The following is a 96,068-nucleotide window of genomic DNA, read 5'->3' on the forward strand; positions in this document are numbered from 1 at the left end:
TCGTCGCGGCTTTCCACCTGTCGGGAGAGCTGGGACAGCGCGATGATCGGCACGTTCAGCTCCTTGCCGAGCGCCTTCAGGCCCGTGGTGATCTCGGTCACTTCCTGCACGCGATTCTCGCCCGCCTTCTTCGAGCCGGTCATCAGCTGGACGTAGTCGACGACCAGCACGTCGAGGCCGCGCTGGCGCTTCAGCCGCCGGGCGCGGGCGGCGAGCTGCGCGATCGAGATGCCGCCGGTCTGGTCGATGTAGAGCGGCACCTTCTGCATCATCTGCGAACAGGCGACGAGCTTCTCGAAATCATGCTCGGTGATGTCGCCGCGGCGGATCTTCGAGGAAGACACTTCGGTCTGCTCGGAGATGATGCGGGTGGCGAGCTGTTCGGACGACATTTCCAGCGAGTAGAAGCCGACGACGCCGCCGTTCTTCGCCTTCATCGAGCCGTCCGGCTGGACCTCGCCCTCATAGGCGGCGGCGATGTTGTAGGCGATGTTGGTGGCGAGCGAGGTCTTGCCCATGCCGGGGCGTCCGGCGAGGATGATCAGGTCGGAGCGCTGCAGCCCGCCCATCTTGGCGTCGAGCGTCTGGATGCCCGTCGAGATGCCGGAGAGATGGCCGTCGCGCTCGAAGGCGGCGCCAGCCATGTCGATCGCCAGCGCCACCGCCTCGTTGAAGGACTGGAAGCCGCCGTCGTAGCGGCCGGTCTCGGCCAGTTCGAAGAGGCGCCGCTCGGCATCCTCGATCTGGGTCTGCGGCGGCATGTCGAGCGGCGCATCGAAGGCGATGTTGACCATGTCCTCGCCGATGGTGATCAGCGAGCGGCGCAGCGCCAGGTCGTAGATCGCCCGGCCGTAATCCTCGGCATTGATGATGGTGACGGCCGCGCCGGCGAGACGGGCCATATACTGGCCGATCGTCAGGTCGCCGACCTTGTCGTCGCCGGGGATGAAGGTCTTGATCGTCACCGGATGGGCGGTCTTGCCCATGCGGATGATGTCGCCGGCGACCTCGTAGATCTTCCGGTGCAGCGGCTCGTGGAAATGCACTGGCTTCAGGAAGTCCGACACGCGGTAATAGGCGTCGTTGTTGACGAGGATGGCGCCGAGCAGTGCCTGCTCCGCCTCGAGATTGTTCGGCGCCTCGCGATGGGCCGGCTCCATCGGATCCTTCGGCGCGGCGGCGATGCGGCGGGGGGCTTCGTTCATGGCAGGCGGCTCCGGCCTTCTGTCTCTGTCGTCAGGGCCTGTTTGCAGATCGCGGACAGGATGGTCAACTCCTTTGTCGCCCCGCCTGGCTTCGTCACCGGTGTCCCCATCATCCACAGTCCCGCCCGGCGCAGCGCTCGGCAAATCGACCGGAGGCACGGTTCCTCTTGACAGCCGGATCGACGCGTGGCCTTCCGTTCCTAGCATTTGTTCCTATTTTGTTCCAGTTTTTTTACGGTCGCAGGACGCCTGCCTTGATCGGGCGGCGCTCAGCCATAGATAGGGGTGCAATGATGAGAAGGCTATCGATCAAGGGGATCCCATGTCCGATCCGTCGCTCAACCGTTCCCTGATGGACGAATTTTCCAAGGTGAACCGCAAGCTCCGGGCGCTGTTCGACGCCCGGGTCAAGGAGCGCGGGCTGACGCTGGCGCGGGCGCGCGCCCTGTTCAGGCTGTCCGCCCGCGAGGCCTGCAACCAGCGCGAGCTCGCCGACGATCTGGAGATCGAGACGCCGACGATCGTCCGCCTTCTCGACGGCATGGAGCGGCAGGGCTTCATCGAGCGGCGCTCCGAACGCTCGGACCGGCGCATCAAGCAGATCCACCTGACCGATGCGGGACGCCGGGCTGCCTGCGACATCGAGAACCTCGCCGCGTCGATCCGGGCAGAGGTCGTCAGCGATATTCCCGAGGACGATATCCGTGTCGCCCTGCGCGTCGTCCGCGCCATGGGCGAAAACCTGCAGGCGATGGCGCGCGACTGACGGAGACTGTGCCGCGCCGGCCCGGGGAAGGACGCAGACGCAAAGGCCCGGGCCGATTGCTCGGTCCGGGCCTTTCGCAGCGGAAACGCGGACGATTACTCGTCGTCGGCTTCGTATTCGGCTTCCGGGTTGAAGAAGTCTTCCGGACGCAGCGCGTCCTCGTCGACGCCGTAGATCGCGTCGGCCGAGGTCAGGTTCTCGCCCTGCGACTGGCGGGCGGCCTCGTCGGCCGAGCGGGCGACGTTGATCTCGATCGCGATCTCGACTTCGGCATGCAGGTGCAGCGTGACGGAATGCAGGCCGATCGTCTTGATCGGCTGGTTGAGGTCGACCTGGTTGCGGGCGATCGTGAAGCCTTCCGCCGACAGGGTCTCGACGATGTCGCGGGCGGCGACCGAACCGTAGAGCTGGCCGGTCTCGCCGGCGGAGCGGACGACGACGAAGGACTTGCCGTCGAGCACTTCGGCGACCGACTGGGCTTCCGACTTGCGCTCGAGGTTGCGCGCCTCGAGCGTGGCGCGGTCCTTCTCGAAGCGGGCCTTGTTGGCCTCGTTGGCGCGCAGCGCCTTGCCGAGCGGCAGCAGGTAGTTGCGCGCAAAGCCGTCCTTGACGCGGACGACCTCGCCCATCTGGCCGAGCTTGGCAATGCGTTCGAGCAGAATGACGTTCATGATCTTTTTCCTTTTCTTGAGACTGTCATGCGTTGGGATCCTTCCCGATCGGCGTGATGGCGATCGCGCGGCGCGTGTCGCTGAGGCCGGTCAGGAGGAAGGCGATGGCCGGCAGCGTGAAGAGCAGCACGGAAAGATAGGCGAGCCAGAGCACCGGGAGGCGCCAGGGTTTTCCGCGCGTGCGGAAATGCATCACGGCGAAACCGGAGACGAGGAAGCCGGCACCGAACGTGCCGCAGACGAGCGCGCCGATGACGGCCGGGGTCCCGCCGAGAAAGGCGAGGATCAGGCCGGCGAGGAAGACGAAGATCGCATGCCGGCTCATCCTCAGCGCCGACGGCAGGTCGTCGCGCGGGCGAAGGCCCGTGCCCGACAGGCCGACGATGCGCGCGGCGACGTAGAAGGCGCAAAACAGCAGCAGCACCCAGATCGCGCCCTGCACCAGCGGCAGCGCCAGCGCGAACACGCTCTTGATCTGGACGACCGCGGCGGCATCGGGATCGTAGAGCGGCTCCTGCGTCTTCAGCGTTTCGATCACCATGTCGACCATGCGGTCGGAAAGGCTGCCGTCATAGCCGATGATCGCCCCGGTGATGATCATGCTGAGCGTCACCAGGCCGCAGATATGAGTGAGGATGCCGGAGAGCGGATACCAGGCGAGTGCGTCGTCCGGGCCGCCGAGTTCGCTCGCCGGGCGGGCGAGGTTGGCGAGATGTCCGATCCAGGCGGCGGGCCCGAGGGTGATGACCACGATCAGAAGCGCGAAATAGGGCGAGACCATCAGGGCGGAGACCGCGCCGGCGACGAGGACGGCGGCGATCGCGGCGGCATTGCCCCAGCCGAGGCTCGCGATCAGCACCGGCAGCGCCGAGGCGGCATAGAGCATGACGGCGAAGCCCGACTGGCCGCTCGCCCCGAAGGAGAGGAAGGCCGCCGTCACGCCGGCAAGCCCGCCGGTCAGGAGCGATGTCTGGTTCACGCGGTTCATGTCGGTCGCTGTCCTGCCGTGGCAGTTAGGGGCGCCGCCTTTCGTGGCGGAGGGCCCCAACATGGGTCTTGCCGCGTTTGCGGCCATGGTCCGATCCGCGCCCGTCGCGGAAGGGAGGAGAGAGGCGGCCCGCCGTCGGAGGGCCGCCTCTCACGCAGAGTCATCCGCCCGACCGTCGAGTCAGGCGGCGCGCGTCACGTCAGCTTCAGGCGACGACGTAGGGCAGCAGGCCGAGGAAGCGGGCGCGCTTGATCGCCTGGGCGAGTTCGCGCTGCTTCTTCTGGCTGACCGCGGTGATGCGCGAGGGAACGATCTTGCCGCGCTCGGAAATGTAGCGCTGCAGCAGGCGCACGTCCTTGTAGTCGATCCGCGGTGCGTTGGCGCCCGAGAAGGGGCAGGTCTTGCGGCGGCGGTGGAACGGGCGGCGGGCGGGAGCGGAAGAAACTTCAGCCATGGTCTGGTCTCCTTATGCGCGGTCTTCGCGCGGACGGCGCGGACGGTCTTCACGGTCGCCACGCGGGCCGCGGTCGCGATCGCCGAAGCCGCCTTCACGCGGGCCACGGTCGCCGCGGTCGCCGCGCGGACGGTCGTCACGGTCGCGCTTCTGCATCATCGCGGAAGGGCCTTCCTCGTGCTTCTCGACGGCGATCGTCATGTAGCGCAGGATGTCTTCGTTGATGCGCATCTGGCGTTCCATCTCGTGCACGGCCGGAGCCGGGGCGTCGATGTCGACCAGCACGTAATGCGCCTTGCGGTTCTTCTTGATGCGGTAGGTGAGGGACTTCAGGCCCCAGTTCTCGACGCGGCCGATCTTGCCGCCGTTTGCTTCGAGGACACCCTTGTACTGTTCGACGAGGGCCTCGACCTGCTGGGCGGAAATATCCTGCCGGGCAAGGAATACGTGTTCGTAGAGAGCCATGAGGCTTTGCCTTTCTTGCGTTTAACGTCACCCGGATCCGGCGCCAAGCCTCAACGACTGTTCCTGCGGGGAGAAGACCCCGGTTGCAAGAAAGTGTTGTTCCAAGATGGTCGAGAGCGGAGACACGGGAGGCCGGACACCTTCTGGGTCCTGGCGGTCGCCGTCACCGGCAACCGGCCCTCCGTTCAGCCACCAGCCGAAGGACCGGGTGTTGCGAACGCCGCGCTTATACGGGTTTTCGCGGATTTGGCAAGGTGTCGGCGCCGAGATTTCTCGCGTCCGCGCCGGTTCGCCCTGTCTCAGAGCACCGCCGGATAGAGCCGGTGCAGCCGCGCGATGCCGTCGAGCACGTCCTTCGAGAGCGTGACGTCGGCCGCGCCGATGTCGGTCTTCAATTGCTCCATCGAGGTCGCACCGATGATGACGGAGGTCATGAAGGGGCGCGTCAGGCAGAAGGCGAGCGCCATCTGGGCGGGATCGAGCCCGTTCTCGCGCGCGAGGGCCACATAGGCGGCGACCGCCGGCTCCTGGAACGCGTTGAAGCGGTTGCCGAGATTGGTGTTGCCGACGACGAGGCGCGAGCCCTCCGGGCGCTGGCCGTCGAGATATTTGCCGGTCAGCAGGCCGGCGGCAAGCGGCGTATAGGCGAGCAGCCCGACCCCCTCGTGATGGGCGATGTCGGCCATGTCGAGGTCGAAGGTCCGGTAGAGGAGATTGTATTCGTTCTGTACCGAGACGACGCGGGGCAGGCCGAGGCGCTCGGCGAAGTCGAGCATCTTCATCGTGCCCCAGGCCGTGTCGTTCGAAAGCCCGACCGTGCGCACCTTCCCGGCCTTGACCAGCTCGCCGAGCTTCTCCAGCAGCGCCAGCATGTCGGCGGGAACGGTGTCGCGGTCCTGCGTGGTGGCGTCGTAGCTCCAGCTCTGGCGGAAATGGTAGTGGCCGCGATTGGGCCAGTGGAGCTGGTAGAGGTCGACATAGTCGGTCTTCAGGCGTTTCAGGCTGGCGTCGATCGCCTCGTCGATCCCTTCCGGCGTCGTCGGCCCGCCGTTGCGGATATAGGGACGGCCGGGTCCTGCGACCTTGCTGGCGAGCACGATGTCGTCGCGCCGGCCGCGCTTTGAGATCCAGTTGCCGATGATCTCCTCCGTCAAGCCGTAGGTCTCGGCCGACAGCGGCGTCGTCGGGTAGAGCTCGGCCGTGTCGATGAAGGTGACGCCGTTCTCGACGGCATAGTCGAGCTGCTCGAAGGCCTCGGCCTCTGTGTTCTGGGAACCCCAGGTCATGGTGCCGAGGCAGATTTCGGAGACGTCGATGCCGGAGCGGCCGAGCGGGCGATATTTCATGACGATGGGGACCTTGGCGTCGGGCGCGGCTTGCGGCGGCTGAAAAAGCGCGCCGCGCGCCGGGGGATGGGTTCTGTCCTGGCGGCCGGGGGCGGGCCGCCGGCGAAGGTGTGCGCCGCGAAAATGAGCGAGCCCCCGACGAACTTCAAGGGCAAATCTTGCGGCCTTGCGCCTTTCCGGCCGATTCCGCCGCTCTTGACGCATCGCGCCGGGGGTGGGAAGGGAGTGCGCATTTGGAAGAAACGATCATGGCGCGTCCGCAGCGATGCGCAGGGATGAGGACGACCGCGATGGCCATCGCATTCACCTTTCCGGGACAGGGAAGCCAGTCTGTCGGCATGGGCCGCGAGCTTGCCGCCGCCTGTCCCGAAGCCGCAGCCGTTTTCCAGGAGGTCGACGAGGCGTTGGGCGAGGCGCTCTCCGAGACGATCTGGAACGGCCCCGAGGACCAGCTGACCCTGACGGCGAACGCGCAGCCGGCGCTGATGGCCGTCTCGATCGCGGTGCTGAGGGTGATGGAGGCGCGCGGCCTCGATCTCAAGGCCCATGTCGCCTTCGTCGCCGGCCATTCGCTCGGCGAATATTCGGCGCTCTGCGCCGCCGGGACTGTCTCGCTCTCCGACACGGCCCGGCTGCTGCGGATCCGAGGCAACGCCATGCAGGCGGCGGTGCCGGCCGGCGAGGGCGGCATGGCGGCGATCATCGGGCTCGAGGAGGCCGACGTCGAGGCGGCCTGCGCCGAGGTGCGCGACGCCGGCTTCTGCCAGATCGCCAACGACAATGGCGGCGGCCAGCTCGTCATTTCCGGCGCGAAGGCGGCGGTGGAGAAGGCGGCCGCGGCGGCCTCCGCGCGCGGCGCCAAGCGCGCGGTGATCCTGCCCGTTTCCGCCCCCTTCCATTCGGCGCTGATGGCGCCGGCGGCCGAGGTGATGCGCGAGGCCCTCTCCGGTGTCGCGATGGCCGAGCCGGCGGTGCCGCTCGTCGCCAACGTCACGGCCGCGCCCGTCACCGATGTCGCGGAGATCCGGCGCCTGCTGGTCGAGCAGGTCACCGGCCGCGTCCGCTGGCGCGAAACGGTGACGATGCTTGCCGGCGCGGGCGCGTCGACGCTCATCGAGGTCGGGTCCGGCAAGGTGCTGACCGGGCTTGCCAGGCGCATCGACAAGTCGGTGACGGGCGTCTCGATCCAGTCTTCCGCCGATATCGACGCCGCACTTTCGACCATCCTCGGCTGAACGGCCCCACGCAGAAAGGACATTGTCATGTTTGACCTGACCGGCCGCAAGGCCCTCGTCACCGGTGCTTCCGGCGGCATTGGCGAGGCGATCGCCCGCATCCTGCATGCCCAGGGCGCGACCGTCGGCCTGCACGGCACCCGCGTCGAGAAGCTCGAGACGCTCGCCGGCGACCTCGGCGAGCGCGTCCATCTCTTTCCGGCCGACCTGTCCGACCGCGCCGCCGTCAAGGCGCTCGGCGAAAAGGCAGAAGCCGACCTCGGCGGCGTCGACATCCTCGTCAACAATGCCGGCATCACCAAGGACGGCCTCTTCGTGCGCATGAGCGACGCGGACTGGGATGCCGTCATCGAGGTGAACCTCACCGCCGTCTTCCGTCTGACGCGCGAACTCACCCATCCGATGATGCGCCGCCGCTTCGGCCGCATCATCAACATCACCTCGGTGGTCGGCGTCACCGGCAATCCGGGCCAGGCGAACTACTGCGCCTCCAAGGCCGGCATGATCGGCTTCTCGAAGTCGCTCGCCCAGGAAATCGCCACCCGCAACGTAACGGTTAACTGCGTCGCGCCGGGCTTTATCGAAAGCGCCATGACCGGCAAGCTGAACGACAAGCAGAAGGAGGCGATCATGAGCGCCATCCCGATGAAACGCATGGGTGCGAGCGACGAAGTGGCCTCGGCGGTCGCCTATCTCGCCTCGAACGAGGCAGGCTACGTGACGGGCCAGACCCTGCACGTCAATGGCGGCATGGCAATGATCTAAAAGGCATTCCGCGGTCGCGGGCAGTCCTGTTGACCGAGCCGCGGCCGGCGATTTTCGCCCTTTGCGGCGACATTAAACCGTGTTAAGCGGGCCGTGGCTGCGCGCAGTCGGCCGGAGCAGGGGCGGTCTGCGGCAGCCATGCCGGACGGGTTCCCGCCGCGCTTCCGGTTGCATGGATTGCCCGCTGGACCTTGTTGGTCTATCAGGCGTTAACAATTGGATGTCTGCCGGATGGCAGCGCCACCAAACAGGGGTCGAGGAATCCGACATGAGCGATATCGCAGAACGCGTGAAGAAAATTGTCATTGATCATCTGGGCGTCGATGCCGAGAAGGTTACCGAGGGCGCAAGCTTCATCGATGATCTCGGCGCGGATTCGCTGGATACTGTCGAGCTCGTCATGGCGTTCGAGGAAGAATTCGGTGTCGAGATCCCCGACGATGCCGCCGATTCGATCCTGACGGTCGGCGATGCCGTCAAGTTCATCGAGAAGGCCCAGGCCTGATCATCTCCAAGCGCCGGGGTATTCCCGCCCCAGCTGCTCTTGAGACTTTCCCGACGATTGCGTCCCGCCTCGAGGCGTGACGCGCTGCGCTTGCCGACACGGCAGCGACAAGGATCCCGGCCGGATTTGAAGCCCTGACCAGGAGAGGCCGGGCAGGACGAGCGCGGACCGGCACGGCGGTTTCATGCCGGATTCCGTGACCGAAACGGAATGGAACACGGATTGATGAGACGCGTCGTAATCACCGGCCTGGGCATGGTCTCGCCGCTTGGATGTGGCACGGACGTGACGTGGAGCCGCCTTCTTGCCGGCGGCAATGCGGCGCGGCGCGTCAGCACGTTCGAGGTCGAGGATCTTCCGGCGAAGATCGCCTGTTCCATTCCGACCGGCGACGGCTCCGACGGCACCTTCAACGTCGACCAGTGGATGGAGCCGAAGGAACAGCGCAAGGTCGATCCCTTCATCATCTATGCGGTGGCCGCCGCCGACATGGCGCTCGCCGATGCCGACTGGCATCCGAAGAGCGATGCCGACCAGTGCGCGACCGGCGTGATGATCGGCTCCGGCATCGGCGGCCTCGAAGGCATCGTCGAGGGCGGATACACGCTGCGGGACAAGGGTCCGCGCCGCGTCTCGCCGTTCTTCATCCCCGGGCGCCTGATCAACCTTGCCTCCGGCCAGGTCTCCATCCGGCACAAGCTGCGCGGTCCCAACCATGCCGTCGTCACCGCCTGTTCGACCGGCGCGCATGCGATCGGCGATGCCAGCCGGCTGATCGCCTTCGGCGACGCGGACGTCATGGTCGCGGGCGGTGCCGAATCGCCGATCTGCCGCATCGCGCTGGCCGGTTTCGCTGCCTGCAAGGCGCTCTCCACCCAGCACAACGATGCGCCCGAAAAGGCCTCGCGCCCCTATGACAAGGACCGTGACGGTTTCGTCATGGGCGAGGGCGCCGGTGTCGTCGTGCTCGAGGAACTCGAGCACGCCAAGGCCCGCGGCGCGAAGATCTATGCCGAGGTCGTCGGCTACGGCCTCTCCGGCGATGCCTTCCACATCACCGCGCCGTCGGAGGACGGAGACGGTGCCTATCGCTGCATGCAGATGGCGCTGAAGCGCGCCGGGCTCGATGCCGGCGACATCGACTACATCAACGCCCACGGCACCTCGACCATGGCCGACACGATCGAGCTCGGCGCCGTCGAGCGCCTCGTCGGCAACCATGCGGCGCGCATTTCCATGTCCTCGACCAAGTCGGCGATCGGCCACCTGCTCGGCGCCGCCGGCGCGGTGGAGGCGATCTTCTGCATCCTGGCGATCCGGGACAACATCGTTCCGCCGACGCTGAACCTCGACGCTCCCTCCGTCGAGACCGCGATCGACCTCGTGCCCCATGTCGCCCGCCGGCGCGAGGTCAATGTCGCCGTGTCGAATTCCTTCGGCTTCGGCGGCACGAATGCCTCGCTGGTGATCCGCCGCTACGCCTGAGCGCCTCGGCGCGATCCTCGTTTTGCCGCATTGCTCGGCCAGAGGCAGGAGCCGCCGGCATGATCGCCGGAGGATCGCGCCGGAACGCCTGGCGATCACGGGTGTCTTTCGCGACGAAACGATGCCCGATGCCGAAAAGCGTTTCACAGTTTCCGCGATCCTGTTCTAAACATGTGCAGGCACGGGACGGACTGCCCCTTCGGCGGTCACTCCCTGAAAAGAAATAGGTCCCATGGCCTTCCGCCCGCGCCGACGCATGCGTCGCTGTCAGGCAGGCGGCAGCCAGGGGACACCGGACAAGCAGGATGATCGTGAGCGAACCCACCGACAGCGGCACGCCGCCCACCCGCAGCGAAACGACCAGCAAGGGCCCGATCATTCCGAAGTCGGCGAGCGAGGCGCTTCGTCCGGAGAAGGTGCCGGAACCGCGCAAGCGGTCGCGCAAGGCCCGCAGCCAGCTCGTCATTTTCCTGAATTTCGTCCTGAGCGCCATCGTCTTCGTCACGCTCGGCGTGGCGGGTGCGGTCTATTACGCGCTGAACAGCTTCGAGGCGCCCGGGCCACTCGAGGCGAACGCCAATTTCATCGTCCGCAACGGCGCCGGCATTTCCGAGATCGCCAGCGGGCTCGAACGCGCCAACATCATCTCCGACGGCCGCGTCTTCCGTTTCGTGTCGGAGGCCTATCTCGACAACGAGACGCTGAAGGCCGGCGAATACGAGATCAAGGCGGGCTCCTCGATGCAGGACATCATGCAACTGCTGAAGTCGGGCAAGTCGATCCTCTATTCGGTGTCGATGCCGGAAGGGTTGACGGTCAAGCAGATGTTCCAGCGCCTTGCCGCCGATCCGGTCCTTGAAGGCGATCTTCCCGCCGAGCTGCCGGCCGAGGGCACCCTGCGTCCCGACACCTACAAGTTCTCGCGCGGCACGAAGCGGGCCGAGATCGTCAGCCAGATGAAGAACGCACAGGCGGCGCTGGTCGAGCAGATCTGGAACCGGCGTGACGCCGACCTTCCGGTCAAGACTATCGAGGAATTCGTCACGCTCGCCTCGATCGTCGAGAAGGAGACCGGCCGTGCCGACGAGCGCTCGCGCGTCGCCTCCGTCTTCATCAACCGGCTGGAGCGCAACATGCGCCTCCAGTCCGACCCGACGATCATCTACGGCATCTTCGGCGGCGACGGAAAGCCCGCCGACCGGCCGATCTACCGCTCCGATCTCGACAAGCAGACGCCTTACAATACCTATCTGATCCGCGGCCTGCCGCCGACGCCGATCGCCAATCCCGGCCGCGCGGCACTGGAGGCGGTCGCCAACCCGTCGCGCACGGACGAGCTTTATTTCGTCGCCGACGGCACCGGCGGCCACGTCTTTGCGACCAGCCTCGACGAGCACAACGCCAACGTCCGCCGGTGGCGCAAGATCGAGGCCGATCGGGCGGTCGAGTCGGCGAAGCAGCCGGGCGACGACGCGACCTCGACGTCGCAGTGAAGACAGGCAGGGGCGGATGCGGTGCCGTGATGCCCGCGTCATGGCGGTCCCGGCCGGGAGTTTTGTCGCATTTCCTGTGACAAGTTGATCACCCGCCATGCGCCCTCCTCCTGTATTTGCCATAGTGTCCGAGGCCGAGGGGATCCCGCCTCGACGCCGGACGCGAAAGCCTGTCGCGATCTTTCGGATTGGCGCGTCGGCTTCAAGTCCTGGTTTTCAGGCGTGTCCTTTCGCAAAACCGCTGCGCATCTTTGCGCGGCACACGTGATCAGATGAAGGGGACGGGAATGCCATTGCAGTCGATGACCGGATTTGCCCGCCAGGAAGGAACGGCGGGCACGGCCCGTTTCGTCTGGGAACTGCGCTCCGTCAACGGCAAGGCGCTCGAACTGCGCTTCCGCCTGCCGCCCGGTCTCGACCATCTCGAGCACCCCGCCCGCGCCCTTGCCTCCGGGCGGCTGACGCGCGGCAATCTCCAGATCGGTCTCAGCCTTGCGGCGCGACAGGCGCCGGTGACGGCCGTCGTCAATCGCGACGCGCTTGCGGCGGTCATCGCCCTGCGGACCGAGCTCGGGGGCCTGATCGATCCCGCCCCGCTGCGCCTCGATACGCTGCTCTCCCTGCGCGGGGTCGTCGAGTTCCGCGAGGTGGACGAGGCAGACGAGGAGCGGGCGGCGCGCGACGCCGCGCTGCTGGATGCTCTCGCCCGGGCTTTCGATGCGCTGCGGACGATGCGGGAAGGCGAGGGCGAAGCGCTGCGGCAGGTGCTGGCGGGCCATCTCGACCGGATCGCGGCGCTGGTCGAAAGCGTCGAGGCCGATCCGTCGCGCAGCCAGGCCGCGATCGCCGCCCGGCTCGCCCAGCAGGTCTCGACGCTCGCCGACAGCGGGCTCGACCGCGATCGGCTGCATCTGGAGGCCGCGCTGCTCGCGGCGAAATCCGACCTGCGCGAGGAGATCGACCGACTGCGCGCCCATGTCGTCGCCGCGCGCGACCTGCTGGCGGAAGGCAGGCCGGTCGGTCGAAAGCTCGATTTCCTGGCACAGGAATTTAACCGGGAGTCGAATACGATCTGCTCGAAGTCGAATGCGGTGGCGGTGACGGCCGCCGGCATCGAGCTGAAGGTCGTCATCGACCAGTTCCGTGAACAGGTCCAGAATCTGGAGTAACGCATGATCCGGTCCGTCCGACCGTCCACCATCCCGATCAGCCGGCGCGGCCTGATGCTGGTCATCTCGTCGCCCTCCGGTGCGGGCAAGTCCACGATTGCACGACAGTTGCTCGCCGATGACAGTACGGGATTGTCGATCTCCGTCAGCGTGACGACGCGCAAGCGCCGGCCGAGCGAGATCGAGGGCGTCCATTATCATTTCATCAGCATCCGCGAATTCGAACGGCTGCGCGATTCGGACGCGCTGCTCGAATGGGCCGAGGTGCACGGCAATTTCTACGGCACGCCGCGCGAAGCCGCCGAACAGGCGATCGCCGACGGGCGCGACATGCTGTTCGACATCGACTGGCAGGGCGCGCAGCAGTTGCAGGAGAAGATGTCGGCCGATGTCGTGTCGATCTTCATCCTGCCGCCGACGATGGCGGAATTGCAGTCGCGGCTGAACCGCCGCGCCGAGGACACGCCCGAGGTGATCGCGACCCGGCTCGCCAATTCGCGCTCCGAGATCGAGCACTGGACCGAATATGATTATGTCGTGATCAACGAGGATCTCGACAGCGCCTTTTATTCCGTGCAGGCGATCGTCGAGGCCGAGCGGCTCCGGCGCGACCGGCGTCCGGGCCTCTTCACCTTCGTCAACACGCTCCTGTCGGAAAATCCGTTCGGGTAACGGGGAACCGGATTACAGCAGGTTGGCGAGCCGGCAGAATTCCCCGACCGTCAGCGTCTCGGCCCGGCGCTGCGGATCGATGCCGGCGCGGGCGAGAAGCGCCTCGCCGCCGAGCGGCTTCAGGCTCTGCCGCAGCATCTTGCGGCGCTGGCCAAAGGCGGCCTGGGTGACCTTTTCCAGCCGTTCGACCGCGCAGTCGATCGGCTCGGCCACCGGCTCCAGATGGACAACCGACGAGGTGACCTTCGGCGGCGGCGTGAAGGCCTGCGGCGGCACGTCGAAGGCGATGCGGGCACGGCTGCGCCAGCCGGCAAGCACGCCGAGCCGGCCGTAATGGTCGTCGCCGGCGCCGGCGATGATCCGGAGCGCCACCTCGCGCTGGAACATCAGCGTCATCGAGCGGTAGAAGGGCGGCCAGCGCGGCGGCGTCAGCCAGTTGACCAGAAGCTGCGTGCCGACATTGTAGGGCAGGTTGGCGATGATGTGCACCGGACCGTCGTCGACAAGCGTCGCGACGTCGATCTTCAGCGCGTCGCCCTCGATGACCTGCAGCCGGCCGGGATAATGGTCGGCAATCTCGGCGAGCGCCGGAAGGCAGCGCCGGTCGCGCTCGACCGCGATCACGCGCGACGCGCCGAGCGCGAGGATGGCGCGGGTCAGCCCTCCCGGTCCGGGGCCGATCTCGATCACGGTCGCGTCCTCGAGCGGGCCGGCCGTGCGCGCCACCTTCTGGGTCAGGTTGAGGTCGAGGATGAAGTTCTGTCCGAGCGCCTTCAGCGCGTCGAGGCCGTGGCGCGCGATGACCTCGCGCAGCGGCGGCAATCCGTCGAGCGCCGCCATGTCAGCCTCTCTGCCGCGCAGAGCCGTGCCGCGCCAGCTCCGCGCCGAGCGTCAGGGCGGCGAGCAGGCTGTCCGGCCGCGCGGTTCCGGTTCCGGCCAGGCTGAAGGCGGTGCCGTGATCCGGCGAGGTGCGGATGAAGGGAAGCCCCAGCGTGGCATTGACGCTGTCGTCGAAGCCGAGCGCCTTGGCGGGGATCAGCGCCTGGTCGTGATACATGCAGATCGCCACGTCATAGGTGGCGCGGGCGCGGTCGTGGAACATCGTGTCCGCCGGCAGCGGCCCGGCCGCATCGATGCCTTCGGCGCGCAGCCTTTCGACGACCGGGCGGATCACCGCGTCGTCCTCATGGCCGAGCGCGCCGTTCTCGCCGGCATGGGGATTGAGGCCGGCGACAGCGAGGCGCGGCGCGGCGATGCCGAAACGGTCGCGCAGGTCCGCGGCGGTGATCGTGCAGGTGCGGTAGACCAGGTCGGCGGTCAGAGCCCCGGCGACGGCGTGGAGCGGAATGTGGATCGTCACCGGAACGGCGCGAAGCTTCGGTCCCGCGAGCAGCATGACCGGCAGGACGGCGCGGCCCGTGTGGCGTTCGGCAAGGTCGGCAAGGAATTCCGTATGGCCGGGAAAGCGGAAGCCGGCATCGTAGAGCACGGCCTTCGAGATCGGACTGGTGACGACGGCCCCGACCGCGCCTTCGAAGGCGAGATCGACGGCGCTCTCGATCGACCCCGTGATCGCGCCGGCATTGGCGCTGTTCGGCATCCCCGCCACGACGGGAGCGGCGCAAAGGACCGGCAGGACGGGCAGGGCGGTGGCGAACACCGAGGCCGCATCGGACGCACTTGCTTCGCGCAGCGGTGCCGCGATGCCGAGATGCTGCGCCCGCTCGGACAGGCTGAGCGGATCGCCGACATAGAGGAAGGGCGGGGTGCCAAGGGCTGCGCGGTCCGCCCAGAGCGCCAGCGCCAGATCGGGGCCGATGCCGGCGGGGTCACCCATGGTCAGCGCCAGCGGGCGCTCCCAACTGTCGGATATGGACAAGACGACGGTTCCGGATCAGCGGTTGACGATCTGCGCGGCCTTGCGCAGTTCGTCAAGATAGCGCTGGCTGTTCGGATCCTCGCCCTGCTGCTGCTTGTTCAAGTCTTCGGCGCGGAAGACGATCTCGGCCGCGGCATCGTCGTTCACCTGCCGCTTCTTGCAGATCGCCAGATATTCGACGCCCTTGTCGGTGACGCGCGTGCCGGTGGTCGTGCCGTCGCCGGCCTTTTCGACCAGGGGCTTCCATTCGGCGGGCAGTTCCTGGGTCATGAAGCGGCCGAGGTTGCGGATCGAGACGTCGCGCATCGTCGCGGCAAATGCCTTGGCGCCGTCGCAGCCCGGATAATTCGCGCGCGAGGCATTGGCTTCCGCCTGCCGCTTGCCGGTGATCGCCTTGCGCTTTGCTTCCGGAATGACGAAGATCACCTGCTGCAGGAAATATTCGGTGGTTTCCGGCTTGCGGCCGCCATTCTCCTGCATGCGCCGCACGAGTTCGGCCGTCGACATCTTGCCGCCGCCGCCGAAACGTCCGTTGACGAGGCGCGGCCAGCTCATCTGCACGGCGACGAACTGCTTGAAATGGTCGATGCCGACGCCGGCGCCGCTCAGGACCTTCGACAGCTGCTCGACGCTCAGCTTGTTGCCGGCGGCAAAGCGCGCGACCGCCGCGTCGACGTCCGATGTGCTAACGGACTGGCCGAGCCGGGCGATCTCGCCCCTCTTCAGCACCTCGTCGATCAGCTGCTCGCGGGCGAGCTTCGGCAGGTTGCCCTTGGCCCGCTGCAGGCGCAGGAACGCGGTGCGCTTGGCGATGTCGCCCGAGGTGATCACGACATTGTTGACCACGACCGCGACCTGGCTGGCGGCACCGGCCGCCTGCGGCTGCGCCACCAGGCTCGCCGCCACGAAGATCAGCGGCATCGCCCGCAACATCGCCTTCATCACCGCCATTTCCGCTTTCCTCTTCTCGTCCGCTCCGGCACGCAACCACGCGCATGCTCTCCCGCGGCCGCCATCGCCGGCAGGAATGCATAAACCATGCGGCCAAACGATGACAAGCCCGCGCGGGACACGCGAACGCGATCGGGCGTGATCAGTTGAGGTCGTCGAAGCGGGTATCGCCGACGTCGATGTCGCCGAGCGTGCGGAAGCTCAGCCGCGCGCCGATCGACCAGTCATTGGCGATCGAGCCGTCGACGTCGCGCTCGCGCTTGTACACGATCGAGAACAGCGTGTCCTGGTCGTCATAGGTGAGGCCGATGCCGTTGCGGGTGACGTAGTCGCCGTTGAGGTCGTAGGTGACCGAGCCGAACACCGACCAGTAGTCGCGGAACTTCAGCGCCGCCGCCGTCTGGATCTCGTCCTGGTCGTAGGTCGCGCCGTAGAGCGGCTGCGCCTCGATGCGCGTATAGATCAGCGCCGACTGCACCCGCGTGCCCTCGTAGCCGATCATCGCATCGGCGCGGCGCAGGTCGAGATCCTTCTCGTCGAGCCGCGCCGAGAGGCTGGCATTGATGCCGGAGGGCGAATCGATGCCGACCATGCCGACATAGTCGGAACGGTCGGATTCGAGGCCCGAATCGGCACCGGCCTTGACCAGGTCGTCCGTGGCGAAGGAGTTCAGGCCGGAGAGATGGAAGGACTGGCCGACGATGCTGCGCAGCGCATAGCCATTGTCGAAGGTGCCGGTGTAGCGCAGGCCGACATTGGCACGCGTGCCGCCCTCGATCCGGTCATAGCCCGAGAACTTGTCGCGCTCGAAGAGGGACGTCGCGTCGAAGACGAAGCTCTGCGCGTCCTCGTTCGGCAGGCCGCCGGCGAGCTGTTCGTCCGGCCGTGCGTAGATCTGGCCGATCGGCTCCAGGATATGGGAGGCGTTCCCGGTGCTGATCTGGATCGGATAGCGGGCCTCGAGGCCGGCCGTCAGCATCCGGCGCGTCGCGGCGTCGTCCGTGTCGTAGGTTCCGCTGTAGCCGGCGCCCGGCTGGTCCATGCCGAGGCCGAGCAGGTCGCCGCGCGCCGCGACGAGCGGCGTCAGCGCCAGGCCGCCCGGAAGGATGAAGGTGCGCTTCCATTCCGCCTCGGCCGTCAGCCGGTGCGACGTCCCCTCGAGCCCGCGGAACCGGTCGACGCCGAGCACCGTGTAGCTGTCGAGCCGGCTGCGCTTGATGTTGGTCAGATTGATGTTGGCCGAAAGCTCGCCGCCGAGCACGGGCTTCGGCGCCACGTAGCTGTAGTCGAGCGTCTGGGCGATCGCCTGCCGGCTTTCGGCCAGCGTCTCGGGATCGGCGTCCTGGATGTCGAAATAGAAGGCGCGCATGTCGAAGGCATTGCGCCGGCCGAGGCCCGAGAGATAGGCCTGGTTGGTGTAGGTGGTGCCGTCGAAGGTCGAGAGGTCGTAGGTCTTGGCGAAGTTGTTGTCGCTCTGCACCAGCACGTCCCAGCCGAAGGTCCAGCGCGGATTGATCTCGAACGTGGCCTTGCTCGCGATCATGCCGCGATTGACCTCCTGCGAGTCGATCGTGTTGTCGGTGAAGACGCTGCGGTCGAGCTGGTGGATGCCGGCGACGCTCAAGACGTGCTCGCCGTTCTCGAAGCGCTGGCGGAACTCGCCCTCGAGCAGGAAGCCCTGCCGTGTCAGCGCCGTGCCTGTCACGGTCGCGTCCATCGTCGGCGAGATCGCCCAGTAATAGGGAATGCTGACGCCGGCGCCGAGCTTCTGGGTGTAGCGGAAGCGCGGCAGCAGGAAGCCGCTCTTGCGCTTGACCGTGTGGTCGGGGATCTCGAGATAGGGCAGGTAGACGATCGGGCGGCCGAACAGCTCGAACTGCGCCTTCTCCAGCCGCACCGTCTGCGTCTTGCCGTTCTGGATGACGCGCTGCGCCTTGATCTGCCAGAGCGAACGGTGGTTTGGATCGGTCCGGCAGGGGGTGCAGGCGGTGTAGACGGCGTTGTTGAGGATGATCTCGTCGCCGTTGCGCCGCTCGCCGCTTGCCGCGGCGAGCCGCGTCAGGTCGACGGTCTCGACGCGAAGCGCGTCGACGAAGCCGCTGCCGAAGTCGTCGGTCAGGTCCATGCGCTCGGCGAAGATGCGGTTGCCGCCCGGCTCGACCAGTTCGATCTCGCCGGTGGCGACCACGCGTCCGGACGACTGGTCGTATTCGACCTCGCGGGCGACCATCTGGTAGCCGCCGTAGCGGATCTGCACGTTGCCGCGCACGGTGACCTTGTCGGCATCCTGATTGTAGACGAGTTCGTTCGCCGACAGCAGCAGCTTGGCGTCCTCCGGCACGCTCGGCTGCAGGAGGTCGGCGGCACGCGACGCCGTCGGCGGCGCGGCATCGGCCGACTGCGCCCGGGCGGCCACCGCTGTGCCACAAAGGAACGCATGCGCGACACTGCCGGCGAGAAGGGCAGCGCGCGCCGTCGTTCGTGTCCTGCCGGCGCCTGCCGCCACTAACCGTCCTCCTGATGAAGCAGAATCGTCGATCCCAGCGCCATCGCTACAACAACTGGCAACCAGGCTGCAACGAACGGAGGCACAACACCGCTGCTACCGAACGCCTTCACGAGCGTCGTGACCACATAAAGCACGAAGCCTGCGAGGATTCCACCCAGAATCACCGAGCGCGACTGGCTGAACCGGCTGAATTTCAGGCTGACGCAAGCCGCGATCAGCGTCATGGCGACGAGCAGGACGGGCAGGGAGGCGAGCGAATGAAACTGCGTCTGCAGCGCGCGCGGCGAGATGCCGAGCGCGTTCGCCACCTCGATCTTTCGCGGAAGATCAAAAAAAGCAACGGCTTCCGGCCGCGACATGCTTTCGCTCATGAATTCCGGTTTCAGATTGGTACGGATGCGCACCTCGGGTATCGTTTTCGGACGTTCGCCGGGGCGCGTCTCCGCGACGTCGTTCAGCAACCAGTAACCATCTTCCAATTTTGCCGTGCGGGCGTCCTGGCGGTAGGCGATCCGGTTGTCCGGCGTCAGGTGGATGACGGTGAGGTCGTAGAGTTCCGTGCCGTCCTCGCTGACGTTGCGCGCGCCGAAGATCGTGTCCTCCTCGCCGTTGTTCTGGTGCAGCCAGGGCATGACGGACGGGGCGAGCGGATTGGCCTTCATCCGCCACACCGCCTCAAGGCTCAGCGCCCGGCTGGTGCCCCAGGCCGCGACCGGATTGAGCACGAAGGTGCCGGCAAGGCCGAACAGCAGGGCGCCGACGACCATCGGCGCCATGAACTGCCAAACCGAGATGCCGGCGGCCCTCGTCACGACCAGTTCATAGCGTCGGTTGAGGCTCATCAGCGTCGCCATGCCGGAAAAGAGCGCGATGAAGGGCAGGGTCTGCTGCAGGATGTTCGGCAGGCGCGCGGCGGTCATCAGCAGGCCGCCGGAGATCGTGTATTGCGGGAAGTTCGACATGCGGCCGGAGACTTCGCTGAAGTCGATGAAGAAGACCAGCGAGGCGACCCCGATGAGGAACCAGGAGGTGATGACGGCATAGCGGCGGAAGAAGTAGCGCCCGAGGGTCGTGAAGATCATCAGGGGCTCCCGGCGCTGCGGAAGGGCAGGCGCCCGGCGATCTGCTCGGACACCGACTGCACGACGCCGTTGATCCGGCTCGAGAAGCCGAACCGGCGCTCACGGCGAAGCAGGCAGGCACAGACGACGATCGTCACCAGCGGCACCGCGTACATCATGACGACGAAGGCGCCCGAAAGCCCGACACTGTTGGCGGCGTAGAAGCTCGCCCAGCGCGCGGCGAAGCTCGCGACCATGGCGGTGACCATCGGATGCACCCGCGCCTGGCGCTGCGACCGCGCCCGGCCGGCGACGACGAGCGCGATCATGCCGTAGGCGAGCGGAAAGCTCCATTCGATGAACCGGCTGTGCAGTTCCGCGCGGAATTCCGCCGGGTCCTTCTTGTAATAGGGATCCTCCGGATCCGGGTTGATGAGGAAGGCGAGGTCGCGGTCGTTGGCCGAAAGCTTCGCCTGGCCTTTCTGTTCGCTGAGGTCGGAGAGGTCGAAGGCGTAGCTGTCGAAGCGGATGATCGAGACGTTGCCGTTGGCGACCTTCCGGTGCACCTCGCCGTCCTGCATGATCAGCGAGGTGCCGCTCTCGTCGATGGCGCCGCGGCGCGAATAGTAGATCATCTCGACGGCCGGATCGCGCGTGTCGGCGACGAACAGGCCCTCGAGCGAGCGGCCCTTGCCGCGCGTCGTCACCTGCACGTAGACGCCGTCCTGCAGCTTGCGGAAGCTCTTCTCGTCGACCATCGAGGACAGGAGGTCGGCATAGGCGCTGGCGATCATCTGGCGCACCTCGCGGCGCACCTGCGGCTCGACGAAATTGTCGACGCCGAAGGAAAAGACGGAGAGCGCCAGCGACAGGGCAACGATCGGCCGGATCAGGATCGACCGCGAGGCGCCGGCCGCATCCACCACGGTCAGCTCCGAATCATTGTTCATCGTCGAGAGCGTCTGGGTGATGCCGATGACGAGGGCGAAGGGCAGCACGATCGGCAGGATCGTCGGCAGGATCAGCGTCGCCAGCGTCATGAACGAGCCGATCGACTGGCCGGTGTCGGTGACGAGATTGATGCGGACCAGAACCTGCGTCGTCCAGACGATGCCGAGCACCGGCAGGAGCGCGGTCAGGAACATCTGGAAGACGCGCTTCAGGATATAGGCTTCGAGAATCTTCATTATGGCCTGTGTCCGGTCACCATGGCGGGGTCCCCGTCCGCCGTCTCTTCGTCCCTATCCCAATCTGCATCGTCTAGCCGTTTGGAGAAATCGTGGCAATCGTGAAATGCGGCGGTCCCTCACTTTCTTGCCTCCCTGTCGCGCCTGCCGGATCGGTGTGCGGCAAAACTGTCGCGGCCCCGCGACAAAGCCTTGCATCGCCGGGCGAAAAAGCCATGATCGCCCGCAGTTTCAAGCCGGATTGCGGGGAGCGCCATGGCCGCCTCATTCACCTTTTCCTTCGCACGCTCTGTCCGCGCCCCCGGTGGCGTGGCGCTGTCGCTGATGGCGCTCGACGCGCCGGAGGCGGCCGGCGCGTCGAGCGTCGATCCGGACGGCGTCGTCGCCCGCGCGGCGCGGGTGGCGAAATTTTCCGGCAAGTCGCTCGCCGTCCTCGACCTCATCGCGCCGCAGGGGTCGCCGTTCGACCGGCTGATCGTCCTCGGCCTCGGCGACGGCACCGCGCTTGGCGAGCACGACTGGCTGCGGGCCGGCGGGGCCGCCGCCGCCCGGCTCGGCAGCGTCGAGAAGGCAACCGTCTTCCTCGATGCGCCCGGTGTCGAGATCACCGCCAAGGCCGCGGCCGACTTCGCCCTCGGCATGGAACTCGGCGCCTATCGCTTCGATCGCTACAAGACGACGAAAAAGGACGAGGAGCGCAAGGCCGCCGCTCCCGCCGCCGTGACGCTGGTGACGGCGGAGGCGACGGCGGCGAAGAAGGCGTTTTCCGCCGCCGAGGCCGTCGCCGCCGGCGTCGTCCTTGCCCGCGACCTCGTCAACGAGCCGCCGAACGTGCTCGGGCCGGTCGAGTTCGCCGCCCGCGCCAAGGCGCTGGAGGCGTCAGGCCTCGAGGTGGAGATCCTCGACGAGGCGGCCATGCGGGCGCTCGGCATGGGCGCGCTGCTCGGCGTCTCGCAAGGGTCGGCGCCCGGCCGCCCGGCGCAGCTCGTCGTCATGCAGTGGAAGGGCGGCAAGGCCGGAGAACGGCCGCTCGCCTTTGTCGGCAAGGGCGTCGTCTTCGACACCGGCGGCATCTCGATCAAGCCGGCGGCCGGGATGGAGGACATGAAGGGCGACATGGGCGGGGCGGCGGCCGTCGCCGGCCTGATGCAGACGCTGGCGCTGCGCAAGGCGAAGGTCAACGCCGTCGGCATTCTCGGCCTCGTCGAGAACATGCCCGACGCCAACGCCCAGCGCCCGGGCGACATCGTCACCTCGATGTCCGGCCAGACGATCGAGATCATCAACACCGACGCGGAAGGCAGGCTCGTGCTCTGCGATGCGCTCTGGTATTGCAACGACCGCTTCAATCCGCAGCTGATGATCGATCTCGCGACGCTGACGGGCGCGATCATGGTGGCGCTCGCCGGCCACCATGCCGGCCTCTTTTCCAATGACGACCGGCTTGCGGGCGACCTGCTCGCCGCCGGCCAGGTGACGCAGGAGCGCCTCTGGCGCATGCCGCTCGCCAAGGAATACGACAAGATGATCGACAGCAAGTTCGCCGACATGAAGAACACCGGCGGGCGGCATGGCGGGTCGGTGACGGCGGCGCAGTTCCTCAAGCGGTTCGTCAAGGACACGCCCTGGGCCCATCTCGACATCGCCGGCACGGCGATGGGTTCGCCGACCGACGAGATCAACGCCTCCTGGGGTTCGGGCTTCGGCGTGCGGCTTCTCAACGAATTCGTCCGCGCCTCCTACGAGACGTGAGTCCGCGCGTTGACGGAGATCCTTTTCTACCATCTGACCGAATCGAAGCTCGAGGACGCGCTGCCGCCGCTCCTCGAAAAGAGCCTCGCGCGCGGCTGGCGCGTCGCCGTCCAGACGGCGGACGCGGCCCGGCGCGACCGGCTGGACGCCCATCTCTGGGTCTATCGCGACGACAGTTTCCTGCCGCACGGCACGGAGGAGGCGCCGTTTGCCGAGGCTCAGCCGGTGCTGCTCACCGCCGGAGACGGCAATGCGAACGACGCCACCGTGCGCTTCATCGTCGACGGCGCGGCGCCGCCCGCGCCGGACGCCTATGAGCGGATGGTCTTCATGTTCGACGGCTATGACCAGGAGCAGGTGGAGGGCGCGCGCGCCGAGTGGAAGCGACTGCGCGGCAGCGGCCACAGCCTCACCTACTGGCAGCAGGACCGCGACGGTCGCTGGGTGAAGAAGGCGTAAGGCTGTCCTTCGGTCCTCAAGGGTTTGTCATGGATGATGTGGAATCCGGCTATCCCGAAAAGACAAGCGACAACAGAGGAACCCGAGCTTGTCTGGCCTGCAACGAACCTGACAGACTTTAGAGCGCGTCCCGTGAGCGCCGGTTCCCCGGACGGGCTCTCTGCTTCTGTTCTTGCCGCATCGTCCGCTGCCGAAGCGCTCCCGCTTCGGCTGGGCATGCCCTAGAAAACGAAATCGATCTTGTAGAGCCTAAAGGCATCCTCGAACCGGATCGCCATGTCGGCCCTGCGGTCACCGTCGACATCGGCATAGAGCACCGTTTCCGTCGCCCGCATCGCGTAGCGCAGTTCGCCGGCCTCGCCGGAAAAGCCGCGCGCGCCGCGCCAGGAGAATGCCTGGTTGCCGGCGGCGGTCGTGTCGGCATCGATTGCCTTGAGGTCGATGACGTCGCCACGGCTGAAATCGGTGATGCGATCCGCTGCCGCGACCGTCGATTCGCTGATTGTCTTGTAGAGAAACCGGTCGTTCCCCGGGAAGCCGTCGTAGAAATCGCCGCCCTCGTCGCCCGACAGCACATCGGCGCCGGCGCCGCCATAGAGGATATCGTCGCCGCCGAAGCCGAACAGCGTGTCCCGCCCGCCAAGGCCGATGATCTTGTCGGCGCCGACGCTGCCCTTCAGCGTGTTGTTCGTGCCAGAGCCCCAGACGGTTTCGACGGTGTCCTCGAGATGGAAGGTGAACTGCTCGGATCCGAGGACGGTCCCGTCCCGCGCCGTCGCCGTGACGTTGACGCGGATCGGTACGACGCTGGAAAGCGTGTTGTCGTAATTGTACCCTTGCGTCTCGTAGTCGAGCGGTGCCGTCGTGACGAGCCGTCCCTGCGATATCGAAAAATAGTCGACGGCGACCTCGGCGTCGAAGACGAAACCCTCGCCATAGAGAATTTTGTACTGTTCCTCGATCGTGTAGACGACATCGTCCTCAGACACGCCGCTGAGCGAAAAGGCACCGAGGATGGTGTCCGCCGGCAGGTTCTCGCGCAGCGCCCGGCTCTCGGTGAAGCTTACGATCCCGGTTTCCATCTCTTTTTCCCTTGAAATTCCTGAATAAAATGAATTCCAACATAACAGGGAAACAGTCGCCGTCAATGCGGCCGGCGGGTGGCCGCCGGATACCGCACGCGCATCTCTCCGCGCACCGCGTCAATCATGGAACGCGTCGACGAACTTCCGCCGGCCGAGCATGAAGGCGTCGGCGACATGACGCAGCGGCGCGAGGTCCACGTCGGACCGACCGGCCGCGATGATCTCGGCGAAGCGCCGGTAAAGCGCCGGATACTCCGCCTCCGGCTCCTCGTGCACGCTTTTTCCGTCGACGGAAAGCTTCGCCCCGCCCTCCGAGAGCACCATCTCGCCGGCCTCCGTGGCGGCGATGATGTCCCAGCTCTGCTTTCCCGTCTGGCGCCAGTCGAACTCGGCCGTCGCGTCGAGGTTAGACGCGCTCGAGAAACGCATCGACGCCGCGATCGGCGCGTCGCGGTTTTCGGGAAACTCCAGCGTCGCCTCGGTGATGAACAGGGCTTCCGGCAGGATATGGGTGACGATCGACAGCGCGTTGATACCGGGATCGAAGACGCCGAGGCCGCCGGCCGCCCAGATCCAGGCCTGGTTCGGATGCCAGTGGCGCACATCCTCCTTCCAGACGACCCGCACGCTGTGCAATCGCGTCCGGGACAGGAAGTCCCTGGCCGCCTCGACGGCGGGCGCATAGCGGGAATGCCAGCTCGCAAAGAGCGACAGGCCCTTTTCCGCCGCCAGCGTTTCAAGGGCGGCGACCTCGCTTAGCGTCGCGCCCGGCGGCTTTTCGAGGAACACATGCTTGCCGGCCGACAGCGCCGCATGGGCGCTCGCATAGCGGTATTGCGGCGGCATGCACAGCGAGACCGCCTCGATCTCCGGTTTTTGCGAAAGCATCGCCTCGATCGAGGTGTAGTTGTCGATCCCCTCGACCGTGCCGTTGCGGCTCGCGGCGGCGACCAGCCGGTAGGCTGGATCGGCGGCGATCGCGGGCAGATGCTGGTCCCGCACGATCTTGCCGACGCCGACGATGGCAAGGTTGATGGTCATGGCATGTCCCCCGATCCGCTGCGAAGCCGCAATTAGTATGATTTTATCGCCGCCTTGATAGCAGAATCCGGGAGCGCCGCAAGCGGCCGCCCTGCTGAGCGTTCGCGAGCGCCGCCGCCCGGACCGAGGGTTGAATTGGCCGTCACTTGCGCTACACCGGGGGGGCGCCGCGCGAACCCCTCTGCCCGTCCGCCCCGGAGAAGCCATGTCGACCGTGATCCGCAACGCCACGCGCGCCGAAATCGCAACATTGCTCGACTGGGCGGCCGCGGAAGGCTGGAACCCCGGCCTCGACGATGCCTCCGCCTTCTGGGCGGCGGACCCCGAGGGTTTCCATGTGATCGAGGAGGACGGCGCGATCGTCGCCTCGCTGTCGGTCGTGCGCTTCAGCGATAGCTTCGCCTTTCTCGGCTTCTACATCGTCCGGCCGGACGAGCGCGGCAAGGGCCGGGGGCTCGCCTTCTGGAACGCGATCGTCGAGCGCGACGAGGACCTGACGATCGGCCTCGACGGCGTCATCGCCCAGCAGGACATCTATCGCCGTTCCGGTTTCATGACCGCCCATGGAAATGTCCGTTATGGCGGCGCGCCGCGCCTTGCCGCGCCGTCCTCCGAGGAACTGATCGAGGTTGCGCCGCTGCATCTGCCGATGATCGTCGATTTCGACCGCCGCTTCAACGCCGCGCGGCGGGAGGATTTCCTGCGCGAATGGCTGAAGCAGGGGGATGACCGCCAGAGCTTCGCTCTGATGCGCGACGGCGCGATCCTCGGCTATGCGACGGTCCGCGCCTGCCGCCAGGGCTTCAAGATCGGGCCGCTCTTCTGCGAGACCGAGGCCGGCGCGGACCTGCTCTTCCGCAGGGCTGCCGCCGTGGCCGGGGTTGAGGAGGTCTTTCTCGACATTCCCGCTCCGAACGCGGCGGCGCGCGCGCTCTGCGAGCGATACAACCTGAAACCGGTCCTCGAGACCGTGCGCATGTATCGTGGGCTGGCGCCCGATCTTCCGCTCGGCAGGATCTACGGCATCACCAGCTTCGAACTCGGGTAAGGCGGCAGGATCGTCGACGTCCGAAGGAAAGGTCAGCCGGCCATCGCCTCGTCATAGTCGATGGAAAGCTGCATCCATTCGTCTTCGGCGGACGAGAGCTTCTGCACCAGAAGCCCGCGCTCCTTGACCTTGGCCGCCGCCTTGTCGGGCGCCGCGGTATAGATCGCCGGGTCCGCGAGCTCCCGGTCGAGCGCCTGGATCTGCGTCTGCAGCCTCTCCGTCAGCGTCTCCAGTGCGGTGATGCGCTTCTTCATCGGCGCGAAGGCCGCGCGCTTTTCGGCATTGGCCTTGCGCTGGTCGGCCTTGGAGACGGGCTCTTCCGGCGCCTTCTCCTTCGCGGCCCTCGCGGCGCGGCTGCTCTGGACGATGATGCCGCGATACTCCTCGAGATCGCCGTCGTAATTCGTCACGGTGCCGTCGCGCACAAGCCAGAGCCGGTCGGCGGTCGCCTCGATCAGGTGCCGGTCGTGCGAGATCAGGATGACCGCGCCGGAAAACGTGTTCAACGCCTCGATGAGCGCGCGGCGGCTGTCAATGTCGAGATGGTTGGTTGGTTCGTCGAGGATGAGCAGGTTCGGCGCGTCAAAGGCGGCGAGCCCCATCAGCAGCCGCGCCTTCTCGCCGCCGGAGAGATCCTTTGCCGGCGTCTCCATCTTCTCCGTCGCGAGCCCCATCTGGGCGACGCGGGCGCGCACTTTCGCTTCGGGCGCGCCCGGCATCAGCGGCCGCACATGGTCGACGGCGTTGTGGTCCGGCACGAGGTCGTCGAGCTGGTGCTGGGCGAAGAAGCCGATCTTTAGCCCGGGGGCGATCTGCACGCCGCCGCCCGTGGCGGCGAGCCGGCCGGAGATCAGCTTGGCGAAGGTCGACTTGCCGTTGCCGTTCGAGCCGAGAAGGGCGATGCGGTCGTCGGTATCGATGCGCAGCGACAGGCGCTGCAGCACCGGCTTGCCCGGCTGGTAGCCGACCGAGGCGCCCTGCAGCGCGATGATCGGCGCGGCGATCTCCTTCTCCGGATCGGGGAAGGTGAAGCCCTGGACGTGGTCCTCGACCACGGCGGCGACGGTGCCGAGCCGTTCCAGCGCCTTGACGCGGCTCTGCGCCTGGCGCGCTTTGGTCGCCTTGGCCTTGAAGCGGTCGATGAAGGATTGCAGGTGCTTGCGCTGCGCCTCGTTCTTCGCCTTCGCCTTCACCTGCAGTTCGATCGCCTCGGCGCGCTGGCGCTCGAACTGGTCGTAGGGGCCGCGATAGAAGGTGAGCTTCTGCTGGTCGAGATGGATGATGGCGTTGACGGCGGTGTTCAGGAGGTCGCGGTCGTGGCTGATGATGATCACGGTATAGGGATACCGGCTGATATAGTCCTCCAGCCAGAGCGTGCCTTCGAGGTCGAGATAGTTGGTCGGCTCGTCGAGGAGCAGCAGGTCGGGCTCGGAGAAGAGCACGGCGGCGAGCGCCACGCGCATGCGCCAGCCGCCGGAGAAGCTTGAGGCCGGCCGCGCCTGCGCCGCCGCGTCGAAGCCGAGGCCGGCGAGGATGCTCGCGGCGCGCGCCTCGGCCGAATGGGCCTGGATATCGGCAAGCCGCGTGTGGATCTCGGCGATGCGGTGCGGGTCCTTCGCCACCTGCGCCTCGGAAAGCAGGGCCTCGCGCTCCTTGTCGGCCTTCAGCACGATCTCGATCAGAGGCTCCTCGGTGCCCGGCGCCTCCTGCGCCACCTGTCCGATGCGGGCGTTGCGCGGGATGCTGACCGAGCCGCTTTCGCTGTCCATCTCGCCGGTGATGATGCGGAACAGCGTCGACTTGCCGGCACCGTTGCGGCCGACGAGGCCGGCCTTCGTGCCGGCGGGCAGCGACAGGCTGGCCCCGTCGATGAGCAGGCGGCCGGCGATGCGGGCGGAGAGGTTCGTGAGCGTGATCATGGCCGGCGTTTTGCCCGGCTTCACGCGCCGGCGCAAGACCCCGGAAAGGGGCGTCAGCCGCCGGCGAGCCGGCGATAGGTCGCCTCGGCGCCGGACATGCGGTCCGGGCAATAGGCGACCACCGGCCCGTCGCGGCCGATCCGTGCGGCCTCGAGCGCCTGCTCCGCCCGTCTGATCAGCGTGGCCGCGTCCGGGGCATCGCCGAGCATGGCGAAGCCGGCGACCACGAGGCCCTCCGTCTCCGGGGCGCCGGCCTTCAGGCCGAGCAGCGGCGCGATGCGCCGGCGCAGCCGGTGGGTGATCGACACGGCCGCCGTGGGCGTCACGTCGCGGAAGACGAAGGCGAAGGTGTTGGCGCCGACGCGCGCGACGACGTCGTCCTTCTTCACGACGGTGCGCAGCGCGAGCGCCATGCGGTGCAGAACCGCGTCCTCGACAGGCGGCGATGCCGGGAAGGCGGCAAGCGACAGCGCTGTCTTTGCCTCCGCCTCCGGGTTCGCGTAGGTGGCGTCGAGCAGCGAAAGCAGCGCGCGGCGCGTCGGCAGGCCGGTCACGGCGTCTTCCGTCAGCACGTTGCCGGCGGCCCCGTCCGGATCGGCGCATTCGGCGACGAGCGCGGCGATCCGGTCGAGTTCGCCGTCGAGCGTTTCCGTGCCGGCGGCGAGCCGGAGCGTCCGGTCCTTGAGTTCCTCGACCGCGTCCGCGAGCCCGGTCACGGCGCCTTCGTCGAGCGCGCGGGCGAAACGTTCGAGCAGACGGGCGAAATCCGCCTGTTCGTCCCTGACGTCGCGCACCCGGTCGCGGCTGCCGGCAAGCGCCTTCAGGAGGTCGTCGCGCGGCGTCGCCGGAGGCCCGCCGATCCCGTGCGCGGCGGCGATGCGTTCGAGTGCCGACTGGGCCGGCATCGCGCCAAGCCCGGCGATCTCGCGGCTGAGGCCCGGATGGTGCCCCGACAGCGCTTGCCGGATCAGCTCGAAATTCAGCGCGAGCGGCATCATACCGATCTTTGCCATCACCTGCGCGATGCGGAAGATCTGCGCCGCGCTTTCGGCGTGGGGATGGTGGGCGTCCTTCGGGGGCATGGGCGATCATCCGGTCGGTTGGCGCGCTCGCGCGCGCAGATGCCGCGACGTTAGGGCAACACCCTTAAGGGACGGTCAAATGCCAGTCTAAACTTGCGAGGGTCAGGCGAATTCCGCACCCTCGGCGCGCAGGAAATAGACGAGGTCCAGCACCAGCGACGGGCCGCCGATGCCGGTCAGGATGGCATGGCACTGGCCGCGATGATGGGTCTGGTGGTTGAACATGTGGGAGAGTGCGGCACCGAGGCGCTGGGTGATGATCGCCGGACTGCTGATCGGCGAATAGGTGAACGGCGCGTCGAGGGCCTCCGCTGCGAGCCCGTCGATCCAGTCGCGGATGCGCGCGTCCTCGGCGTCACGCGCCGCCTCGAGCCCGGCGAAATCCTCGTGGAGGATTTCGTCCAGCGCCTGCGGTTGCGGACCGCTGCCGGTGAAGCGGCGCATCCAGACGCGGTCGGCGACAAGGAGGTGGTTGAGCGTCCGGTGCAGCGATCCGAAGAAGGCGCCTGCCTCCTGCCGGTAGGCCCGGTCGTCGAGCGCCGCCGCCGCGCCGTAGACCCGCCGGTTCGCCCAGATGTTGTAGGCGGCAAACATCCTGAAGTGCTCGATCATCGTCTCTCTCCTGCGCGTGGGACGCGATCCTAGCGCCGAATGCCATTCCCGGGGCGAATGCGATCGATGAAATTTCCTGATTTGATTGCGCGCCCGTTGCGGTCTTCACTGCGGGACGCATCAGAGAAAAGGGGAATCGTCATGTCCATCACGCTCTACGGCCTGTGCGGCGCCAACCCCGACCGGCCGTTCTCACCTCATGTCTGGAAGGTGGCGCTGGCGCTCGCGCACAAGGGGCTCGACCACACGGTCAGGTCCGTCCCCTTCACCGCCATTCCGGCGATCGAGGGCGGCGCGACGAAGACGGTGCCGCTGCTGCGCGACGGCGACCGGCTCGTCAGCGACAGCTTCGAGATCGCTCTTTATCTGGAGCGGACCTATCCGGACCGGCCGTCGCTGTTCGGCGGTCCGGGCGGCGAGGCGATGGCCCGTTTTGTCGAGAGCTGGTCGCAGACTCAGATCCACACCGCGCTCGTGCGGATGGTGGTGCTCGACATCCACGATCTGCTCGCGCCGGAGGACCAGACCTATTTCCGCGCCAGCCGCGAGGCCCGCCTCGGCCGTGCGCTGGAGGAGGTTGTCGCCGGCCGCGACGGCGAACGGGACGCCTTTACGGCACGGCTCGAGCCGCTGCGCAGCACGCTCAAGGGCCAGGCCTTCATCGGCGGTCCGTCCCCGCTCTTTTCCGACTACATCGTCTTCGGCGCGCTGCAATGGGCGCGCATCACCTCGCCGCTGAAGCTCCTTGCCGGGGACGATCCCGTCAGTGCCTGGTTCGAGCGCTGCCTCGATCTTTACCAGGGACTCGGGCGCAGCGTGACGGCCGCGTGAAACTTCGGGAGCGCCGGTCCGAATCGGTGCCGCACCCCTTGTTTTGCCGCCGTTTGGCGGCTATGGAACCGCGAAATTCACGGGAAAACCAAGGGAATTGGCACCATGGCGATTGAACGCACCTTTTCGATGATCAAGCCGGACGCAACCAAGCGCAACCTGACGGGTGCGATCACCAAGATGCTCGAGGATGCCGGCCTGCGCGTCGTCGCCTCCAAGCGCGTATGGATGAGCAAGCGCGAGGCCGAGGGCTTCTACGCCGTGCACAAGGACCGTCCCTTCTTCGGCGAACTGGTCGACTTCATGTCCTCCGGCCCGACCGTCGTCCAGGTTCTGGAAGGCGAGAACGCCATCCTGAAGAACCGCGACGTGATGGGCGCCACCAATCCGGCGAACGCCGCCGAGGGCACGATCCGCAAGGTTCATGCGCTGTCGATCGGCGAAAACTCGGTCCATGGTTCGGATGCGCCGGAAACGGCCGCCGAGGAAATCGCCTACTGGTTCTCCGGCACCGAAATCGTCGGCTGATCCTGAGCATTTCCCGTCGAATCGGGACACTGCGTCAGAACAAAAAGATAGGCCATATCGGATGAACGGGCTTTCGCTGGACGGGCTCTGACAGGTTTGAGACCACCGAAGGCCGGGGCGGCGACGTCCCGGCCTTCGTCGTTTCTGGCGGAGGCATCCTCAGGTCGCGCAGCGGGCGGTCGGGAAGCGCTCGGGCGCCTTGCCGTCCCGGAAGAGATCCGGGTTCTTCTCGTAGGCCGGGCCGACGACCAGCGCCTTTTCCGGCAGCACGTCCTGGTCGAGCGTCGAGGTCACCGAGGTCTGAAGCGTCTGCACGACGCGGCCGTCCGGCGCCTTCACCGTGATCGTCACGGCATAGGGGCGCTCCGCCTTGACGCAGCTGATGTCGGGACTTTCGAGCACGACCTTGGCGAGTTTCGGAAAGAGCGGCCGCTCGATCACCAGCGGCGCGCCGCCCGCCGGGTCCTCGAAGCGTGCCACGACGGTGCTTCCCTCCGGCTGCGGCCGTTCCTGCGCCAGCGTCACCAGATAGGTGGCATAGGCGAGGCGGTAGTTGAAGACGAAGATCTTGCCGGTCAGCCTCAGCGCCTCTTCGCCGGCCTCCTCGCGCTGGCAGCCGGCGGCGAGCAGCAGGCAGGCGAGCGCCACGGCCGGGATCCCTCGTTTCATGCGTCATGCTCCTTGCTGCGTCGGTAGTGGCGCCGTGCCTTGGTGCGGTTGCCGCAGACCGCCATGTCGCACCAGGTCCGGCTGCGATTGCGGCTGCGGTCGAGAAAAAGCCATTCGCAGTGCGGGCAGATCTTCAGCCGCGCCGGATCGGGCAGGGCGGCAAGGCGCAGCGCCGAGTGCGCGGTCTGAACGTCGAGGCGGGTCGCGCCGTCCCCGGCTCCGCGGCGGATCACGGCGGCGATCGTCTCGAGAAGCGTGGCGAGCGCCGCGTCTTCCGCCGCGCCGCCCCGCGCGATCGCGCGGAAATGAGCGTCGATCGCCTCGCGCAGCGCAAGGAACAGCGGCCGGTCTTCCGCCCGAGGCGCCGCCAGAGCCGGCAGGACCTCCGCGCAATGGCGCCGCGCGGCATCGGCAAATCCGTCGATCGCCGCCGGATCGGCGAAACGGTCGATCCGGCGTGCCGGATCGAAGCGCAGCACGACGGCATTGGCGACGTCGAGGGCGAGCGCGCCGCCGGAAAAACGATGCGGGGTCCAGGTGAAGCTCATGGCAAATCCTAACTGGTAAAAGCAATTTTACCAGTTATATTCGGTCTGTCATCCCCGGATCGCGCCATGGCCTATTTTCTCCAGCAGCTCGCCAATGCCGTTCCCGTCGCCGCCCTCTACGCGGTGCTTGCCTTCGGTTACGCCGTCGCCTTCACGGTGACGCGACGGGCGGACTTGACCCATGGCGCGCTGTTCGCCTTTGCCGGGCAGGTCTTCGTTCTGTTCGCCGATGTCGGCTGGAACCGGCTCTGGCTGGTGCTGCCGGCGACGCTTGCCTTCGCCGCCGCGATGGCCTTCACCTACACGGTCGGTGCCGGCGTCCTCGTGGCGCAAAGGGTGATGCGGCCGCTCGCCTTCTCCTCGGCCAATTCGGTGATCGTCGCCTCGCTCGGCGTTCTTCTCGTCTTGATGGAAACCGCGCGCCTGGCGACGGAGACGCGCAGCCTCTGGCTGCCCCTCTTCCTCAACGCGCCGGTGGTGCTTGTTGACGATCCCGCCTTCCCGGTGACGCTGACGGTGATCCAGATGCTGAACGCGGCGCTGATGCTCGCCCTCGTGGCGGCCGGCCAGGCGGTGCTCGCGCGGACACGGGCCGGACGGATCTGGCGGGCGGTCGCCGACGATCGCGGCGCGGCGGCGCTGTGCGGCATCGATCCCGGCCGTGTTTTTGTTCTCTCCTATGCCGCGGCCGCCGGGATCGCCGCCATATCGGGCATCCTCGCCGCCTCCTATTACGGGACGATGGATTTCGGCGCAGGGCTGGTCTTCGGCGTCAAGGTCCTGTTCATCGCCGCGATCGGCGGGCAGGGCGCGCCGCTGCGGGCCGCCGGCGGTGCGGCGGCGGTCGGCCTCGCCGAAACGCTCTGGAGCGCCTACGGACCGATCCTCTGGCGTGATTTCGCCGTCTTCGGCGGTCTCGTCATCGTCCTGGTTCTCGTCCGTCGGGAGAAGGTCGTGCCGTGATCCCGCTCGGAGATGGGCCTCAGCGCGACCAGCGGTCGCGCGCGCTGTCGTCCGCATCCCGCGCGGAGACCCAGCCGCCGGGCGTATCGTCGATCCCGTGCTCCTTCTTCCAGAAGGGTGCGCCGGTCTTGAGGAAATCCATGATGAAGCTCGCGCCGTCGAAGGCGGCGTGCCGGTGGCGCGAGGCGGCGGCGACGAGCACGATGGTCTCGCCCGGCAGGATGCGGCCGAAGCGGTGGATGGCGCAGGCGTCGATCAGGTCGAAACGATTCATGGCCTCGGCGCAGATGCGCGCGATCTCGGCTTCCGCCATGCCCGGATAATGCTCGAGCTCGAGCGCGCTGAGCGTGCCGTCCTCGTCCCGGCAGAGGCCGGAGAAGGTGACGACCGCGCCGATCTCCGGCCGCCCGGCCGACAGGGCCGCGATCTCGGCCGCAACGTCGATATCCTCCCGCTGCACCCGCACGCGCGCCATGGCGTCAGCCTCCGGTCATCGGCGGGAAGAGGGCGATCTCACGGGCGTCGCCGATCGGCTCGCCGTGCTCGGCATGCTCCTGGTCAAGCGCGACCCGGATGACGTTCTCGTGCTCGAGCGCCGCCGCATAGCCGTCGCCGAGCGTCTTCAGGTGGGCGATGAGGTCGGCGACGGTGACGACGCTTTCCGGTAGATCGCGCTCCTCGGCGGCGATCCCGATCCGCTCGCGCACCCAGGCGAAATAGGCGAGCGACACCGTCCTCATTCGTCGATCACATGCTTCAGCCCGGCGCGGAAATAGTCGTAGCCGGTATACATGGTCAGGATCGCCGCGACCCAGAGCAGGAAGATCCCGAACTGGGTGGTGTAGGGCAGGAACTTGTCGGCCGCCGGTCCCGCGAGCAGGACGGCGATGGCGATCATCTGGATCGCCGTCTTCCACTTGGCGATGCGCGTCACGGGGACGCTGACCTTGAGCGCGGCCAGATATTCGCGCAGGCCGGAGACGAGGATCTCGCGGCAGAGGATGATGATCGCCGCCCAGAGCGACCAGCCGGCAATGGTCTTCTCGGTGTCCGCCGCCATCAGCAGGAGCGCGGTGGCGACGAGAAGCTTGTCGGCGATCGGGTCGAGCATGCGGCCGATATTGGACGTCTGGTTCCAGATCCGCGCCAGATAGCCGTCGAAGAAATCGGTGATCGAGGCGAGCGCGAACAGGCCGAGCGCCGTCCATCGCGCGAAATCGGAACTCGCGAGCCGCCCTTCCATGAAAAAGCAGAGCACGATCAGCGGCACGGCGAGGATGCGGCCATAGGTGAGCAGGTTCGGGATGTTGTAGGCGGCGGGCGTGGACATGGCACTCGATTCTGTGGGTTCGTTCTGCCAAGAGAACGGCTTTGTGACGCCAAGGTCAACCATAGGCGCCCTGGCCGGGCCGAATTGTGACAGAGATCGGCTGAACCGGGAATGAAGCGCGCGACGGACGCCGCCTATTTCGCGCCGTCCTCGTGGAAATGATTGTAGACCAGCCGCGCCACCGTCTCGGAAATGCCGTCGACGGCGATGAGGTCGTTGAAGCCGGCGCGCGACACGGCCTTGGCGGTGCCGAAATGGTGGAGCAGCGCGCGCTTGCGCGTCGGGCCGATGCCGGCGATCTCGTCGAGCGGGTTCTTCACCATCTCCTTCTTCCGCCGCGCACGGTGCGAGCCGATGGCGAAGCGGTGCGCCTCGTCGCGCAGGCGCTGGACGAAATAGAGCACGGGGTCGCGCGGCGGCAGGGTGAAACTGTCGCTGGGCGTGAAGAAGCGCTCGCGGCCGGCCTCGCGGTCGGCGCCCTTGGCGACGCCGATCGCGGTGACGCAGTCCTCGATGTCGAGGTCCTTCAGGATCGCGCGCACCGCCGTCATCTGCCCCTGGCCGCCATCGATCAGGATCACGTCGGGCCAGGCGGGAAAGCCGGCGTCCTCGGCCGGTTCCACGCTGCGGTCCGGCTTGCCTTCCTCCTTGACGAGCCGCGAGAAGCGCCGCGTCATCACCTCGCGCATCATGCCGAAGTCGTCGCCGGGGGTGATCTCGGTCGAGCGGATGTTGAACTTGCGGTACTGGTTCTTGACGAAGCCTTCCGGGCCGGCGACGACCATGCCGCCGACGGCATTCGTGCCCATGATGTGGGAATTGTCGTAGATCTCGATGCGGCGCGGCACGCGTTCGAGCTTGAACGTCGCGGCGAAGCCTTCGAGGAGGCGGGCCTGCGAGGCCGTCTCGGCGAGCTTGCGGCCATGCGCCTCGCGGGCGTTCGCCATCGCATGGTCGACAAGGTCCTTCTTCTCGCCCCGCTGCGGCACGAGGATCGCCACCTTGTGCGCCGATTTCTCGCTCAGCGCCTCGGCGAGCAGCGCCTGTTCCTCGACCGGTTCGCAGATCAGGATCTGCCGGGGGCAGGGCTTGTCGTCATAGAACTGGGCGAGGAAGGCACTGAGGATCTCGGCCGGGGAGAGCGAGGGATCGGCCTTCGGAAAATAGGCGCGGTTGCCCCAGTTCTGTCCGGTGCGGAAGAAAAACACCTGGATGCAGGAGATGCCGCCTTCGTGATGGATGGCGAAGACGTCCGCCTCCTCGACGCCGGCGGGGTTGATGCCCTGGTGGCTCTGCACGTGGGAGAGCGCCGCAAGCCGGTCGCGATAGATCGCGGCGCGCTCGAAGTCGAGTTCCTCCGCCGCCGTGCTCATCGCCCCGGCGATGGCGGTCTTCACCGCCTGGCTGCGGCCGGAGAGGAAGTCCTTCGCCTCGCCGACCAGCCGGCCGTAGTCGGCGTCGCTGACCTCGTGGGTGCAGGGCGCGGCGCAGCGCTTGATCTGGTGCAGCAGGCAGGGCCGCGTGCGGCTCTCGAAGACGCTGTCGGTGCAGGTGCGCAGCAGGAAGGCGCGCTGCAGCGAGTTGATCGTCCGCCCGACGGCGCCGGCCGAGGCGAAAGGGCCGAAATAATCGCCCTTCTTCGCCCGCGCCCCGCGATGCTTGTAGAGTGCGGGCGCCCGGCTGTCACCGGTGACGAGGATATAGGGGAACGACTTGTCGTCGCGCAGGAGCACGTTGTAGCGCGGCCGCAGCCGCTTGATCAGGTTCGCCTCGAGCAGCAGCGCCTCGATCTCGGTGCGGGTGACGACGAATTCCATATGCGCGGTCTCGCGGATCATCCGTGTGATCCGGTTCGAGTGGCCGCGCCCTTGCGCATAATTGGTCACGCGCTTCTTCAGGCTGCGCGCCTTGCCGACATAGAGCACGTCGCCGGCCGCATTGGTCATGCGGTAGACGCCCGGCGCGTTCGGGAGATGCCGGACGAAGGCCTGGATCAGTTCGGCGCCGGTCAGGCCGCCGGCGTCGCGTTCGGGCTCCGCCCAGTCGATGGCGGCGCGCGCGGGCGCCTCCGCCTCGCCGGAGGTCTCGTCGAAGCCTTCCTCGTCGTCGGTCTCCTCGTCGTAAAGGATGCCGCCCTCGGCCGGCACGCGACCAATCATTCCACGATCTCCATGATGTCCGGCGTCTCCCAGGCGAGATGCTGGCCGCCGTCGAGCGCGATCATTTGCCCGGTGATCGACGGCGTGTCGAACAGAAAACGGATCGTGCGCCCGAATTCGGCGAGATCCGGTCCCCTCTTCAACAGGACGGCGGCCACCTGCGCCTCGAAGTCGGCCCGGTTCTGCCGGTCGTTCGGCAGCGTCGGCCCGGGGCCGATGGCGCAGACCCTGATCCGCGGCGCCAGCGCCTGGGCCATGGTCTGCGTCGCCATCCAGAGCGCCGCCTTGGACAACATATAGGAATAGAATCGCGGATTGGGAGCCAGCACCCGCTGGTCGACGAGGTTGACGATCAGGCCGGACTGGTCGTCGCCAAGTGCCGCGGCGAAATCGCGGGCGAGCAGCGAGGGCGCGCGGACATGCACGTCGAAATGGGCGTCCCAGGTGCCACCGTTGAGCGTTTCGAGACTGTCCTTCAGGAACACGGAGGCATTGTTGACGAGCAGTCCGACGGGGCCGAGCGCCGCCGCCGCCGCCGGCAGCAGCCGCGCGCAGGCGTCCGGATCGGCAAGATCGGCGGCAAGCGCCACCGCGGTTGCGCCCGACCGGCGGAGCGTCGCGGCGAGCGCCTCGGCCTCGTCGAGCGAGCGGTGCGCATGGATCGCCACGGCGAAGCCGTGCGCGGCGAGATCCTCGACGATCGCCCTGCCGATGCGCCGCGCTCCCCCCGTCACGAGGGCTGTCTTCCTGGGACGTGTCACTCCGCCGTCATCTCCATCCGCTTCACCGCGTCCTTTACGGTGCAACAGGTGGCGTGGATGTTGCAAGCCGTGACCCCGCATCAATCCCTTCGGAAGAATGAACGGAAATTGCGGAAATCGAGAAAACGCGGCCGATCGTGGTAAACAATCAGTAAATACTGAAATATGGTTAAAAATCATCCTGTTGCCGTAAAGCAACGTCTCGTTTCGGACACGCTGTTGCCTCGGAAATTTCACATTTTGGCTCTTGAGAATCCGCATTCCAGGATCATTTCTTCAGTCACCGGGCGGGTTTGATTCAATATTTACCGATGTCCGAGACCGCGCCTTCAACCGGGCGGGGGCATCGTTCAATGAAGGAGAATAGTATGCGTACTCTGATCACGAGCCTGATGGCATCGGCCGCACTGGCCCTGTCGTTCTCGGCTGCTTCGGCTGCCGATGCGATCGACGAAATCCCGGCTGCTCCGGCGGCCGACTACACCCAGCCGGCCGGCAGCGACTGGTCGGGCGCCTATGTCGGCGGCACGGCCAGCTGGCAGCACGGCAAGGGCAAGTGGACGAGCGGCAACACCGCGGCCGGCTTCGGCGGCGGCGTCTACGGCGGCTACAACATGCAGAACGGCCAGATCGTCTATGGCGGTGAAGCCGACCTCGGCTATTCCGGCGTCGACGCCACCTCGAACGGCGGTGCCCGGGAGTTCAAGCAGGGCGTGAACGGCTCGATCCGTGGCCGCGTCGGCTACGACATGGATCCGGTCCTCGTCTATGGTACCGCCGGTCTCGCCGCGACCAGCGCCAAGATGAAGGACGCGACCTCGTCCGACAAGAACACGCTGCTCGGCTGGACGGCCGGTGCCGGTGCCGAAACCAAGGTCACCGACAACATCACCGCCCGCGTCGAGTATCGCTACACCGACTACGGCAAGAAGGACTTCAACCTTGACAGCGGCAAGTTCTCGTCGGGCTTCGACGAGCACAGCGTCCGCGTCGGCGTCGGCGTCAAGTTCTAAGACCGCCTTCATCGGCGATCGTCAGGAGGGCAGGGAGCGATCGCTTCCTGCCCTTTTCCGTTTTCCCGCGGCACCGACGACAGGCCCAGCGTCAGTCCGCCGGTGGCGCAGCCCCGTCGACCACGGCATCGATGAACACCCGCTTTTCCTGCGTGTAGCGGTCGCCGTCATAGGGAAAGGCACGCGCGAGCGCCTGTTTCAGCTCCGCATAGGCGCGGGCCGCAACGGGATCGGCGCGCATCCTGTCGCGAAAGACCAGGCGCCGCTGATGCGTCCGGTTGCCGGGGCGGAAAAGATAGACCCGCACGCCCGGTGTCGCGCTCGCATCGAGAAATGCCCACATGCCGTCGTCGTGGCGGTTGCCGCGCGGGGCATATCCGGTCGCCACCAGCGCCTCGCCCGCGGCCGCAATGTCTTCAAGGGTGCCGACCGTCACGTCGATGTCGATGACCGGCTTCGCCGGCATGCCGGGAACGGCGGTGCTGCCGATATGGTCGATCGTGATGATGCTGCCGCCGATCAGGGATCGCAGATCGGCCGCGATGCGGGCGAAATGCGCCGGCCAGTCGGGATCGGCGGCGACGATCTCGACGCGGCTCGGCATGGGCTTCCCCTGAGGCTTCGCGGCGTCAGGCGTAGAAGGACGGATAGGCAGGGAAATGCGCCTCGAAAGCTCCGGGCCAGGCGGCAAGGCGCGGCCGTCCTTCCTGCCAGGTACCGGCGAAGCGCAGCTCGATGTAGCGCAGCATGGCGGCGAGGGCGAAATGGCCGGCATGGAGATCGGGGCCGGCCTGCGGGATGTTCGCCTCGAGATGGTCGAGCGCCCGCACGACCTTTGCCCATTGCCGGTCGATCCAGGGCTGGTGCTGCCTCTCCGGCGGTCGCGTGCGGCGCTCGTAGACGATCGAGAGCAGGCTGTCGCAAATGCCGTCGCAGAGCGCCTCCACCACGTCGATGTCCGTTGGCGTCGCGGTTTCGGTGCCGGCATAGAGCCGGCCGCCCGTCTCCCGGTCGATGAAGCGCATGATGGCGCGGCTGTCGTAGATCGCGCTGCCGTCCTCGGTGACGAGAACCGGGATCTTGCCGAGCGGATTGGCGGCGATCAGCTCCGGCGGGCTGGCGCTCGTCTCCGTCAGCACGCTTTGCGCCGCAAGCCCGCAATGGTGCGCGGCCATGCGGACCTTGTTGGAATAGGGCGAGGCGGGGGAGTAGAAGATCTTCATCACAAGGCTCTGAGGTTTCAAAGAGGGGATCAGCGGACCGGCGGAATGCCGACCGACGTCAGGCGGCAGCCGCTGCGGTCGACCTCGCGGCAGGCACGGAAATTCAGGTCCCTGTCGAGGCAGACGCGGATCTCCTCGATCAGCCTGCCCGCGCAGGTGACCGCGATCCCGTCGCGCGTGAGGCCGGGATTGGCGGCGACCATCGCGGTCTCGATGTCGGCGACCGAGGCGTCCCGCGCCTTCGCGACAGACGCGAGCGCGGGCGGCAGGGCGATCCGCTCATGCGCCCGGCGCAGGACGGTGAAATAGTCGCGCTGCGACAGGCCGGAGCAGGAGCCGTGCTTGCGCCACTGGTGGCCGATCAGCCCCATGGACGGGATGATGTCGAGAAACTGGCGGCCGAGCGCCTCCGGCACGCGGTCCGGATCGCGCGAGCGGCAGAATTCCGGATAGCCGCGCTCGTTCTGCGGCCAGAGGCCGTGCACGATGAAGCCGTTGCGGCTGCCGCGCCGGCATTGTCGCGTCTCGCCGTCCGGGTCGTTGGCGCCGCACCAGGTCGGCGACCAGGAGAGCGACAGAACGTAGAAATCGAAGCCGGAGCCGCGCGGCGCGGTGCCCGCAGGCTCGCGCCTGTCGCGCCCGGCTTCTTCGCGCGACGGGCGCGCCTCGTCGCGTGCCGCCTTGCCCGGGCGCTGCTCGACCGTGCCGGCCGGCCGGTCCGATGGCGCGCCGGTCTCCCGCGTCTCCTCGCCGCCGCAGGACGACAGCGCCAGCGCGGCGACCATCGCGGTTGCGGCCGCGCGTAGGCCTTGCCTCACCGCAGCGACTTGCAATGGGCGCCGTAGACATGCCAGGGATCGAGGCCGCTCAGGCAGAATTCGACGTTCTCGCCCATGCCGGCAAAGCCCCAGTTGCGCTCGATCAAATACCAGAGCGTGCGATGCTGGCCGTCCGAGGTCAGCGCCGTCGCCTGGCAATATTCGCGTTCGACCGGATGGGTCGCATCGCGCAGTTCGAGGCGGTTGAGGCTCATGTGGCGGATCTCTGCAATGGCGATCGGCGCCTTCAGGTAGGTGAGGGCGCGCTCGTCGAACCGCTGGGTGATATGGGTGAGAACGCCTGTGTTGGCGCAGGCGCTCGCCGTTTCGTAAGAGGCGTAGTCCGCCGCCTCGGCGCCGCCTGCAAGGCCGGCGAGGGCGAAAAGAGTGGCGATCGTCCGTTTCATGAACAACTCCCGTGCTGCATTATGGCGAGAGTGTGGTGCGGCGGCGGCGTCCGTCAAGGGGCGCTCGTCTCTCCGGCGAGCCAGAAAAGCCGCGTTGCGGCAAATCGGTCCCGGGCCAGCACCTGTTTGAGGGCGGGGAGCAGGCGTTTCATCTCGTCTTTCAGCGTGAAAGGCGGATTGACGACGATGAGGCCGGAGCCGTTGAGCCCGGTCGTCTCGCGGTCGCTCATCACGGAAAGCTCGATGCAGAGCATTTTGGGGATCTCAAGCGCCTTCAGCCTCTCGTGGAAGGCCGCGATCGGCGCGCCGCGCTTCAGCGGATACCACAGGCAGTAGGTGCCGCCCGGAAAGCGGCGCCAGCCCTTGGCGAGCCCTTCGACGAGGCGGTCATATTCCCCCTCGATCTCGAAGGGGGGATCGACGAGCACGAGGCCGCGCTTCTCCTTCGGCGGCAAATGGGCGCCGAGCGCCAGCCAGCCGTCGAGCGCCGTCACCCGCGTCTGGATATCGCCGTCGAACAGGCGGTGCAGAACGTCTTGGTCGTCCGGATGGAGTTCCATCGCCGAGAGCCGGTCCTGCCGGCGCATCAGCGCCCGGCAGAGTTTCGGCGAGCCGGGATAAAACCGCAGGGCCCCGTCGGGGTTCAAGGCGCGGATCACCGACAGGTAGGGATCGAGCAGCGCCGCGATCTCCGCCGGCATCGGCGTCGCCATCAGCCGGCCGATGCCGTCCCGCCATTCGCCGGTCTTCTGCGCTTCTTCGGAGGAAAGGTCGTAGAGGCCGGTGCCGGCATGGGTGTCGAGCACGCGGAAGGCCTTGTCCTTCTGCCGGAGATAGGTGACGAGCCGCGCCAGCACCGCATGTTTCAGCACGTCGGCGAAATTCCCTGCGTGATAGGCGTGGCGATAGTTCATTCACATCTCGCGATCGGTCCGATGAATTGTTGTCATGGGTGCGGAATGGCGCTTTTCCGCCCTTGCCGCGATGGCTTATACAAAAGCCATGAACGTTGCGACCCCCCTCCGCGCCGAATCCGCCCGCCGCCCGCGCACCGGCCATTCCGTCTGTCCGCACGACTGTCCCTCCGCCTGTGCGCTCGACGTCGAGATCGACGCGGAAGGGCGCATCGGCCGGCTGCGCGGGTCGGCCGACAACACGTACACGGCCGGCGTCATCTGCGCCAAGGTCGCGCGCTACACCGAGCGGATCTACCATCCCGACCGGCTGCTGAAGCCTCTCGTCCGCAGGGGCGGGAAGGGCGGCGGCGACTGGGCCGAGATCGGTTGGGTCGACGCGCTAGACCTGATTGCGGAAAAGTTCGTCCAGGCCGAGCAGGCGCAGGGCTCGGAAGCCGTCTGGCCCTATTTCTATGCCGGCACGATGGGGCAGGTACAGCGCGATTCGATCGACCGGCTGCGCCATGCGAAACGCTATTCCGGCTTCTTCGGCTCGATCTGCACCAACATGGCCTGGACCGGCTTCGCCATGGCGACCGGGTCGCTGCGCGGCCCCGACCCGCGCGAAATGGCGAAATCCGACTGCGTGGTGATCTGGGGCACCAATCCGGTGTCGACCCAGGTCAACGTCATGACCCATGCGGTCGCGGCGAAGAAGCAGCGCGGCGCGAAGATTGTCGTCATCGACGTCTACGACACGCCGACGATGCGCCAGGCCGATATGGGGCTGGTGCTGAAGCCCGGCACCGATGCCGCGCTCGCCTGCGCCGTCATGCACATTGCCTTCCGCGACGGTTACGCCGACCGGCCCTATCTGGCACGCCACGCCGACGATCCGGCGGGGCTGGAGGCGCATCTCCTGACCCGCGGGCCGGACTGGGCCGCCGCCATCACCGGGCTTTCCGTCGACGAGATCGAGGCCTTCGCCCGCCTCGTCGGCACGACGCCGCGCAGCTATTTCCGCCTCGGCTACGGTTTTACCCGCAGCCGCAACGGCGCCGTGTCGATGCACGCGGCCGCCTGCGTGCCGACCGTGCTCGGCGCATGGCAGCACGAGGGCGGCGGCGCCTTCCACTCGAACAACGACATCTTCCGCTTCGACAAGCGCGAACTGACGGGCACGGCGCTCGCCGATCCGTCGGTGCGCGTGCTCGACCAGTCGCAGATCGGCCGGGTGCTGACCGGCGACCGCGAGGCCTTGCGCGGGCGCGGGCCGGTGACGGCGATGCTGGTGCAGAACACCAACCCCGTCAACGTCGCGCCGGAACAGCGGCTGGTGCGGGAAGGCTTCGCCCGGGCCGACCTCTTCACCGCCGTGCACGAGCATTTCATGACCGACACGGCCAAGCTCGCCGACCTCGTGCTGCCGGCGACGATGTTCCTCGAGCATGACGACCTCTATCGCGGCGGCGGCCACCAGCACATCCTGCTCGGGCCGAAACTGGTCGAGCCGCCATCGACCGTGCGCACCAATCTCTTCGTCATCGAGGAACTGGCCAAACGCCTCGGCGTCGCCGACCGGCCGGGCTTCGGCCTTACCGAGCGCGACCATGTCGACCGCATCCTCGTCCATTACGGCATCGGCTACGAGGCGCTGAAGGAGGCCCGCTGGCTCGACGTGCAGCCGGATTTCGACACGGCGCATTTCGTCCACGGCTTCGGCCATCCGGACGGGAAATTCCGCTTCCGCGCCGACTGGACTGGAACGCCCGCGCCGAACCGCCCGCCGGCCTCGCTCGGAGCCCTCGGCCCGCATCAGGCGCTGCCGGAGTTCCCCGATCAGGTCGACCTGATCGAGGTCGCCGATGCCGAGCATCCGTTCCGGCTCGCGACCTCGCCGGCCCGCTCCTTCCTCAACTCCACCTTCGCCGAGACGCCGTCCTCGCTGAAGAAGGAGGGGCGTCCCGAGGTGATGATCCATGCCGAGGATGCGGCGGCGCTCGGGATTGCGGCGGGTGACGTCGTCCGCCTCGGCAACGGGCGCGGCAGCGTGCGGCTCCACGCCGCGATCGGCGGCGGCGCGCGGCGCGGCGTCGTCATCGCCGAGGGACTGTGGCCGAATTCCGCCCATCTCGACGGCGAGGGCATCAACGTGCTCACCGGCGCCGACGCCGTCGCGCCCTATGGCGGCGCGGCCTTCCACGACAACCGCGTCTGGCTCGCGAAAGACGGGCTCGTGGGGGACAGTCTGGCGAGGGACGGTCTGGCGAGGGACGGGGCATGAGCGACCGCGACGATATCGAGATCCTCTCGACGGAGATCCTGTCGAAGCGGTTCTACACGCTGCGCAAGATCACCCTTTCCCATACCGCGCTCGACGGCCGGCGGCTGACCCTGGTGCGCGAGATCGTCGAGCGCGACAACGCCGCCTCGATCCTGCTCTACGATCCGGCGCGCGGCCTCGTCGTCTTCGTCCGCCAGTTCCGCCTGCCGGCCTATCTCAACGGCCATGACGGCTATCTCCTCGAAACGCCGGCGGGCCTCCTCGACGGCGACGATCCCGAGGCCGGCATCCGCCGCGAGGTGATGGAGGAGACGGGTTACCGCGTGCGCGACATCCGCCCTCTGTTCTCCTCCTTCATGTCGCCGGGCGGCTTCATGGAAAAGGTGCATTTCTTCGCCGCGACCGTCGATGCCGCCGATCGCGTCGCGCCGGGCGGCGGTCTCGCATCGGAGGACGAGGACATCGAGATCGTCGAACTCACGCTGGACGCGGCGCTCTCGATGATCGGGACCGGCGGCATCGCCGATGCCAAGACGATCATGCTCCTGCAATGGGCGGCGCTGAACCGCGCGATGCTCGAATCGGGGCGCCTCGCCTGACAAAGGCAGGAACAATCGCGGGCGGGTCCCGTTTCTGGCGTGTCAACGAAAGGACACGCCCATGACCCGGATCAAGACCCGCGACCGCACCGAACTCTATGTCAAGGACTGGGGCGAGGGGCGTCCGGTGATCCTCCTGCACGGCTGGCCGCTCAGCGCCGACAGCTGGGACGACTTCGCCCATGTCGCGGCGAACGAGGGATTTCGCACCATCGCCTATGACCGCCGCGGTTTCGGGCGCTCCGACCAGCCGTGGAACGGCTACGACTACGACACGCTCGCCGATGACCTTGCCGACGTCATCGCCGCGACCGGCGCCGGTGACGCGGCGCTGATCGGCTTCTCGATGGGCGGCGGCGAGGTCGCCCGCTACATGTCCCGCCATGGCGGCGCCGGCATCGTCAAGGCCGGGCTTGTCGCCTCGGTCGTGCCCTATATGCTGAAGACAACCGACAATCCCGAGGGCACGCCCCAGTCAGTCTTCGACGGCATCGCCGACGGAATCAAGGAAGACAGGGCGCATTTCTTCGCCGGCTTCTTCAAGGATTTCTACGGTGTCGGCCTGTTCGACCGCGCCGTCAGCGGCGAGGTGATCGACTGGTCCGTCGACCAATCGATGCACGCCGGTCTGAGACCGACGCTCGCCTGCGCCGAGGCCTTCGCCACCACCGATTTCCGCGGCGACCTCGCCTCGTTCCGCGTACCGACGCTGATCATCCACGGGACGGGCGACAAGACCGTGCCGATCGACGCCTCGGCCCGCGCGGCCGCCGCCGGCATCCTCTCCGGTGCGACGCTGATCGAATATGACGGCGCACCGCACGGGCTGCAGGCGACCCACAAGGATCGGCTGGCGAGCGACCTTCTGGATTTCCTCAAATCCTGATGCAGCGTCGGACGCGCTTCGCCGAAAGCCACGTCGCTTCGGCGAAGGACGATTCGATCGGAACGGAGGGAGCGCGCGTCCCGCGATCCAGAGCATTTCCAGCCGAAGCGGGATCGCTTCGGCGTCGGACAATGCGGAAAAAACAAAAGGATAGGGCGGGTTGGCCCGCTGGGATCAGAACGATCCCCCGAACGCGTTGCGTTGAGGCATCATCCTCCCGATTGTCGTTTCGCTCCGGTCGGATGGCACGTCAGCCAAAGGAAAGCAGCGTCGCTCCGCCTTGGGTCGCGACACTGCCGCTTCCGGTGAGATAGGCCGCGAGTGCTGCGGCATAGAGCCGGTGCTCCACGGTCAGCACCCGCGCGGCGAGTGTCTCGGCGGTGTCGCCGGCCATGACCGGCACGGCGCCCTGGGCGACGATCGGACCCTCGTCCATTCCTTCCGTGACCACATGCACCGAGCAGCCGGCGATCTTCATGCCGGCGTCGATGGCGCGCCGGTGGGTGTGGAGGCCGGGGAAAAGCGGAAGCAGCGAGGGATGGATGTTGAGGATGCGACCCTCGTAGCGGCTGATGAAATGCCCGCTCAGCAGCCGCATGTAGCCGGCAAGGCAGATGAGGTCGGGCGCGAGCGTGTCGAGCGCGGCGAGGATCGCCGCCTCGTGGGCGGCCTTGTCGGCATGGTCGCGCCGGGAGAAGGTGAAGGTCGGGATGCCGAGCGCCTCCGCCTTGGCGAGGCCGCCCGCCTCCGCCTTGTCGCAGAAGACCGCGACGATCTCGGCGGGAAAGCCGTCTGCTTCCGCCGCCTTCGCCAGCGCCAGCATGTTCGAGCCGCCGCCAGAGATGAAGACGACGACGCGTTTCCTCGTGCCGTCCGCCGTCATAGGGCGAGCGTTCCCCTGTAGACGGTGCCGGCCGCGCCCTCGGCGCGGGCGACCATGCGGCCGAGTTCGAACACCGTCTCGCCTTCGCGGGTCAGAACCTCCACCACCTCCGCGGCACTTTCGGGCGCGACGACGGCGATCATGCCGACGCCGCAGTTGAAGGTGCGCAGCATCTCGGTCGGCGCGACGCCCCCGGCCTTTGCCAGCCAGGAGAAGACCGGCGGCACGGCGACGGCGTCAAGGTCGATCTCTGCGGCGAGATGCTTCGGCAGGACGCGGGGGATGTTTTCCGGAAAGCCGCCGCCGGTGATGTGGGCGAGCGCCTTGACCGCGCCGGTCTCGCGGATCGCGGCGAGCAGCGGCCTGACGTAGATCCGCGTCGGCACCAGCAGCCGCTCGGCGAGCGTGCCCTCGCCGAAGGGCGCTGGCGCGTCCCAGGCAAGGCCCGAAAGCGCAACGATCCTGCGCACCAGCGAGTAGCCGTTCGAATGGACGCCGGAGGAGGCGAGCGCCAGGATGACGTCGCCTTCCGCGATCGTGCCCTTCGGCAGCAGTTCGCCGCGCTCGGCCGCGCCGACGGCGAAACCCGCGAGGTCGTAGTCGCCGCCCGAATACATGCCCGGCATTTCCGCCGTCTCCCCGCCGATCAGCGCGCAGCCCGCCTGCCGGCAGCCCTCGGCGATTCCGCCGACGATCAGCGCGCCCTGCTCGGGATCGAGCTTGCCGGTGGCGAAATAGTCGAGGAAGAACAAGGGTTCGGCCCCTTGCACGACGAGGTCGTTGACGCACATGGCGACGAGGTCGATGCCCACGGTCTCGTGGCGGCCGGCGTCGATGGCGATCTTCAGCTTGGTGCCGACGCCGTCATTGGCCGCGACCAGCACCGGATCCTTGAAACCCGCGGCCTTGAGGTCGAACAGGCCGCCGAAGCCGCCGATCTCGCCGTCGGCGCCCGGACGCCTCGTGGAGCGCACCATCGGCTTGATCTTCTCGACGAGCAGGTTTCCGGCGTCGATGTCCACGCCCGCATCGCTGTAGGTGAGGCCGTTGCGCCCGCTCTCGCTCATGTCCGTCTCCGATAGGCTCGCCGTCGTGATCCTGCGATTGGCATGGCGGGATAGCAAGTGCAAGCCGAATGCAAGCGCTTCGTCGCAATTTTCCCCGCTTTGCCGGGCGGGGACGCGCCCCTTGACCTTTGGCGGCCGGGCGCCCTATCTCCCTGAGGAAAGTATCGCGGGCCACGGAAAGCGGGCAGGACGCCATGACACGTGAATTCGATCCGTCCGTCGTCAAGCGTCACGTGCTTTTCTGGTGCGCCCTGCTGATCGGCTTCGTCCTGTTTCTGCTGGTGTTCAGCTCGATCCTGCTGCCGTTCATCGCCGGCATGGCGCTTGCCTATTTCCTCGATCCGGTCGCCGACTGGCTGGAGCGGCGCGGCCTGTCGCGGCTGATGGCGACCTGCCTGATCCTGGTCGCCTTCCTCATCCTCTTCGTCCTGTCGCTGATGATCGTCATTCCGCTGGTGATCAGCCAGGCCTCGGATTTCTTCCAGAAGCTTCCCGACTACGTGGCGAAGCTCCAGGAGCTTCTGACGAGCTTCGACGCCGAGGTCGTGCCGGACTGGATCTCCTCGCAGATGGACACGATCAAGCAGAACTCCGCCCGCATTCTGGGGCAGGGGGCCGGACTGCTCGGCACGCTGTTCCAGCAGCTCTGGAATTCGGGCCTCGCGCTCCTCGACATCATCTCGATCTTCATCGTCACCCCGGTCGTCGCCTTCTACCTGCTGCTCGACTGGGACCGGATGGTCGCCACCGTCGACGGCTGGATCCCGCGCAACCATCTCGGCACGGTGCGCCGGATCGCGGCCGAGATGGACACGACGATCGCCGGCTTCGTGCGCGGCCAGGGATCACTCTGCATCATCCTCGGCCTCTATTACGGCATAGGCCTCTCCTTCGCCGGCCTGAACTTCGGCCTGGTGATCGGGCTCTTCGCCGGCATGATCAGCTTCATCCCCTATGTCGGCTCGCTGGTCGGCCTCGTCCTCGCCTTCGGCGTGGCGCTGGTGCAGTTCTGGCCCGACTACATCTCGATCGGGATCGTGCTCACGATCTTCTTCTCGGGCCAGTTCCTGGAGGGCAACATCCTGCAGCCGAAGCTCGTCGGCAAGAGCGTCGGCCTGCACCCGGTCTGGCTGATGTTCGCGCTTCTCGCCTTCGGCGCACTCTTCGGCTTCGTGGGCCTCCTGGTCGCGGTGCCGGCGGCAGCGGCCATCGGCGTGCTCGTGCGCTTCGGCATCAGGCGCTACCTCGAAAGCGACCTCTACCACGGCAGCGACACGCGCACGCTGATCAATCTCGACGGCACCCCGTCCAGGGTCATCCCGCATGACGATCAGGCCTGAACAGATCCCGCTCGACCTGCCGCACGACCCGGCCCGCGGCCGCGACGATCTCCTCGTCTTCGACCGGATGCGGGACGCGCTGGCGCTGGTCGACGCCTGGCCGCGCTGGCGCTCGCCGGTGATCATGCTCGTCGGGCCGCCGGGCTCGGGCAAGTCGCATCTCGCCGCGATCTGGCGGGAGCGCAGCCGCGCGCGCGCGCTCACGCCGTCCGACGCGGACACGGCCGCTGGGCGCGCGGCGGAAGGGCCGGTTCTCGTCGAGGATGCGGAGCGCGCCGGCTTTTCCGACGACATGCTGTTCCACCTGATCAACAGCGTGCGCGAGAACGCGACCTCCATGCTGATGACCGCGCGCCGCCTGCCGGCCGCCTGGGACGTGCGCCTGCCGGATCTCGCCTCGCGGCTGAAGGCCGTCACGGTCGCCGAGATCGGCCCGCCGGACGAGGAGACGCTCGCCGGCGTCATGGTCAAGCTCTTCGCCGACCGGCAGCTCGTCGTCGATCCGCGCGTGCTGTCCTATCTGACGGCGCGGATGGAGCGCTCCTTCGAGGCGGCAAACAGCCTCGTCGAGCGGCTCGACCGGCTGGCGCTCGCCCGCGGCACGCCCGTCTCGCGCGCGCTTGCCGCCGAAGTGCTGGGCGCCGGAGGCGAAAGCGATTGACTGTCAACGTCCTGTCATAAAAGTGTAATAGTCGCAGGTCGATTTCGAACGACGAATGGCGGGAGCGATATGGATACGGGGACGCCGGCGGCCGAGCCGACCGAGGTGAAGATCGAGGAGACGGACATCCTGGCGAGCCCGGCGCGGTTCATCAATCGGGAGTTCTCCTGGCTCCAGTTCAACCGCCGCGTGCTCGAGGAGGCGCTGAACCCCACCCATCCGCTGCTGGAGCGCGTGCGGTTCCTGTCGATCTCGGCGACGAACCTCGACGAGTTCTTCATGGTGCGCGTCGCCGGCCTCGAGGCGCAGGTCCGCCAGAACATCGGCATCCGCAGCCCGGACGGCAAGACGCCGGCCGAGCAGCTCGGTGATATCCTGAAGGAGATCGACACGCTGCAGATGGAGCAGCAGGCGGCCCTCGCCGTGCTCCAGCAGTATCTCGCCAAGGAGGACATCCTGATCGTCCGGCCGTCGACGCTCTCGGCCAAGGACAAGAGCTGGCTCGCCACCGAATTCGACCAGTCGATCTTCCCGGTGCTGACGCCGCTGTCGATCGATCCGGCCCATCCGTTTCCCTTCATTCCCAATCTCGGCTTCTCGATGGGATTGCAGCTCGCAAGCAAGCTCGGCAAGGAGCCGATGACCGGGCTCCTTCGCCTGCCGGTCGCGCTGCCGCGTTTCGTCCGGCTGCCGGACCAGCGCACGACGATCCGCTACATCACGCTGGAGGACGTCGTCAGCCTGTTCATCGACCGGCTCTTTCCCGGCTACCGGGTGCAGGGCTCCGGCACGTTCCGCATCATCCGCGACAGCGACATCGAGCTCGAGGAGGAGGCGGAAGACCTCGTCCGCTATTTCGAGACGGCCTTGAAACGGCGCCGGCGCGGCTCGGTGATCCGCATCGAGACCGATTCGGAAATGCCGGCGTCGCTGCGCCAGTTCGTCGTCGAGGAGCTGAACGTGCAGGAGAACCGCGTCGCGGTGCTGCCGGGATTCCTCGCGCTGAACACGCTTTCCGAGATCGTCAAGGCGCCGCGCGACGACCTGCGCTTCGAGCCCTACAATGCCCGCTTCCCCGAGCGGGTGCGCGAGCATGCCGGCGACTGTTTCGCCGCGATCCGCGAGAAGGACATGGTGGTGCACCATCCTTACGAATCCTTCGACGTCGTCGTCCAGTTCCTGCTGCAGGCGGCGCGCGACCCGGACGTGCTGGCGATCAAGCAGACGCTCTACCGCACCTCGAACGACAGCCCGATCGTGCGCGCGCTGATCGACGCGGCTGAATCGGGCAAGTCGGTGACGGCGCTGGTCGAGCTCAAGGCGCGCTTCGACGAGGAGGCGAACATCCGCTGGGCGCGCGACCTCGAACGGGCCGGCGTGCAGGTCGTCTTCGGCTTCATCGAGCTGAAGACCCATGCCAAGATGTCGCTGGTCGTGCGCCGCGAGGACGGCAGGCTGCGCTCCTACTGCCATCTCGGCACCGGCAACTACCATCCGGTGACGGCGAAGGTCTATACCGACCTCTCCTTCTTCACCTGCAACCGCGACATCGCCCACGACATGGCGAACATCTTCAACTTCATCACCGGTTACGGCGAGCCGGAATCGGGGATGAAGCTCGCCGTCTCGCCGCACACGCTGCGCCCGCGCATCCTGCGCCATATCGAGGAGGAGACCGCCTTCGCCCAGCAGGGCAAGCCCGGCGCGATCTGGATGAAGATGAACGCGCTGGTCGATCCCGACATCATCGACGCGCTCTACCGCGCCAGCCGCGCCGGCGTCGAGGTCGACCTCGTCGTGCGCGGCATCTGCTGCCTGAGGCCCCAGGTGCCGGGCCTGTCGGAGAACATCCGGGTGAAGTCGATCGTCGGCCGCTTCCTCGAACATTCCCGGATTTTCTGCTTCGGCAACGGCCACGGGCTTCCCTCCGACAAGGCGCTCGTCTATATCGGCTCGGCGGACATGATGCCGCGCAACCTGGACCGGCGGGTCGAGACGCTCGTGCCGCTGACCAACAAGACCGTGCACGAACAGGTTCTGTCGCAGATCATGCTGGGCAATCTTATCGACAACCAGCAGAGCTACGAGATCCTCGCCGACGGAACGTCACGGCGCCTGAGCGTGCCGCAGGATGCGGAGCCGTTCAACGCGCAGCATTATTTCATGACCAATCCGAGCCTTTCGGGGCGCGGCGAGGCGCTGAAATACAGCACGCCCAAAGTGATCGCCGGCTGGAAGCGCCGGCGCAAGAGCTGAAAACTGGAACGTCATGGTCGAGTCTGAAGCCCAGGGCCGCCTTCCTGGCATTGCCCCCGTCTCCGTCGTGGACATCGGTTCGAACTCGGTCCGGCTGGTCATCTACGAGGGGCTGAACCGCACGCCGGCGATGCTCTTCAACGAGAAGGTCATGTGCGGGCTCGGCAAGGGCATCGACGCGACCGGGCGCATGGACGAGGACAGCGTCGAGCGCGCCCTGAAGGCGCTCCGCCGCTTCCGCGCGCTCTCCTCCCAGGCGCGTGCCTCGCGCGTCTTCGTGCTGGCGACCGCGGCGGCCCGCGACGCCTCGAACGGCCCGTCCTTCATTCGCGAGGCCGAACGCATCCTCGGCCATCCCGTGCGCGTTCTCTCCGGCGAGGAGGAGGCCTATTTCTCCGCGATGGGCATCGTCAGCGGCTATCACGATCCCGACGGCGTCACCGGCGATCTCGGCGGCGGATCGCTCGAACTGGTCGACGTCTCCGGCAGCCGCATCGGCACCGGCATCACCCTGCCGCTCGGCGGCATCCGATTGACCGAACATTGCGGCGGCTCCGTCGCCAAGGCGCGCAGCTATGTGCGGCGCTACCTGAAGGAGTCCGACATCCTGAAGGGCGGCGAGGGGCGCACCTTCTACGCCGTCGGCGGCACCTGGCGCGCGATCGCCAAGCTGCATATGGAGCTGACCGCCTATCCGCTGCACATGATGCAGGGCTACGAGGTCGGCTTCGACGAGGCGATGGCGTTCCTGCCCGAGGTGGTCGAGCCGAAGGACCCGAAGGCGCCGGCCTATGCGACCATCTCGAAAAGCCGGCGCAGCCTGCTGCCCTTCGGTGCCGTGCTTCTGCAGGAAGTGATCGCGGCGATGAGGCCGGCCCGCATTTCCTTCTCCGCCCTCGGCGTGCGCGAGGGCTATCTCTATTCGCTGCTGTCGGAGGAAGATCGCGCCCGCGATCCGCTGATCGCGGCTGCGGAAGAACTGGCGATCCTCAGGGCCCGCTCGCCCGAGCATGCGCGGGAGCTTGCCGAATGGAGCGGCCGGATGATCGGCCGGTTCGGCGTGGAAGAAACCGAGGAGGAGGCGCGCTACCGCCGCGCCGCCTGCCTGCTCGCCGACATCAGCTGGCGCGCCCACCCCGACTATCGCGGCCTGCAGGCGCTGAACATCATCGCCCACAGCACCTTTTCCGGCATTACCCATGCCGGCCGCGCCTATATCGCGCTCGCCAATTATTATCGCTACGAGGGGCTGAACGACAGCGGCGACACCAGCGTGCTCGCCGCGATCGCCACGCCGCGGCTGATCGAGCGCGCCAAGCTGCTCGGCGGGCTCTTGCGCATCGCCTATCTGTTTTCGGCCTCGATGCCCGGCATCGTGCCGGGGCTGTCGATCCGGCCGGCGCTTTCGTCCGACCTCGATCTCGAGGTGGTCGTCCCGCCCGGGGGCGAAGGATTTGCCGGCGAGCGGATCGACGGGCGCCTGCAGCAGCTCGCGCGGCTGACGGGCAAGCGCATGGGCTTCGTCTTCGAGTAGGCACGCCTCCCGCCCTCCGGGCACGGCATCCCGCCGTCACTTGCGGGGCGAAAAGGTTGCTTCCTAGCTTGCGCGATGCGCGTTTTACGCTAGCGTGGACCTCCGGCGCGGCGCGTCAAGGGAATCGGAGGGCAGCATGGCCAAGATCGTCTGGAGCAGCAGAAACGGTGTCGACATGGACCATATCGGTCTCGGCGCCCTGGTGGAGGCGCCGGATTTCTCGGTCTCGTCCACCTCGATCAAGCTGAGCTTCTCGTCGAAGAACTACGCGCAGTTCACCGGCAGCGGCATCAAGGTGAAGACCCAGGGCGGATCGCTGGTCGACGTGACCGCCGGCACGATGACCGGCCTCAAGGTCGTCGCCAACGGCGTCACCGGCCTGGAGATTTCCGGCATCCGCGTTTCCGCGGCCGCGATCGCCGACACGATCTTCGACGACGACGACGATGATTTCCTCGACCTCATCACCGCCGGCAACGACACGATCACCGGCACCCGCAGCGCCGACGTGCTGATCGGCGGGCGCGGCAACGACACGCTGAAGGGCGAGGGCGGCAATGACGAGCTGATCGGCGGCGCGGGCGCCGACAAGCTCTATGGCGGCGCCGGCGCCGACACCTTCGTCTTCGAATCGACACGCGATTCGACGCTTGCCGCGCGGGGGCAGGACACGATCTACGGTTTCAGCCGCGTGCAGCGCGACCAGATCGACCTCTCCGAGATCGACGCCAACATCCGGCTTTCCGGCGACCAGTCCTTCGCCTTCATCGGCCAGAAGGCGTTTTCAGGAGCGGCGGGCGAGTTGCGCTTCGAGAAGACCGCCTCCGGCACTTTTGTCTATGGCGACACGAACGGCGACAAGCGGGCCGACATCGCCATCCACCTCGACAAGGCGATCACGCTCGCCGCGAAGGATTTCATCCTGTTCGATTTCTGAGGCGAGCCCCGGATCGGGTCGGACGGCGGCGGCGACGCCTCGTCGCTCCGGCGTCGGCCGACGCCGGAGAAAGTCCGACGCGTGTCGCGATCGTTCCGATAGGCTCTTGCGCTTCGGGATTTTGTCTTGTCGCAAAGACCGTGCGCGCCTTTGCGAGGCGTATTTTAAAGTTCGTCAGGGATCGGTGGAATCCGGTCGTCCCGAAAGGAAAAACGACAACAAAAGAGCCCAGAGCCTGCCTGGTTCGGAATGAACCCCAGAGACTCTGCTTTCTGTTCCAACGCAGTGTCCGACGCCGAAGCGACCCCGCTTCGGCTGGACATGCTCTAAAGTTCCACCGTCTCGATGCGGCGGTCGATGAAGCGCAGCGCGACGCCGCCGCCGATCAGCTTGAGCGCGACATCGCCGAAGATGTCCCGGCGCCAGCCCCTGAGCGCGGCGACGTCCGCCTTCTCGCCCTCGGCGGCGATGCGCTCCAGATCCTCGGAATTGGCGATGATCTTCGGCGCGACGCCCTGCTTCTCGGCGATGAGCTTCAGCAGCACCTTCAGCATCTCGATCGCGGCCGGCGCCCCTTCCGGAGCGCCGTTCTGGCGCGGGACCTTGGGCAGATCCGATTTCGGCACGGCGAGCGCCGCATTGACTGTCTCGACGATGGCGCTGCCGCTCGAGGACCGCTCCCAGCCCTTCGGGATCGTCCGCAGCCTTGCGAGCGCCTCGGCGTCGCGCGGCTGCTGCTGGGCGATCTCGTAGATGGCGTCGTCCTTGAGGATGCGCCCGCGCGGCACGTTGCGGGCGCGCGCCTCGCGCTCGCGCCAGGCGGCGATCTTCTGCAGCACCGCGAGTTCCTGCGGCTTGCGCACACGCATCTTCAGCCGCTGCCAGGCCTCGTCGGGATGCAGGTCGTAGGTCTCGCGCGATTCCAGCACGTCCATCTCGTCCTTCAGCCAGTGCGAGCGGTTCTCCCGCTCCAGCTCGGCCTTCAGGTGGATGTAGACGTCGCGCAGATGGGTGACGTCGGCGAGCGCGTAGTCGAGCTGCTTCTCCGAGAGCGGACGCCGGCTCCAGTCGGTGAAGCGCGACGACTTGTCGATGTGGACGTTCTTGATCCGGCTGACGAGCTGGTCGTAGGAAACGCTGTCGCCGAAGCCGCAGACCATCGCCGCGACCTGGGTGTCGAAGATCGGATGGGGCACGAGATCGCCGAGGTGGAAGATGATCTCGATGTCCTGCCGCGCCGCATGGAACACCTTGACGACGTGCGGATCTGCCATCAGCGCGAAGAAGGGCTGAAGGTCGATCCCCGGCTTCAGCGGATCGACGATCACCGCCTCGTCCGGGCTCGCCATCTGGATCAGGCACAGCTCCGGCCAGAACGTCGTCTCCCGGAGGAATTCCGTGTCGATCGTCACGAACGGGGCACGGGCGAGCCTGTCGCAGGCGGCTTGAAGATCGGCAGTCGTTTCAATCATGGAACAGAAGTCACTGTGGCGGAAACAGGGCGAAAGAGAGGTCCGGTTTAGCCGCTCGCAACCCGTGCGACAATCGCTATATCCTGCTACCCGCCCGAATCGCCATGCAGCAGGCGGTGTATCAACCGTTTTTGTCGTCGTTCGGCCGCGCCGCCAGCCGGTTGAAGAAGAAGGACGTCCTCAAAAGGTGGCGGAAACGCATGCGCCGGGCTTCCCGCGGAACCGAGCCGCGCGCCGTCATCCGCCGCAGCGTGTAGAGGATGAAGAGGAACAGCACGGCCGAGGTGTAGACGAAGAGCGCCTGGGGCCCGAAACCGTCGAGCAGGACGGAGGCGAAGAGCGGGCCGATGACCGAGCCGAGCGACCAGAAGAACAGCATGCCGGCGGAGACCAACGCGTGCTGCCCCTCGGCCGCATGGTCGTTGGCATGGGCCGAGCACAGCGAATAGAGCGGCATGGCGAAGGCGCCGAAGACGAAGATGCCGACATAGTTGGAAAACGCCGCGTCGCCGGCGAAGAAGGCGAGGAACAGGCCCGCGGCAAGCGAGCCAATGGTGGCGACGAGGATGACGAGGCGCCGGTCGAGCCGGTCCGAATAGACGCCGAGCGGATATTGCAGCACGACGCCGCCGACGATGCCGAGGCTCATGAAGGTGGCGATCGAGGTGACGGACAGGCCGATGCCGTCGGCGTAGATCGGCCCGAGCGCGCGGAAGGTCGAGTTGGTGAGGCCGACGACGATGCAGCCGACGGTCGCCAGCGGCGAGATGTTCCACAGGGCCCTGACATCGAAGCGGATGGCGTCCGGCGCGCCGGGGCTCGTCCGGTCGGCAAGCGAGATCGGCACCAGCGACAGGGCGAGCGCCATGGCGACGATGGCAAAGAGCTGGAAACCGTCGATGCCGACCGCCGGGATCAGGTATTGCGCCGCCGTTACCGAGCCGAGATCGACGACGCGGTAGATCGACAGGGTGCGTGCCCGGTTGGCGTTGGTGACGCGGGCGTTGAGCCAGCTTTCGACGGTGGCGAAGAGCGAGGCGAAGCAGATGCCGGCAACGAGCCGCATCGCGAACCAGAATGCCGGGTCGATGAGAAGCACCATGGCGATCGCGGATGCCGAAGCGATCGCCGCCATGGCGGAGAAGGTGCGGATATGGCCGATCGCCCGCAGCACCCGCGTGACATAGATGCAGCCGATGGCGAACCCGATGTTGTAGCCGGTGCCGACCAGTCCGATCAGCGAGGGCGAGAAGCCTTCGTCAAGCGCGCGCAGCGAGATGTAGGTGCCCTGCAGCCCGTTGCCGCCGATCAGGATGCCGGCGGTGACGAGCAGCGGAACGAGGGGGCGGATCTGGGACTGGGACATGGCGGCATGAGAGGGACGGCTTCCGCGCGACCGGCAGCGGGATGGCCTTCCGACTTCTAGCCAGAGCCGGGCCGCACAGACAGTCAAGAATTGGCCGGGCGCGTCACAAACCGTGTAACGGCGCGGCCTCGTGCGTCGAGGGGCTTCCCGCCGCGGGCGGGGCATGGCCCGTGACCGGCGCGACGACCACGCGGTTGCGGCCGCTCGACTTCGCCATCAGCAGCGCCCCGTCCGCGCGCGCGAGAAGGCCTGTCGCCGGCTCCGAGGCCAGGCCTTCGGCGGCGCCGATCGAGACGGTCACCGGCCCGAGCGTCTGCCCGTTATGGGAGAGCGGGACGTCGCCGATCGCCCTGCGGATCGTCTCGCCGCATTCGACCGCGAGGCGGGCATCGTCGCCGTGGAGAAGGACGGCGAATTCCTCGCCGCCGAACCGGTAGGCCCGCCCGGCCGCGCCGAGACTGTCCTCGATCCGGCGCGCGACATGCTGCATGACGCGGTCCCCGGCCTCGTGGCCGAATTCGTCGTTGAAGCGCTTGAAGCGATCGATGTCGATCATCAGGCAGGCAAGCGCGTCGCCGCCGCCATGGCCGAGCCGGCGCAGCGCCTCCTCGAGCGCCCGCCGGTTCAGAAGGCCCGTCAGCGGATCGTGGGAGGCGAGCGCGCTCAAACGGTCGCGCATCTGCAGGTTGGCGAGCGCCAGGCCGATGTTCTCGGCGATGATCTCCAGATAGAGCCGCGCCGTTTCGGCGGCCGAGGCATGGCTCGCGCGTTCCTCGAAATAGAGCAGGCCGATCATCTCGCCCTGGGCCGTCAGCGGCACGCAGAGGCCCGGCATGTCGCCCTCGGTGAGGTGCTGGCAGCTGACATCGCTCGAATCGCGGTTGCTGACATGGGGCCGGCCGCGCCGCAGGCCCCAGCAGCAGTCGGCGGCGAAGGCCGACAGCGAATGGCGCGGCGTCGACCAGAGGCCGAGCGTCACCAGTTCGGCCCGCGCGTCGTCGAGCACGTAGAGCCGGCCGGCGAGCCCGGGGAAGATCTGCGGCACGAAGCGGGCGACGACCTCGGCGAGCTCGACCCGGCTCTGGCAGGCCTGCATCCGGTGCAGCATCTGCAGGATCATGTCCTTCATCTGCTGGTCGAGCCGCCGCTCCGCGTCGAGCCGCTCGCGTTCCAGCCCGTTCAGCCGGAAGACGTTGATCGCCTCGCTCATCTCGCCGATCTCGTCCTGGCGGCGATCGACGGGCATTTCGATGGCGTAGTCCTGCTTTGCCATGCGGTTGACGATGCTGGTCATCTCGACGAGCGGCCGCGCGATGCGGCGCTTGACGATAAAATAGAGCACGCCGAGAAACACCGCCGCCGTCAGCGCCAGCATGATCTTGGCCAGCGTCCCGTAAAGGTCGGCGCGCAGCTTGGCCTGGCCGAGCGCGCCATCCGCCCGGGCGGTGACGAGGGTGCGGAACTGGGCCGCCTTCTCGAGGAGATCCGACTGCAGCCGCTCGTGTTCCGGGCCGAAAAGCGTCCGCCGTGCCCCCTCGACGTCTCCTGCGGCATAGGCGTCGATCGCGGCGCGTTCCAGCGCGTCGAGCGCTAGGGAATCGATGCCGATGCGTTCGAGGATCGCCACCTCCGCCGCCGGCAGGTCATGCGCCTTCATCGCCTCGATCCGCGCTTCCCGGGTCTGCTGCTCGTTCTCGCGCCCGTGGAAGGCGTCGAGATGCCGCGCCTCGCCGCGCATGACGTAGAGCCGCGCCTCGTCGCTGCGCTCCTCCATGCCGAGCGCGAGATCTTCGGCGAGTTCCTCCAGCACGAGCCGCTTCTCGACGGCGACGCGTTCGCCCTCCGCGCCTTCGACCGACAGAAGGAAGGCGCCGCCCGAGATGAGGGTAAGGGCGACGGTGATGCCGTAGGCCCAGTTGGTGATGGCGCTGATCTTCATGGCCGCAGTCTATACAGAAGAATTGAACGGGATTTAAACGTCTCCGGGCGCAGAAATCGTGTTTATCGGACGATTTCTGCGCCAATCCGGGACCCCGGCCGGATTCGGGATTGCCGGCGGCAGCGTGCGTCTGCGTGCCGGCGGGACGGCGCGCGGCACAGGTGCCCTTCGTCGTCCCTTGACAAACGGAGGCGGCCATGCGCTTGTCCGGCCCGATTTTGATGGGTCGCTGCGCGTGTCTTCGCGCCGGCTGGCCGTGCCGTTTCCGGGATTTGACCACGATGCATCGTTACCGCAGCCACACCTGTGCCGCCCTCCGCAAGTCGGATGTCGGCTCCACCGTCCGCCTGTCGGGCTGGGTCCATCGCGTTCGCGACCATGGCGGCGTTCTCTTCATCGACCTGCGTGACCATTACGGCATGACGCAGGTGGTTGCCGATCCCGACAGCCCCGCCTTCGCGCTGGCCGAGAAGGTGCGCAGCGAATGGGTGGTGCGCATCGACGGCGTGGTCAAGGCGCGCACGGAGGAGACGGTCAACAGGGGCATGCCGACCGGCGAGATCGAGCTCTATGCGCGCGAGATCGAGGTGCTTTCGGTGGCGAAGGAACTGCCGCTGCCGGTCTTCGGCGAGCCGGATTACCCGGAAGACGTGCGGCTGAAATACCGCTTCCTTGACCTGCGCCGCGAGACCCTGCACAAGAACATCGTCCGGCGCACGCAGATCGTGTCCTCGATCCGCCGCGGCATGGGCGATGCCGGCTTTGCCGAATACACGACGCCGATCCTGACCGCTTCCTCGCCGGAGGGCGCGCGCGACTTCCTTGTGCCGAGCCGCATCCATGAGGGCAAGTTCTTCGCCCTGCCGCAGGCGCCGCAGCAGTACAAGCAACTCCTGATGGTCGCCGGCTTCGACCGCTATTTCCAGATCGCGCCCTGTTTCCGCGACGAGGACCCGCGCGCCGACCGCCTGCCGGGCGAATTCTACCAGCTCGACCTCGAAATGAGCTTCGTCACCCAGGAAGACGTCTGGGAGACGGTCGAGCCGGTGATGACGCGGGTGTTCGAGGAGTTCGCCGAGGGCAAGCCGGTCACCAACAACTGGCCGCGCATTCCCTATGACGTGTCGATCCGCAAATACGGCTCCGACAAGCCGGACCTGCGCAACCCGATCGAGATGCAGGCCGTGACCGAGCATTTCGCGGGCTCCGGCTTCAAGGTCTTCGCCAACATGATCGCGTCGAACCCGAAGGTCGAGGTCTGGGCCATTCCGGCGAAGACCGGCGGCAGCCGCGCCTTCTGCGACCGGATGAACGCCTGGGCGCAGTCGACCGGCCAGCCCGGCCTCGGCTACATCTTCTGGCGCAGCGAGAACGGAACGATGGAAGGGGCCGGCCCGCTTGCGAAGAACGTCGGGCCCGAGCGTACCGAGGCGATCCGCACCCAGATGGGCCTTTCCGACGGCGACGCCTGCTTCTTCGTCGCCGGCGACCCGGCGAAGTTCTACAAGTTCGCGGGCGAAGCACGCACGCGCGCCGGCGAGGAACTCAACCTCGTCGACCGCGACCGTTTCGACTTCTGCTGGATCGTCGATTTCCCCTTCTACGAGTGGAACGAGGACGAGAAGAAGCTCGACTTTGCCCACAACCCCTTCTCGATGCCGCAGGGCGGCATCGCGGCGCTCGACGGCGAGGATCCGCTGGCGATCAAGGCCTTCCAGTATGACGCCGTCTGCAACGGCTTCGAGATCGCCTCCGGCTCGATCCGCAACCAGTCGCCCGAGCTGATGGTCAAGGCCTTCGAGAAGGTCGGCCTGTCGCAGACGGACGTGGAGGAGCGTTTCGGCGGCCTTTACCGTGCCTTCCAGTACGGCGCCCCCCCGCATGGCGGCTGCGCCTTCGGCATCGACCGTGTCGTGATGCTGCTGGTCGGGGCGAAGAACCTGCGCGAGATCTCGCTCTTCCCCATGAACCAGCAGGCGCAGGATCTGCTGATGGGCGCGCCGAGCCCGGCAACGCCCGCGCAGCTGCGCGAGCTGGCGCTGAGGGTCGTGCCGACGAAGAAGGACTGAGGGAGCCGGGGGGAACCATTCCGGCGTCCGCGGTGTTCTGAACGTGCTCAAACACCTTCAGGAGACACAGATGCGCATGCTTCCCCTTGCAGCCAGGATTGCCGGCCCCGCCCTTGCCGCCTCTCTCCTGTCGGGCCTTCTTCTGACCGGCACCGCCCGGGCCCAGGACGTGGAGGTCATCGTCACCGATCCCGTGATCGAGAGCCCCGCGGTGGCGACCGATCCGTCGGTGACGGCCTCGACGGTGGTGACCGTGCCGGGCGAGGTCCGCACCTATGTTCTCGAGCAGGATGTGCCGTCGATCGCCTATGACGGCGACGTGCTGATCGGAGAGGTGCTGCCGCAGTCGGTCGAGACCCATGTGATCGACGGAAACGGCAGCTACGCCTATACGGTCGTCAACGAACGCCACGTCGTCGTCGACCCGCAGACGCGCCAGGTGATCGAGATCATCGAGTAAGGCCTTTGCGTATGGCGGGCGCGATCTTTCGCGTTCCGCTTCCCGATAGGGAGACAAAGCGGACGTCATCATCCGCGAGACGCTTTCGTCTCCCGTACTTCCTTCCCTATGCCTCCAATCCCGACAAGCGGTTTCGGAGGCATTTTCATTTTTCGAGATGATCGATCCTTGCCCGCCGCGTCGCTGTCGCCGGAGCGGGATTGCAGGGCGGTCGCAAACAGGCTATCGCTGGGGCATCGCAAGGACTCGGGTGAAACTCCCGGGTGGCTCTTCTGGCCGCCGATCCGCCAGACAACGCAAAGCATCCCCATTTCCCCGCCGGCGCCCCGCCGGTCGATGCGATCAATTTGCGAAAACGATCCCATGAATAGATTTCAATCCTACCGCCGCGCGTGGTTTTCCAACATCCGTGGAGACGTGCTCTCCGGCATCGTCGTCGCCCTTGCCCTCATTCCCGAGGCGATCGGTTTCTCCGTCATCGCCGGCGTCGATCCCAAGCTCGGCCTCTACGCCTCCTTCGCGATCGCCTGCGTCTCCGCCTTCACCGGCGGAAGGCCCGGCATGATTTCCGCCGCGACCGCCGCGACCGCCGTGCTGATGGTCACGCTGGTACGCGACCACGGCATCCAGTATCTCTTCGCCGCAACGATCCTGATGGGCATCCTGCAGATCCTTGCCGGCGTCCTCCGACTTGGCCGGGTGATGCGCTTCGTGTCGCGCTCCGTCATCACCGGCTTCGTCAACGCGCTGGCGATCCTGATCTTCATGGCGCAGTTGCCGGAACTGATCGGCGTTCCGGCCATCACCTACCCGATGATCGCCGCCGGGCTCGCGATCATCTATCTCTTTCCCTACGTCACGAAGGCCATTCCCTCGCCGCTGGTGGCGATCCTCGTCCTGACGGGCGTCTCCCTCTGGTTCGGCTTCGACCTGCGCACCGTCGGCGATCTCGGCGAACTGCCCTCGACCCTGCCGGTGCTCGCCTTGCCGGACGTGCCGCTGACATTCGAGACGCTTACGATCATCTTCCCCTATTCCGTGGCGCTCGCTGCCGTCGGCCTGCTCGAATCGCTGCTGACGGCGCAGATCGTCGACGACATGACCGACACCGGCAGCGACAAGAACCAGGAATGCGTCGGCCAGGGCACGAGCAACATCGCTTCGGCCCTGATCGGCGGCATGGGCGGCTGCGCCATGATCGGCCAGTCGGTGATCAACGTCTCGTCGGGCGGCCGGGGACGGCTTTCCACCTTCGTCGCCGGCGCCTTCCTCCTGTTCCTGATCCTCGTGCTGGACGATCTGGTGCGCATCATCCCGATGGCGGCGCTGGTCGCGGTGATGATCATGGTGTCGATCGGCACCTTCTCCTGGCGCTCGATCCTCGATCTCGGCCGCAATCCGCTGCCCTCGTCGGTCGTCATGCTGGCAACCGTCGCCACCGTCGTCCTTACCCATGATCTCGCCAAGGGCGTGCTCGTCGGCGTGCTGCTCTCCGGTGTCTTCTTCGCCGGCAAGGTGGCGAAACTCTTCCGGGTCCGGTCCGAACCGGCAAGCGGGGCGGGGCATCGCCGCTATCTCGTCGAGGGACAGGTCTTCTTCGCCTCGACCGAAGCCTTCATCGCCGCCTTCGATTTCGCCGAGCCGGTCAAGCATGTGACCATCGACGTCTCCGACGCCCATCTCTGGGATATTTCCGCCGTCGGCGCGCTCGACAAGGTGGTGCTGAAATATCGCCGGGCCGGCGTGGAGGTCGATGTCGTCGGCCTGAACGCGGCAAGCGCCCACATGCTCGACCGCTTCGCCGTCCACGACAAGCCCGGGGCCGGTGCGGCTGCGGTGGGACACTGAGCGCCGGCATATTGCCCGCAAACCACCATCGGAACAGCCGCATTCCGGACGGAAACGGCCGCAATCGCGACGGACTGTCGCGGTCGCACCGGTTCGATTCGCCGGTTCATCCTGTGGAGGCTGTCCATGACCGACGCGCAATCGACGCAAGCAGACGAGGACGCGGGGCCGGCCGAGGCGCCGGCGCCGCACAAGGGCGGGGACGACGGCGCGGGCGTTCGCGGCCTCCTTGCCTCGCCCGGCGCCAGGTTCATCATGATCGGCTTCCTCTCGCTGGTGCTGCTCATCCCGTCGCTCCTTGTCTGGGGGCTGGTGGAGGAGCGCGGCGAGCGCGCACGCGAGGTGTCGGGACGCATCGCCGAGGGATGGGGCGGCGCGCAGGTGATCAACGGCCCCTACCTCGCCGTTCCTTTCCTCGTCACGCGCGACATCGTCTCCGACGGCCGCGTCGTGTCGCAGAGGACCGCGACCGAATGGACGCTGATGATGCCGGAGCGGCTCGACGTCGACGCGGACCTCTCGACGGAGGAGCGACGGCTGTCGATCTACAGCCTGCCGGTCTATCACGCCCGCATCGCGCTTTCCGGGCGCTTCGCCGCGCCGCGCGCCGAGGATCTCGCCCGGATCGAGGGGCGCCCTGACTTTTCGCGCGCCCTTCTCGTCGTCGGCATCGCCGATATCGCCGGGATCCGCTCGGATGCCGCCCTCACGCTCGATGGCCGCGCGCCCGTGCCCTTCGAGCCGGGGATGGGCCCGGTGACGGCCGCGATGCCCGCGGACGGCGACCCCTCTGCCGCGCCGCCGCGGCCCGGCTCCGGCGTGCATGTCCGCCTGCCGCAGGGACTGCTCGACCAGGGGTTCGCCTTCCGGGCGGACCTGTCCCTCAACGGCTCGGGCAGCTTCGCCGTGGCGCCGGCGGGGCAGACCAGCCGCTTCGAGGCGCGTGCCAACTGGCCCCATCCGGGCTTTCGCGGCCCCTTCCTCCCGGAGGAGAAGACGATCGACGCCTCCGGCTTCAAGGCGGTCTGGACGATCCCCTTCCTCGCCCGTGGCGTCGACCGGACCGTTCAGGGCAGCGTCCTGCCGCTCGCTGACAGCGCCATGACCGTCACCATGGTCGAGCCGGTCCGGTTCTACCAGCTGATCGCGCGCACGCTCAAATATGCGATCGGCTTCATCTCGCTCGTCTTCCTTGCCGTCTTCATCGTCGAACTGAAGGGCGGGCGCGCGGTCCACTGGGTGCAATATGTGCTGACCGGCCTGGCGCTGATCGTCTTCTACGTGCTGTTGCTGGCGATCGCCGAGCATACGGGTTTCGACCTCGCCTATCTGGTGGCGGCGGCCGCGACGTCGCTGCTGATCGCCACCTATGTCGGCGCGGTGACGGCAAGCCGGGCCATCGGCGGCGTGCTCGCCGGCATCCTCGTGCTTGCCTACGGCGTGATGTACCTGATCCTGCGCGAGGACGACTATGCACTGCTCGCCGGAGCGCTGATCTCCTTCCTGACCATCGCCGCGACGATGGCCGCGACGCGCACCGTCGACTGGACGGGAAGGGGGCGCTGAGGTCGCGTCCGTTGCAAGAATGAAGGCCCGTTCCGGTGTTCGCCGGAACGGGCCTTCGTGTGATGCGGGCGGAAGAGCGTCAGTCGTTGGCGGTGACCGTGACGCCGAGCACGCCCGGCAGTGTCCGCGGCGCGCCCATGGCGGCGCCGGCGATCATCGGGAAGGGGACCGGGCTTGGCGGTGCCGCGCGCACCGTCAGGCTCTTCGGCTGGTCGAGATAGGCATTCGCCGCCGTCGTCAGCTGGTTCTGCAGTTCGGGAAGCTGAAGCTGGGCGATCATGATCGGCACCAGGCCCTTCAGCGACTGGGCCAGTTGATCCCCGGAAACCCCCTGCTGCCCGCCGACATAGTCGAGCACGCGCTTCGTCAGCGAGGCGTCGTCGAAGCGGATCGCCGCGCCGTTGAAGGTCAGCTGCTGCATCAGCCCCATCATCGCGAGGCCCATCGCCTGGTTGGCCTGCTCCTTGTTCGGATTGGCTTCCGCCGCCTTCACCGCGTCCTGCAGCGCCTGGACGAATTTCAGCGTGTAGCCGGAGATCGCCAGTTCGAGGTTCAGCCTGCCGACATCGGCGAAGTCGAACGCATACTCATCAAGGGCGATGGTGCCGCTGTCGAGTTCCCAGCTTCCCTTCGCGGTGACCTTCCCGGACAGCGTCTGCAGGCCGAGCTTCTGGATCGCATCCTTCGCCTTCGGGTCCTCCACGCCGGACAGGTCCGCCTTGATTCCGGAGAGGGCGGCGTCGAAATCGACGCCGTTGCCGCTCGCCTGGCGGCTCATGGTCGCGGTGGTGCCGGTGGCCGAGAAGACCTCGCGGTCCTTGACCGTGACGCGGATCGGCCCTGTCGACGTGCGGTCGTAGAGCAGCATCGTATCGAGGCTCGCATTGGTCGCCTGAGCCGGAACGGTGACGCCGCCGAAGACGATGTCGCCGACCGTCACCCGCATGCCGTCCTTCGCCTTGTCGACGTCGGGCAGGGCGACGGTCTCGATCCTGTAGCCGCCGCCCGCCGTCTCGCTGACGCCGGAAAGCGTGACGTCGCCGATCTCCAGCGCCTCGGGCTGGCCGGTCATCGTCACCTTCGCGCCCTTGAGCGTCACGGTGCTGCCCGAAACGTCGACGCTGCCATAGCCGACCGTGGCCCCGCTGACGGCATTGGCGGCGTTGAACTTCGCGACGACATCCGCGCCGTCGAGCGCGAAAGCGTTGCTGCCGAGGCAGGCAAAGGCGACGCCGGCAAGCATGAGGCGGAAGCTGCGCGCGTGGACCATCGATGTATCCTTCATGTCGATTGGGGGTGATGTCGTGACCGGATCGGAAACGGATCGGTCGATCAGTATATTCGAGGGTTGTGGTGAAGTCTTGCGGGCCGACCGTGTTATTTTTGCGACCTTTCGGCAAAAAGAACCGCGCCGAGACCGGAGGCCCGCCTTCTCCACAGCCGATTGCCCCTCCCGCCTTGTACGCGCCTCTCGGCTGTTCTAGAGCGGGACGCGAGGTGAGACGATGGGACAGAGCCTGGTGCCGCCCGGCGGCGAAGACGACGGCATTCAACCGGTGGACCTGAAGGCGGCGCTCGAGGAGCGCTACCTCGCCTATGCGCTCTCGACCATCATGCACCGGGCGCTGCCCGACGTGCGCGACGGGCTGAAGCCCGTGCATCGCCGCATCGTCCATGCGATGCGCGTGCTTCGCCTCGATCCGGGCGAGGCCTACAAGAAATGCGCCCGCATCGTCGGCGACGTCATCGGCAAGTTCCATCCCCATGGCGATCAGTCGGTCTACGATGCGCTGGTGCGTCTCGCGCAGGACTTTTCCCAGCGCTATCCGGTCATCGACGGGCAGGGCAATTTCGGCAATATCGACGGCGACAGTGCGGCCGCCTACCGTTACACCGAGGCCCGGATGACCGAGGTCGGCGGCCTGCTCCTCCAGGGCATCGACCAGGACGCCGTCGATTTCCGCCCGACCTACAACGAGGAGGACACCGAGCCGGTCGTTCTGCCGGGCGCCTTCCCGAACCTGCTCGCCAACGGCGCGTCCGGCATCGCCGTCGGCATGGCGACCTCGATCCCGTCGCACAATGTGCACGAGATCTGCGACGCGGCGCTGCACCTGATCAAGAACCCGGACGCCGACGTCGACGCGCTGATGAACTTCATCCAGGGGCCGGACCTGCCGACCGGCGGCATCATCATCGACAGCCGGGCGACGATGATGGAGGCCTACCGCACCGGTCGCGGCGGATTTCGTGTCCGGGCGAAATGGGTGCAGGAGGATCTCGGCCGCGGCGGCTATCAGATCGTCGTCACCGAGATCCCCTTCCAGGTGCAGAAGTCGCGGCTGATCGAGAAGATCGCCGAATTGCTGATCGCCCGCAAGCTGCCGCTGCTGGAGGACGTGCGCGACGAATCGGCCGAGGACATCCGCCTCGTCCTCGTGCCGAAGAGCCGGACGGTCGATCCCGGCATCCTGATGGAATCGCTGTTCCGGCTGACGGAGCTCGAAAGCCGCCTGTCGCTCAACATGAACGTGCTGTCGATGGGCCGCGTGCCGCGCGTGATGTCGCTGCCCGAGGTGCTGACGGAATGGCTGCAGCACCGGCGCGAGGTGCTGATCCGCCGCTCGAATTTCCGCCTTGCCGCGATCGACCGGCGGCTGGAGATCCTTGGCGGCTACCTGATCGCCTATCTCAACCTCGACGAGGTGATCCGCATCATCCGCGAGGAGGACGAGCCGAAGGCGGACCTGATGCGCGTCTTCTCGCTGACGGATCTCCAGGCCGAATCGATCCTCAACATGCGGCTGCGCTCGCTGCGCAAACTGGAGGAATTCGAGATCCGCAAGGAGTTCGACAGTCTCTCGGCGGAAAAAGCCGACATAGAGGCGCTGCTCGGCTCTACGGAGAAGCAGTGGCAGACCGTCGGCTGGGAGATTTCCGAGGTGAAGAAGACCTTCGCCAAGGCGACGCCGCTCGGCCGCCGCCGCACCCAGTTCGCCGATGCGCCGGAGGCCGATCTCGAGGCGGTGCAGCAGGCGATGATCGAGAAGGAGCCGATCACCGTCGTCATCTCGGAAAAGGGCTGGATCCGGGCGATGAAGGGCCATCTCTCGGACACAACGGCGCTGCAGTTCAAGGAGGGCGACAGGCTGAAGGTCGCCTTTCCGGCGCAGACCACCGACCGCATCCTGATCCTCACCACCGGCGGCAAGGCCTTCACGCTCGGCGGCGACAAGCTGCCCGGCGGGCGCGGCAATGGCGAACCCTTGCGCATCATGGTCGACATGGAGACCGACCAGGACGTGCTGACCGCCTTCGTCCACGATCCGGCGCGCAGGCTGATCGTCGCATCGACCGGCGGTTACGGCTTCGTCGTCGCGGAAAGCGAGATGATCGCCAATACGCGCAAGGGCAAGCAGATCCTCAATGTGGCGATGCCAGAGGAGGCGAAGCTCGTCGTGCCGGTCACCGGCGATCACGTCGCCGTGGTCGGCGAGAACCGCAAGATGCTGGTCTTCCCGCTGGCGCAGGTGCCGGAGATGACGCGCGGCAAGGGCGTGCGCCTGCAGCGCTACAAGGACGGCGGCATTTCCGACATGCGCTCTTTCGCCATCGATGCGGGGCTCACCTGGGAGGACAGCGCCGGCCGCTCCTTCGTCCGCACGCGCGCAGAACTCGCGGAATGGCTCGGCGACCGGGCCGGGGCGGGGCGCACCGTGCCAAAGGGGTTCCCGAGAACGAGCAAGTTCTCCGGGTGATCGTCACCGCGGGACGGTGAAATCCTTCAGGAAACGGGTGGCGCCCTCCTCGTCGATCTCGCCGGCGGCGACGGAGAGGACGAATTCATAGAGCAGTGCATCCGTCGTTTCGATCATGAAACCATTCTGCATGAGGAACACGCCCGCCGTCACGATCGCGATACGCTTGTTGCCATCGACGAAGGCATGGTTGCGGGCAAGACCGAACAGATAGGCTGCCGCGAGTTCGATGACGTCGTCACAGCCGTTAGCCGCCTTGTTCAGCGGTCGCCCGAGAGCGGACTCAAGGGCACCCTCGTCCCTGAGCCCCGAAGCGCCGCCAAAACGCTGGATCTGCAGCGCGTGGAGCTGCTCGACGACAGAGCGTCCGATGAAGACGACGGACGTCATTCAGCGAGCTTTTTCAGCGCAACCTTGTACTTCTCCATAAAGTGCCGCGCAGCCTCCAACTGTTCGACGACAACGTCATCGGAGCGTTGAACGGCGAAACCGCCTTTCGTCTCAGTGAGCTCCAGTTCATCGCCCGCCTTCAAACCGAGCCGGTCGAGCACTTCCTTCGGAATGATCACGCCTTCGGAATTGCCGATCTTGCGGATGGTGACGTTCATGACGGGCCTCGCGATGTTATAACCGGATTATAACATCTCGCCTCGAGGCATGCAACGGCGCCTTACGGCGCCGGAACGGCCCGGGGCCGGCGTGCCATCTGCCACAGCGAATGGCCGACCAGCGCCGCGATGAGGATGGCGCCGCCGACGAGCGTGTCGCGGGAGGGTTCCTCCGAGAAGAACAGCCAGACCCAGATCGGCGCCAGCACGGTTTCGAGCAGATAGAACATCGCCACTTCGGGCCCGGTGAGGAAGCGCGGGCCGGTGGCGAGGCAATAGAAGGCGAGGGGAATGATCACGATGCCGTTGAAGAGGGTGAAGGCAGGGTGGGCGATCTGCAGTCCGTCGCCGGAGATCATGATGAAGCCGACGGTCGCAGGGATGATGGTGGTGATCAGGGGAACGAGGCCCATGTCCGCGCGGCTCGCCCGGCTGGCGGTGATCGCGGCGGCAAGCAGGAAGGCTGCGAGCAGCGCCATGGCATCGCCGAAGAGATGGCCGCTCTCGAGCCCGCCCCTGACGATGATGCCGACGCCGACGACCATCGCCGCCATCGTCACCAGCGTCGCATTGCTCGGACGTTCCTTGAGGAAGATCCAGGAAAGGAACGCGCTGAACATCGAGGTGAAGGCGAGGATGAAGACGACGTTCGCCGTCGACGTGTTGAAGACGGCGAGAAAGAAGACGAGGGAATCGACGCCGTAGAGGATGCCGGCGAGGAGGCCCGCCCTTCCGGGCAGGAGCGAAATCCGCCAGTTCATCAGGCGTGTCATCACCAGCCAGATCAGGATCGCGGTGACGAAGGTGCAGGTGCTGCGCAGCGCCACCACCGACCAGATGTTTCCGCCGGCCGCATGGATCAGGGGTATGTCGAAGGAAAGCGCCAGTCCGCCGAGACCGGTGATCAGAATGCCGCGCCGGTGCAGCGCGGCGTCATGCTGTGGGGACACGTGTCATTCCGATCCGGGGGCGTTGCCTTGATAGCGTTCCCAGCCGCGCGACATCAGGTGTTCCTGCGGCAGGAATTTCGTCTTGTAGTCCATCTTGCGCGAACCGCGAACCCAGTAGCCGAGATAAACATGGGGAAGCCCGCGTTCCCGCGCCTTCATCACATGGTCGAGGATCATAAAGGTGCCGAGCGATCGTTCCGACATTTCCGGATCGAAGAAGGAATAGACCATCGACAGGCCGTCGCCCATGCGATCGGTGAGGGCGGCGGCGATCAGCGGGCCCCTGGGCGCGCCGGCGATGCCGTCGCCTTCCTGGCGCAGCCGGTATTCGATGATCTTGGTGTGGACATGGGTGTCCTCGACCATCATCGCATAGTCGAGCACGGACATGTCCGACATGCCGCCCTTCTGGTGGCGGAAATCGAGGTAACGGCGAAACAGGCTGTACTGCTCGCTCGAAGGTTCTGCGGGATATTCGGCGGAGACGACGTCGCGGTTGGCGGCGAGCACGCGGCGCATGGAGCGCGTCGGCTGGAATTCGTCGGCGATGATGCGCACCGAGATGCAGGCGCGGCAGGATTCGCAGGCCGGCCTGTAGGCGATGTTCTGCGAGCGGCGGAAGCCGCCCTGGGTCAGGAGGTCGTTCAGTTCCGGCGCCCGTTCGCCGACCATATGGGTGAACACCTTCCGCTCCATCTCGCCCGGAAGGTAGGGGCAGGTGGCGGGCGCGGTCAGGTAGAATTGCGGAGACGGAACGGTCTGGGTGTTCATCGGATCGGCTGGTCGCTCGCTCGCCTGCTGATTTGCACTCTAAGCATGGCGCAAGATTGAAAAAGGTCAACTCGGCTGAATGGACGACAGCAGCGCATCAGCGCCGCCAGTGTGGCCGGCGTAAGGCGGTCAGCGCCCGATCAGGATCGCCCCGGCGGCGACGATCGCGCAGGCCGCCAGCCGTCGCGCGGTCAGCCCCTCGCCGAGAAACAGCCAGCCGAGCAGCACCGCGAAGACGACGCTCGTTTCCCGAAGCGCCGTGATCGGTCCGGCAGGGCCGAGCGTGTAGGCCAGAACGACCGCGCCATAGGCGATCATGGCGAAGATGCCGCCGCCGAGCGCCTTCCATGTCTCGGGATCGCCGGGCGCGATCGCCACCCTGCCGCGCAGCGCGACGAAGAGTAGGAGCAGCAGGAGACCGTAGAGAAAGACGACCCAGAGCGCATAGGCGATCGGCTGGCCGCTTTCGCGCGCGCCGATCGAATCGACGGTGGCATAGGTGGCGATGATCGCTCCGGTCAGCAGGGCGTAGATCAGCGAGGCGGGCGCAATCTTCGTCCGGCCCCGCGTCAGGCCCATGATGCCGGCCGCGACGAGGACCGTGCCGCCGATCTGCAGCGGCCCGGGCACGTCGCCGGTGACCGCAACGCCGCCGAGGGTGACGAGCAGCGGGACGGTGCCGCGCACCACCGGATAGATCTGCCCGAGATCGGCGGAGCGGTAGGCCGCAACCAGAAACAGGCTGTAGGCGACCTGGAGGACCGAGGACAGGACGATGTAGAACCAGGCGGAGGCGTTGGGCAGCGGCAGGAGGAACAGGACAGGCAGCGCGATCACCGTGCCGGAAATGCTCATGACCGTCACGGACCAGAGCCGGTCGGCGCCGCTGCGCAGGAAGGCGTTCCAGCTTGCATGCAGGATCGCGGCCGAAAGCGCGAGAAGGACGACCGTCGCGCTCATCGCAACACCCGTCCGATCCCGCGCCCGACGGACGCGGCCGCGCCCGTCACGGGTCCGGCGTTATCTTTCCGAGGTGCGGACGCCTCGGCGGACGCATGCGGAACGCTGTCGAAGGAAAGAGGCATGGCTAAAGGCGACACCGGGGATCGGAAACGGGGCGGAGGAGTACGCCCCTGCGGATCGCCGGTCAACGCCTCGTTCCACCCGCAGGCGAAATCCTCGCCCGAAAAAAAAAGCCGGCGGCGCGTTGCGCACGCGCCGCCGTTATACAATTGAAAGCCTCACAAAGGTCGATCCTCATCCCGCCGTCCCGTTCCCTTGCTTGGGAAAGGATGCCCCCCGGCGGAAACGATCCTAGAGGCGCCGGACGGTGACGGTGCCGATCAGCAGGTCGTGCAGCAACCGGCCCCGGTCGGTGAAGAGGCCGATCAGCAGGATCAGCGGCGTCAGCAGCATGTTCGCCAGCCAGAAGATGACGAGGTGGACGACGGCCGTCATGACATCCATCGGCCGCCCGTCGGTGCGCGCCACCGCGATGCCCATCATCCGCATGCCGGGCGACGCCTGGCTGCGACCACCGACCGTCATGCCGAAATAAAGCATGGCGACGATGGCGAAGAGGGCCGGGTAGAGCATCCAGGCGAAGCCGAGCGTCAGCACGCCGAGGAAGAAGACGACCACGGCCGCCGGGATCCAAAGCATCGCCACGATCGCGTAATCGACGAGGAAGGCGAAGACACGGCGCGACAGGACGCCCTGATAGGCGCGCCAGTCCTCGCTCGGATATCGGAGGTCTTCCTGCTGGATGGTCATCGTCTTCATCTCCAAACTCACTCCCGAGAGATATGGGGTGAGACGGAGAAATTGCAAATGCCGCTTCGATAAGGGGTCAGCGCCGCGCGAGGATCTTCGCGACGTCCATGGCGAAATAGCTGAGGATCCCGTCGCAGCCGGCGCGCTTGAACGAGAGCAGGGTCTCGAGCATGACGCGCTCGCCGTCGATCCAGCCGTTCGCGGCCGCCGCCTTCACCATCGTGTATTCGCCGGAGACCTGGTAGGCGAAGACCGGCAGACCGTAGGCCTCCTTCAGCCGCCAGCAGATGTCGAGATAGGGAAGGCCGGGCTTGACCATCAGCATGTCGGCGCCCTCGTCGACGTCGAGCCCGGCGTCGCGCACCGCCTCCGTGCCGTTGGCCGGGTCGATGTAATAGCTCTTCTTGTCGCCCTTCAGCAGCCCGCCGGTGCCGATCGCCTCGCGATAGGGGCCGTAGAAGGCGGAGGCGAATTTCGTCGCATAGGCCATGATGCCGACGCCCTGGTGGCCGGCCGCGTCGAGGGCCGCGCGGATCGCGCCGATCCGCCCGTCCATCATGTCGGAAGGGGCGATGATGTCCGCGCCGGCATCGGCCTGGATCACGGCGGCCCGCGCGATCGCCTCGACCGTCTCGTCGTTGACGATCTCGCCGTCGCGCAGGATCCCGTCATGGCCGTGGCTGGTGAAGGGATCGAGCGCCACGTCGGTGATGATGCCGATCTCCGGCACGGCCGCCTTGATCGCGCGCGTCGCCGTGTTGATCAGGTTGTCGGCGGCAAGGCTGTTCGATCCGGCCTCGTCGCGCAGCGCCATCTCGATGTTCGGGAAGGTCGCGATCGCGGGAATGCCGAGGCCGGCGGCCGCCTTCGCGGCTTCCACCGCCCTGTCCACGCTCATCCGCTCGACACCCGGCATCGCCGCGATCGGCTCGGTGATGCCGGTTCCCGGAACGAGGAAGATCGGCCAGATCAGGTCGTCGACGGAGAGCGTGTTTTCCCGCACCATGCGCCGCGTCCAGTCGGCCTTGCGGTTTCGGCGCATGCGGCGGTGGCCGGTGATCCGGTCGACGAGATGGGTCCTGTCCGTCATGGCGGCGCTTTCCTTCGTGCAGTGTCGTCGCGATGGCCGCGTTCCTAGCACGACCTTCGACCTCCGCAAAAGCGGCTGCGACGCGATACCGTCGCCGCCCCCGGCGCGATGCGCGTCAGAACCCCCGTTTCCGCGCGGCTCTAGGCGCGGCGGGCGGCCGGATCTATCGTGGCGCCATGGTTGATGATTCTGTCCATGTTCCGAAGCCGCTTCTGGTCGAAACGCTCCTCGGCCTCCTGCTGCGCCTCGTCGCGGTGTTCGGCCTGTGGTTCGGCCTCAGCTACTGGGCGATGCTGATCGGCTTCTCCTATGGCGGGCGCGGCCGCTTCGATCTCTTGCAGCCGGCCTGGCGGGCCGGCGCCACCGTGCTTGCCGTCGTCTATCCCGTCGCCTCCGTCGGCCTGTGGCTGAAAGTGTCCTGGGGCCCGGTTCTCTGGGTGGTGGCGGCCGTCGTCGAGATCGTGCTCTTCGAGTTCTACCCGACGGCCTTCGGCACCAAGCCGCTGCTCGTCGCCATGCACGCGGCGATCGCCACCTGCTTCATCGTCTTCCGCCTTGCCGTCGCCTACCGCCGCCTCGTCCAGGCGCGCCGGGTAAGCACTGATTCACCCTGACACAAGGCCTGTGGATAGTAAGTCCCCGTTAATGCTGGCGTTTAAGTAGAATTTTATCGGCATTCGATAGTGTCTCACTCAAGGCGGGAAACAAAGACAACCGCCAAACGAAACAGTGAGGCTGAACCATGAACACCAAAGTCAAGCTGCAGGCCGTGCCTGCCAAGGATCCGCATGAAGACGCGATCCGGTCGCTCTACATGGAATCGCTCCATCTGGTCGAGCGTCTTCATCGCCGGCTCCTCGACGTCATCAAGGACGAATTTGACCGCCAGGGCCGCAGCGACGTCAACGCCGTCCAGGCGCTGCTCCTCTTCAACATCGGCAATTCGGAACTGACCGCCGGTGAACTGCGCTCGCGCGGCTACTATCTCGGCTCGAACGTTTCCTACAACGTGAAGAAGCTGGTCGATCTCGGCTTCATCAACCATCAGCGCTCGCGCATCGACCGCCGCTCGGTCCGCATCAGCCTGACCAAGACCGGCCAGGAGATCGCCGAGACCGTCAACAAGCTCTACGAGCGCCATATCGGCTCGATCCACAAAGTCGGCGGCATCGGCACGGACGAGTTCACCCAGATGAACAAGCTGCTGCAGCGCCTCGACCGCTTCTGGAACGACTCGATCATGTACCGGCTCTGAGCCCTTCCGCGGTATCGACACGGCGCGCGGGCTTTCCGCCCGGCGCCCGCGCCGTTGCAGCGGGACCGCACCGTCGAATTCCCTGACCGCATACCCGGCCATCATGCCGGGAGAGGACACGAATCAGCCATATTGCTGTGGCACCGCCGATGGCTCGAACGACAGGCTCCGGTCCCTCTTTCCATGGATCGCTGGCGGTCAGGGAGGCCGGCCTTGCCGCATGGCGTCCCGCCCTGCTCTCGCAGATGTGATGTGCAGTGCAGCAGCCGGCGCGAGTTTGTTAACCGTGTTGATGATATTGCTGTCGCTTTAATGCGTCCGGGTTGATGAAGGTTTAGGGATCATGTCGAAGAAGTGGGCTATCGAAGCTGTCTCCCGGCGCGCGTTCATGCGCAGCGCCGCATTCGCTGGCGCGAGCGCATGGGCCGGCGGCGCGCTGGCGCAGTCGGCACTCGACGAGATCATCAACGCCCCCCGCCGCGGCACCTGGGACGACCAGTTCGACGCGAAGGCCTCCCGCACCGCGACCGCCGTCGTCTCCAACACGCCGACCTTCGGGCCGGAAACCATCGGCCACCTGCAGCAGGCGATCTTCGATTATCAGCAGATCGTCTCGAACGGCGGCTGGCCGCAGGTCAACGCGCCGGTCAAGCTGCAGCTCGGCGTCGCCGATCCTTCCGTTCAGCAGCTGCGCCAGCGCCTGATGATCTCCGGCGACCTGCCGCGCTCGGCCGGCCTCTCCAACTCCTTCGATTCCTATGTCGATGGCGCCGTCAAGCGCTTCCAGGCCCGCCATGGCCTGCCGGCCGACGGCGTCATGGGCGAATTCACCGTCAAGGCGATGAACGTCTCGGCCGACATGCGGCTCGGCCAGCTCCAGACCAACCTCGTGCGGCTTCAGTCGATGTCGGGCGATCTCGGTCGCCGCTACGTCATGGTCAACATTCCGGCCGCCTCGATCGAGGCGGTCGAGAACGGCCGCATCGCGCTGCGCCACACGGCCGTCGTCGGCAAGATCGACCGCCAGTCGCCGATCCTCAACTCGAAGATCTACCAGGTCATCCTCAATCCCTACTGGACCGCGCCGCGCTCGATCATCCAGAAGGACATCATGCCGCTGATGCGCAAGGATCCGACCTATCTCTCGCGCAACGCCATCCGCCTCTTCGACGGCGCCGGCAACGAGGTCTCGCCCGATACGGTCGACTGGTTCGCCGACAAGGCGCCGAACCTGATGTTCCGCCAGGATCCCGGCAAGATCAACGCCATGTCGTCGACGAAGATCGACTTCCACAACGAGCATGCCGTCTACATGCACGACACGCCGCAGCAGGGCCTGTTCAACAAGCTGATGCGCTTCGAGTCCTCGGGCTGCGTGCGCGTGCAGAACGTGCGCGACCTGTCGACCTGGCTGCTGAAGGAAACGCCCGGCTGGTCGCGCCAGCAGATCGAGGCGACGATCAAGCGCGGCGTCAACACGCCGATCAAGCTCGCCGAGGAAGTGCCGGTCTATTTCACCTACATCACCGCCTGGTCGGCGAAGGACGGCGTCGTGCAGTTCCGCGACGACATCTACCAGCGCGACGGCGAGATGCAGCTGGCGCTGCAGACCCCGTTCGGCCTCGAGGGCGGCGTGGCCGCGGTCGAGGAAGGCAACCTGCCGCAATAGGCTCTGAAAGCGACATCGACCTTAGGGCCGCAGCCGGGAAAACCCCGCCTGCGGCCTTTGCGTTTCAGGCCTCCGCCGCTCAGGGCCGGACAGGCGCCGAAATGGCGCAAACCGCACAGCGGAACTTGCTCTTGCCGTGTCAGGAAGCTAAAGACGTGCCACCTTCCTTGCCAGGAGCCCAAGCGATGCCTGCAGAGACCAACGACGCCTTCTTCACCCGTCCGCTCGCCGAAAGCGATCCGGAAATCTTCGGCGCGATCGAGAAGGAACTCGGCCGCCAGCGCCACGAGATCGAGCTGATCGCCTCGGAGAACATCGTCTCGCGCGCCGTGCTCGAGGCGCAGGGCTCGATCATGACCAACAAATATGCGGAAGGCTATCCGGGCAAGCGCTACTACGGCGGCTGCCAGTTCGTCGACATCGCCGAGGAACTGGCGATCGAGCGGGCGAAGAAACTCTTCGGCGTCAATTTCGCCAACGTGCAGCCGAATTCCGGCAGCCAGATGAACCAGGCCGTGTTCCTGGCGCTGCTGCAGCCCGGCGACACCTTCATGGGCCTCGACCTCAATTCCGGCGGACACCTGACGCACGGTTCCCCGGTCAACATGTCCGGCAAGTGGTTCAACGTCGTCTCCTATGGCGTGCGCGAGGACGATCACCGGCTCGACATGGATGCGGTGGCCGAGAAGGCGCGCACCCACAAGCCGAAGCTGATCATCGCCGGCGGCACCGCCTATTCCCGCATCTGGGACTGGAAGCGGTTCCGCGAGATCGCCGACGAGGTCGGTGCGTATCTCATGGTGGACATGGCCCACATCGCCGGCCTCGTCGCCGGCGGCCAGCATCCCTCGCCCTTCCCGCACTGCCATGTCGCGACGACGACGACGCACAAGTCGCTGCGCGGGCCCCGCGGCGGCATGATCCTCACCAATGAGGAGGATCTGGCGAAGAAGTTCAACTCGGCCGTCTTCCCCGGGCTTCAGGGCGGGCCGCTGATGCATGTCATCGCCGCCAAGGCGGTCGCGTTCGGAGAGGCGCTGCAGCCTTCGTTCCGCGACTATGCCGCGCAGATCGTCCGCAATGCCCAGACGCTCGCCGAGACGCTCAAGGCCGGTGGCCTCGACATCGTCTCGGGCGGCACCGACAACCACCTGATGCTGGTCGACCTGCGGAAGAAGAACGCCACCGGCAAGCGCGCCGAGGCAGCCCTCGGGCGCGCCTATATCACCTGCAACAAGAACGGCATCCCTTTCGATCCGGAAAAGCCCTTCGTCACCTCCGGCGTCCGCCTCGGCACGCCGGCCGGCACGACGCGCGGCTTCAAGGAAGCGGAGTTCACCGAGATCGGCAACCTGATCGTCGAGGTGCTCGACGGGCTGAAGGCGGCGAACTCGGACGAGGGCAATGCCGCCGTCGAGGCCGGCGTGCGCGGGAAGGTGGTGGCGCTCACCGAACGCTTCCCGATGTACGGCTACCTGTAAGCCGCACGCCATGCGCTGCCCCTATTGCGGTTCGGAAGACAGCCAGGTGAAGGATTCGCGTCCGGCGGAGGATGGCGGCGCCATCCGCCGCAGGCGCGTCTGCCCGGACTGCGGGGGACGGTTCACCACGTTCGAGCGCGTGCAGCTTCGCGAACTGATGGTCCTGAAGAAGTCGGGCCGGAAGGTGCCGTTCGAGCGCGACAAGCTGGCGCGCTCATTCGAGATCGCTCTGCGCAAGCGCCCTGTCGATCGCGATCGGGTCGACCGCGCCGTCTCCGGCATCGTTCGGCGCCTCGAAAGCTCCGGTGAGACCGAGATCGCCTCCGAGGAGATCGGCCTGCAGGTGCTCGAGGCGCTGAAGGGCCTCGACGACGTCGCCTTCGTCCGCTACGCCTCGGTCTACCGGGATTTTTCCCATGCCGACGATTTCGAGAAGGTGATCGCCGAAATCAACGCCAAGATCGCCCGCGATCCGGGCGTGTGACGATGGCCGGCGCCGACGAACGCTTCATGGCGGCGGCCCTTCGCCTGTCGCGCCGGCATCTCGGCCTCACCGATACCAATCCCTCCGTCGCCTGCCTGATCGTCCGGGAGGACGTCGTCGTCGGCACGGCCGTCACCGCGATCGGCGGCCGTCCTCATGCCGAGACGCAGGCGCTTGCCGAGGCAGGCGCGCGCGCGCGCGGTGCGACCGCCTATGTGACGCTCGAACCCTGCGCCCATCACGGCCGCACGCCGCCTTGCTGCGACGCGCTGATCGCCGCCGGCATCGTCCGCGTCGTCGTCTGCGTCACCGACCCGGACGAGCGCGTCTTCGGCGAGGGCATCGCCCGCATGCATGCGGCCGGCATCGAGGTGATGACCGACCTGCTGCGCCCCGAGGGAGAGAAGGCGCTCTCGGCCTATCTCAGCCGCAAGCGCCGCCACCGTCCCGAAGTGACGCTGAAGCTCGCGGTCTCCGCCGACGGGATGATCGGGCGCAAGGGCGTGGGGCAGGTGCCGATCACCGGCGCGATCGCCCGCGCCCAGACCCATCGCATGCGCGCCGAAAGCGACGCTATCCTTGTCGGCCTCGGCACGGCGCTCGCCGACGATCCGGAACTGACCTGCCGCCTGCCGGGTCTTGAGCAGCGCTCGCCGCTGAGGATCGTGCTCGACCGCCGGCTCGACCTGCCGTTGGCCTCGAGGCTCGTCGCCACCGCCGGCACGGTGCCGCTCATCGTCGTCGCCGAGGCGCCTGCGCCTGACGCCGAGTCAGCGGCCTCGCCCGCAGTGCCGGAGGTTCACGCCGGGTCGGCCTTGCGCGCCGATCCTCGCCACGATGCCGACGGCTTCGCGCGGCGCCGCGCTGCGCTGGAACGGGAGGGCGCCGCCATCCTCCTGACGGAGCGGCACCATCTTCACGACCTTCTTGGCCGCCTGAGCGCGCGCGGCCTGTCCTCGCTGATGGTGGAAGGGGGCGCGGCCATCGCGCGTGCCTTCCTGGAGGCCGATCTCGTCGACAGGATCGCGCTCTTCACCGGCCCTAGGAGCATTGGCGAAGGCGGCATCGCATCCCCATGTGTGGACGGGCGGATCGACGGGTTCGCGCCGGTCGGGCGCGCGGTCTTCGGGCCGGACCGCTATACGGAATATGAAAGAGAAAGCTGATGTTTACCGGCATTGTCACCGATATCGGCCGCGTCGCGGCCGTCACCCCGATGAATGCGGGCCTGCGCCTCCGGATCGCCACCGCCTATGATCCGGCATCGATCGACATCGGCGCCTCGATCGCCTGTTCGGGCGTCTGCCTGACGGTGACCGCGCTGCCGGAGGCCGGCAGCAACGCGTCCTGGTTCGAGGCCGAGGCCTGGGAGGAGGCGCTGCGGCTGACGACCATCGCCGGCTGGCGGGAGGGAACCCGGATCAATCTCGAACGGTCGCTGAAGATCGGCGACGAGCTCGGCGGCCATCTGGTCTCCGGCCATGTCGACGGCACCGCCGAGATCCTGTCGGTCGAGGCGGAAGGTGACGCGACGCGCTTCCGGCTCCGCGCGCCCGAGTCTCTCGCCCGCTTCGTCGCGCCGAAAGGGTCGGTGGCGCTCGACGGCACCTCGCTTACCGTCAATGCGGTCGACGGCGCCGAGTTCGACGTGCTTTTGATCCGGCATTCGCTGGAAGTGACGACCTGGGGGGCGCTGAAGGCCGGCGACCGCGTCAATTTCGAGGTCGACACGATGGCGCGCTACGCGGCCCGCCTCGCCGCGTTCCCCGCGCCGCAGGGCTGACGCTCAGCGCTCGAAGATGATCACGTTGGCGCCGTGATAGACGGTGCGGTGCACCTCCTCGAACCGAAGCTTGACGGCGACGCGCAGCGAGGCGGTGTTGGCGATGTCGATGATGCAGGTCTTCTTCAGCGCCGGAAACTGCTCGTCGCCCCAGCGCAGCGCCGCATCGACCGCCTCCGTCGCAAGGCCGCGGCCATGGGCGAGGGGAGAGAGCGCCCACCCCGTCTCCATCATGCCCTCGAGCGACGGGGTGATCACCCGGTGCAGGTCGTGGAATCCGGCCTCGCCGATGAAGGCGCCGGTCTCCCGGTCCTGGATGGCGAAGAAGCCGAAGCCGAAATAATACCACATCCCCACCTGGCGCAGGAAACGGGTCCAGGCCTGTTCGCGCGAGAAGGGAACGCCGCCGATATAGCGCGTGACGTTCGGGTCGGCGAAAAGCGTGGTATACGTGTTGAAGTCGTCGCGGCGGTAGGGACGCAGGATCAGCCGGTCGGTTTCGATCGTCGGGATATGCGGCATCGCGGTTTTTCGCCTGGTGGGTCCTCACAACGAAGAGTGGCCGCGAATCGTTAAAATTTTCCGTTTGTGCCGCGTGGCAGGCATGCAGGAAAAACGCTTGCCTTGCGCCGTCGGGCGTGGTTTGACCGCCCGCGCGGGTCCCTGTCGATCCGCGCTCTCCGCCCCGTGCCTTGCCTCGTCGGCCATGGGGCTTCAAACGCGCCCGTGCGAAGGCCCCGGCCGGATCCGTGGCCCTTTGCCCGGGCATGAACGACGAACCGACAAGGGTGTGGCGATGAGCGACAATCCGCATATTCTGATCGTTGAAGCGCGCTATCACGGGCCGATCGCCGACGCGCTTCTGGACGGCGCGACCCATGCCCTTTCCGAGGCCGGCGCGAGCTATGACGTCGTCACGGTGCCCGGTGCCCTCGAGATCCCGGCGGCGATCGCCATGGCGCTCGACGCGATGGACGAGGACGGCGTGCACTATGATGGCTTCGTCGCGCTCGGCATGGTGATGCGGGGCGAGACCTACCATTTCGACGTGGTCGCCAACGAGTCCGCCCGCGCGCTGATGGACCTCGCCGTCAGCGAGAGCCTCGCGCTCGGCAACGGCATCATCACCGTCGAGAGCCTGGACCAGGCCTGGGCGCGCGGAAAGCGCGACGACAAGGATGTCGGCGGCTTTGCCGCCAAGGCGGCGCTGACGATGGTGGCGCTGCGCCGCAAGCTCGGAGGTGACGCGTGAGCACGGGCCCGTCCGCGGCCGGCGGCGCGCCGGTCAAGCAGGTGAACCAGCGCGGCGCCGCGCGGCTCGCCGCCGTGCAGGCTCTCTACCAGATGGACATCGGCGGCGCCGGCGTGCTCGAGGTGGTCGCCGAATACGAGGCGCATCGCCTCGGCCAGGAGGTCGACGGCGACACCTATCTGAAGGCGGACGCGTCCTGGTTCCGCTCGATCGTCTCCGGTGTCGTGCGCGACCAGCGCATGCTCGATCCGCTGATCGGCGCGGCGCTGCAGGACGACTGGGCGCTGTCGCGGCTCGATTCCACCGTGCGCGCCATCCTGCGCGCCGGCACCTTCGAGATCGTCGAGCGCAAGGACGTGCCGATCCCGGTGATCGTCACCGAATATGTCGAGATCGCCAAGGCCTTCTTTGACGACGAGGAGCCGAAGCTCGTCAACGCCATCCTCGATCGCATCGCCCATCAGGTGCGCAAGCCGGCCAAGTAGCAGGGCCTTCGACGCGCCTCGATCGCCGGCTCGGCTAACCGCCGAGAAAAACCGGACGTTTTTCGTTTCCTTCATGTCTTGACGGGGTCCCTTCGCCGCCGCACTCTGCGCCCGTCCGCGCCATGCCGCTGATCGGCATGGAGTGCGGGATCGCGGTGCTGACGGCTGCTTGAGGAGGCGCGCCGCCGCACCAGGGGATATGGGGATCCCGTCAGCCGGGAGGCCGGCGGGACTAAGGAGGACGTCACGAAATGTCGATTATGCTTGGCGTAATCGTGTGCGGGTTGCTGTCGGTGGCCTATGCCATCTGGGCGACCCGGTCGGTGCTCGCCGCCGATCAGGGCAATGCCCGCATGCAGGAGATTGCAGGCTTCATCCGCGAGGGGGCCCAGGCCTATCTCGCCCGTCAATACGTCACCATCGCCATCGTCGGTGCCGTCGTCTTCATCGGCACCTGGCTGCTGCTCTCGGGAACGGCCGCGATCGGCTTCCTGATCGGTGCCGTGCTCTCGGGTGCCGCCGGCTTCATCGGCATGCACGTCTCCGTCCGCGCCAATGTGCGCACGGCCCAGGCCGCCTCGATCAGCCTGTCGTCGGGTCTCGATATCGCCTTCAAGTCCGGCGCGATCACCGGCCTGCTGGTCGCCGGCCTCGCCCTTCTCGGCGTCTCGATCTATTATGTCGTCCTCACCGGCTCGCTCGGCCATGAGCCTGGCTCGCGCGAGGTGATCGACGCGCTGGTGGCGCTCGGCTTCGGCGCCTCGCTGATCTCGATCTTCGCCCGCCTCGGCGGCGGCATCTTCACCAAGGGTGCGGATGTCGGCGGCGACCTCGTCGGCAAGGTCGAGGCCGGCATTCCCGAGGACGATCCGCGCAATCCCGCGACGATCGCCGACAATGTCGGCGACAATGTCGGCGACTGCGCCGGCATGGCCGCCGACCTCTTCGAGACCTATGCCGTCTCGATCGTCGCCACCATGGTGCTCGCCGCGATCTTCTTCGCCGGAACGCCGGTGCTGGCCGATGCGATGACCTATCCGCTGGCGATCTGCGGCGCCTGCATCGTCACCTCGATCGTCGGCACGTTCTTCGTCAAGCTCGGCTCGAACGGTTCGATCATGGGCGCGCTCTACAAGGGGCTGATCGTCACCGGCCTCCTGTCGATCCTCGGCCTCGGGGCGGCGACGTCGCTCACCATCGGCTGGGGCAGCATCGGCGCCGTCGACGGGCTCGACATCACCGGCACGCGTCTCTTCGTTTGCGGCCTGATCGGCCTCGTCGTCACCGCGCTCGTCGTCATCATCACCGAATATTATACCGGGACCAACAAGCGGCCGGTCAATTCGATCGCCGAGGCCTCGATCAGCGGCCACGGCACCAACGTCATCCAGGGGCTTGCCGTCTCTCTGGAATCGACGGCGCTGCCGGCGATCGTCATCGTCGGCGGCATCATCACCACCTACCAGCTCGGCGGCCTGTTCGGCACCGGCATCGCGGTGACCGCCATGCTCGGCATCGCCGGGATGATCGTCGCCCTTGATGCCTTCGGCCCGGTCACCGACAATGCCGGCGGCATCGCCGAGATGGCGCACCTGCCGCCGGAGGTGCGCAAGGCGACCGACGCGCTCGACGCGGTCGGCAACACGACCAAGGCGGTGACCAAGGGCTATGCCATCGGCTCGGCCGGCCTCGGCGCGCTGGTGCTCTTCGCCGCCTATTCGAACGACCTGAAATTTTTCGCCGCCAATGGCGAGCAGTATCCCTATTTCGCCGATGTCGGGGCCATCTCCTTCGACCTGTCGAACCCTTACGTCGTCGCCGGCCTGATCTTCGGCGGCCTCATCCCCTATCTCTTCGGCGGCATCGCCATGACGGCGGTCGGCCGCGCGGCGGGCGCCGTCGTCACCGAGGTCAGGCGCCAGTTCCGCGAGAAGCCCGGCATCATGGCGGGAACGGAGCGTCCGGACTATGGCCGCGCCGTCGACATGCTGACCAAGGCGGCGATCCGCGAGATGATCGTGCCGTCGCTGCTGCCCGTTCTGGCGCCGATCGTCGTCTATTTCGGCGTGCTGCTGATCTCGGGGTCGAAGGCCTCCGCCTTCGCCGCGCTCGGCGCCTCGCTGCTTGGCGTGATCGTCAACGGCCTGTTCGTCGCGATCTCGATGACGTCGGGCGGCGGCGCCTGGGACAATGCGAAGAAGAGCTTCGAGGACGGTTTCGTCGGCAGGGACGGGACGCGCCATATGAAGGGCTCGGACGCGCACAAGGCCTCCGTCACCGGCGACACGGTCGGCGATCCCTACAAGGACACGGCCGGTCCCGCCGTCAATCCGGCGATCAAGATCACCAACATCGTGGCGCTGCTGCTGCTCGCCGTGCTCGCCGGGTAACAAGACAAGGGTTGCGATGCAAAAAGGCCCGCGGGTTCATCCCCCGCGGGCCTTTTGCTGTTCCGGCGACGATCACGCAACCGTCAGTTCAGGCCGCCTCCGCCGAGCACCGAGCGCGCCATGTTCTTGCCGACGCCGTTGCCGGTGAGGATCTGGCCGAGGAACGACAGTTCCTTGCCGCCTGTCGGCGTGGTGCGCGAGATCATGTCGAAGACCTTGCCGTCCTGGAGCGTGTAGTTGGCGATCTGGCTGACCGTGCCGTCCTTGTCGAGATAGATGGCAAGCACCGTCTGCTCGACCAGCTTCGGCTTCATGAAGGCCATGCTGCGCTGCCGCTTCTGCGAGATGTAGTAGAGCACCTCGTTGTCGAAGGTGGCGGTCGCCGAGGGCGTGCCGAGCGACAGCAGCACCTGCTCGCGCGACGAGCCGACCGGCACCAGCGCCAGCGTTTCCTTGTCGACCACATAGCCCTGGTAGAGCGTCTCGCCCGGGTTGAGCCCCGTACCGGCCGTGCATCCCGAAAGGGCCAGGCCGGAGGCGAGCATGGCCGCGACGAGCGGACCGCGCGGGCGGGCGGCAGACTTGAAAACCCGTTTCGTCAACGACATCTCCTAAGGCCTTGCGATCACAGATGCGCCATTGCATTTCGTGGATGCTTCGGTAAACCAGCTTCAACGATCATGCAACACGAAGCCAGGCGCGAACCTGCCTTTGAAACGGCCAAACCTAGGCATTATGATGATTTTCGGGTGGTTCGGGAAAAAAACCAGCAACAGCGCGATCGTCGAGCGGCAATACGCGCTTCTGACCGAAGCCGGCCGCCAGCCGTCGCTCTATCTCGGCCATGACGTGCCCGATACGGTGATGGGCCGCTTCGAGATGCTCTCGGCGGTGTTCATCCTCTATTTCCGCCGCACGCGCCATTCGGGCCGCGCCGGCCAGGAGATCGCCCAGGAGATCGTCGATGCCTTCTTCGAGGACATCGATCATTCGATCCGCGAACTGGGCGTGGGCGACGTCAGCGTGCCGAAGCGGATGAAGAAGCTCGCCGGCATGTTCTACGGTCGGCTCGAAAGCTATGCCGCCGCCCTCGACACAGGCAGCGCGGCCGACCTCGCCGCGTCGCTGAGGCGCAATTTCTACCCCGAGGCGGGCGCCTCGGCACCCGGGATGGAGCGGCTTGCCGCCTATCTCGTCCGTGTCGAGGCGGCGCTGCTTGCCGTTCCGGAAGACGTGGTCGAGGCGGGCAGGCTCGCCTTCCCGCCGGCAGACTGAAGCGAGGACTGCTCATGACACAGGATGAAACGCCTCCGTTTTCCTATCTGGTCAAGGTCGGCCACATCTCCGCCAATCCCGTCGAGGTGCGGCTTGCGGCGAACGAGGCCGAGCGGCGCGGGCTCGCCGCCCTCTGGGGCGTGCTCGACGTGGCCGAGCTTTCGGCGACGCTGCAGATTGCCCGCTGGAAGAAGGACGGCGTCAAGATCAAGGGCACGGTCTCGGCAACCGTGACGCAAGCCTGCGTCGTGACGCTCGAGCCGGTCGTGCAAGGGATCCGCGAGGAGATCGAGCAGGTCTTCGTTCCGGAAGGATCGCGGCTTGCCCGCCATCTTTCGGAAGGCGAGACGGCGGCGCTGATGCTCGACCCAGACGGTCCGGACCTGCCGGAGACCTTCAGCGGCGATGCGATCGACGCCGGCATGGCGGTCGCCGAGCATGTCGCGCTCGCGATCGATCCCTATCCGCGCAAGCCCGGCGCGACCTTCGACAGGCCGCTCGAAAGCAGCGCCGAAACGGATGTAAAGCCCAATCCCTTCGCCGTTTTGAAGAGCCTGAAGACCGACGGGTAGAGAGGTGCACGCGCAAGGATGACGCCCGACAATTCGGTTGTCAGCGTGATGAAAACAGGTATTTTGGCGCCGATCCGGCCGGATGGCTTTCCGTCTGACGCATGGCGCCGGCGTCGCCCCTCAAGGTGAGGCGCGTGAGGGCGCGGCAAAGGACAAGGACAACACACTCTTGGTGAGAATCTCACTTGATCTGATGGGCGGCGATGTCGGACCCGAGGTCGTCGTTCCGGGGGCCGCGCGTGCCCTGGAGCGACATCCGGACATCCGCTTCGTGCTCTACGGCCTTGAGGAGCGCTGCGCGCCGCTGCTTGCGAAACATCCGAAGCTCAAGGACAACAGCACCTTCCACCACACCGAGCTTGCGATCGGCATGGACGAGAAGCCGAGCCAGGCGCTGAGGCGCGGCCGGGGCAAGTCCAGCATGTGGCTGGCGATCGATGCGATCAACACCGGCGAGGCCGACGTCGTCGTCTCGGCCGGCAATACCGGCGCGCTGATGGCGATGTCGACCTTCTGCCTGCGCACCATGGTCGGCATCCAGCGCCCGGCGATCGCCGCCATCTGGCCGACGCTGAAGGGCGAGAGCATCGTCCTCGACGTCGGCGCGACGATCGGCGCCGATGCGCGCCAGCTGATGGATTTCGCCCTGATGGGCGGCGCCATGGCGCGCGCCCTCTTCGAATTGGAGCGGCCCTCCCTTGGCCTGCTCAATGTCGGCGTCGAGGAGATCAAGGGGCAGGAGCAGGTGAAGGAGGCCGGACGGCTGATCCGCGAGGCCAATCTCGACGGCATCGACTATTTCGGCTTCGTCGAGGGCGACGACATCGGCCGCGGCACCGTCGACGTGGTGGTGACCGAAGGCTTTTCCGGCAATATCGCGCTGAAGACGGCCGAGGGGACGGCGCGCCAGATCGCGGAATATCTGCGCGCCGCAATGTCGCGCACTTTGCTCGCCAAGATCGGCTATGTGCTGGCCAAGGGTGCCTTCGACCGGCTGCGCGAGAAGATGGACCCGCGCAAGGTCAATGGTGGCGTATTCCTCGGCCTGAACGGCATCGTCATCAAGAGCCATGGCGGAGCGGATGCCGAGGGTTTCGCCGCGGCGATCGATGTGGGTTACGATATGGTACGCAATGGCCTGAAGGCGAAGATCGAGAACGATCTCAGGATCTATGATGCGCGGCGTCCGGCGGAGCCCGACGCGCCGGGCACGCCGTCCCTCGGCGGCGAGGGGCAGGTCGGATGATTCGCGCTGTTCTCTGCGGCTACGGCGCGGCACTTCCCGCCCGGATCCTGACCAACAAGGAGATGGAGGGGCTCGTCGACACGTCGGACGAATGGATCGTCCAGCGCACCGGCATCCGCCAGCGCCACATCGCCGGCGACGGCGAGACGTCCGCCTCGCTCGGCGAGCAGGCGGCGCGCGCCGCCCTTGCCCGCGCCGGGATGACGCCCGCCGACATCGACGTCATCATCGTCGCGACCTCGACACCCGACAACACCTTCCCGGCGACCGCCGTCAACATCCAGAACCGGCTCGGCATGCATCACGGTGCCGCCTTCGACATGCAGGCGGTCTGCTCCGGCTTCATCTATGCGATGGCGACGGCCGACGCCTATATTCGCGGCGGCCTGGCGCGGCGCGTGCTCGTCATCGGCACGGAAACCTTCTCGCGCATCCTCGACTGGACCGATCGCACGACCTGCGTGCTCTTCGGCGACGGCGCGGGCGCCGTCGTGCTCGAAGGCCGGGAGCAGGCGGGAACATCCGCCGACCGCGGCATCCTCACCGCGCAATTGCGCTCCGACGGGGCGCACAGGGACAAGCTCTTCGTCGATGGCGGACCCTCGACGACCGGCACCGTCGGCCAGCTCCGCATGGAGGGCCGCGAGGTCTTCAAGCATGCCGTCGGCATGATCACCGACGTCATCGAGGCGGCCTTCGCCGCGACGGGAACGACGGCGGACGACATCGACTGGCTGGTGCCGCACCAGGCCAACCGCCGGATCATCGACGCGTCCGCGAAGAAGCTCGGCATCCCGCCGGAAAAGGTGGTCGTCACCGTCGATCTCCACGGCAATACCTCGGCCGCGTCCATCCCGCTGGCACTCGATGCGGCCGCCTCCGACGGCCGGATCAAGGACGGGGACCTCGTGCTGCTCGAAGCGATGGGCGGCGGCTTCACCTGGGGCTCCGTGCTGCTGCGCTGGTAAAGAAATATCGATCCGCAACAGGCGCTTGACCGGAATTGCCAAGACCAATAGTCTCCGCTCTCCAGAGGACGAAGAAGAAACGGTCGGCGGGGATTCAATGAGCGGTAAGACGGTGACACGCGCGGATCTGGCCGAATCGGTATTCCGCAAGGTGGGCCTTTCGCGCACCGAATCGGCGGAGCTGGTCGAGACCGTGATCGACGAGATCTGCAACGCCATCGTCCGGGGCGAGAGCGTCAAGCTGTCGTCCTTCGCCACCTTCCAGGTGCGCGACAAGAACGAGCGTATCGGCCGCAACCCGAAGACCGGCGAGGAAGTGCCGATCTCGCCGCGCCGCGTCATGACCTTCAAGGCCTCCAACGTGCTCAAGCAGCGCGTGCTGAAGGCGCATCTGGCGCGCAAGGCCAAGCAGAAGCCGCCCGCCGCCTGATTTTGTCGGGCAAGCGTTAAATCCGGTTGAAAACCCCTCGATAAACCATTGATATGCGCTCGATTCGTGCGATCATCGCCGCACGGTCCGAACGATGACGGGTGCTTTGGCCGAGACGGAGACGAGATGGAGAAGAGTCCGGACGCGTTTCGCACGATCAGCGAGGTTGCCGACGATCTCGATCTGCCGCAGCATGTGCTTCGGTTCTGGGAAACACGCTTTCAACAGATCCGGCCGATGAAGCGCGGCGGCGGGCGCCGCTACTACAGGCCCGAGGATGTCGACCTGCTGAAGGGCATCCGGCATCTTCTCTACGACCATGGTTATACGATCAAGGGCGTGCAGAAACTGCTGCGCACCAACGGCAACCGTTTCGTCGCCGCCATTGCCAGCGGCGATCTCGCCACGGTGGAGGCGCTTGCCGCGGCCAACAATGACGGCGAAGCGCAGCCGAAACTCGGCACGCCCGAGGACGACCAGATCGTCGGCCGCGCGAAGGCGCCGGCAAACCGCCGCTTCTTCAGCTTCATCAGTGGCGACGACGACACGCCGGAAGTCTCGATCGGGAAGAGCTCGGTCAGCAAGGAGGACCGTGCCCTGTTGCAGGAGGCGCTCTATGATCTTCTGGAGTGCAAGCGCCTGCTCGATCAGGTCCGCTAGAAATCCTCAAGGGTAGCGCAGAGCATGCCACAGTCCGGCCTGTCCACGATGACGGGCGCGGCGATTCACGTCTCGATTCAAAATCGCGGCACGTGATTTCCGCCACGCTTGACGCCTCACGCTGCGCCGGCGGGATCGCCGATCGGCAGCAGTGCCGGGTCCAGGACCTTCGGGTCGTTCGGGTTGCGGGTGTCGCCGTCGCCGGTCACGGGGGCGCTCGGCGCGTTTTCCTGCCCACGATCGGGCAGGCCGGGCGTTGCTTCGGGACCGCGCGGCGAGAGGACGGGATCGGGGAGGGGATGGCGGTTCGGCATGGTAATCTCCTTTTTTGTATGAAAGGAAAACGACCCCGCGTCCCGATGGTTCCCGCAGGACATGGTCCCCGAAAAGACAGGCGCCCTGCGCACCCGCTTCGACGGCGTCAGAACATCGATGTCTCGATGACCAGCCTGCCTTCGACGGTTTCGCCCTTGGTGAAGGGCTCGGCGGCAAAGACGAAGGTCTGGCGGCCCGCGCCGAGCCGGATCGGCGGGTCGAGGCGGACGGGCTCGCCGGAACGCACGACGCCGGAGGCGATCACCGTTTCGTTGTGCTTGGCGAGGAACTGCTTCGGCCCGTGTTCGCCGTCGATATAGAGCGTCACCGACCTGACTTTCAGCGGAAACGGCACGATCGGGCTCGTCGCATAAACCATGCGGCTGTTGGCGGCCGGCTTTGAAAAGGTTTTTTCGAACTTCATCTCACTCACTCCCACCTGAACGGCGAACATGCAGGGAGACCGGACATTTCCGGGCCAGGTCCAAGGGCGGCGGCGCGCAGCCGCGCCTCTCCGCATGCGCCTTGGGTGATGGAGCCCGCAAAGGCTCCGACGACGCGGGTCGCGTCATAGCTTTTTTGCGGTGCAGAAGTCAAAGGCAGGACGGGATGGACTGACATCAACGGCAACGCTGCAACCGTGGTCGTCAACGGAGGCAATAGACCAGATTCCAAGGCTCGGTATCTTGAAAGAAAGTAAGCGGTGTTATCAGGCCACCGGGTTGGCTTCTGGCTGCTCGACACAGGCTCAGGGCCGTAGGTCATCGATCTGGCTAGTGGGATGTCCATTGACGATCCTGGTGATGACGTCTGTCAGGTAGGCTATTGGCTTGACGCTGTTGAGCTTGGCGGTTTCGATGGCGATGCGATGGTGGCGCAGTGTTCAGCGCCCTTCTCGGAAGAAGCGAACAACGCATTCTTCCGATTGAGAGCGATCGGCCTGATTGAACATTTGACGGTGTTGGAGTCGATTTCGATGCGGCCGTCTTCGATGAAGCGGGTCGGCCCGTCCCGGCGCGAGAGCGTGTCGCGGATGGCTTCGGCAGGCTTGGTCTTCTGGCTGATGAGTTTGCGTTGCTCGGTCAGCCAGGTGCGAGGTCATCGGCGATCGGTCGGCTCTTTTCCTGCCGGAAAGCGCGGCGTTCCTCGTGGGGCCTGCCCCGGATACTTTCCTCGACCTGATAGAGTTCGGCGATGCGCCTGCGCGCTTGGCTGGCAATCGGCGCCGGCCCGGCGGCGGCGAGCTCGTAGAAACGACGGCGCCCATGGCTCCGGCAGAAGGCCAAGGACACGCGGTTGCCGGCGGCGAGCGCCCGATAGCCGACCTATCCGCCCACCTATAGGACGCCGACAAAACCATTGAGGTGCGCCATCGGCCGTTCGCTCCTGCGATCGGGCGCATAGACACAGACGACACCCGGCGGGTCGCCTCCCTGCCATGGCCTGTCATCGCGAACATAGGCCCATAACTGCCCGGTCGGCGGCATGGGCCGTGCAGGTTCGTAAAACAGGATTGAAGAATATGTCGAGCGTCAATCAGCCTGCTTCAGTACTGGCACCAGGGTGATCGAGAGGCGAGGCCCGCCGCATTGCCCGACAACGTCCAAGGGAGGTCCAAGGGCATTCAGAAGGAGCCGGGACCAGTGCTGCCGCCATGGATCACGATCCGGACAACGCCGGAGCTGGGTGCGGCCGGCGGGCAACGATGATTGAAAGCGCGACGGCGGGCATGTAGAAGTGGGACATAGCGGTCTGGAGACGTGGAATGCAGGCACGAACCCGTCGGAAATGCGCGCTGATCGTCGGCGCGTCACGGGGTCTCGGTCTCGGCCTTGTCCGAGAATATCTTGCCCGCGGCTGGGATGTGATCGCCACCGCGCGCGACGAGAAGGGAGACGCAGCGCTCGCCGCACTGGCGGCCGCGCAGCCTTCCCGGCTTTCCGTTCTCAGGATGGATGTCACCATGCCGGCGGACATCGCCGCGGCGATGTCCTGCCTTGGCCCGGAACGGCTCGACGTGCTGTTCGTCAATGCAGGGATCTCCGGTGACCCCGACGCGGCTGTGGAAACGGTCTCGGAGGAGGATTTCGCCTTCGTGATGCGAACGAACGCCCATGCACCGCTTGAGGTCGTCTCCGGCCTTCTCAGCGCCGTCAAGACGGAGGGAACCGTTGCCGTCATGTCGTCGAACATGGGCAGCGTCAGCGGGAACCACGGCATGGGCTGGGAGCTCTATCGCGCGAGCAAGGCGGCGTTGAACCAGCTCATGCGCAGCTTCCATGCGCGCCAGGCGGATCGTCGGACCTACCTTGTCGTGTCACCCGGCTGGGTACGCACCGACATGGGCGGCAGCGACGCTCCCCTCTCTGTCGAGGAAAGCGTGCGCGGAATGATCGAGACATTGGATCTCCGGCGGGGCAGAGCGGGGATCGACTTCGTCGACTACGCCAACCGCGACGTCCCATGGTAGACCGGTGCGGCCGGGTGCGTAAGGCGCCGGCGGACATACCACCCGTTTTCTTCACGTCAGCGCTCAGGCCGCATTGATCCCGCGCTGCTCTTGCTGAAGGAAGAGAGCCAGTCGAGCTCGATCTGGACGCCGACAAGGGGGATGGCTGCGAGACGCTCTGAGCGGGAACACTCCCGCCGCGCCAAGGATGCAACCCAAAAGAGACTTTCCCGCTGCGCATCTTGCTGGCATTGTGTGGGCGAGAGCAGAGCCAGGCAATCACAACCGAGCCGCATCACAGACAGGGAGGGGAGCATGGCGACGATCTATGGGACGAACGCAAGTGACGTTCGCACCGGCACCATGGGGCGCGACGTGATCTATGGCTGGTCGATCGGCGGTGACAAGACGAGCGATCTGGGCGACGACATCCTGAACGGCCTCGGCGAGGCCGACGTCATCCATGGCGGCGGCGGCAACGATACGATCGATGGCGGCTCAGGCTACGACCTTCTTTACGGCGACAGCGGGGACGATACGATCCGTACCGGTGCGGGCAGCAACGTCCTGGGTGGTTCCGCCTGGGGTGGCACCGGCGACGACATGCTGATCGGCAGCGATGACCATCCGGACAACCTTTTCGGCGAGGATGGTAACGACACGCTTCTCGGGGGCGGGGGCAATGACACGCTGAAGGACGGTGCTTATGGCGACGCCGCTTCGAACGACATTCTGAGGGGCGGGGAGGGTGACGACAGGATCGAATCCTACGGAGGGGTTGATACGATCGATGGCGGTTCCGGCGCCGATTTTCTCCAGTTTGAACGGGCGGCAGCGATAAACGCCATCACCCTCACGCTCGTCGCAACCAACAGCGTGGCGACCTTCATCGGCGACGGAACAACGGTCGTCGGGGTGGAGACCTTCTCGATCACAACCGGCTCGGGTGCCGACATTGTCAACATCGCCATTGCCGGAGGCAGCCGGGTTTCGAGCGCCGAGGGCAATGACCGCATCTTCACCGGAAACGGCGACGACGCTGTGTTCTGCGGCGAGGGCAACGATACGGTCTATGCCGGTGGTGGCAGTGACTACCTTGTCGGCGACGGGGGAGACGACAGGCTCTATGGGCAAGACGGACACGACACGCTGCGCGAGGGCAGCGAGGGATGGACGACCGACAACGACATCATGGATGGCGGCGCAGGCGACGACCTCATTCAATCCTGGCGCGGCCGGGACACCGTGGATGGCGGCGCGGACATTGATCACCTGACCCTCGACCGAACCTCGGCAACGACCGATCTCATCTTCATCATGACCTCGATCGACAGCGTCACGACGCTGGTCGGCGACGGGACCACCGTCGTCAATGTCGAGAAATTCCGGATCGCCCTTGGCGCGGGCAATGACACGATCGTCCTGCTCGAGGGCGACCACCGGATCCATGGCGGGGCCGGCAATGTTGCGTTGAGTGTCGGCTTCGGGTCAGCCATCCTCATGGGCGAGGCCGGCGACGATGTGCTTCGGCTGAGCGACGGCGGCGGTACGGCCGACGGGGGCGCCGGCAACGATACCGTGATCGGCGGTGCCGGCGCGGATATCCTCAGTTCGGGGGGTGGCATCGACACGATCGAAGGCAGGGGCGGCGGTGATCGCATCTCGTCCTCCCACGTCGACGACGTCATCGATGGCGGAGCAGGGATGGATGTGCTGACCGCCAGCTGGGTCAGTGCCGATGCCGGAATTGTTTTTCTCTATGAAGGAACAGGGGCCAACGACGCGGCAGGGAACACCGTTACGATCCGGAACATCGAACAGTTCAGGATCTACGGCGGCAGCTTTTCCGATCACCTCAGGACAGGCGGCCTCGACGACACCCTCTCCGGCGGTGGCGGCAACGACATTCTGGAGGGCGGCGCCGGGTTTGACCTTCTCGATGGCGGCGCTGGCAACGATGTCCTCCATCTCGGCGCCGGCGGAGGAGTTGCCGAGGGCGGATCGGGCAACGATGTCTATGTCCTGACCGGCAATGCGCAGGTAGACAGGGTCTCGGAGGAACTGGGAGGCGGGATCGACGAAGTTCGCGTCAACTACACCTATACGCTGATCGAGTATCGCTTTTCCGGTTCGCTGTTTGAAAACCTGACGCTGACGGGCAACCGCGCCATTGACGGGCGAGGCAACAGCGGCGCCAACGTCATGAAAGGCAACGGCGCGTCGAACTGGCTGAAGGGTGAGGCCGGCAACGATGTCCTCGACGGACGCGCCGGCGCCGACGTCATGAGCGGCGACAAGGGCGACGATACGTTTTATGTCGACAATGTCGGCGACCGGGTTATCGAGGCGACCGGCAACGGCACCGATCTCGTCTATGCCTCTGTTTCCTTTTCTCTTTCCGGACAGGCAATCGAGAAGCTGACGCTGACGGGCGAGGCCGACATCGACGCCAGGGGCAATTCGGGCGCCAACACCATCACCGGCAATCGCGGCAACAACCTCATCGACGGCGGGGTCAATGCTGATGTGATGCGCGGCGGAGCGGGCGACGACTCCTATCTCGTCGAGCATGTCCGCGACAAGGTGATCGAGAAAGCAGGAGAGGGACACGACACGGTGCGCAGCACCGTCGGCTTCTCGCTCGCCGGCCAAGACATCGAGGATCTCGTGCTGGTCGGCACCGGATCGGTCAGGGCGGTCGGCAACTCCCTTGCCAACACGATCACTGGCAACGGGGCGGACAATCTCATCGATGGCGGGTTGAGGTCGGACACGCTGACAGGTGGCGGCGGAATGGACGTCTTTGCCTTCACCACCCGGCCGAGCGGGGCCAATCGCGATCGCATCACGGATTTCTCGTCGGCGGATGACACACTGGAACTCGGCGCGGACGTCTTCATCGGGTTGACCAGGGGGCAACTGGATGCGGACGCGTTCAAGGACACCGGCAGCCCCGGAGCGACGGTCGATGCAAGCGACCGCATCCTCTACAACAGCAGGACGGGTGCATTGTTCTACGACCGGGATGGCAGCGGCAGCGACCATGCCGCCGTGCAGTTTGCCACGCTGCTCAACAGGGCCGCTGTCAGCCATCTGGACTTTTCCATCATCTAAGTACGTCGCGCTCCAACGGGCAGCCGCTTGGAGCCCGTCCGGGAAAACAACCGAGGCTCTAATCGCAACCGGATGAAAGTTCAGTGGCAGGTCACTGGGAATTCGGGTGTTGCGGCATGACCTGCTGGCGACGGTTGCGCGACTGGCAGGCCGCGGCGTCTGGGCGAAGCTGC

Annotated in this window: 92 protein-coding genes, 1 pseudogene and 1 other annotated feature (1 of these 94 only partly in view); of the genes and pseudogenes, 46 read left to right on the forward strand and 47 right to left on the reverse strand. The window is 66.6% G+C overall.

Annotated elements, in window-relative coordinates; translation table 11 throughout:
• Nucleotides 1–1,205: the 5' portion of a replicative DNA helicase gene (locus ACEVQ6_RS08440; protein ID WP_374888493.1), read on the reverse strand. It extends 295 nt beyond the left edge of the window; 1,205 of the gene's 1,500 nt are visible here — the first part of the coding sequence; the start codon lies at nucleotides 1,203–1,205; its stop codon lies beyond the left edge, outside the window.
• A gap of 322 nt (nucleotides 1,206–1,527) precedes the next feature.
• Here ACEVQ6_RS08440 and ACEVQ6_RS08445 point away from each other — a divergent pair, with 322 nt between their 5' ends.
• The gene (locus ACEVQ6_RS08445; protein WP_374888494.1) at nucleotides 1,528–1,971 is read left to right on the forward strand and encodes a MarR family winged helix-turn-helix transcriptional regulator; all 444 of its coding nucleotides are present in this window, start codon (nucleotides 1,528–1,530) and stop codon (nucleotides 1,969–1,971) included.
• Between the two features lie 95 nt (nucleotides 1,972–2,066).
• Here the strand turns inward: ACEVQ6_RS08445 and rplI are convergent, their stop codons facing one another.
• From rplI to ACEVQ6_RS08470, 5 genes are all read right to left on the reverse strand, one after another.
• Nucleotides 2,067–2,642: a 50S ribosomal protein L9 gene (rplI, locus tag ACEVQ6_RS08450; protein WP_374888495.1), complete on the reverse strand. Its 576-nt coding sequence runs from the start codon at nucleotides 2,640–2,642 to the stop codon at nucleotides 2,067–2,069.
• A gap of 25 nt (nucleotides 2,643–2,667) precedes the next feature.
• Nucleotides 2,668–3,630, reverse strand: a complete 963-nt coding sequence (locus ACEVQ6_RS08455) for a DUF2232 domain-containing protein (RefSeq protein ID WP_374888496.1) — start codon at nucleotides 3,628–3,630, stop codon at nucleotides 2,668–2,670.
• Between the two features lie 205 nt (nucleotides 3,631–3,835).
• Entirely contained in the window at nucleotides 3,836–4,084 is a 249-nt protein-coding gene (gene rpsR, locus ACEVQ6_RS08460) for a 30S ribosomal protein S18 (RefSeq protein ID WP_374888497.1), read from the reverse strand.
• 12 nt (nucleotides 4,085–4,096) lie between these two features.
• The gene (gene rpsF / locus ACEVQ6_RS08465) at nucleotides 4,097–4,549 is read right to left on the reverse strand and encodes a 30S ribosomal protein S6 (protein WP_374888498.1); all 453 of its coding nucleotides are present in this window, start codon (nucleotides 4,547–4,549) and stop codon (nucleotides 4,097–4,099) included.
• Nucleotides 4,550–4,848: 299 nt separating this feature from the next.
• On the reverse strand, nucleotides 4,849–5,895 hold the full coding sequence (locus tag ACEVQ6_RS08470; RefSeq protein ID WP_374888499.1) for an aldo/keto reductase: 1,047 nt from the start codon (nucleotides 5,893–5,895) through the stop codon (nucleotides 4,849–4,851).
• A gap of 290 nt (nucleotides 5,896–6,185) precedes the next feature.
• Between ACEVQ6_RS08470 and fabD the strand changes: the two genes are divergently transcribed.
• The 7 genes from fabD to gmk all read left to right on the forward strand — a co-directional run bounded on the left by fabD (nucleotide 6,186) and on the right by gmk (nucleotide 13,219).
• Nucleotides 6,186–7,130 carry an ACP S-malonyltransferase gene (gene fabD / locus ACEVQ6_RS08475; protein WP_374888500.1) on the forward strand — a complete coding sequence of 315 codons (945 nt, stop codon included), beginning with the start codon at nucleotides 6,186–6,188 and terminating at the stop codon, nucleotides 7,128–7,130.
• Nucleotides 7,131–7,157: 27 nt separating this feature from the next.
• Nucleotides 7,158–7,895, forward strand: a complete 738-nt coding sequence (gene fabG, locus ACEVQ6_RS08480) for a 3-oxoacyl-[acyl-carrier-protein] reductase (protein ID WP_374888501.1) — start codon at nucleotides 7,158–7,160, stop codon at nucleotides 7,893–7,895.
• A gap of 268 nt (nucleotides 7,896–8,163) precedes the next feature.
• Nucleotides 8,164–8,400 carry an acyl carrier protein gene (locus ACEVQ6_RS08485; RefSeq protein ID WP_062468856.1) on the forward strand — a complete coding sequence of 79 codons (237 nt, stop codon included), beginning with the start codon at nucleotides 8,164–8,166 and terminating at the stop codon, nucleotides 8,398–8,400.
• Between the two features lie 225 nt (nucleotides 8,401–8,625).
• The gene (fabF, locus tag ACEVQ6_RS08490) at nucleotides 8,626–9,885 is read left to right on the forward strand and encodes a beta-ketoacyl-ACP synthase II (RefSeq protein WP_374888502.1); all 1,260 of its coding nucleotides are present in this window, start codon (nucleotides 8,626–8,628) and stop codon (nucleotides 9,883–9,885) included.
• A 305-nt stretch (nucleotides 9,886–10,190) separates the two neighbouring features.
• Nucleotides 10,191–11,378, forward strand: coding sequence for an endolytic transglycosylase MltG (gene mltG, locus ACEVQ6_RS08495; RefSeq protein ID WP_374888503.1), 1,188 nt, complete (start codon nucleotides 10,191–10,193; stop codon nucleotides 11,376–11,378).
• Between the two features lie 287 nt (nucleotides 11,379–11,665).
• Nucleotides 11,666–12,547: a YicC/YloC family endoribonuclease gene (locus ACEVQ6_RS08500; protein WP_374888504.1), complete on the forward strand. Its 882-nt coding sequence runs from the start codon at nucleotides 11,666–11,668 to the stop codon at nucleotides 12,545–12,547.
• 3 nt (nucleotides 12,548–12,550) lie between these two features.
• Nucleotides 12,551–13,219 carry a guanylate kinase gene (gene gmk / locus ACEVQ6_RS08505; protein ID WP_374888505.1) on the forward strand — a complete coding sequence of 223 codons (669 nt, stop codon included), beginning with the start codon at nucleotides 12,551–12,553 and terminating at the stop codon, nucleotides 13,217–13,219.
• A 12-nt stretch (nucleotides 13,220–13,231) separates the two neighbouring features.
• Here gmk and rsmA read toward each other — a convergent pair whose 3' ends face one another.
• The 6 genes from rsmA to ACEVQ6_RS08535 form a co-directional block, all read right to left on the reverse strand.
• Nucleotides 13,232–14,059, reverse strand: a complete 828-nt coding sequence (rsmA, locus tag ACEVQ6_RS08510) for a 16S rRNA (adenine(1518)-N(6)/adenine(1519)-N(6))-dimethyltransferase RsmA (RefSeq protein WP_374888506.1) — start codon at nucleotides 14,057–14,059, stop codon at nucleotides 13,232–13,234.
• 1 nt (nucleotide 14,060) lies between these two features.
• Nucleotides 14,061–15,092 carry a 4-hydroxythreonine-4-phosphate dehydrogenase PdxA gene (pdxA, locus tag ACEVQ6_RS08515; protein WP_374888587.1) on the reverse strand — a complete coding sequence of 344 codons (1,032 nt, stop codon included), beginning with the start codon at nucleotides 15,090–15,092 and terminating at the stop codon, nucleotides 14,061–14,063.
• Between the two features lie 21 nt (nucleotides 15,093–15,113).
• Complete coding sequence (locus ACEVQ6_RS08520; protein ID WP_374888588.1) at nucleotides 15,114–16,019, reverse strand: SurA N-terminal domain-containing protein; 906 nt, start codon at nucleotides 16,017–16,019, stop codon at nucleotides 15,114–15,116.
• 172 nt (nucleotides 16,020–16,191) lie between these two features.
• The gene (locus ACEVQ6_RS08525) at nucleotides 16,192–18,555 is read right to left on the reverse strand and encodes an LPS-assembly protein LptD (RefSeq protein WP_374888507.1); all 2,364 of its coding nucleotides are present in this window, start codon (nucleotides 18,553–18,555) and stop codon (nucleotides 16,192–16,194) included.
• Complete coding sequence (lptG, locus tag ACEVQ6_RS08530) at nucleotides 18,555–19,640, reverse strand: LPS export ABC transporter permease LptG (protein ID WP_374888508.1); 1,086 nt, start codon at nucleotides 19,638–19,640, stop codon at nucleotides 18,555–18,557. Before lptG ends, ACEVQ6_RS08525 begins: the two co-directional genes overlap by 1 nt.
• A complete protein-coding gene (locus tag ACEVQ6_RS08535; protein WP_374888509.1) occupies nucleotides 19,640–20,806 on the reverse strand; it encodes an LptF/LptG family permease in 1,167 nt (388 codons plus the stop codon). The genes lptG and ACEVQ6_RS08535 overlap by 1 nt, the downstream gene beginning before the upstream one ends.
• Before the next feature lie 255 nt (nucleotides 20,807–21,061).
• On the opposite strand from ACEVQ6_RS08535, the gene ACEVQ6_RS08540 reads away from it, so the two are divergent.
• Both ACEVQ6_RS08540 and ACEVQ6_RS08545 read left to right on the forward strand, forming a co-directional pair.
• The gene (locus ACEVQ6_RS08540) at nucleotides 21,062–22,558 is read left to right on the forward strand and encodes a leucyl aminopeptidase (protein WP_374888510.1); all 1,497 of its coding nucleotides are present in this window, start codon (nucleotides 21,062–21,064) and stop codon (nucleotides 22,556–22,558) included.
• A gap of 9 nt (nucleotides 22,559–22,567) precedes the next feature.
• The gene (locus ACEVQ6_RS08545) at nucleotides 22,568–23,017 is read left to right on the forward strand and encodes a DNA polymerase III subunit chi (protein WP_374888511.1); all 450 of its coding nucleotides are present in this window, start codon (nucleotides 22,568–22,570) and stop codon (nucleotides 23,015–23,017) included.
• 221 nt (nucleotides 23,018–23,238) lie between these two features.
• Here the strand turns inward: ACEVQ6_RS08545 and ACEVQ6_RS08550 are convergent, their stop codons facing one another.
• Both ACEVQ6_RS08550 and ACEVQ6_RS08555 read right to left on the reverse strand, forming a co-directional pair.
• Nucleotides 23,239–24,099: a calcium-binding protein gene (locus tag ACEVQ6_RS08550; protein ID WP_374888512.1), complete on the reverse strand. Its 861-nt coding sequence runs from the start codon at nucleotides 24,097–24,099 to the stop codon at nucleotides 23,239–23,241.
• 120 nt (nucleotides 24,100–24,219) lie between these two features.
• On the reverse strand, nucleotides 24,220–25,143 hold the full coding sequence (locus ACEVQ6_RS08555) for a Gfo/Idh/MocA family protein (RefSeq protein ID WP_374888513.1): 924 nt from the start codon (nucleotides 25,141–25,143) through the stop codon (nucleotides 24,220–24,222).
• A gap of 205 nt (nucleotides 25,144–25,348) precedes the next feature.
• On the opposite strand from ACEVQ6_RS08555, the gene ACEVQ6_RS08560 reads away from it, so the two are divergent.
• Nucleotides 25,349–26,191 (forward strand): GNAT family N-acetyltransferase, encoded by an 843-nt coding sequence (locus ACEVQ6_RS08560; RefSeq protein ID WP_374888514.1) that lies wholly within the window; start codon nucleotides 25,349–25,351, stop codon nucleotides 26,189–26,191.
• 32 nt (nucleotides 26,192–26,223) lie between these two features.
• Here ACEVQ6_RS08560 and ACEVQ6_RS08565 read toward each other — a convergent pair whose 3' ends face one another.
• The 3 genes from ACEVQ6_RS08565 to ACEVQ6_RS08575 all read right to left on the reverse strand — a co-directional run bounded on the left by ACEVQ6_RS08565 (nucleotide 26,224) and on the right by ACEVQ6_RS08575 (nucleotide 29,804).
• Complete coding sequence (locus ACEVQ6_RS08565; protein ID WP_374888515.1) at nucleotides 26,224–28,110, reverse strand: ABC-F family ATP-binding cassette domain-containing protein; 1,887 nt, start codon at nucleotides 28,108–28,110, stop codon at nucleotides 26,224–26,226.
• Between the two features lie 53 nt (nucleotides 28,111–28,163).
• The gene (locus tag ACEVQ6_RS08570) at nucleotides 28,164–29,192 is read right to left on the reverse strand and encodes a diguanylate cyclase domain-containing protein (RefSeq protein ID WP_374888516.1); all 1,029 of its coding nucleotides are present in this window, start codon (nucleotides 29,190–29,192) and stop codon (nucleotides 28,164–28,166) included.
• Nucleotides 29,193–29,294: 102 nt separating this feature from the next.
• The gene (locus ACEVQ6_RS08575; RefSeq protein ID WP_374888517.1) at nucleotides 29,295–29,804 is read right to left on the reverse strand and encodes a DinB family protein; all 510 of its coding nucleotides are present in this window, start codon (nucleotides 29,802–29,804) and stop codon (nucleotides 29,295–29,297) included.
• 141 nt (nucleotides 29,805–29,945) lie between these two features.
• Here ACEVQ6_RS08575 and ACEVQ6_RS08580 point away from each other — a divergent pair, with 141 nt between their 5' ends.
• Nucleotides 29,946–30,635: a glutathione S-transferase family protein gene (locus ACEVQ6_RS08580; RefSeq protein WP_374888518.1), complete on the forward strand. Its 690-nt coding sequence runs from the start codon at nucleotides 29,946–29,948 to the stop codon at nucleotides 30,633–30,635.
• A 105-nt stretch (nucleotides 30,636–30,740) separates the two neighbouring features.
• Nucleotides 30,741–31,163, forward strand: coding sequence for a nucleoside-diphosphate kinase (gene ndk / locus ACEVQ6_RS08585; RefSeq protein ID WP_374888519.1), 423 nt, complete (start codon nucleotides 30,741–30,743; stop codon nucleotides 31,161–31,163).
• A 159-nt stretch (nucleotides 31,164–31,322) separates the two neighbouring features.
• On the opposite strand, the gene ACEVQ6_RS08590 is transcribed toward ndk, so the two are convergent.
• A complete protein-coding gene (locus ACEVQ6_RS08590; protein ID WP_374888520.1) occupies nucleotides 31,323–31,832 on the reverse strand; it encodes a hypothetical protein in 510 nt (169 codons plus the stop codon).
• On the reverse strand, nucleotides 31,829–32,380 hold the full coding sequence (locus ACEVQ6_RS08595) for a CGNR zinc finger domain-containing protein (RefSeq protein WP_374888521.1): 552 nt from the start codon (nucleotides 32,378–32,380) through the stop codon (nucleotides 31,829–31,831). The genes ACEVQ6_RS08590 and ACEVQ6_RS08595 overlap by 4 nt, the downstream gene beginning before the upstream one ends.
• A gap of 66 nt (nucleotides 32,381–32,446) precedes the next feature.
• Here ACEVQ6_RS08595 and ACEVQ6_RS08600 point away from each other — a divergent pair, with 66 nt between their 5' ends.
• Complete coding sequence (locus ACEVQ6_RS08600) at nucleotides 32,447–33,343, forward strand: branched-chain amino acid ABC transporter permease (RefSeq protein ID WP_374888522.1); 897 nt, start codon at nucleotides 32,447–32,449, stop codon at nucleotides 33,341–33,343.
• Nucleotides 33,344–33,362: 19 nt separating this feature from the next.
• On the opposite strand, the gene ACEVQ6_RS08605 is transcribed toward ACEVQ6_RS08600, so the two are convergent.
• The 5 genes from ACEVQ6_RS08605 to ACEVQ6_RS08625 form a co-directional block, all read right to left on the reverse strand.
• Nucleotides 33,363–33,818, reverse strand: coding sequence for a molybdenum cofactor biosynthesis protein MoaE (locus ACEVQ6_RS08605; RefSeq protein WP_374888523.1), 456 nt, complete (start codon nucleotides 33,816–33,818; stop codon nucleotides 33,363–33,365).
• A 4-nt stretch (nucleotides 33,819–33,822) separates the two neighbouring features.
• Nucleotides 33,823–34,083 carry a molybdopterin converting factor subunit 1 gene (gene moaD / locus ACEVQ6_RS08610; RefSeq protein ID WP_374888524.1) on the reverse strand — a complete coding sequence of 87 codons (261 nt, stop codon included), beginning with the start codon at nucleotides 34,081–34,083 and terminating at the stop codon, nucleotides 33,823–33,825.
• On the reverse strand, nucleotides 34,080–34,673 hold the full coding sequence (gene pgsA / locus ACEVQ6_RS08615) for a CDP-diacylglycerol--glycerol-3-phosphate 3-phosphatidyltransferase (RefSeq protein ID WP_374888525.1): 594 nt from the start codon (nucleotides 34,671–34,673) through the stop codon (nucleotides 34,080–34,082). The genes moaD and pgsA overlap by 4 nt, the downstream gene beginning before the upstream one ends.
• A 134-nt stretch (nucleotides 34,674–34,807) precedes the next feature.
• On the reverse strand, nucleotides 34,808–36,832 hold the full coding sequence (gene uvrC, locus ACEVQ6_RS08620) for an excinuclease ABC subunit UvrC (RefSeq protein WP_374888526.1): 2,025 nt from the start codon (nucleotides 36,830–36,832) through the stop codon (nucleotides 34,808–34,810).
• Nucleotides 36,829–37,593, reverse strand: a complete 765-nt coding sequence (locus ACEVQ6_RS08625) for an SDR family oxidoreductase (RefSeq protein ID WP_374888527.1) — start codon at nucleotides 37,591–37,593, stop codon at nucleotides 36,829–36,831. Before ACEVQ6_RS08625 ends, uvrC begins: the two co-directional genes overlap by 4 nt.
• 368 nt (nucleotides 37,594–37,961) lie before the next feature.
• Here ACEVQ6_RS08625 and ACEVQ6_RS08630 point away from each other — a divergent pair, with 368 nt between their 5' ends.
• The gene (locus ACEVQ6_RS08630) at nucleotides 37,962–38,606 is read left to right on the forward strand and encodes an outer membrane protein (RefSeq protein WP_374888528.1); all 645 of its coding nucleotides are present in this window, start codon (nucleotides 37,962–37,964) and stop codon (nucleotides 38,604–38,606) included.
• A 91-nt stretch (nucleotides 38,607–38,697) separates the two neighbouring features.
• On the opposite strand, the gene ACEVQ6_RS08635 is transcribed toward ACEVQ6_RS08630, so the two are convergent.
• From ACEVQ6_RS08635 to ACEVQ6_RS08655, 5 genes are read right to left on the reverse strand one after another with little or no spacing between them, the layout of a single operon-like run.
• The gene (locus ACEVQ6_RS08635; protein ID WP_374888529.1) at nucleotides 38,698–39,210 is read right to left on the reverse strand and encodes a GrpB family protein; all 513 of its coding nucleotides are present in this window, start codon (nucleotides 39,208–39,210) and stop codon (nucleotides 38,698–38,700) included.
• Between the two features lie 25 nt (nucleotides 39,211–39,235).
• A complete protein-coding gene (locus ACEVQ6_RS08640; protein ID WP_374888530.1) occupies nucleotides 39,236–39,829 on the reverse strand; it encodes a glutathione S-transferase in 594 nt (197 codons plus the stop codon).
• A 29-nt stretch (nucleotides 39,830–39,858) separates the two neighbouring features.
• Nucleotides 39,859–40,614 (reverse strand): ribonuclease T2 family protein, encoded by a 756-nt coding sequence (locus ACEVQ6_RS08645; protein WP_374888589.1) that lies wholly within the window; start codon nucleotides 40,612–40,614, stop codon nucleotides 39,859–39,861.
• 29 nt (nucleotides 40,615–40,643) lie between these two features.
• The gene (locus ACEVQ6_RS08650; RefSeq protein ID WP_374888531.1) at nucleotides 40,644–41,054 is read right to left on the reverse strand and encodes a hypothetical protein; all 411 of its coding nucleotides are present in this window, start codon (nucleotides 41,052–41,054) and stop codon (nucleotides 40,644–40,646) included.
• Between the two features lie 53 nt (nucleotides 41,055–41,107).
• Nucleotides 41,108–41,968, reverse strand: coding sequence for a 23S rRNA (adenine(2030)-N(6))-methyltransferase RlmJ (locus tag ACEVQ6_RS08655; protein ID WP_374888532.1), 861 nt, complete (start codon nucleotides 41,966–41,968; stop codon nucleotides 41,108–41,110).
• A gap of 70 nt (nucleotides 41,969–42,038) precedes the next feature.
• Here ACEVQ6_RS08655 and ACEVQ6_RS08660 point away from each other — a divergent pair, with 70 nt between their 5' ends.
• From ACEVQ6_RS08660 to ACEVQ6_RS08670, 3 genes are all read left to right on the forward strand, one after another.
• Entirely contained in the window at nucleotides 42,039–44,234 is a 2,196-nt protein-coding gene (locus ACEVQ6_RS08660; RefSeq protein WP_374888590.1) for a molybdopterin-containing oxidoreductase family protein, read from the forward strand.
• Nucleotides 44,231–44,833, forward strand: coding sequence for an NUDIX domain-containing protein (locus ACEVQ6_RS08665; RefSeq protein WP_374888533.1), 603 nt, complete (start codon nucleotides 44,231–44,233; stop codon nucleotides 44,831–44,833). The genes ACEVQ6_RS08660 and ACEVQ6_RS08665 overlap by 4 nt, the downstream gene beginning before the upstream one ends.
• A 61-nt stretch (nucleotides 44,834–44,894) precedes the next feature.
• A complete protein-coding gene (locus tag ACEVQ6_RS08670) occupies nucleotides 44,895–45,719 on the forward strand; it encodes an alpha/beta fold hydrolase (protein ID WP_374888534.1) in 825 nt (274 codons plus the stop codon).
• A 250-nt stretch (nucleotides 45,720–45,969) separates the two neighbouring features.
• Here the strand turns inward: ACEVQ6_RS08670 and purN are convergent, their stop codons facing one another.
• Together purN and purM are read right to left on the reverse strand one after the other, a co-directional pair.
• Entirely contained in the window at nucleotides 45,970–46,602 is a 633-nt protein-coding gene (gene purN / locus ACEVQ6_RS08675) for a phosphoribosylglycinamide formyltransferase (protein WP_374888535.1), read from the reverse strand.
• Nucleotides 46,599–47,669: a phosphoribosylformylglycinamidine cyclo-ligase gene (purM, locus tag ACEVQ6_RS08680; RefSeq protein ID WP_374888536.1), complete on the reverse strand. Its 1,071-nt coding sequence runs from the start codon at nucleotides 47,667–47,669 to the stop codon at nucleotides 46,599–46,601. The genes purN and purM overlap by 4 nt, the downstream gene beginning before the upstream one ends.
• Nucleotides 47,670–47,863: 194 nt before the next feature.
• Between purM and ACEVQ6_RS08685 the strand changes: the two genes are divergently transcribed.
• The 5 genes from ACEVQ6_RS08685 to ACEVQ6_RS08705 all read left to right on the forward strand — a co-directional run bounded on the left by ACEVQ6_RS08685 (nucleotide 47,864) and on the right by ACEVQ6_RS08705 (nucleotide 54,397).
• Nucleotides 47,864–49,009, forward strand: coding sequence for an AI-2E family transporter (locus ACEVQ6_RS08685; protein WP_374888537.1), 1,146 nt, complete (start codon nucleotides 47,864–47,866; stop codon nucleotides 49,007–49,009).
• On the forward strand, nucleotides 48,993–49,670 hold the full coding sequence (gene hdaA, locus ACEVQ6_RS08690) for a DnaA regulatory inactivator HdaA (RefSeq protein ID WP_374888538.1): 678 nt from the start codon (nucleotides 48,993–48,995) through the stop codon (nucleotides 49,668–49,670). The genes ACEVQ6_RS08685 and hdaA overlap by 17 nt, the downstream gene beginning before the upstream one ends.
• Nucleotides 49,671–49,739: 69 nt before the next feature.
• Nucleotides 49,740–51,926 (forward strand): RNA degradosome polyphosphate kinase, encoded by a 2,187-nt coding sequence (locus ACEVQ6_RS08695; protein WP_374888539.1) that lies wholly within the window; start codon nucleotides 49,740–49,742, stop codon nucleotides 51,924–51,926.
• A gap of 13 nt (nucleotides 51,927–51,939) precedes the next feature.
• Nucleotides 51,940–53,460 carry an exopolyphosphatase gene (gene ppx, locus ACEVQ6_RS08700; protein WP_374888540.1) on the forward strand — a complete coding sequence of 507 codons (1,521 nt, stop codon included), beginning with the start codon at nucleotides 51,940–51,942 and terminating at the stop codon, nucleotides 53,458–53,460.
• Nucleotides 53,461–53,596: 136 nt separating this feature from the next.
• Nucleotides 53,597–54,397, forward strand: a complete 801-nt coding sequence (locus ACEVQ6_RS08705) for a M10 family metallopeptidase C-terminal domain-containing protein (RefSeq protein ID WP_374888541.1) — start codon at nucleotides 53,597–53,599, stop codon at nucleotides 54,395–54,397.
• A 326-nt stretch (nucleotides 54,398–54,723) separates the two neighbouring features.
• Here ACEVQ6_RS08705 and rnd read toward each other — a convergent pair whose 3' ends face one another.
• From rnd to ACEVQ6_RS08720, 3 genes are all read right to left on the reverse strand, one after another.
• On the reverse strand, nucleotides 54,724–55,869 hold the full coding sequence (gene rnd / locus ACEVQ6_RS08710) for a ribonuclease D (RefSeq protein WP_374888542.1): 1,146 nt from the start codon (nucleotides 55,867–55,869) through the stop codon (nucleotides 54,724–54,726).
• Nucleotides 55,870–55,990: 121 nt separating this feature from the next.
• Complete coding sequence (locus ACEVQ6_RS08715; RefSeq protein WP_374888543.1) at nucleotides 55,991–57,235, reverse strand: MFS transporter; 1,245 nt, start codon at nucleotides 57,233–57,235, stop codon at nucleotides 55,991–55,993.
• Nucleotides 57,236–57,338: 103 nt separating this feature from the next.
• On the reverse strand, nucleotides 57,339–59,174 hold the full coding sequence (locus ACEVQ6_RS08720) for a sensor domain-containing diguanylate cyclase (protein ID WP_374888544.1): 1,836 nt from the start codon (nucleotides 59,172–59,174) through the stop codon (nucleotides 57,339–57,341).
• A 281-nt stretch (nucleotides 59,175–59,455) separates the two neighbouring features.
• On the opposite strand from ACEVQ6_RS08720, the gene aspS reads away from it, so the two are divergent.
• From aspS to creD, 4 genes are all read left to right on the forward strand, one after another.
• A complete protein-coding gene (aspS, locus tag ACEVQ6_RS08725; RefSeq protein WP_374888545.1) occupies nucleotides 59,456–61,243 on the forward strand; it encodes an aspartate--tRNA ligase in 1,788 nt (595 codons plus the stop codon).
• A gap of 76 nt (nucleotides 61,244–61,319) precedes the next feature.
• Nucleotides 61,320–61,703 carry a DUF1236 domain-containing protein gene (locus ACEVQ6_RS08730; protein ID WP_374888591.1) on the forward strand — a complete coding sequence of 128 codons (384 nt, stop codon included), beginning with the start codon at nucleotides 61,320–61,322 and terminating at the stop codon, nucleotides 61,701–61,703.
• Nucleotides 61,704–61,942: 239 nt separating this feature from the next.
• Nucleotides 61,943–62,000, forward strand: a sequence feature (sul1 is cis-regulatory element that is thought to sense ions involved in sulfur or methionine metabolism; They are found in Alphaproteobacteria).
• A gap of 66 nt (nucleotides 62,001–62,066) precedes the next feature.
• On the forward strand, nucleotides 62,067–63,551 hold the full coding sequence (locus ACEVQ6_RS08735; protein WP_374888546.1) for a SulP family inorganic anion transporter: 1,485 nt from the start codon (nucleotides 62,067–62,069) through the stop codon (nucleotides 63,549–63,551).
• A 126-nt stretch (nucleotides 63,552–63,677) separates the two neighbouring features.
• Complete coding sequence (gene creD / locus ACEVQ6_RS08740; protein WP_374888547.1) at nucleotides 63,678–65,117, forward strand: cell envelope integrity protein CreD; 1,440 nt, start codon at nucleotides 63,678–63,680, stop codon at nucleotides 65,115–65,117.
• Nucleotides 65,118–65,196: 79 nt separating this feature from the next.
• Here creD and ACEVQ6_RS08745 read toward each other — a convergent pair whose 3' ends face one another.
• Nucleotides 65,197–66,387 carry a hypothetical protein gene (locus tag ACEVQ6_RS08745; protein ID WP_374888548.1) on the reverse strand — a complete coding sequence of 397 codons (1,191 nt, stop codon included), beginning with the start codon at nucleotides 66,385–66,387 and terminating at the stop codon, nucleotides 65,197–65,199.
• A gap of 235 nt (nucleotides 66,388–66,622) precedes the next feature.
• Here ACEVQ6_RS08745 and parC point away from each other — a divergent pair, with 235 nt between their 5' ends.
• Entirely contained in the window at nucleotides 66,623–68,875 is a 2,253-nt protein-coding gene (gene parC, locus ACEVQ6_RS08750) for a DNA topoisomerase IV subunit A (protein ID WP_374888549.1), read from the forward strand.
• Between the two features lie 3 nt (nucleotides 68,876–68,878).
• Here parC and ACEVQ6_RS08755 read toward each other — a convergent pair whose 3' ends face one another.
• The 7 genes from ACEVQ6_RS08755 to hemB all read right to left on the reverse strand — a co-directional run bounded on the left by ACEVQ6_RS08755 (nucleotide 68,879) and on the right by hemB (nucleotide 74,067).
• On the reverse strand, nucleotides 68,879–69,265 hold the full coding sequence (locus tag ACEVQ6_RS08755) for a type II toxin-antitoxin system death-on-curing family toxin (RefSeq protein ID WP_374888550.1): 387 nt from the start codon (nucleotides 69,263–69,265) through the stop codon (nucleotides 68,879–68,881).
• Complete coding sequence (locus tag ACEVQ6_RS08760; RefSeq protein WP_374888551.1) at nucleotides 69,262–69,483, reverse strand: AbrB/MazE/SpoVT family DNA-binding domain-containing protein; 222 nt, start codon at nucleotides 69,481–69,483, stop codon at nucleotides 69,262–69,264. Before ACEVQ6_RS08760 ends, ACEVQ6_RS08755 begins: the two co-directional genes overlap by 4 nt.
• Before the next feature lie 62 nt (nucleotides 69,484–69,545).
• Nucleotides 69,546–70,433, reverse strand: a complete 888-nt coding sequence (locus ACEVQ6_RS08765) for a DMT family transporter (RefSeq protein WP_374888552.1) — start codon at nucleotides 70,431–70,433, stop codon at nucleotides 69,546–69,548.
• A gap of 3 nt (nucleotides 70,434–70,436) precedes the next feature.
• Nucleotides 70,437–71,204, reverse strand: a complete 768-nt coding sequence (locus ACEVQ6_RS08770; RefSeq protein WP_374888553.1) for an arginyltransferase — start codon at nucleotides 71,202–71,204, stop codon at nucleotides 70,437–70,439.
• A 129-nt stretch (nucleotides 71,205–71,333) separates the two neighbouring features.
• Nucleotides 71,334–72,164 carry an EamA family transporter gene (locus ACEVQ6_RS08775; protein ID WP_374888554.1) on the reverse strand — a complete coding sequence of 277 codons (831 nt, stop codon included), beginning with the start codon at nucleotides 72,162–72,164 and terminating at the stop codon, nucleotides 71,334–71,336.
• A gap of 354 nt (nucleotides 72,165–72,518) precedes the next feature.
• A complete protein-coding gene (locus tag ACEVQ6_RS08780; protein ID WP_374888592.1) occupies nucleotides 72,519–72,977 on the reverse strand; it encodes an RDD family protein in 459 nt (152 codons plus the stop codon).
• A gap of 76 nt (nucleotides 72,978–73,053) precedes the next feature.
• Complete coding sequence (gene hemB / locus ACEVQ6_RS08785; protein ID WP_374888555.1) at nucleotides 73,054–74,067, reverse strand: porphobilinogen synthase; 1,014 nt, start codon at nucleotides 74,065–74,067, stop codon at nucleotides 73,054–73,056.
• Nucleotides 74,068–74,243: 176 nt separating this feature from the next.
• Here hemB and ACEVQ6_RS08790 point away from each other — a divergent pair, with 176 nt between their 5' ends.
• The 7 genes from ACEVQ6_RS08790 (at nucleotide 74,244) to ACEVQ6_RS08820 (ending at nucleotide 80,739) form a co-directional block, all read left to right on the forward strand.
• Nucleotides 74,244–74,681, forward strand: a complete 438-nt coding sequence (locus ACEVQ6_RS08790; RefSeq protein WP_374888556.1) for a DUF6163 family protein — start codon at nucleotides 74,244–74,246, stop codon at nucleotides 74,679–74,681.
• A 128-nt stretch (nucleotides 74,682–74,809) separates the two neighbouring features.
• Entirely contained in the window at nucleotides 74,810–75,322 is a 513-nt protein-coding gene (gene ldtR, locus ACEVQ6_RS08795; protein WP_374888557.1) for a transcriptional regulator LdtR, read from the forward strand.
• Nucleotides 75,323–75,665: 343 nt separating this feature from the next.
• Complete coding sequence (locus ACEVQ6_RS08800) at nucleotides 75,666–76,991, forward strand: L,D-transpeptidase family protein (protein WP_374888558.1); 1,326 nt, start codon at nucleotides 75,666–75,668, stop codon at nucleotides 76,989–76,991.
• Between the two features lie 185 nt (nucleotides 76,992–77,176).
• Entirely contained in the window at nucleotides 77,177–78,472 is a 1,296-nt protein-coding gene (glyA, locus tag ACEVQ6_RS08805) for a serine hydroxymethyltransferase (RefSeq protein WP_374888559.1), read from the forward strand.
• A gap of 10 nt (nucleotides 78,473–78,482) precedes the next feature.
• On the forward strand, nucleotides 78,483–78,956 hold the full coding sequence (nrdR, locus tag ACEVQ6_RS08810; protein WP_374888560.1) for a transcriptional regulator NrdR: 474 nt from the start codon (nucleotides 78,483–78,485) through the stop codon (nucleotides 78,954–78,956).
• Between the two features lie 2 nt (nucleotides 78,957–78,958).
• Nucleotides 78,959–80,122, forward strand: coding sequence for a bifunctional diaminohydroxyphosphoribosylaminopyrimidine deaminase/5-amino-6-(5-phosphoribosylamino)uracil reductase RibD (ribD, locus tag ACEVQ6_RS08815; protein ID WP_374888561.1), 1,164 nt, complete (start codon nucleotides 78,959–78,961; stop codon nucleotides 80,120–80,122).
• Nucleotides 80,122–80,739: a riboflavin synthase gene (locus ACEVQ6_RS08820; RefSeq protein ID WP_374888562.1), complete on the forward strand. Its 618-nt coding sequence runs from the start codon at nucleotides 80,122–80,124 to the stop codon at nucleotides 80,737–80,739. Before ribD ends, ACEVQ6_RS08820 begins: the two co-directional genes overlap by 1 nt.
• Before the next feature lie 3 nt (nucleotides 80,740–80,742).
• Here the strand turns inward: ACEVQ6_RS08820 and ACEVQ6_RS08825 are convergent, their stop codons facing one another.
• Complete coding sequence (locus ACEVQ6_RS08825; protein ID WP_374888563.1) at nucleotides 80,743–81,261, reverse strand: GNAT family N-acetyltransferase; 519 nt, start codon at nucleotides 81,259–81,261, stop codon at nucleotides 80,743–80,745.
• 274 nt (nucleotides 81,262–81,535) lie between these two features.
• Between ACEVQ6_RS08825 and ribH the strand changes: the two genes are divergently transcribed.
• From ribH to ACEVQ6_RS08840, 3 genes are all read left to right on the forward strand, one after another.
• The gene (ribH, locus tag ACEVQ6_RS08830) at nucleotides 81,536–81,991 is read left to right on the forward strand and encodes a 6,7-dimethyl-8-ribityllumazine synthase (RefSeq protein ID WP_374888564.1); all 456 of its coding nucleotides are present in this window, start codon (nucleotides 81,536–81,538) and stop codon (nucleotides 81,989–81,991) included.
• Complete coding sequence (gene nusB / locus ACEVQ6_RS08835; RefSeq protein WP_374888565.1) at nucleotides 81,988–82,476, forward strand: transcription antitermination factor NusB; 489 nt, start codon at nucleotides 81,988–81,990, stop codon at nucleotides 82,474–82,476. Before ribH ends, nusB begins: the two co-directional genes overlap by 4 nt.
• A gap of 251 nt (nucleotides 82,477–82,727) precedes the next feature.
• Nucleotides 82,728–84,866 carry a sodium-translocating pyrophosphatase gene (locus tag ACEVQ6_RS08840; RefSeq protein WP_374888566.1) on the forward strand — a complete coding sequence of 713 codons (2,139 nt, stop codon included), beginning with the start codon at nucleotides 82,728–82,730 and terminating at the stop codon, nucleotides 84,864–84,866.
• An 83-nt stretch (nucleotides 84,867–84,949) separates the two neighbouring features.
• Here the strand turns inward: ACEVQ6_RS08840 and ACEVQ6_RS08845 are convergent, their stop codons facing one another.
• Nucleotides 84,950–85,468 (reverse strand): outer membrane protein assembly factor BamE, encoded by a 519-nt coding sequence (locus ACEVQ6_RS08845; protein ID WP_374888567.1) that lies wholly within the window; start codon nucleotides 85,466–85,468, stop codon nucleotides 84,950–84,952.
• 136 nt (nucleotides 85,469–85,604) lie between these two features.
• On the opposite strand from ACEVQ6_RS08845, the gene ACEVQ6_RS08850 reads away from it, so the two are divergent.
• The 6 genes from ACEVQ6_RS08850 (at nucleotide 85,605) to ACEVQ6_RS08875 (ending at nucleotide 90,017) form a co-directional block, all read left to right on the forward strand.
• Nucleotides 85,605–86,141 (forward strand): ubiquinol-cytochrome C chaperone family protein, encoded by a 537-nt coding sequence (locus ACEVQ6_RS08850; protein WP_374888568.1) that lies wholly within the window; start codon nucleotides 85,605–85,607, stop codon nucleotides 86,139–86,141.
• Nucleotides 86,142–86,155: 14 nt separating this feature from the next.
• Nucleotides 86,156–86,713 carry a YceD family protein gene (locus tag ACEVQ6_RS08855; RefSeq protein WP_374888569.1) on the forward strand — a complete coding sequence of 186 codons (558 nt, stop codon included), beginning with the start codon at nucleotides 86,156–86,158 and terminating at the stop codon, nucleotides 86,711–86,713.
• A gap of 169 nt (nucleotides 86,714–86,882) precedes the next feature.
• Complete coding sequence (gene plsX / locus ACEVQ6_RS08860; RefSeq protein ID WP_374888570.1) at nucleotides 86,883–87,959, forward strand: phosphate acyltransferase PlsX; 1,077 nt, start codon at nucleotides 86,883–86,885, stop codon at nucleotides 87,957–87,959.
• Nucleotides 87,956–88,927 carry a beta-ketoacyl-ACP synthase III gene (locus ACEVQ6_RS08865; RefSeq protein ID WP_374888571.1) on the forward strand — a complete coding sequence of 324 codons (972 nt, stop codon included), beginning with the start codon at nucleotides 87,956–87,958 and terminating at the stop codon, nucleotides 88,925–88,927. The genes plsX and ACEVQ6_RS08865 overlap by 4 nt, the downstream gene beginning before the upstream one ends.
• Before the next feature lie 97 nt (nucleotides 88,928–89,024).
• A complete protein-coding gene (locus ACEVQ6_RS08870) occupies nucleotides 89,025–89,357 on the forward strand; it encodes an integration host factor subunit alpha (RefSeq protein WP_374888572.1) in 333 nt (110 codons plus the stop codon).
• Nucleotides 89,358–89,483: 126 nt separating this feature from the next.
• A complete protein-coding gene (locus tag ACEVQ6_RS08875) occupies nucleotides 89,484–90,017 on the forward strand; it encodes a MerR family transcriptional regulator (protein ID WP_374888573.1) in 534 nt (177 codons plus the stop codon).
• Nucleotides 90,018–90,133: 116 nt separating this feature from the next.
• Here the strand turns inward: ACEVQ6_RS08875 and ACEVQ6_RS08880 are convergent, their stop codons facing one another.
• The 3 genes and pseudogenes from ACEVQ6_RS08880 to tnpC all read right to left on the reverse strand — a co-directional run.
• Nucleotides 90,134–90,331 (reverse strand): hypothetical protein, encoded by a 198-nt coding sequence (locus tag ACEVQ6_RS08880; RefSeq protein ID WP_374888574.1) that lies wholly within the window; start codon nucleotides 90,329–90,331, stop codon nucleotides 90,134–90,136.
• 107 nt (nucleotides 90,332–90,438) lie between these two features.
• The gene (locus ACEVQ6_RS08885; RefSeq protein ID WP_374888575.1) at nucleotides 90,439–90,756 is read right to left on the reverse strand and encodes a hypothetical protein; all 318 of its coding nucleotides are present in this window, start codon (nucleotides 90,754–90,756) and stop codon (nucleotides 90,439–90,441) included.
• Nucleotides 90,757–91,080: 324 nt separating this feature from the next.
• A pseudogene (tnpC, locus tag ACEVQ6_RS08890) lies at nucleotides 91,081–91,816 on the reverse strand (IS66 family transposase); the annotation flags it as partial.
• A 281-nt stretch (nucleotides 91,817–92,097) separates the two neighbouring features.
• Here tnpC and ACEVQ6_RS08895 point away from each other — a divergent pair.
• Together ACEVQ6_RS08895 and ACEVQ6_RS08900 are read left to right on the forward strand one after the other, a co-directional pair.
• Nucleotides 92,098–92,802: an SDR family NAD(P)-dependent oxidoreductase gene (locus ACEVQ6_RS08895; protein ID WP_374888576.1), complete on the forward strand. Its 705-nt coding sequence runs from the start codon at nucleotides 92,098–92,100 to the stop codon at nucleotides 92,800–92,802.
• Nucleotides 92,803–93,096: 294 nt separating this feature from the next.
• A complete protein-coding gene (locus ACEVQ6_RS08900) occupies nucleotides 93,097–95,895 on the forward strand; it encodes a calcium-binding protein (RefSeq protein ID WP_374888577.1) in 2,799 nt (932 codons plus the stop codon).
• Nucleotides 95,896–96,068: the final 173 nt, after the last annotated feature.

Origin of the sequence: Ensifer soli, assembly GCF_041928815.1 — a bacterium.
In the GTDB taxonomy this organism is placed as follows: domain Bacteria; phylum Pseudomonadota; class Alphaproteobacteria; order Rhizobiales; family Rhizobiaceae; genus JBHFEI01.

Excerpts from the sequence above, each read along its gene's own strand:
- ACEVQ6_RS08445 (WP_374888494.1), top strand. The coding sequence starts at position 1,528 with ATGTCCGATCCGTCGCTCAACCGTTCCCTGATGGACGAATTTTCCAAG.
- rplI (WP_374888495.1), bottom strand. The coding sequence starts at position 2,642 with ATGAACGTCATTCTGCTCGAACGCATTGCCAAGCTCGGCCAGATGGGC.
- ACEVQ6_RS08455 (WP_374888496.1), bottom strand. The coding sequence starts at position 3,630 with ATGAACCGCGTGAACCAGACATCGCTCCTGACCGGCGGGCTTGCCGGC.
- rpsR (WP_374888497.1), bottom strand. The coding sequence starts at position 4,084 with ATGGCTGAAGTTTCTTCCGCTCCCGCCCGCCGCCCGTTCCACCGCCGC.
- rpsF (WP_374888498.1), bottom strand. The coding sequence starts at position 4,549 with ATGGCTCTCTACGAACACGTATTCCTTGCCCGGCAGGATATTTCCGCC.
- ACEVQ6_RS08470 (WP_374888499.1), bottom strand. The coding sequence starts at position 5,895 with ATGAAATATCGCCCGCTCGGCCGCTCCGGCATCGACGTCTCCGAAATC.
- fabD (WP_374888500.1), top strand. The coding sequence starts at position 6,186 with ATGGCCATCGCATTCACCTTTCCGGGACAGGGAAGCCAGTCTGTCGGC.
- fabG (WP_374888501.1), top strand. The coding sequence starts at position 7,158 with ATGTTTGACCTGACCGGCCGCAAGGCCCTCGTCACCGGTGCTTCCGGC.
- ACEVQ6_RS08485 (WP_062468856.1), top strand. The coding sequence starts at position 8,164 with ATGAGCGATATCGCAGAACGCGTGAAGAAAATTGTCATTGATCATCTG.
- fabF (WP_374888502.1), top strand. The coding sequence starts at position 8,626 with ATGAGACGCGTCGTAATCACCGGCCTGGGCATGGTCTCGCCGCTTGGA.
- mltG (WP_374888503.1), top strand. The coding sequence starts at position 10,191 with ATGATCGTGAGCGAACCCACCGACAGCGGCACGCCGCCCACCCGCAGC.
- ACEVQ6_RS08500 (WP_374888504.1), top strand. The coding sequence starts at position 11,666 with ATGCCATTGCAGTCGATGACCGGATTTGCCCGCCAGGAAGGAACGGCG.
- gmk (WP_374888505.1), top strand. The coding sequence starts at position 12,551 with ATGATCCGGTCCGTCCGACCGTCCACCATCCCGATCAGCCGGCGCGGC.
- rsmA (WP_374888506.1), bottom strand. The coding sequence starts at position 14,059 with ATGGCGGCGCTCGACGGATTGCCGCCGCTGCGCGAGGTCATCGCGCGC.
- ACEVQ6_RS08520 (WP_374888588.1), bottom strand. The coding sequence starts at position 16,019 with ATGCCGCTGATCTTCGTGGCGGCGAGCCTGGTGGCGCAGCCGCAGGCG.
- lptG (WP_374888508.1), bottom strand. The coding sequence starts at position 19,640 with ATGATCTTCACGACCCTCGGGCGCTACTTCTTCCGCCGCTATGCCGTC.
- ACEVQ6_RS08535 (WP_374888509.1), bottom strand. The coding sequence starts at position 20,806 with ATGAAGATTCTCGAAGCCTATATCCTGAAGCGCGTCTTCCAGATGTTC.
- ACEVQ6_RS08540 (WP_374888510.1), top strand. The coding sequence starts at position 21,062 with ATGGCCGCCTCATTCACCTTTTCCTTCGCACGCTCTGTCCGCGCCCCC.
- ACEVQ6_RS08550 (WP_374888512.1), bottom strand. The coding sequence starts at position 24,099 with ATGGAAACCGGGATCGTAAGCTTCACCGAGAGCCGGGCGCTGCGCGAG.
- ACEVQ6_RS08555 (WP_374888513.1), bottom strand. The coding sequence starts at position 25,143 with ATGACCATCAACCTTGCCATCGTCGGCGTCGGCAAGATCGTGCGGGAC.
- ACEVQ6_RS08560 (WP_374888514.1), top strand. The coding sequence starts at position 25,349 with ATGTCGACCGTGATCCGCAACGCCACGCGCGCCGAAATCGCAACATTG.
- ACEVQ6_RS08565 (WP_374888515.1), bottom strand. The coding sequence starts at position 28,110 with ATGATCACGCTCACGAACCTCTCCGCCCGCATCGCCGGCCGCCTGCTC.
- ACEVQ6_RS08570 (WP_374888516.1), bottom strand. The coding sequence starts at position 29,192 with ATGCCCCCGAAGGACGCCCACCATCCCCACGCCGAAAGCGCGGCGCAG.
- ACEVQ6_RS08575 (WP_374888517.1), bottom strand. The coding sequence starts at position 29,804 with ATGATCGAGCACTTCAGGATGTTTGCCGCCTACAACATCTGGGCGAAC.
- ACEVQ6_RS08580 (WP_374888518.1), top strand. The coding sequence starts at position 29,946 with ATGTCCATCACGCTCTACGGCCTGTGCGGCGCCAACCCCGACCGGCCG.
- ndk (WP_374888519.1), top strand. The coding sequence starts at position 30,741 with ATGGCGATTGAACGCACCTTTTCGATGATCAAGCCGGACGCAACCAAG.
- ACEVQ6_RS08590 (WP_374888520.1), bottom strand. The coding sequence starts at position 31,832 with ATGAAACGAGGGATCCCGGCCGTGGCGCTCGCCTGCCTGCTGCTCGCC.
- ACEVQ6_RS08595 (WP_374888521.1), bottom strand. The coding sequence starts at position 32,380 with ATGAGCTTCACCTGGACCCCGCATCGTTTTTCCGGCGGCGCGCTCGCC.
- ACEVQ6_RS08600 (WP_374888522.1), top strand. The coding sequence starts at position 32,447 with ATGGCCTATTTTCTCCAGCAGCTCGCCAATGCCGTTCCCGTCGCCGCC.
- ACEVQ6_RS08605 (WP_374888523.1), bottom strand. The coding sequence starts at position 33,818 with ATGGCGCGCGTGCGGGTGCAGCGGGAGGATATCGACGTTGCGGCCGAG.
- moaD (WP_374888524.1), bottom strand. The coding sequence starts at position 34,083 with ATGAGGACGGTGTCGCTCGCCTATTTCGCCTGGGTGCGCGAGCGGATC.
- pgsA (WP_374888525.1), bottom strand. The coding sequence starts at position 34,673 with ATGTCCACGCCCGCCGCCTACAACATCCCGAACCTGCTCACCTATGGC.
- uvrC (WP_374888526.1), bottom strand. The coding sequence starts at position 36,832 with ATGATTGGTCGCGTGCCGGCCGAGGGCGGCATCCTTTACGACGAGGAG.
- ACEVQ6_RS08630 (WP_374888528.1), top strand. The coding sequence starts at position 37,962 with ATGCGTACTCTGATCACGAGCCTGATGGCATCGGCCGCACTGGCCCTG.
- ACEVQ6_RS08635 (WP_374888529.1), bottom strand. The coding sequence starts at position 39,210 with ATGCCGAGCCGCGTCGAGATCGTCGCCGCCGATCCCGACTGGCCGGCG.
- ACEVQ6_RS08640 (WP_374888530.1), bottom strand. The coding sequence starts at position 39,829 with ATGAAGATCTTCTACTCCCCCGCCTCGCCCTATTCCAACAAGGTCCGC.
- ACEVQ6_RS08645 (WP_374888589.1), bottom strand. The coding sequence starts at position 40,614 with ATGGTCGCCGCGCTGGCGCTGTCGTCCTGCGGCGGCGAGGAGACGCGG.
- ACEVQ6_RS08650 (WP_374888531.1), bottom strand. The coding sequence starts at position 41,054 with ATGAAACGGACGATCGCCACTCTTTTCGCCCTCGCCGGCCTTGCAGGC.
- ACEVQ6_RS08655 (WP_374888532.1), bottom strand. The coding sequence starts at position 41,968 with ATGAACTATCGCCACGCCTATCACGCAGGGAATTTCGCCGACGTGCTG.
- ACEVQ6_RS08660 (WP_374888590.1), top strand. The coding sequence starts at position 42,039 with ATGGCTTATACAAAAGCCATGAACGTTGCGACCCCCCTCCGCGCCGAA.
- ACEVQ6_RS08665 (WP_374888533.1), top strand. The coding sequence starts at position 44,231 with ATGAGCGACCGCGACGATATCGAGATCCTCTCGACGGAGATCCTGTCG.
- ACEVQ6_RS08670 (WP_374888534.1), top strand. The coding sequence starts at position 44,895 with ATGACCCGGATCAAGACCCGCGACCGCACCGAACTCTATGTCAAGGAC.
- purN (WP_374888535.1), bottom strand. The coding sequence starts at position 46,602 with ATGACGGCGGACGGCACGAGGAAACGCGTCGTCGTCTTCATCTCTGGC.
- purM (WP_374888536.1), bottom strand. The coding sequence starts at position 47,669 with ATGAGCGAGAGCGGGCGCAACGGCCTCACCTACAGCGATGCGGGCGTG.
- ACEVQ6_RS08685 (WP_374888537.1), top strand. The coding sequence starts at position 47,864 with ATGACACGTGAATTCGATCCGTCCGTCGTCAAGCGTCACGTGCTTTTC.
- hdaA (WP_374888538.1), top strand. The coding sequence starts at position 48,993 with ATGACGATCAGGCCTGAACAGATCCCGCTCGACCTGCCGCACGACCCG.
- ACEVQ6_RS08695 (WP_374888539.1), top strand. The coding sequence starts at position 49,740 with ATGGATACGGGGACGCCGGCGGCCGAGCCGACCGAGGTGAAGATCGAG.
- ppx (WP_374888540.1), top strand. The coding sequence starts at position 51,940 with ATGGTCGAGTCTGAAGCCCAGGGCCGCCTTCCTGGCATTGCCCCCGTC.
- ACEVQ6_RS08705 (WP_374888541.1), top strand. The coding sequence starts at position 53,597 with ATGGCCAAGATCGTCTGGAGCAGCAGAAACGGTGTCGACATGGACCAT.
- rnd (WP_374888542.1), bottom strand. The coding sequence starts at position 55,869 with ATGATTGAAACGACTGCCGATCTTCAAGCCGCCTGCGACAGGCTCGCC.
- ACEVQ6_RS08715 (WP_374888543.1), bottom strand. The coding sequence starts at position 57,235 with ATGTCCCAGTCCCAGATCCGCCCCCTCGTTCCGCTGCTCGTCACCGCC.
- ACEVQ6_RS08720 (WP_374888544.1), bottom strand. The coding sequence starts at position 59,174 with ATGAAGATCAGCGCCATCACCAACTGGGCCTACGGCATCACCGTCGCC.
- aspS (WP_374888545.1), top strand. The coding sequence starts at position 59,456 with ATGCATCGTTACCGCAGCCACACCTGTGCCGCCCTCCGCAAGTCGGAT.
- ACEVQ6_RS08730 (WP_374888591.1), top strand. The coding sequence starts at position 61,320 with ATGCTTCCCCTTGCAGCCAGGATTGCCGGCCCCGCCCTTGCCGCCTCT.
- ACEVQ6_RS08735 (WP_374888546.1), top strand. The coding sequence starts at position 62,067 with ATGAATAGATTTCAATCCTACCGCCGCGCGTGGTTTTCCAACATCCGT.
- creD (WP_374888547.1), top strand. The coding sequence starts at position 63,678 with ATGACCGACGCGCAATCGACGCAAGCAGACGAGGACGCGGGGCCGGCC.
- ACEVQ6_RS08745 (WP_374888548.1), bottom strand. The coding sequence starts at position 66,387 with ATGGTCCACGCGCGCAGCTTCCGCCTCATGCTTGCCGGCGTCGCCTTT.
- parC (WP_374888549.1), top strand. The coding sequence starts at position 66,623 with ATGGGACAGAGCCTGGTGCCGCCCGGCGGCGAAGACGACGGCATTCAA.
- ACEVQ6_RS08755 (WP_374888550.1), bottom strand. The coding sequence starts at position 69,265 with ATGACGTCCGTCGTCTTCATCGGACGCTCTGTCGTCGAGCAGCTCCAC.
- ACEVQ6_RS08760 (WP_374888551.1), bottom strand. The coding sequence starts at position 69,483 with ATGAACGTCACCATCCGCAAGATCGGCAATTCCGAAGGCGTGATCATT.
- ACEVQ6_RS08770 (WP_374888553.1), bottom strand. The coding sequence starts at position 71,204 with ATGAACACCCAGACCGTTCCGTCTCCGCAATTCTACCTGACCGCGCCC.
- ACEVQ6_RS08775 (WP_374888554.1), bottom strand. The coding sequence starts at position 72,164 with ATGAGCGCGACGGTCGTCCTTCTCGCGCTTTCGGCCGCGATCCTGCAT.
- ACEVQ6_RS08780 (WP_374888592.1), bottom strand. The coding sequence starts at position 72,977 with ATGACCATCCAGCAGGAAGACCTCCGATATCCGAGCGAGGACTGGCGC.
- hemB (WP_374888555.1), bottom strand. The coding sequence starts at position 74,067 with ATGACGGACAGGACCCATCTCGTCGACCGGATCACCGGCCACCGCCGC.
- ACEVQ6_RS08790 (WP_374888556.1), top strand. The coding sequence starts at position 74,244 with ATGGTTGATGATTCTGTCCATGTTCCGAAGCCGCTTCTGGTCGAAACG.
- ldtR (WP_374888557.1), top strand. The coding sequence starts at position 74,810 with ATGAACACCAAAGTCAAGCTGCAGGCCGTGCCTGCCAAGGATCCGCAT.
- ACEVQ6_RS08800 (WP_374888558.1), top strand. The coding sequence starts at position 75,666 with ATGTCGAAGAAGTGGGCTATCGAAGCTGTCTCCCGGCGCGCGTTCATG.
- glyA (WP_374888559.1), top strand. The coding sequence starts at position 77,177 with ATGCCTGCAGAGACCAACGACGCCTTCTTCACCCGTCCGCTCGCCGAA.
- nrdR (WP_374888560.1), top strand. The coding sequence starts at position 78,483 with ATGCGCTGCCCCTATTGCGGTTCGGAAGACAGCCAGGTGAAGGATTCG.
- ribD (WP_374888561.1), top strand. The coding sequence starts at position 78,959 with ATGGCCGGCGCCGACGAACGCTTCATGGCGGCGGCCCTTCGCCTGTCG.
- ACEVQ6_RS08820 (WP_374888562.1), top strand. The coding sequence starts at position 80,122 with ATGTTTACCGGCATTGTCACCGATATCGGCCGCGTCGCGGCCGTCACC.
- ACEVQ6_RS08825 (WP_374888563.1), bottom strand. The coding sequence starts at position 81,261 with ATGCCGCATATCCCGACGATCGAAACCGACCGGCTGATCCTGCGTCCC.
- ribH (WP_374888564.1), top strand. The coding sequence starts at position 81,536 with ATGAGCGACAATCCGCATATTCTGATCGTTGAAGCGCGCTATCACGGG.
- ACEVQ6_RS08840 (WP_374888566.1), top strand. The coding sequence starts at position 82,728 with ATGTCGATTATGCTTGGCGTAATCGTGTGCGGGTTGCTGTCGGTGGCC.
- ACEVQ6_RS08850 (WP_374888568.1), top strand. The coding sequence starts at position 85,605 with ATGATTTTCGGGTGGTTCGGGAAAAAAACCAGCAACAGCGCGATCGTC.
- ACEVQ6_RS08855 (WP_374888569.1), top strand. The coding sequence starts at position 86,156 with ATGACACAGGATGAAACGCCTCCGTTTTCCTATCTGGTCAAGGTCGGC.
- ACEVQ6_RS08865 (WP_374888571.1), top strand. The coding sequence starts at position 87,956 with ATGATTCGCGCTGTTCTCTGCGGCTACGGCGCGGCACTTCCCGCCCGG.
- ACEVQ6_RS08870 (WP_374888572.1), top strand. The coding sequence starts at position 89,025 with ATGAGCGGTAAGACGGTGACACGCGCGGATCTGGCCGAATCGGTATTC.
- ACEVQ6_RS08875 (WP_374888573.1), top strand. The coding sequence starts at position 89,484 with ATGGAGAAGAGTCCGGACGCGTTTCGCACGATCAGCGAGGTTGCCGAC.
- ACEVQ6_RS08880 (WP_374888574.1), bottom strand. The coding sequence starts at position 90,331 with ATGCCGAACCGCCATCCCCTCCCCGATCCCGTCCTCTCGCCGCGCGGT.
- ACEVQ6_RS08885 (WP_374888575.1), bottom strand. The coding sequence starts at position 90,756 with ATGAAGTTCGAAAAAACCTTTTCAAAGCCGGCCGCCAACAGCCGCATG.
- ACEVQ6_RS08895 (WP_374888576.1), top strand. The coding sequence starts at position 92,098 with ATGCAGGCACGAACCCGTCGGAAATGCGCGCTGATCGTCGGCGCGTCA.
- ACEVQ6_RS08900 (WP_374888577.1), top strand. The coding sequence starts at position 93,097 with ATGGCGACGATCTATGGGACGAACGCAAGTGACGTTCGCACCGGCACC.